100 protein-coding genes are annotated in these 115,343 nt (G+C 57.0%); 36 read left to right on the top strand and 64 right to left on the bottom strand.

Annotated elements, in window-relative coordinates; translation table 11 throughout:
* Positions 1 to 187: 187 nt before the first annotated feature.
* From GS636_RS13330 to GS636_RS13300, 7 genes are all read right to left on the bottom strand, one after another.
* The gene (locus GS636_RS13330; protein ID WP_171669818.1) at positions 188 to 1,003 is read right to left on the bottom strand and encodes a PaaX family transcriptional regulator C-terminal domain-containing protein; all 816 of its coding nucleotides are present in this window, start codon (positions 1,001 to 1,003) and stop codon (positions 188 to 190) included.
* 61 nt (positions 1,004 to 1,064) lie between these two features.
* Complete coding sequence (gene paaZ / locus GS636_RS13325; protein WP_171669817.1) at positions 1,065 to 3,095, bottom strand: phenylacetic acid degradation bifunctional protein PaaZ; 2,031 nt, start codon at positions 3,093 to 3,095, stop codon at positions 1,065 to 1,067.
* A gap of 117 nt (positions 3,096 to 3,212) precedes the next feature.
* Positions 3,213 to 4,400 (bottom strand): cytochrome P450, encoded by a 1,188-nt coding sequence (locus GS636_RS13320; RefSeq protein WP_171669816.1) that lies wholly within the window; start codon positions 4,398 to 4,400, stop codon positions 3,213 to 3,215.
* On the bottom strand, positions 4,400 to 5,752 hold the full coding sequence (locus tag GS636_RS13315) for a TRAP transporter large permease (protein ID WP_171095159.1): 1,353 nt from the start codon (positions 5,750 to 5,752) through the stop codon (positions 4,400 to 4,402). Before GS636_RS13315 ends, GS636_RS13320 begins: the two co-directional genes overlap by 1 nt.
* Positions 5,752 to 6,255, bottom strand: a complete 504-nt coding sequence (locus tag GS636_RS13310) for a TRAP transporter small permease (protein ID WP_171669815.1) — start codon at positions 6,253 to 6,255, stop codon at positions 5,752 to 5,754. The genes GS636_RS13315 and GS636_RS13310 overlap by 1 nt, the downstream gene beginning before the upstream one ends.
* Positions 6,256 to 6,312: 57 nt before the next feature.
* Positions 6,313 to 7,332 (bottom strand): TRAP transporter substrate-binding protein, encoded by a 1,020-nt coding sequence (locus GS636_RS13305; protein WP_171669814.1) that lies wholly within the window; start codon positions 7,330 to 7,332, stop codon positions 6,313 to 6,315.
* Between the two features lie 70 nt (positions 7,333 to 7,402).
* Positions 7,403 to 9,436, bottom strand: coding sequence for an FAD-dependent oxidoreductase (locus GS636_RS13300; protein ID WP_171669813.1), 2,034 nt, complete (start codon positions 9,434 to 9,436; stop codon positions 7,403 to 7,405).
* 104 nt (positions 9,437 to 9,540) lie between these two features.
* On the opposite strand from GS636_RS13300, the gene paaG reads away from it, so the two are divergent.
* The 4 genes from paaG to GS636_RS13280 are packed head-to-tail and all read left to right on the top strand — an operon-like array spanning position 9,541 to position 12,689.
* The gene (gene paaG / locus GS636_RS13295; protein ID WP_171669812.1) at positions 9,541 to 10,326 is read left to right on the top strand and encodes a 2-(1,2-epoxy-1,2-dihydrophenyl)acetyl-CoA isomerase PaaG; all 786 of its coding nucleotides are present in this window, start codon (positions 9,541 to 9,543) and stop codon (positions 10,324 to 10,326) included.
* A gap of 2 nt (positions 10,327 to 10,328) precedes the next feature.
* The gene (gene paaI / locus GS636_RS13290) at positions 10,329 to 10,754 is read left to right on the top strand and encodes a hydroxyphenylacetyl-CoA thioesterase PaaI (protein ID WP_171095168.1); all 426 of its coding nucleotides are present in this window, start codon (positions 10,329 to 10,331) and stop codon (positions 10,752 to 10,754) included.
* Positions 10,755 to 10,778: 24 nt separating this feature from the next.
* The gene (gene paaK / locus GS636_RS13285; protein ID WP_171095170.1) at positions 10,779 to 12,089 is read left to right on the top strand and encodes a phenylacetate--CoA ligase PaaK; all 1,311 of its coding nucleotides are present in this window, start codon (positions 10,779 to 10,781) and stop codon (positions 12,087 to 12,089) included.
* A 3-nt stretch (positions 12,090 to 12,092) separates the two neighbouring features.
* A complete protein-coding gene (locus GS636_RS13280) occupies positions 12,093 to 12,689 on the top strand; it encodes a TetR family transcriptional regulator (RefSeq protein WP_171669811.1) in 597 nt (198 codons plus the stop codon).
* Between the two features lie 24 nt (positions 12,690 to 12,713).
* Here the strand turns inward: GS636_RS13280 and GS636_RS13275 are convergent, their stop codons facing one another.
* From GS636_RS13275 to GS636_RS13240, 8 genes are all read right to left on the bottom strand, one after another.
* Positions 12,714 to 13,304, bottom strand: a complete 591-nt coding sequence (locus GS636_RS13275) for a hypothetical protein (RefSeq protein WP_171669810.1) — start codon at positions 13,302 to 13,304, stop codon at positions 12,714 to 12,716.
* Between the two features lie 252 nt (positions 13,305 to 13,556).
* Entirely contained in the window at positions 13,557 to 14,612 is a 1,056-nt protein-coding gene (locus GS636_RS13270) for an aldolase/citrate lyase family protein (RefSeq protein ID WP_171669809.1), read from the bottom strand.
* Positions 14,613 to 14,623: 11 nt separating this feature from the next.
* Positions 14,624 to 15,424 carry a 2-oxo-hept-4-ene-1,7-dioate hydratase gene (hpaH, locus tag GS636_RS13265; protein WP_171669808.1) on the bottom strand — a complete coding sequence of 267 codons (801 nt, stop codon included), beginning with the start codon at positions 15,422 to 15,424 and terminating at the stop codon, positions 14,624 to 14,626.
* Entirely contained in the window at positions 15,421 to 16,275 is an 855-nt protein-coding gene (locus GS636_RS13260; RefSeq protein WP_171095180.1) for a fumarylacetoacetate hydrolase family protein, read from the bottom strand. Before GS636_RS13260 ends, hpaH begins: the two co-directional genes overlap by 4 nt.
* Positions 16,272 to 17,669: a pyridoxal-dependent decarboxylase gene (locus tag GS636_RS13255; RefSeq protein ID WP_171669807.1), complete on the bottom strand. Its 1,398-nt coding sequence runs from the start codon at positions 17,667 to 17,669 to the stop codon at positions 16,272 to 16,274. Before GS636_RS13255 ends, GS636_RS13260 begins: the two co-directional genes overlap by 4 nt.
* Positions 17,670 to 17,787: 118 nt before the next feature.
* The gene (hpaD, locus tag GS636_RS13250) at positions 17,788 to 18,630 is read right to left on the bottom strand and encodes a 3,4-dihydroxyphenylacetate 2,3-dioxygenase (RefSeq protein ID WP_171648061.1); all 843 of its coding nucleotides are present in this window, start codon (positions 18,628 to 18,630) and stop codon (positions 17,788 to 17,790) included.
* A 54-nt stretch (positions 18,631 to 18,684) separates the two neighbouring features.
* Complete coding sequence (gene hpaE / locus GS636_RS13245) at positions 18,685 to 20,193, bottom strand: 5-carboxymethyl-2-hydroxymuconate semialdehyde dehydrogenase (RefSeq protein WP_171669806.1); 1,509 nt, start codon at positions 20,191 to 20,193, stop codon at positions 18,685 to 18,687.
* A gap of 3 nt (positions 20,194 to 20,196) precedes the next feature.
* Positions 20,197 to 20,595: a 5-carboxymethyl-2-hydroxymuconate Delta-isomerase gene (locus GS636_RS13240; protein ID WP_171669805.1), complete on the bottom strand. Its 399-nt coding sequence runs from the start codon at positions 20,593 to 20,595 to the stop codon at positions 20,197 to 20,199.
* A gap of 105 nt (positions 20,596 to 20,700) precedes the next feature.
* Here GS636_RS13240 and hpaR point away from each other — a divergent pair, with 105 nt between their 5' ends.
* Positions 20,701 to 21,141, top strand: a complete 441-nt coding sequence (hpaR, locus tag GS636_RS13235; protein ID WP_171669804.1) for a homoprotocatechuate degradation operon regulator HpaR — start codon at positions 20,701 to 20,703, stop codon at positions 21,139 to 21,141.
* A gap of 33 nt (positions 21,142 to 21,174) precedes the next feature.
* On the opposite strand, the gene GS636_RS13230 is transcribed toward hpaR, so the two are convergent.
* Entirely contained in the window at positions 21,175 to 22,527 is a 1,353-nt protein-coding gene (locus tag GS636_RS13230; RefSeq protein WP_171669803.1) for an aminotransferase class III-fold pyridoxal phosphate-dependent enzyme, read from the bottom strand.
* 34 nt (positions 22,528 to 22,561) lie between these two features.
* Positions 22,562 to 23,341: an IclR family transcriptional regulator gene (locus tag GS636_RS13225; RefSeq protein WP_171669802.1), complete on the bottom strand. Its 780-nt coding sequence runs from the start codon at positions 23,339 to 23,341 to the stop codon at positions 22,562 to 22,564.
* A 108-nt stretch (positions 23,342 to 23,449) separates the two neighbouring features.
* Between GS636_RS13225 and GS636_RS13220 the strand changes: the two genes are divergently transcribed.
* From GS636_RS13220 to GS636_RS13185, 8 genes are all read left to right on the top strand, one after another.
* Positions 23,450 to 24,379: a tripartite tricarboxylate transporter substrate binding protein gene (locus GS636_RS13220; protein ID WP_171176605.1), complete on the top strand. Its 930-nt coding sequence runs from the start codon at positions 23,450 to 23,452 to the stop codon at positions 24,377 to 24,379.
* Positions 24,380 to 24,441: 62 nt separating this feature from the next.
* Positions 24,442 to 24,978 (top strand): tripartite tricarboxylate transporter TctB family protein, encoded by a 537-nt coding sequence (locus GS636_RS13215; protein WP_171669801.1) that lies wholly within the window; start codon positions 24,442 to 24,444, stop codon positions 24,976 to 24,978.
* Positions 24,979 to 24,985: 7 nt separating this feature from the next.
* Positions 24,986 to 26,506, top strand: a complete 1,521-nt coding sequence (locus GS636_RS13210) for a tripartite tricarboxylate transporter permease (protein WP_171669800.1) — start codon at positions 24,986 to 24,988, stop codon at positions 26,504 to 26,506.
* 6 nt (positions 26,507 to 26,512) lie between these two features.
* A complete protein-coding gene (locus GS636_RS13205) occupies positions 26,513 to 27,997 on the top strand; it encodes an aldehyde dehydrogenase family protein (protein ID WP_171669799.1) in 1,485 nt (494 codons plus the stop codon).
* A 25-nt stretch (positions 27,998 to 28,022) separates the two neighbouring features.
* Positions 28,023 to 29,267 carry a Tm-1-like ATP-binding domain-containing protein gene (locus tag GS636_RS13200; protein ID WP_171669798.1) on the top strand — a complete coding sequence of 415 codons (1,245 nt, stop codon included), beginning with the start codon at positions 28,023 to 28,025 and terminating at the stop codon, positions 29,265 to 29,267.
* A gap of 176 nt (positions 29,268 to 29,443) precedes the next feature.
* Entirely contained in the window at positions 29,444 to 30,940 is a 1,497-nt protein-coding gene (locus tag GS636_RS13195) for a trimethylamine methyltransferase family protein (protein WP_256369068.1), read from the top strand.
* A 4-nt stretch (positions 30,941 to 30,944) separates the two neighbouring features.
* Positions 30,945 to 33,362 carry an FAD-dependent oxidoreductase gene (locus tag GS636_RS13190; RefSeq protein ID WP_171669796.1) on the top strand — a complete coding sequence of 806 codons (2,418 nt, stop codon included), beginning with the start codon at positions 30,945 to 30,947 and terminating at the stop codon, positions 33,360 to 33,362.
* Between the two features lie 5 nt (positions 33,363 to 33,367).
* Positions 33,368 to 35,782 (top strand): FAD-dependent oxidoreductase, encoded by a 2,415-nt coding sequence (locus GS636_RS13185; RefSeq protein WP_216602899.1) that lies wholly within the window; start codon positions 33,368 to 33,370, stop codon positions 35,780 to 35,782.
* A 68-nt stretch (positions 35,783 to 35,850) separates the two neighbouring features.
* On the opposite strand, the gene GS636_RS13180 is transcribed toward GS636_RS13185, so the two are convergent.
* The 6 genes from GS636_RS13180 to GS636_RS13155 form a co-directional block, all read right to left on the bottom strand.
* A complete protein-coding gene (locus GS636_RS13180) occupies positions 35,851 to 36,843 on the bottom strand; it encodes a GlxA family transcriptional regulator (RefSeq protein ID WP_171669795.1) in 993 nt (330 codons plus the stop codon).
* A 53-nt stretch (positions 36,844 to 36,896) separates the two neighbouring features.
* Entirely contained in the window at positions 36,897 to 38,153 is a 1,257-nt protein-coding gene (locus tag GS636_RS13175) for an aminotransferase class V-fold PLP-dependent enzyme (RefSeq protein ID WP_171669794.1), read from the bottom strand.
* Positions 38,154 to 38,172: 19 nt separating this feature from the next.
* A complete protein-coding gene (locus GS636_RS13170; protein WP_171669793.1) occupies positions 38,173 to 39,186 on the bottom strand; it encodes a glutamate cyclase domain-containing protein in 1,014 nt (337 codons plus the stop codon).
* Positions 39,187 to 40,449, bottom strand: a complete 1,263-nt coding sequence (locus GS636_RS13165; RefSeq protein WP_216602898.1) for a hypothetical protein — start codon at positions 40,447 to 40,449, stop codon at positions 39,187 to 39,189.
* Entirely contained in the window at positions 40,446 to 41,930 is a 1,485-nt protein-coding gene (locus GS636_RS13160) for an aldehyde dehydrogenase family protein (protein ID WP_171669791.1), read from the bottom strand. The genes GS636_RS13165 and GS636_RS13160 overlap by 4 nt, the downstream gene beginning before the upstream one ends.
* Positions 41,931 to 42,044: 114 nt before the next feature.
* Positions 42,045 to 43,421, bottom strand: coding sequence for an aminotransferase (locus GS636_RS13155; protein WP_171669790.1), 1,377 nt, complete (start codon positions 43,419 to 43,421; stop codon positions 42,045 to 42,047).
* A 106-nt stretch (positions 43,422 to 43,527) separates the two neighbouring features.
* On the opposite strand from GS636_RS13155, the gene GS636_RS13150 reads away from it, so the two are divergent.
* Complete coding sequence (locus GS636_RS13150) at positions 43,528 to 44,454, top strand: LysR family transcriptional regulator (RefSeq protein ID WP_171187624.1); 927 nt, start codon at positions 43,528 to 43,530, stop codon at positions 44,452 to 44,454.
* Positions 44,455 to 44,485: 31 nt separating this feature from the next.
* Here GS636_RS13150 and GS636_RS13145 read toward each other — a convergent pair whose 3' ends face one another.
* The 4 genes from GS636_RS13145 to GS636_RS13130 all read right to left on the bottom strand — a co-directional run bounded on the left by GS636_RS13145 (position 44,486) and on the right by GS636_RS13130 (position 49,660).
* Positions 44,486 to 45,592 carry a Hint domain-containing protein gene (locus GS636_RS13145; RefSeq protein WP_171669789.1) on the bottom strand — a complete coding sequence of 369 codons (1,107 nt, stop codon included), beginning with the start codon at positions 45,590 to 45,592 and terminating at the stop codon, positions 44,486 to 44,488.
* Between the two features lie 140 nt (positions 45,593 to 45,732).
* Positions 45,733 to 47,526, bottom strand: a complete 1,794-nt coding sequence (locus GS636_RS13140; protein WP_171669788.1) for a B12-binding domain-containing protein — start codon at positions 47,524 to 47,526, stop codon at positions 45,733 to 45,735.
* A gap of 86 nt (positions 47,527 to 47,612) precedes the next feature.
* Entirely contained in the window at positions 47,613 to 48,872 is a 1,260-nt protein-coding gene (locus tag GS636_RS13135) for a Xaa-Pro peptidase family protein (protein ID WP_171669787.1), read from the bottom strand.
* Positions 48,869 to 49,660, bottom strand: a complete 792-nt coding sequence (locus GS636_RS13130; RefSeq protein WP_171648043.1) for a 2OG-Fe(II) oxygenase — start codon at positions 49,658 to 49,660, stop codon at positions 48,869 to 48,871. Before GS636_RS13130 ends, GS636_RS13135 begins: the two co-directional genes overlap by 4 nt.
* A 79-nt stretch (positions 49,661 to 49,739) precedes the next feature.
* On the opposite strand from GS636_RS13130, the gene GS636_RS13125 reads away from it, so the two are divergent.
* Both GS636_RS13125 and GS636_RS13120 read left to right on the top strand, forming a co-directional pair.
* Positions 49,740 to 50,642: a LysR family transcriptional regulator gene (locus tag GS636_RS13125; RefSeq protein ID WP_171187615.1), complete on the top strand. Its 903-nt coding sequence runs from the start codon at positions 49,740 to 49,742 to the stop codon at positions 50,640 to 50,642.
* 448 nt (positions 50,643 to 51,090) lie between these two features.
* Positions 51,091 to 52,044, top strand: a complete 954-nt coding sequence (locus GS636_RS13120; protein ID WP_171669786.1) for a hypothetical protein — start codon at positions 51,091 to 51,093, stop codon at positions 52,042 to 52,044.
* Between the two features lie 187 nt (positions 52,045 to 52,231).
* Here GS636_RS13120 and GS636_RS13115 read toward each other — a convergent pair whose 3' ends face one another.
* Positions 52,232 to 53,473: a Xaa-Pro peptidase family protein gene (locus tag GS636_RS13115; RefSeq protein WP_171669785.1), complete on the bottom strand. Its 1,242-nt coding sequence runs from the start codon at positions 53,471 to 53,473 to the stop codon at positions 52,232 to 52,234.
* A gap of 627 nt (positions 53,474 to 54,100) precedes the next feature.
* On the opposite strand from GS636_RS13115, the gene GS636_RS13110 reads away from it, so the two are divergent.
* Positions 54,101 to 55,429 carry an MATE family efflux transporter gene (locus GS636_RS13110; protein WP_171669784.1) on the top strand — a complete coding sequence of 443 codons (1,329 nt, stop codon included), beginning with the start codon at positions 54,101 to 54,103 and terminating at the stop codon, positions 55,427 to 55,429.
* A 27-nt stretch (positions 55,430 to 55,456) separates the two neighbouring features.
* Here GS636_RS13110 and GS636_RS13105 read toward each other — a convergent pair whose 3' ends face one another.
* Positions 55,457 to 56,272 (bottom strand): IclR family transcriptional regulator C-terminal domain-containing protein, encoded by an 816-nt coding sequence (locus GS636_RS13105; RefSeq protein ID WP_171669783.1) that lies wholly within the window; start codon positions 56,270 to 56,272, stop codon positions 55,457 to 55,459.
* Positions 56,273 to 56,481: 209 nt separating this feature from the next.
* Here GS636_RS13105 and bhcA point away from each other — a divergent pair, with 209 nt between their 5' ends.
* The 4 genes from bhcA (at position 56,482) to bhcD (ending at position 60,901) form a co-directional block, all read left to right on the top strand.
* A complete protein-coding gene (bhcA, locus tag GS636_RS13100; protein ID WP_171095245.1) occupies positions 56,482 to 57,672 on the top strand; it encodes an L-aspartate--glyoxylate aminotransferase BhcA in 1,191 nt (396 codons plus the stop codon).
* A 10-nt stretch (positions 57,673 to 57,682) separates the two neighbouring features.
* On the top strand, positions 57,683 to 58,657 hold the full coding sequence (bhcB, locus tag GS636_RS13095) for a beta-hydroxyaspartate dehydratase BhcB (protein ID WP_171669782.1): 975 nt from the start codon (positions 57,683 to 57,685) through the stop codon (positions 58,655 to 58,657).
* 10 nt (positions 58,658 to 58,667) lie between these two features.
* Positions 58,668 to 59,831, top strand: coding sequence for a 3-hydroxy-D-aspartate aldolase BhcC (gene bhcC / locus GS636_RS13090; protein ID WP_171669781.1), 1,164 nt, complete (start codon positions 58,668 to 58,670; stop codon positions 59,829 to 59,831).
* Between the two features lie 89 nt (positions 59,832 to 59,920).
* A complete protein-coding gene (gene bhcD / locus GS636_RS13085; protein WP_216602903.1) occupies positions 59,921 to 60,901 on the top strand; it encodes an iminosuccinate reductase BhcD in 981 nt (326 codons plus the stop codon).
* A gap of 112 nt (positions 60,902 to 61,013) precedes the next feature.
* Here the strand turns inward: bhcD and GS636_RS13080 are convergent, their stop codons facing one another.
* The 8 genes from GS636_RS13080 to GS636_RS13045 form a co-directional block, all read right to left on the bottom strand.
* Positions 61,014 to 62,126, bottom strand: coding sequence for a mandelate racemase/muconate lactonizing enzyme family protein (locus GS636_RS13080; RefSeq protein ID WP_171669779.1), 1,113 nt, complete (start codon positions 62,124 to 62,126; stop codon positions 61,014 to 61,016).
* 327 nt (positions 62,127 to 62,453) lie between these two features.
* Entirely contained in the window at positions 62,454 to 63,134 is a 681-nt protein-coding gene (locus tag GS636_RS13075) for a GntR family transcriptional regulator (RefSeq protein ID WP_171669778.1), read from the bottom strand.
* Between the two features lie 128 nt (positions 63,135 to 63,262).
* Complete coding sequence (locus tag GS636_RS13070; protein WP_171669777.1) at positions 63,263 to 64,288, bottom strand: proline racemase family protein; 1,026 nt, start codon at positions 64,286 to 64,288, stop codon at positions 63,263 to 63,265.
* Positions 64,289 to 64,366: 78 nt separating this feature from the next.
* Complete coding sequence (locus tag GS636_RS13065) at positions 64,367 to 65,617, bottom strand: FAD-binding oxidoreductase (RefSeq protein WP_171669776.1); 1,251 nt, start codon at positions 65,615 to 65,617, stop codon at positions 64,367 to 64,369.
* A 65-nt stretch (positions 65,618 to 65,682) separates the two neighbouring features.
* Positions 65,683 to 66,615: a proline racemase family protein gene (locus tag GS636_RS13060; protein ID WP_171669775.1), complete on the bottom strand. Its 933-nt coding sequence runs from the start codon at positions 66,613 to 66,615 to the stop codon at positions 65,683 to 65,685.
* Positions 66,606 to 67,565: a dihydrodipicolinate synthase family protein gene (locus GS636_RS13055; RefSeq protein ID WP_171669774.1), complete on the bottom strand. Its 960-nt coding sequence runs from the start codon at positions 67,563 to 67,565 to the stop codon at positions 66,606 to 66,608. The genes GS636_RS13060 and GS636_RS13055 overlap by 10 nt, the downstream gene beginning before the upstream one ends.
* A 360-nt stretch (positions 67,566 to 67,925) precedes the next feature.
* A complete protein-coding gene (locus tag GS636_RS13050; protein WP_171669773.1) occupies positions 67,926 to 68,459 on the bottom strand; it encodes a 2'-5' RNA ligase family protein in 534 nt (177 codons plus the stop codon).
* Between the two features lie 2 nt (positions 68,460 to 68,461).
* Entirely contained in the window at positions 68,462 to 69,475 is a 1,014-nt protein-coding gene (locus tag GS636_RS13045; RefSeq protein ID WP_171669772.1) for a LacI family DNA-binding transcriptional regulator, read from the bottom strand.
* A 143-nt stretch (positions 69,476 to 69,618) separates the two neighbouring features.
* On the opposite strand from GS636_RS13045, the gene GS636_RS13040 reads away from it, so the two are divergent.
* The 6 genes from GS636_RS13040 (at position 69,619) to GS636_RS13015 (ending at position 75,781) form a co-directional block, all read left to right on the top strand.
* The gene (locus GS636_RS13040; RefSeq protein WP_171669771.1) at positions 69,619 to 70,791 is read left to right on the top strand and encodes an ABC transporter ATP-binding protein; all 1,173 of its coding nucleotides are present in this window, start codon (positions 69,619 to 69,621) and stop codon (positions 70,789 to 70,791) included.
* A gap of 17 nt (positions 70,792 to 70,808) precedes the next feature.
* Positions 70,809 to 71,951 carry an extracellular solute-binding protein gene (locus GS636_RS13035; RefSeq protein ID WP_171669770.1) on the top strand — a complete coding sequence of 381 codons (1,143 nt, stop codon included), beginning with the start codon at positions 70,809 to 70,811 and terminating at the stop codon, positions 71,949 to 71,951.
* Between the two features lie 74 nt (positions 71,952 to 72,025).
* A complete protein-coding gene (locus GS636_RS13030; RefSeq protein WP_171669769.1) occupies positions 72,026 to 72,862 on the top strand; it encodes an ABC transporter permease in 837 nt (278 codons plus the stop codon).
* A complete protein-coding gene (locus GS636_RS13025) occupies positions 72,859 to 73,662 on the top strand; it encodes an ABC transporter permease (RefSeq protein ID WP_171187581.1) in 804 nt (267 codons plus the stop codon). Before GS636_RS13030 ends, GS636_RS13025 begins: the two co-directional genes overlap by 4 nt.
* Before the next feature lies 1 nt (position 73,663).
* Positions 73,664 to 74,452 (top strand): inositol monophosphatase family protein, encoded by a 789-nt coding sequence (locus GS636_RS13020; RefSeq protein ID WP_171095274.1) that lies wholly within the window; start codon positions 73,664 to 73,666, stop codon positions 74,450 to 74,452.
* A 201-nt stretch (positions 74,453 to 74,653) separates the two neighbouring features.
* On the top strand, positions 74,654 to 75,781 hold the full coding sequence (locus GS636_RS13015) for an aminotransferase (RefSeq protein ID WP_171669768.1): 1,128 nt from the start codon (positions 74,654 to 74,656) through the stop codon (positions 75,779 to 75,781).
* Positions 75,782 to 75,975: 194 nt separating this feature from the next.
* Here the strand turns inward: GS636_RS13015 and GS636_RS13010 are convergent, their stop codons facing one another.
* The 14 genes from GS636_RS13010 to GS636_RS12945 form a co-directional block, all read right to left on the bottom strand.
* Entirely contained in the window at positions 75,976 to 76,671 is a 696-nt protein-coding gene (locus tag GS636_RS13010; protein WP_171669767.1) for an RraA family protein, read from the bottom strand.
* Complete coding sequence (locus GS636_RS13005) at positions 76,668 to 77,363, bottom strand: alpha/beta fold hydrolase (protein WP_171669766.1); 696 nt, start codon at positions 77,361 to 77,363, stop codon at positions 76,668 to 76,670. The genes GS636_RS13010 and GS636_RS13005 overlap by 4 nt, the downstream gene beginning before the upstream one ends.
* On the bottom strand, positions 77,360 to 78,487 hold the full coding sequence (locus tag GS636_RS13000; RefSeq protein ID WP_171669765.1) for a cobalamin-independent methionine synthase II family protein: 1,128 nt from the start codon (positions 78,485 to 78,487) through the stop codon (positions 77,360 to 77,362). The genes GS636_RS13005 and GS636_RS13000 overlap by 4 nt, the downstream gene beginning before the upstream one ends.
* Before the next feature lie 18 nt (positions 78,488 to 78,505).
* Positions 78,506 to 79,468, bottom strand: a complete 963-nt coding sequence (locus tag GS636_RS12995; RefSeq protein WP_171669764.1) for a cupin — start codon at positions 79,466 to 79,468, stop codon at positions 78,506 to 78,508.
* 155 nt (positions 79,469 to 79,623) lie between these two features.
* On the bottom strand, positions 79,624 to 80,613 hold the full coding sequence (locus tag GS636_RS12990; RefSeq protein WP_171669763.1) for an ester cyclase: 990 nt from the start codon (positions 80,611 to 80,613) through the stop codon (positions 79,624 to 79,626).
* Positions 80,610 to 81,629: a LacI family DNA-binding transcriptional regulator gene (locus tag GS636_RS12985; protein WP_171669762.1), complete on the bottom strand. Its 1,020-nt coding sequence runs from the start codon at positions 81,627 to 81,629 to the stop codon at positions 80,610 to 80,612. Before GS636_RS12985 ends, GS636_RS12990 begins: the two co-directional genes overlap by 4 nt.
* Positions 81,629 to 82,396 carry an SDR family NAD(P)-dependent oxidoreductase gene (locus GS636_RS12980; RefSeq protein ID WP_171187567.1) on the bottom strand — a complete coding sequence of 256 codons (768 nt, stop codon included), beginning with the start codon at positions 82,394 to 82,396 and terminating at the stop codon, positions 81,629 to 81,631. Before GS636_RS12980 ends, GS636_RS12985 begins: the two co-directional genes overlap by 1 nt.
* A 1-nt stretch (position 82,397) precedes the next feature.
* Positions 82,398 to 83,450, bottom strand: a complete 1,053-nt coding sequence (locus GS636_RS12975) for an ester cyclase (RefSeq protein ID WP_171669761.1) — start codon at positions 83,448 to 83,450, stop codon at positions 82,398 to 82,400.
* Positions 83,447 to 84,778 carry a histidinol dehydrogenase gene (hisD, locus tag GS636_RS12970; RefSeq protein WP_171669760.1) on the bottom strand — a complete coding sequence of 444 codons (1,332 nt, stop codon included), beginning with the start codon at positions 84,776 to 84,778 and terminating at the stop codon, positions 83,447 to 83,449. Before hisD ends, GS636_RS12975 begins: the two co-directional genes overlap by 4 nt.
* An 11-nt stretch (positions 84,779 to 84,789) precedes the next feature.
* The gene (locus GS636_RS12965) at positions 84,790 to 85,320 is read right to left on the bottom strand and encodes an ester cyclase (protein WP_171187562.1); all 531 of its coding nucleotides are present in this window, start codon (positions 85,318 to 85,320) and stop codon (positions 84,790 to 84,792) included.
* A 137-nt stretch (positions 85,321 to 85,457) separates the two neighbouring features.
* Positions 85,458 to 86,339: a carbohydrate ABC transporter permease gene (locus GS636_RS12960; RefSeq protein WP_171187560.1), complete on the bottom strand. Its 882-nt coding sequence runs from the start codon at positions 86,337 to 86,339 to the stop codon at positions 85,458 to 85,460.
* A gap of 10 nt (positions 86,340 to 86,349) precedes the next feature.
* Positions 86,350 to 87,381 (bottom strand): carbohydrate ABC transporter permease, encoded by a 1,032-nt coding sequence (locus GS636_RS12955; protein ID WP_171187558.1) that lies wholly within the window; start codon positions 87,379 to 87,381, stop codon positions 86,350 to 86,352.
* Between the two features lie 69 nt (positions 87,382 to 87,450).
* A complete protein-coding gene (locus tag GS636_RS12950; RefSeq protein WP_171669759.1) occupies positions 87,451 to 88,695 on the bottom strand; it encodes an ABC transporter substrate-binding protein in 1,245 nt (414 codons plus the stop codon).
* 94 nt (positions 88,696 to 88,789) lie between these two features.
* Positions 88,790 to 89,836, bottom strand: a complete 1,047-nt coding sequence (locus GS636_RS12945; protein ID WP_171095304.1) for an ABC transporter ATP-binding protein — start codon at positions 89,834 to 89,836, stop codon at positions 88,790 to 88,792.
* Between the two features lie 113 nt (positions 89,837 to 89,949).
* Between GS636_RS12945 and GS636_RS12940 the strand changes: the two genes are divergently transcribed.
* Together GS636_RS12940 and GS636_RS12935 are read left to right on the top strand one after the other, a co-directional pair.
* Positions 89,950 to 90,954 (top strand): ester cyclase, encoded by a 1,005-nt coding sequence (locus GS636_RS12940; protein WP_171669758.1) that lies wholly within the window; start codon positions 89,950 to 89,952, stop codon positions 90,952 to 90,954.
* The gene (locus tag GS636_RS12935; protein WP_171669757.1) at positions 90,951 to 91,826 is read left to right on the top strand and encodes an amidohydrolase; all 876 of its coding nucleotides are present in this window, start codon (positions 90,951 to 90,953) and stop codon (positions 91,824 to 91,826) included. The genes GS636_RS12940 and GS636_RS12935 overlap by 4 nt, the downstream gene beginning before the upstream one ends.
* Before the next feature lie 20 nt (positions 91,827 to 91,846).
* On the opposite strand, the gene GS636_RS12930 is transcribed toward GS636_RS12935, so the two are convergent.
* Genes GS636_RS12930 through GS636_RS12915 form a run of 4 tightly spaced genes read right to left on the bottom strand, consistent with a single transcriptional unit; the run spans position 91,847 to position 96,120 of the window.
* Positions 91,847 to 92,710, bottom strand: a complete 864-nt coding sequence (locus GS636_RS12930; RefSeq protein WP_171669756.1) for a CoA ester lyase — start codon at positions 92,708 to 92,710, stop codon at positions 91,847 to 91,849.
* Positions 92,707 to 94,095, bottom strand: coding sequence for an MmgE/PrpD family protein (locus GS636_RS12925; RefSeq protein ID WP_171669755.1), 1,389 nt, complete (start codon positions 94,093 to 94,095; stop codon positions 92,707 to 92,709). Before GS636_RS12925 ends, GS636_RS12930 begins: the two co-directional genes overlap by 4 nt.
* Positions 94,096 to 94,136: 41 nt before the next feature.
* Positions 94,137 to 94,973: a MaoC family dehydratase N-terminal domain-containing protein gene (locus tag GS636_RS12920; RefSeq protein ID WP_216602896.1), complete on the bottom strand. Its 837-nt coding sequence runs from the start codon at positions 94,971 to 94,973 to the stop codon at positions 94,137 to 94,139.
* Positions 94,974 to 94,992: 19 nt separating this feature from the next.
* Positions 94,993 to 96,120, bottom strand: a complete 1,128-nt coding sequence (locus GS636_RS12915; protein ID WP_171669754.1) for a CaiB/BaiF CoA-transferase family protein — start codon at positions 96,118 to 96,120, stop codon at positions 94,993 to 94,995.
* Between the two features lie 101 nt (positions 96,121 to 96,221).
* Between GS636_RS12915 and GS636_RS12910 the strand changes: the two genes are divergently transcribed.
* Positions 96,222 to 97,109: a LysR substrate-binding domain-containing protein gene (locus GS636_RS12910; protein WP_253762777.1), complete on the top strand. Its 888-nt coding sequence runs from the start codon at positions 96,222 to 96,224 to the stop codon at positions 97,107 to 97,109.
* Between the two features lie 48 nt (positions 97,110 to 97,157).
* Here the strand turns inward: GS636_RS12910 and GS636_RS12905 are convergent, their stop codons facing one another.
* The 6 genes from GS636_RS12905 to GS636_RS12880 all read right to left on the bottom strand — a co-directional run bounded on the left by GS636_RS12905 (position 97,158) and on the right by GS636_RS12880 (position 105,655).
* Positions 97,158 to 98,180, bottom strand: a complete 1,023-nt coding sequence (locus GS636_RS12905; RefSeq protein WP_171669752.1) for a GlxA family transcriptional regulator — start codon at positions 98,178 to 98,180, stop codon at positions 97,158 to 97,160.
* Between the two features lie 18 nt (positions 98,181 to 98,198).
* Positions 98,199 to 99,413 (bottom strand): NAD(P)/FAD-dependent oxidoreductase, encoded by a 1,215-nt coding sequence (locus tag GS636_RS12900; protein WP_171669751.1) that lies wholly within the window; start codon positions 99,411 to 99,413, stop codon positions 98,199 to 98,201.
* 24 nt (positions 99,414 to 99,437) lie between these two features.
* A complete protein-coding gene (locus GS636_RS12895; protein ID WP_171669750.1) occupies positions 99,438 to 100,799 on the bottom strand; it encodes an aminotransferase class III-fold pyridoxal phosphate-dependent enzyme in 1,362 nt (453 codons plus the stop codon).
* 30 nt (positions 100,800 to 100,829) lie between these two features.
* The gene (locus GS636_RS12890) at positions 100,830 to 101,933 is read right to left on the bottom strand and encodes an enolase C-terminal domain-like protein (protein WP_171669749.1); all 1,104 of its coding nucleotides are present in this window, start codon (positions 101,931 to 101,933) and stop codon (positions 100,830 to 100,832) included.
* 76 nt (positions 101,934 to 102,009) lie between these two features.
* Positions 102,010 to 103,104 (bottom strand): alcohol dehydrogenase family protein, encoded by a 1,095-nt coding sequence (locus GS636_RS12885; RefSeq protein WP_171187868.1) that lies wholly within the window; start codon positions 103,102 to 103,104, stop codon positions 102,010 to 102,012.
* A 73-nt stretch (positions 103,105 to 103,177) separates the two neighbouring features.
* A complete protein-coding gene (locus GS636_RS12880; RefSeq protein WP_171669748.1) occupies positions 103,178 to 105,655 on the bottom strand; it encodes an FAD-dependent oxidoreductase in 2,478 nt (825 codons plus the stop codon).
* A gap of 106 nt (positions 105,656 to 105,761) precedes the next feature.
* Between GS636_RS12880 and GS636_RS12875 the strand changes: the two genes are divergently transcribed.
* From GS636_RS12875 to GS636_RS12855, 5 genes are all read left to right on the top strand, one after another.
* A complete protein-coding gene (locus GS636_RS12875; protein ID WP_171095332.1) occupies positions 105,762 to 106,649 on the top strand; it encodes a MurR/RpiR family transcriptional regulator in 888 nt (295 codons plus the stop codon).
* Complete coding sequence (locus GS636_RS12870) at positions 106,646 to 107,734, top strand: SRPBCC family protein (protein ID WP_171095334.1); 1,089 nt, start codon at positions 106,646 to 106,648, stop codon at positions 107,732 to 107,734. The genes GS636_RS12875 and GS636_RS12870 overlap by 4 nt, the downstream gene beginning before the upstream one ends.
* Before the next feature lie 74 nt (positions 107,735 to 107,808).
* On the top strand, positions 107,809 to 109,263 hold the full coding sequence (locus GS636_RS12865) for an aldehyde dehydrogenase family protein (protein WP_171669747.1): 1,455 nt from the start codon (positions 107,809 to 107,811) through the stop codon (positions 109,261 to 109,263).
* A gap of 34 nt (positions 109,264 to 109,297) precedes the next feature.
* Positions 109,298 to 110,971 carry a BCCT family transporter gene (locus GS636_RS12860; RefSeq protein ID WP_171669746.1) on the top strand — a complete coding sequence of 558 codons (1,674 nt, stop codon included), beginning with the start codon at positions 109,298 to 109,300 and terminating at the stop codon, positions 110,969 to 110,971.
* 58 nt (positions 110,972 to 111,029) lie between these two features.
* On the top strand, positions 111,030 to 111,413 hold the full coding sequence (locus GS636_RS12855) for a carboxymuconolactone decarboxylase family protein (RefSeq protein ID WP_171095340.1): 384 nt from the start codon (positions 111,030 to 111,032) through the stop codon (positions 111,411 to 111,413).
* A 103-nt stretch (positions 111,414 to 111,516) separates the two neighbouring features.
* Here GS636_RS12855 and GS636_RS12850 read toward each other — a convergent pair whose 3' ends face one another.
* The gene (locus GS636_RS12850) at positions 111,517 to 112,641 is read right to left on the bottom strand and encodes an amidohydrolase (RefSeq protein WP_171669745.1); all 1,125 of its coding nucleotides are present in this window, start codon (positions 112,639 to 112,641) and stop codon (positions 111,517 to 111,519) included.
* Entirely contained in the window at positions 112,634 to 113,644 is a 1,011-nt protein-coding gene (locus GS636_RS12845; RefSeq protein WP_171669744.1) for a pyridoxal-phosphate dependent enzyme, read from the bottom strand. The genes GS636_RS12850 and GS636_RS12845 overlap by 8 nt, the downstream gene beginning before the upstream one ends.
* An 86-nt stretch (positions 113,645 to 113,730) precedes the next feature.
* On the opposite strand from GS636_RS12845, the gene GS636_RS12840 reads away from it, so the two are divergent.
* Positions 113,731 to 114,207: an Lrp/AsnC family transcriptional regulator gene (locus tag GS636_RS12840; RefSeq protein WP_371808727.1), complete on the top strand. Its 477-nt coding sequence runs from the start codon at positions 113,731 to 113,733 to the stop codon at positions 114,205 to 114,207.
* A gap of 86 nt (positions 114,208 to 114,293) precedes the next feature.
* Here the strand turns inward: GS636_RS12840 and GS636_RS12835 are convergent, their stop codons facing one another.
* Positions 114,294 to 115,271: a CoA ester lyase gene (locus GS636_RS12835; protein ID WP_171669743.1), complete on the bottom strand. Its 978-nt coding sequence runs from the start codon at positions 115,269 to 115,271 to the stop codon at positions 114,294 to 114,296.
* Positions 115,272 to 115,343 lie beyond the last annotated feature (72 nt).

Genomic DNA, 115,343 nt, shown 5'->3' with positions numbered 1-115,343 from the left:
ACCGTCTGGTCGGTTTTTATAAAAGCAACCGATTCGAGGCAAGCTTTATGTTACCTTTATTTGATCTCTTTCACCATTTTTGTAACATATAAGATCAGAACTTTATCGTTGCGATATTTGGGGCCGATTAGGGCGGTGATCCAAAAAACATTAAGCTGACCGGGCGACACTCACGTCCCGCTCGGAATCAATCCCCCAATACGGCTTCCAGTGACGCAAGGCTCGGGCGAGGCAACCTGTCTAACAGCTGCGCCACGGACTGTCGGCACTCTGCACCTTTCCAGTCTTCTGGCAGAAAGGCAGGTGGCAAAGGGGGATGGCGCAGGATAAGCCGCCGCCACCCATGAACGATCAGAACACGCAAAACGGCAGTTTGCAGGAGGTCGTCCATCCCCTTGGCGGGCAAATGCTGTTCGACGAACTGAAGTGTGGTCCAGAACTGACTGTAAGCATCTTTCAGAGGTTCAGGTCCACATAGATCCCGCATCCAATCGGGCACTGATATGGCACTGCTTTCAATCCCCAAAAGGTCTTCCAGCCCATCAGGGACCGGGCCCGGCGCCATGGCCATAGAGGCATTGACAGAGATATAATCCCCAATGAGCATCAGATCTGACAGTTCTTTGCGGGAACTTTCAGAACTGCTGGCGATCAGCACATGCCAGATGTCGGGCTTTTCGGTCTCACGGGAATAAATACGCGGCGCGGCGGCGGCACTTTGGCTGCGACCAAAATCCGTCAAGCGGTGCACGCTGGTGCGCCCCACCCGCGTACTTTCGATCCAACCTTCTTTCCGCAGCCGATGTAGTGCAACACGCGTCGCCTCAGACTTGATTCCGGCCAGACTGGTGAGCGCCGTGATCAAGCTGCCGCTGACCTGGTCCGATCCGCTGGGCGCCAAATCTCCAAATATCGTAACCAGCACTGACCACACCCGCTGTGTGCCGGTGTTGGTCAGTTGACTGACACAGGTTTCGAACCAATCAGGGCTGATGTCTTTCATACACGAAGTATAATCGGGCCGAAGGGAATTACCATCCGGCCCATCGCACGCATGCAAGTAGCTAGTAAGCAACCATCGTCAACAGCTCATATTCTGCGACCTGTTCGTCATCTTGCTGGGTTAGCGTGACGTGCCAACGAACTTCGCCATATTCATCATTGCGTTTGGTTTTGGCCTTGACCGTCAGGCGAACTTTGATGCTGTCACCGGCTTCAACCGGCTTCATAAAGCGTAACCCATCAAGACCCGTGTTGGCCAGCACCGGCCCTTCATTTGGTTCGACGAACAATCCAGCGGCAAATGACAGCAACAAGTAGCCATGGGCGACGCGCCCCGGAAAGAATGGGTTCCGTTCCGCCGCGGCCTGATCCATGTGGGCGTAGAAGGTATCTCCTGTGAAAGTGGCGAAGTGTTCAATGTCTTCCATGGTGATGGTGCGGGGTTCCGTGTGAATCGTCTCGCCAATCGCAAGGTCATGAAAGCGCCGCGTGAACGGGTGGGCTGGGCCTTTGACCTCGGTCGCGCCGGGCACCCATCTTTTTCCAATCGCGGTCAACAGATCAGGTGAACCCTGAATGGCTGTCCTTTGCATATAGTGTTTAACACCACGCACGCCGCCCATCTCTTCGCCGCCGCCGGCGCGCCCGGGGCCACCATGCACCATATGAGGCAAAGGTGAACCGTGACCGGTGGATTCTTTCATCGAGTCACGGTTGTTGAAGTACAAACGCCCATGATAGGCCCCTGCCCCAATGGCGACCTGACGCGCCACGTCAGGGTCATGCGTAATGACCGATGCCACCAAAGATCCTTGCCCCCGGTTTGCCAGTTCAATCGCATGGTCGAGATCGCGATAGCCCATGACCGTGCTGACCGGCCCAAAAGCTTCGGTATCGTGCACACGCTGCGCCGCGTCAGGGTTGGCACAATGGTAAAGCATAGGCGGCAGAAACGCCCCTTTTTCGGGATCTGCTCCATCGACCGCAAAATCATCCGGGTTGCCAAAGACACGCTCGGCCTCTTGGCCAATGATCGTCGCCTTTTCCAGAACGTCACGTTTCTGACCATTCGAGACCAATGCGCCCATGCGGGTGGTTTCCAGCCTTGGGTCGCCGATAACGGTTTTGGCCAGCCGCGCGGACAACGCCTCGATCACGGCTTGCACCTGCACCTCCGGCGCGATGATCCGACGGATTGCGGTACATTTCTGACCAGCCTTCGCCGTCATCTCGCGCTGGACCTCTTTGACGAAAAGGTCAAACTCAGGCGTACCCGGCTTGGCATCTGGACCAAGTATCGAGCAATTAAGGCTGTCCTGTTCCGCCACAAACCGCACAGAGTTTTCCAGGATCACGGGGTTGGATCGCAGTTTCAGCGCCGTATCCGCCGAGCCGGTAAAGCTGACCACATCCTGCAGGGTCAAACGGTCCAGCATGTCGCCCAAACCGCCCGACACCAACTGAAGCGCCCCGGCGGGCAAAATACCGGAGTCCAACATCAACCGCACGCACAGCTCGGTCACGTAGCAAGAATTCGTCGCCGGTTTAACGATGGCCGGAACACCGGCCAACAGAGTTGGCGCCAGTTTCTCCAACATACCCCAGACCGGAAAGTTAAACGCGTTTATGTGAACCGCCACGCCGTGTAACGGGGTGCAGATGTGCTGGCCCAAAAACGTCCCGTTGCGCGATAGTTGCTCAACATCACCGTCCAGATAGACATGCCCGTCCGGCATTTCCCGGCGTCCTTTCGAGGCAAAGACAAACATTGTGCCAATGCCGCCGTCGATGTCGATCATGTGGTCCGACTGCGTCGCGCCTGTGTTGAAAGACAGATCATAGAGCGCCTGCTTGTGCTGACCCAGATGCAGCGACACCGCCTTGAGCATTTTGGCCCGCTCATGAAAGGTCATCTTGCGCAGGGCCGGCCCGCCGACGTCGCGCGCATAGTCCAGCATTCCTTGCACATCCAGTTCCGCGTTGCCCGCAGTTGCAATCACCTCGCCCGTTACGGCACTGGAAATAGTGCGCGCCCCGGCACCAGGCGGCACCCATGCACCGGCGGCAAAGCTGGATATCTGTTGGATGGTCATGAGTGTCTCCTCATCAGTGTCTGGATCCTCACATCACCTAGTCGAACGTGTGAGGTCATATCTTTAACCGTACGGTCGGTCGTTATTTTTGCGCAGCAACACCACAAACCGTAGCCTTCAAACCTGCGCGGGCAATCGCGCGAAACCCCGAAACCGGATACGGCCACCGCGTTCAGCACCATCGGTGATGCAAAAATTCGGGAAGCGGGCCAGAAACCGCCCGACCGCGACGCGCCCCTCCATTCGGGCCAAAGTCAGGCCAACGCAGGTGTGTGGCCCACCCGCAAAGGCGTGGTGTTTGTTGGGGCGCCGGTCCAACTTCACTTCATCGGGCTGCTCAAACTGTCGCGGGTCGCGGTTGGCGGCTCCGATGCAAAGATGGATATCTGTTCCGGCGGGAATGGTTTGGCCGTGGAAGACGATATCCTCGGTGGTCAAACGGTTGCCGAATTGGTTGGGGCTTTCCATTCTCAGAAACTCGTCCACGGCTGTGTTTATAAGCTCTGGGTCGGCCAGCAACTCGGCACGCTTGTCACGGTGCCGGTCCAGCAGCTCCAGCGCGTTGCCGATCAGATTGGTCGTGGTCTCATGCCCAGCATTCAGGATGAAAATGCAGTTCTGGTACAGCTCGACCTCGGTCAACCCGCCATCGGTGTCATCCTGCATCAATCGTGTCAGCACGTCCGTTGATGGGTCACCTGGATTGGCGCGACGATCATCTATGATGTGGCGCAGGAATGCCTTGAAGTCAGACACCGCGCGATTGCCCCAGTCTTCTTGTTCCTGAGTCAGCTGAGGCTCCAAAGCGCCCAAAATGGCCAGAGACCAATCCCGCAGGGGTCCTCGCTCGGATCGGGGAATGCCCAGTAAGTTGCCGATGATCTCAATCGGGATGGCCCCGGCAAAATCCTCGATCAACTCAACAGAGCCCTTGGTCTGCATCTGGTCCAGCAAGCCGTCGACCAGCTGCACCAGGCCCGGCTCCATCTGCGCCAGCGCGCGCGGGTTCATCGCACCGACCATCACCTTGCGCACACGGGTGTGCAAGGGCGGATCATTGAACACCAAACTGGTCGTGTGATGTTCGAATAAAGGGCTGTCGACCCCGTATTTCGGCCCGAAGACCGCCTTCTTGTCCGAAATGAACCGTTTTGTGTCCCGATACACCAGATCCAGATCGTCATAGCGCGACAGGATGACAGACCCATCGGCTTGAAAGCAGACAGGCGTGTCTTCGCGCAGCGCGGTATAGGCCGGATAAGGGTCTGCGTGAAAACCGGTTGGAAGTGCGGTCAACGAGAACATCAGTGACCCATCGCCCCCATATGTTCAGGCAGAACCAGAACCAGCCATGGCACCAGAACAATCAGCGCCAGGCGGAAGATATCGGCCACCCAAAACGGTGTGACGCCCTTAAAGATAGTCCCGGTTGAAACGTCCCCAACCACACCTTTCAGAATGAACACGTTCAAACCGACTGGGGGAGTGATCAGGCTGATCTCAGTCACGACAACGACGACGATGCCAAACCAGATCGGATCATATCCCAGCGATGTCACCAGCGGGAAGAAGATCGGCACTGTCAGCAGCAGCATCGACAGTGATTCAAAGACACAGCCCAGAATGATGTAGATCCCGAGTATCATCAGGATCACCACAAACGGCTCCACCTCATAGGCCGTGACCAATGCGATCAAAGCTTCGGGCAGACCGGCCAAGTTGATGAAGTTCGAAAAGATCTGCGCCCCGATCAGAACTGAAAACAGTGCTGCGGCGGTGAAACTGGTCTCTTTCAACACTTCAAAGGTGGAACCAAGGGTTAGCCCACCCCGAGACAACGCAATCAGGAAGGCACCCATTGCGCCCATGCCAGCTGCCTCGGTCGGGCTGAAGGTCAGGTTCAGCGGATAGAAGTCAAACACCCCGTACAACCCGCCGATCACAAGGAAGAACAGCAGCAGCACGGCCCAGACCGAGCGCAGCGCCGAAAGGCGTTCACCCCAGCCGTGCCGCTCTCCTGCTGGTCCGGCGTCGGGTCTGCGCCAAACAGTCCAACGCACCGCCAGCAGATAGAACAGGATGCCCAACACACCGGGGATGATGCCCGCAACGAACAGCTTGCCAATCGAGGTTTCGGTCAAAAGGCCATAGATCACCAGAATGACCGATGGCGGGATCAGAATGCCCAGTGTTCCACCCGCCGCAATCGACGCCGTCGACAGCTCATCCGAATAACCATAGCGACGCATTTCCGGCATTGCGACTTTCGACATCGTTGCCGCCGTGGCCAGCGACGAGCCACAAATGGCAGAAAACCCACCACAGGCTGCAACCGTGGCCATGGCTATGCCGCCGCGGAAATGGCCCAGAAAGGCATTCGATACCGCATAAAGTTCACGCGCAAGGCCGCCCTTGTTGACGAACAGGCCCATCAGGATGAACAGTGGCACAACAGACAGCCCATAATCCTGCGCCGTGTCAGTGATCTGGCGGCCCACCATGGACATCGCAGCCTTCAACCCACGCTCGGACAGGATGCTGCCACCGCGTTCGTATGCAAAGCCAAGCGTCCCGACGAGGCCCATCGCAAAGACTATGGGCAGGCGCAGCAGCACCAGAACAAGGACAAGGGCAAAACCGATCAAAGCGGCAGTCATCAGGAGTGCTCCGACAAGGCTTGGGGGGCAAAAATGTGCAAAATCCCGGTGATGATCATCGCGACAGCAGCGATCGCGGTGAAGGCGGCGATGAACCAGCCCACATAGAAGACAGGGATCGACAAGTATTCGGTGACATCGCCGTAATCCCGCGCCCGCTCTGCCAGCACCCACACGCGCTGAATTGGCCAGATCAGCATGATACCGGATACCAGATAAACAATCGCGTCACGCGCTCGGCTTAGCCGCAAACGTGCGAAAATTCCATCTGTCAGGTCCACAGCGATCTGTCCGCGTCCGGCCGAGATTATCGGTAGGACCGAAAAGACAAGGATCGCCATCAGAATCCGCGTCAGCTCGGTTGCAGCCTCGATTGGCGCGTTGAAGACAGAGCGCAGGATGACGTCAAAAAAGGTCATCACCATCAGGATGAATAGCGCCACGCAGGCCAGCATCGTCGGAACGACACTGATGCGTCGCGCAAGGGTCACGAGTGAGTGCATGATTGGTCCCCGGCGGGTGAAAAGGGCTGGCGGGTCACGCCCGCCAGCCGGGCTGCGTTACTGCGAAGCCATTTCATTTACGATCATGTCATAAGCGGCCTGAGCGTCGATACCCGCGCCGTTGACTTCGTCAATGACCTTGGCGCGCACATCGACGGCAATGGTGTTGAATTTCTCAAGATCTTCAACAGAGGCCGCGTTGATCGCGTTGCCGTCAGTGGTTTCGGTTGCTTCGCGACCTATAGCGTCGATCTCGTCCCAGATCTTGCCAATCTCACGGCTCAGCGGTTCACCAAAGACGTTCTCTTCCAGCGCGGCCTGCAGATCGGCGGGCAGATCGGCAAAAGTGTCTTCGTTCATGATGAAGGCAAACGATCCGCGATATAGACCACCCGGAACTTCGTAAACATTTTGCGCCACTTCGGTCAGCTTGAACCCTTTGCGGGATTCAAAGGGCATCACAACCCCATCCGCAGCTTTCGAGGCCAGGGTTTCATAGACTTTCGGCGCAGGCACCTGAATGCCGGTCGCACCCAAAGCCGTGCCGACGTCCCCGCCAACGCCACCCGGGATACGCACTTTGAGACCCGAGACCTCATCCAGCGAGGTCACAGGGCTGCTGGAATGCAACTGGGCAGGGCCATGTGTGTGCAGCGCAATTACCTTCACGCCGCGATGTTCGTCTGCCTCTTTGAGGAACTTGTCATAGGTGCGCCAGTAAGCGACCGAAGCGTCCTCGGCCGAACCCTCATATCCGGGCAGTTCGATCATCTTGGTGGTGACAAAGCGACCGGGCTGGTAACCATGGAAGATGATCGACGCATCTGCCGCGCCATCCATAATCAGGTCCATCTGTGCCGGTGGCGGCGCAATGCCCAACTTGAGTTCGGCCGTGACCTGACCGTCTGTCGCCTCTTCAACCATCTCCACGAATTTCGGCCACATCTTGGCATTGATGCCATGGGTCGGCGGCGCCCAGCTGGAAATGGTCAGCGTGTAATCTGCCGCCAGTGCCACTGTGCCCGTAACGGCCAGCGCAGCCGATGCCAGTAAGGTGCTTAGCTTGGTGAATTTCATGGTTCTGTCTCCTCCCAGTGAAACATGAGTCAAGAATGCGTTAATGGTCGCTTTTGTAACCATCAACATGTTAATGGTTCCCTCCACGGTCCGCGATGCGCCACGACCCAGGGTTTTCGTTTGCAACTGTCAGCATCATTGCGTGAGACACGTCGATACCGATCTCTTTGCTGTAGTGCATTGGCCCTCCACGCCAACGCGGGAAACCGTATCCATGGATTTGTACCATATCGACAGCATCCGCGTTCTCTGCGATACCCTCTTGGATGATCAAAGCCCCCTCGTTGGCCAGAACCGCCAGAATACGCGAGGAAATATCCTGCTCGGTAAAGTTTCGGCGGGTGATGCCCTGTTCAGCCGAGTAGTCTTCGATCAACGCCTCAACCTCAGGGTCGCGGATCGGTGTGCGGTCGCCATCCGAGTAACGATACCAACCCTTGCTCGCACGCTGACCAAAACGCTCCATCTCACACAGTTGATCCGGGATGGGCACATAGCGTTCGTTTGGCTCCCGAATTGCGGCATTGCGCTTGCGGTTGGCCCAGGCGATTTGAAGACCGGTCAGATCCTGCAGCTCATAAGGTCCCATGGGCATCCCAAACGCCCGCATCGCCGCATCCACCTGATAAGGCAGCGCCCCATCAGCCAGCAAATAGTCAGCCTCGCGCCGATACGCCGCCAGCATGCGGTTGCCTATGAACCCATCGCAGACACCCGAAAGAACCGACACTTTCCGCAGCTTTCTGCCCAAGGTGAAACCTGTGGCCAAAACTTCGGGCGACGTATCAGGCGTATGTACGATCTCAAGCAACTTCATGACATGAGCCGGGCTGAAGAAATGCAGACCAATGCAGCGTGTTTGGTTTTCAACACCTGCAAAAATATCCACCGGATTCAGGTAGGATGTATTCGTGGCCAGGATGGCATCGTGGTTCATGTATCTGGCCAGTTCCGCAAACACCGCCTGCTTGACGGGCAAGTTTTCGAACACGGCTTCGATAGCCAACTCGGCATCCGCAGCTGCGGCATAGCTATGGGCAGCCTTGAATTTGGACAGGTGGTCTCGCAGCTGCGCCTCGGACATCCTGCCCCGTTTAACAGCCCCTTGAAGCAGAGATTCAACCCGCCCCTTCGCCGCCAATGCTGCCTCGGCGTTTTGCTCGATCAAAGTGACCGACAATCCACCATTCAGGGCGGCCGTGGCAATGCCTGCGCCCATCAGCCCGCCGCCCACAACGGCAATTCGGGAAATGTCGCGCGCAGTAGCGCCCTTGATCAACGCAGGTCTGGATACGGTGCGTTCAGCAAAGAATGCGTGGCGCAACGCCCGGCTTTCAGCGCTTTGGCGCAGGGCCAGATGGCGGGCGCGTTCTTTCGGTTGCGCCTTAGCGAATGGCTCAACGGACCAGCCGAGTGCGGTCAGGTTTTCCAGTGGAGATTGTTGCCCTTTCGCGCGTTTCGTCAACGTTTGACGACTTGTCTCTAGCAGATCAGACGAGAAATCAGGGACAGAGCGTCGACTGACAGCCAATGGCCGCTCTGGCAGTTTGGCAACAAACTCTATTACAGCAGCTTTGGGGTTGTCGGCGACCAGATCAACGCCCCCGAGTGCCGCCAATGCTTCAGCTTTCTGAATCTTCCCGGAACACGCCATGTCGATTGCTGCCTGCATCCCCACAAGACGCGGCAAACGTTGAGTGCCCCCTGCCCCGGGGATCAACCCCACATTGACCTCGGGCAAACCAAAACCGGTGTCCGGTGCTGCGATCCGCCACGCGCAGGCCATGGCAATTTCGAACCCGCCGCCCAGCACATTGCCGTGCATACAGGCGACAAACGGCACTTTGCTGTCTTCGATCTTCTGAACAACATCCGGTAAATGCGGCTCAATCGGCGGCACATCAAACTCGGACATGTCACCACCAGCGATGAAGGTCCTGCCAGCGCAACACAACACCGCCACGCGCGCACCTTGAACCGCATCAACTGCGTCGGACAGCCCCCGCCGCACTGCGGTAGAGGTCGCGTTCACTGGCGGGTTGTTGACCGTGACCCAAGCCACGTCACCCTTGAATTCAACGCTCACCAGCGACGACTGCAACATCGACAACCCTTTTTGATCGGCCCAGATTCGGTACTGGTTTATATATTGACCAACCGTTCGGTTAATGCAATGATTAAGTTGAAATGAGGCCAGAAGAGACAGTCATGAGCGATACGATACTTGCACAAGACCACGGGAACTGGGTTGAAATTACCCTGAACCGCCCAGACAAGTTGAACGCGTTCAATGAAGACATGCACGTCGCCCTGCAAGACGCGTTGAAGACCGCGCGCGACAACGGGGCCCGCGCGATATTGCTGACCGGTGCCGGGCGCGGGTTCTGCGCAGGTCAAGACCTGGGCGATCGCGATCCATCCAAAATGGATGGCCCTCCGGATCTGAGCAAAACGGTACGAACGTTTTACGCTCCTCTGGTCCGGTTGATCCGGTCCCTGGAGTTCCCGGTCATCTGCGCCGTAAACGGGGTCGCCGCAGGTGCAGGTGCGAATCTGGCGTTAGCCTGTGACATGGTTCTGGCCGGGGAAAATGCCAAATTCATTCAGAGCTTTTCCAAGGTCGGCCTGATACCGGATACGGGTGGCAGTTGGCACTTGCCGCGCCTGTTGGGTGAGGCACGCGCTAAGGGGTTGGCGCTAACCGCTCAACCTCTTTCAGCCAAACAGGCAGAGGATTGGGGACTGATCTGGAAAGCACTGCCCGACGATCAACTGATGAGCGAGGCGCGCACGCTTGCCGCGCAATTGGCCAACGGCCCCACGCTCGGGCTGGGCTTGACTAAACAATGCATTCAAGCCGCGGCCACCACATCCCTATCAGATCAGCTTGAAATTGAAGCTGACGCAATGAAAACTTGCGGGGAAAGCGCGGACTACGCAGAAGGCGTATCCAGCTTCCTCGAAAAACGCGCACCGCATTTTCAGGGACGTTGAGGATGACCCCAAAAGAACGCGCCGAAAAATCCGCTGCTGCAATGTGGGCAAATGACGAGGCAAGCAAATGGTTCGGCATGGAACTTGTCGAGATTGACGAAGGCCACGCAGTTCTGACACTGACCGTCGCCAACCATCACTGCAATGGTCATGGCACATGCCATGGGGGCGTCACCCACGCTCTGGCCGACAGCGCCTTCGCCTTTGCCTGCAATAGCCGAAACAAGGCAACCGTCGCGCAACACACAATGATCAGCTTCCTCGCCCCCGGAAGCAAAGGCGACCGTCTGACAGCCACCGCGAAAGAGGTCACTGTGTCCGGACGCAGCGGTATCTATGACGTTCGCGTCACCAACCAAAACAACACTCTGATCGCCGAGTTTCGCGGCATGTCCCGCGCAGTGGGCGGTCAGAATTTTCAAGAATAGCTTCGCGACTGGAGGAGTGACGCGATGGAAGACCTATCCCCGAACAAAGCGGATCTTGACCCGATCGAGATCGCCTCGATCGATGAAATTCGCGCCACACAGCTTGAACGGCTCAAGTGGTCCGTACGCCACGCATACAACAACGTTGCGATGTACAAACAGCGGTTTGACGAGGCCGGAGTGCATCCCGACGATCTACAGCAACTGTCCGACCTTTCGAAGTTTCCGTTCACATACAAAAACGATCTGCGTGACAATTACCCGTTTGGTTTGTTCGCAGTTCCGCGCAGCGAGATCATTCGTCTTCACGCGTCCTCGGGCACGACTGGTAAACCGACCGTGGTGGGTTACACCAAGAATGACATCGACAACTGGGCGGATTTGGGCGCGCGTTCCTTACGTGCTTCGGGACTGCGCAAAGGCGACATGGTCCACAATGCTTATGGTTATGGGCTGTTCACCGGCGGGCTGGGTGCACATTATGGAATTGAACGCCTTGGCGCGACCGTTGTTCCCATGTCCGGGGGGCAAACCGAAAAGCAGGTTAACCTGATCAACGACTTCCGGCCCGACGGGATCATGGTGACGCCGTCCTATATGCTCAATATCCTTGAGCAGTTCCACAAGGCCGGTCTCGACCCCCGCGAAAGCTCATTGAAGGTTGGAGTGTTTGGTGCTGAACCCTGGACAGACGCCATGCGAGCCGAAGTCGAAGCCGCGTTTGATATGCATGCGGTCGATATCTATGGCCTGTCCGAGATCATGGGTCCCGGGGTGGCCAATGAATGCGTTGAAACCAAAGACGGCCCGGTGATCTGGGAGGATCATTTCCTGCCGGAAATCATCGACCCCGTGTCTGGTGAGGTTTTGCCCGACGGCGAAACCGGCGAATTGGTGTTCACAACCCTGACCAAGGAAGGGTTGCCGATGATCCGTTATCGCACGCGCGACCTGACGTGCCTGCTGCCGGGAACAGCACGTTCCATGCGCCGGATGGCAAAGATCACAGGTCGCAGCGACGACATGATGATCCTGCGCGGCGTCAACGTCTTCCCCAGCCAGATCGAAGAACAGGTCATGGCGACGGGGGGTCTTGCCCCGTATTATCAGATCGAATTGTATAAGTCGGGCCGCATGGACGCGATGCGGGTCTTTGTTGAATCCTCAACCGATTCCACCGACGAACTCTCCAAAACTGCGGCGGCCCGCATGCTGACCAAGCGGATCAAGGACGTCGTTGGCGTTTCAACGGAAATTGTTGTAGGTGACCCCGGCGACGTCGAACGCTCTCAGGGCAAGGCGAAGCGTGTCGTCGACAATCGCGATAAGGAATAAACTGTGGCCCGAACAATCGCTAAAGACCACGACCAAAAGCGGGAACAGATCCTGAAAATGGCGGCCAAAGTGTTTGCCGATCAGGGGTTTGATCGCGCGTCGATGACACTGCTCGCCAAAGAGTGCGGGATCTCGAAGGCCAACATCTACCACTACTACGACAGCAAGGATGCCATCCTGTATGACATCCTTGAAACCTATCTGCGCGAGCTAAGGGATCGGATTTGCAACGTGGATCTGAGCGGTTTGAACCCCGAGCAGAAGCTGCGCACAGCGGTGCGCGAAATCCTGTTTGCCTATCAGGGCGCGGATGACGAACACCGTGTACAAATCAGCGGCATGAGCGCGCTGACGGACGAGCAGCAGAAACTCCTCCGGGGCTATCAGCTTGATTTAGTGAATTTTGTGCGCGACATCCTCAAAGAGTTGTCTCCCGATGCTTTCGACGATGCCAAAGATAAATTGCGCGGTGCCACGATGTCGGTCTTTGGGATGCTGAACTGGTATTACATGTGGAACACCGGCGCGGGCCCCAAAGCCCGCGAAGACTATGCCGATCTGGTCAGCACGCTGACAGTGCATGGCGTGCAAAAGCTGTAGGCGCGTGGCGCGGCCCACAATACGCTATGTCGACGCTTTGAACCTCTTCAGGTAGGCTTGTTTTGCGACCATAACATCCTCGTCCGACATATTTGATCGGTTCAGGTCAAGAAAGTGTTCTGCTGCCCCAACTGGCTGAACATTCAGGTTGTTGACGGGCTTCAGATCGTCCGACCGTACATTCAAAATCGAAAGCACCTTGGTGACAGGAAACAAACGATCGCTTAAACCCGAGGTGTTCAAAGAGATAACGTCCGCGCGTGAAGACATCTGATCTGCGACCCGAGCCACAACGCCATCGAGGTCCGCGCCCGGGTTCAGCAGTTCAGTGTATTCGCACAGGTCTTCTTGAATTCTGTTTCCGCGAATGTTCTGCCAATACACGCTTTTGATCCAATCCGCGGTATCTCTGGTCGTGTAAAAGAATGTGATCCGCGCCTTGTTGTCTGTGAGTCTGTTGATTTCCTCCCAGATAACTTCGGCAAGGATGTGCGCTTGGCCATAGGACCACACACCCTTGCGCCCCGGGATCATGCCTGCAAACTCTTCGCTGCTGATCAGCAACGGCAATTCAGAGTGGCCATCCAACGACAGCAGAACCTGACGGAATTTCATACGAAATTTTTCAAGCGTTCTTTCTTCCGGTACCACTGAAAAACGGCGCGAGGCAACACCAGCGTCTTTCAAATTCCGTGGCACCAAAACATTGACTCGGGTCTTTAACCGGAAACGGTTCCTGTACAGCATCGTTTGCAGGGTTCTGGTTCCGGTTTTGTGAAACCCTTGATGGACGACAACCTTCAGCATCGACCCTTTTGAACTAACCCACGCCTCACATCAGCATTTAGGGTTACCGCATCAAAAACATCAAGCTGTCCAGTCGATGCTCAGGTCTTCTCGAAACGCAAAGCGGATCAAATGCGTCTCGATAACCTGTTTCCAACGACGCAGATCGCCACGCGGACCGGTTGTGGCGGTCACCGTCAAAGTGGTTGCATCTGCTGTCAATGTCACCCGATCGCCGTCAGGGAAAGATACGCTGCCCTGCGTTCCATCAAAGGAGATCTCGGCCTTGTGCGACCAGTGTTTGCAGAGCTGCTGCAGGTATTTTGAGGCCGCGCTCGTTTGCGCAATGCCTGTCGCGGTCTGATCAGGCAGCAGGCTCAGACCCGCGACAGCGGCAGACCGGATTGCTTTGGCAAACAAGGTCACGTCGATACTGGTGGCCACGAAAGTTGCGCCAAGATCCAGGCACTTGCGTTGAAGACGTGGGTCCAGTGTCAAAATCCCGGCGGCCTTGCCTGCCATCACGATCCGATGGATTGCATCCAACACTGCGGCAACCACCTCAGGGTGGTTCGCATCCCCCAGATGACCCATATCGGCGGCCAGGTCGGCGGGTCCGATGAACACCCCGTCCACATCAGTCGCCAGAATATCATCAAGCGCGTCCATGCCCTTGTTGTTCTCGACCTGCACAAGCAGGCAAATCTGTTCACCGGCGGTTTTCAAATAGTCCGGGATCGCAGCAAAGCGTGACGCCCGCGCCAACGATGATCCAACCCCACGAAAGCCATGCGGCGGATACTGAACGGCCCGAACCAGTTCGCGCGCCTGATCGCCGCTTTCGACCATCGGCACCAGGATATTCTGAACACCGGCGTCCAGATATTGCTTGATCATCCAGGTTTCGCCGATCGGCAAGCGTGCAACCGGCACACTGCCGGACCCCTCAATCACGCGCACCTGTTCGAGGATCGATTGCAGATCGTTAGGCGCGTGTTCACCATCAACCAGCAACCAATCGAACTGCGCTGTGGCAGCGATCTCGGCCGCATAGGCATTGGCCAAACCAACCCAGCATCCGATCTGCGGAGAGCCGGCCTGTAACGCAGCCTTGAATGCATTTTGTGGCGCAGGCATTGGTATTCCTTTCAGGCGAAATTGATATCGACCGAGCCAAACGGCCCGAAATCCGCGTGAATTTTGGTGCCCGAGGGGCATTCGACGGGGCGGATGAAACTACCGGACAGAATGATCTGCCCCGGTTCGATGCTCTGACCATATTGCGCCATGCGACGCGCCAACCAGACCACGCTTTCAACAGGGTCGTTCAACACACCAGCACCCAGACCGGTTTCTTCGATCTCACCATTACGGAAGGTAAGTGCCCCAACCCAACGCAGATCAAAGGCATCAACTGCGTGGCGTTCGGCACCCAAAACGATGCCTGCATTGGCGGCGTTGTCGCTGATCGTGTCAAAGACAGTGCGCGCCTTGCCGGTCTCGGAATCCACTCTTTGTATGCGAGTGTCCAGAATTTCCAGTGCAGGGGCGACGTAATCCGTGGCCGCGATGATGTCGTCGCGTGATACGTTTTCGCCACCGACGGCGGACTTCATAACAAAGGCGATCTCGGCCTCAATCCGGGGCTGAATGAAACGGCCTGCCGGAACGGTCGCGCCATTGTGAAACGCCATGTCGTCAAACAAAATTCCACTGTCGGGAATGTCGATGTTCAAGGCGTATTGCATCGCCTTCGAAGTCAACCCAATCTTCCACCCGATCACTTTGCGCCCTTCGGCCAGTTTCTGGCGATAGATGGCGTTCTGAATCTCATAAGCGTCATCCATACCCATCTCAGGGTGGCGCAGACTAAGCAGGCCGATCTGTTCGCGCCTGCGTTCGGCCTGCAGCAGTTCGGCGGCGACTCGGGCGTGGTCTTCGGGCGTCATACCTGTTCGTCCTCCACCGTGTTGCGCAGGGTTCCGATACCTTCGACGGACACCTCGACCACATCTCCCGGCACCAGGTATTTCGGCGGGTCGAACCGTGCCCCTGCCCCGGTTGGTGTACCAGTGACAACAATGTCGCCCGGCTGAAGCGTCATGAAGGTCGAGATGTATTCAATCTCGCGCCGGATCGGGAACATCATGCGGTTCAGAGTATCGTCCTGTCGAAGCTCACCGTTCACGCGGGTCTGGATGCGGGCATCATCCAGTTGGGCCGCGTCAGTGAACGGCACCAGCCATGGACCAATGGCCCCCGAATTGTCCCAGTTCTTACCTTGCGTGACATTGAACTTTGCGTGCCGCACCCAGTCGCGAATGGTGCCTTCATTGCACAAGGTCAGCGCGGCAATGTGATTGTATGCATCGTCCTTTGAAATGCGCCGACCAGCCTTGCCAATCACGATGGCCACTTCGCCTTCATAGTCCAGAGTGTGGTTTTCCGGTGGGCGGACCAGAGGGCGGTCATGACCGGTGAACCCGCTGGCAAAGCGCGGGAACAGCGACATGTACTTGGGCTGTTCGCTGCCATCTTTGTATTCGGCATTCCGGTCAGGGAAGTTTACGCCGACACACAGGATGCGGCGCGCATCTGGCATGACCATGTCATAGGTGAATTCGGTATGCGTGACGGCTTTGCCCTCAGCGGCCTCTGCAAGTTGCTCGAACGCCCCCGCGACAATCACCTCGTAAAGGCTGTCGTGATCGGGGAACGCTTGGTTCAATGCGATCGCACCGTCGTCAGTGATTGCTCCGAAAAACCGTTCCTCACCCGCTAAGAAAGTTGCAAACTTCATTCAAGTGTCTCCCACACGTCCCGGATCACGTCGGCCGCCATCAGCACGTCATCTCGGGTTGTATCGAATTGCCCGACCTGAAAGCGGATGATCTTGCGGCCGTCGAACATGCCTTGGGTGAGATAAATCCGGCCATCATCGTTCAACGCGTCGACCAACCGCTGCTGCATTGCATCGTCTCCCGGACCCCGGAACGAAAACAGGCTTAGAATCGGGCCGGTCGTGATTTCAAACCCCTCCATCGCGCCGATCCGATCAGCGAGTTCCTGCGCCCACGTCACGTGATTGCGGATGCGTTCGCGCAGTCCTTCCAATCCGTATGAGCGCAATAGAAACCAGATCTTCAATGCCCGGAACCTGCGCCCCAGTGGGATCGTCCACTCCGAGTAATTCGTCACCTCTGCTCCGGTTGTCTTGAGGTATTCCGGCTCGATCTTTAGCGTGTTGAGCTGCGGCGCGGCGTCCCGCAAGAACTGGATGGCGCAATCAAATTGCGCGCCCATCCATTTATGCGGGTTGAAAACAATGCTGTCATAGCGGTCGGCACCCTGCCACAGGGCTTCGTGAAATTCAGGGCAGATCATGGCCGATCCGGCCCAGGCTGCGTCCAGGTGGGTGTAAAGGTCGTGTTTCTGTGCGATGTCTGCAACCGCCGCCAAGTCATCACAGGCCCCAACACCGGTTCCCCCCGTGATGGCAATGATACCAGCAGGGACATGCCCGGCGGCTAGATCGCGTTGAATGGCAGCTTCAAGCTCGGAGGCGTCAATTGAAAAGCTGGTCCCCTGCGTGGGCAGCTTGACCAGATTGTCCTGTCCAATCCCCGCGACCCAGCAAGCCCTGTCGATGGACGAATGCACTTGATCGGAACAATAAATTCGCAGCGCGCCCTTGGTGTTCAATCCTTCGCGGTTGCCGGTAAAGCCCGTGGCCCGTTCCCGCATCGTCAGAACCGCCGACAAAGTGGCGGATGAGGCGCTGTCCTGAATAACTCCGGTCATACCTTCGGGCAGTCCAAGTGCCTGCCGCAACCAGTCGACCATGACGCCCTCGACCTCAGTCGCGGCTGGTGAGGTTTGCCACAACATGCATTGCGCCGCGATTGTCGTGACCAGCATCTCGGCCAGCATCGACGGGGGCGCGGCATTGGCTGGAAAATAGGCAAAGAAGCGTGGGTGTTGCCAATGGGTGATGCCTGGCATCACGATCCGTTCAAAATCAGCCATGATGGCATCCATCGGTTCACCCGCATCGGGTGGGGTTGCCACAAGCTGGGCTGCGATTTCCCCCGGTGCGGTCTGCGCGCGCACGGGGCGTTCCGCATGTGTCTTATGGTAATCGGCCGCCCATTTTGAAATGTGCTGGCCCCAATGCGAAAACGTGTCCCAATCCATGCGTTAGCCTTTTGTTGTCGCAGAAAACTCATCCCGAGCGACCCTGCGAGATAAGCGGTCTTAACAAACCGATACGTTTTGATCTAATGAAGCAATCCCTGATGCCTGATGCCTGATGTCAGACCGAAAAGCTGACATTTGCCTGACCCGTGCCAGAGCTGCCAAAGTATGGGGTATAGATGTCAATCTTACCCTTGTAGCTGCCCCAGCCCAGCGCTCCGAATAGCAGGGCGGTGTCGTTCATTGCACACTCTCCGGTGCATTTTTTGGCATAGTCGGGCAGCATTTCAAGGAACTCTTCAAAACGGCCCTGCTCCCACAATTCCAACACCCGCATATCCATCTGGCGATTGAACTCACCATTCACCGCGTTCAACCCTTCGACCGATCGTTCATTCGGGGTGAAATCATGGCTGAGAGACCCTGATGCCAGAACAGACACATTGCGGTCAGAACGCCGGATGCCTTCGGCAATGGCCTCACCCCAAACCCGGTTTTCCGCAATTGAAGAGAATTGATTAACAGCCACGGGCAAGACCCGCGCATTCACCCCTTCGTTGATGAAATGCATGGGCAACAGGGTCCCGTATTCCATACCCATATCTGGGTGCGAATGGCCGAGCGCGCGCTCTCCACGCTCGCGCAGAACATCAAGGATCGTTTTCCCCAACTCATGATCGCCGCGATAGTCAAACTCCATATCCGCTAACATATGCGGAAGTTCGTGACTGATGAATCGACCCTTATGGTGCTCTTTCGTGTTCAGGTGAAAGCCCTGATTGGTGATCCAATGGGTATCGAACACAATGAACGTCTCGACTTCGCGGTCTATCGCGTCCTGACGCAGGCGGGCATACCCATCAATGGCAGATTGCCGGATACCTTTGTATTTCGGCATCGTGTGGGACATCCAGATGCTGGGCACATGCGTTATTTTCGCGGCCTGTACGATCTTTCCCATGACGGTTCCTCCTGATGCGTGCCGGTGGCCCCGTTTTGGGATCACCTGAAGGGCTTACTTCCCCAATTGCATGATCTTGTGCTGACCGGTGGCAAAACCGATGTGCTTTTGTTCCATATAGAACTCAAAGCTCCAATCCCCGCCGTCTCGCCCGATTCCAGACGCTTTGACCCCGCCAAAGGGCGTAGGCAGGTGACGCACGTTTTCTGAATTCACCCAAATCATCCCAGCCTCCAGCTTGTCTGTAAAGCGTAAGGCACGGGTCAGGTCGTTGGTCCAGACATAGCCCGTCAAACCATAGGGCGTGTCGTTGGCAATCTGAAGCGCCTCGCCCTCGGTTGCAAAGGGGATCGAAGTCAGAACAGGGCCAAAGATCTCCTCGCGTGCGATGCGCATCTGGTTGGTGGCATCGGTGAACAAGGTCGGACGGATAAAGTAGCCTTCATCGCCCACCTTGACCCCACCGGCAGCAACGGTTGCACCGTCCTGTTTGGCGATGTCGAAGTAGCTGGTGACTTTGTTGTAATGCTCCTCGGTCACCAGTGGCCCAATTTCGGTCGCCGGGTCCAGCGGGTGGCCAACCTTGATGTTGTTCACACGCTCGACCAGCTTCGCCTCGAACTCATCCTTGATCGTGTCCTGCACCAGCAACCGCGAAGATGAGGTGCAGCGCTCGCCGTTGATCGAATAGATCATGAAAATCACCGCATCCAGCGCACGATCCAGATCGGCGTCATCAAACACGATTACAGGGTTTTTTCCACCCAGTTCCAGATGGTTGCGCTTATGCGTGTCCGCGCCTTGCTTGACAATAAGGCTGCCGGTGCGGCTTTCGCCGACAAAAGCAATCGCTTTGATCAGCTTATGTTCGCACAGGGCTTTGCCTGCATCGGGGCCAAACCCATTGACCGTGTTCAGCACGCCTTTGGGCAGCCCGGCCTGTTCGGCGATTTCCACCAGCAGGCGGGCCGTCAGTGGAGAGTCTTCAGCAGGCTTATGAACCACCGTGCAGCCCGCAGCCAGTGCAGGGGCGATTTTCCAGGTCGACAGCATGAACGGTGTGTTCCATGGGGTAATCACGCCAACTGGTCCAATTGGAACGCGCGTGGTCACGTTCATCAGCGTCGGGGATTTCAAATGTTGCCCGTCGCGCGCCTGAACCACTTGATCTGCAAAATACCTGAAGTTCTCAGCACCCCGCAACGCAGCCTTGGACATGAAGCGCAGCGTCTGGCCCGTATCCCAGCATTCACACAGCGCGATTTCCTCGGCCCGGGCTTCGATAGCATCTGCAACGCGCAACAAGATGCGGCGGCGTTCGGTGGCAGACATGTCGCGCCATTCAGCAAAGGCGGCATGGGCGGCCTCGGCGGCGACGTCGATGTCTGCTGCGGTGCCATGAGCAACATCGCAGATCACAGATTTGTCGACAGGCGAAGTGGATTGGAACACTCCCGCAGACCCGTCCCGATCCTCACCGGCAATACGATTGCGGATGCCGGTTTCTCTGAATCGAGCCAGAAAGCCTGTCAGTTTTTCAATATTCGTCTCCAGCGCACTCATGTTTCAGGTCTCCTGCGTGGTCGCGGCCAGATGATCGCGGATCGTGCCGGTCTTGGGCGAAAGCTTTGGGTCGATGTCGCGCATCTCAAGCGACAGAGCGATGGAATTTTGCGAAAGAGCCGACGCCAGATAGGCTTTCACCGCGTCAAATACACGCCGCGTCGCGTCCTGCTTGACGTCTTCCGACCGCCCTGCACGCAGACGGATCGAGATATCAACAAATCCATGCGCCGGATTTCCATCCGCAATGGCATAGTGGTCCACACGCGTTGCGCGCACGCGAATGCCCGGCATCGGAAAGGTGTCGATCTCGGCAGCTGTTGCCCTTATGCATTCGCACAGGCCACCCATGTCGATCTTGTCTTCCAGGTTTCCGGAATATTCGACGTGGAAATGCGGCATGATTCCTCCTTTTTTACTTAACATGTTTAGTATTTAATGTGTCCCATGTCAAGAGATTGCTTTGTTAATCTTTGCAATTTCCGAACTACCGCTCTAGAAGGCCGCATGACCACCCAAAGCCACACCAAAAGCACCGCCCGGTCCCTTCCTATCGCGCTGTTGCGTGCCCGTGAAACCGTCATGGCCCCGATCCGGGACATGTTGCAAGGAATCCAGATAACCGAGCAGAAGTGGCGGATCCTGCGTGTGCTGGATGAGCTTGGCGAAGTGGAGCAAAGCACCATTGCCAACGAAGCTTGCCTGCTGCTTCCAAGTGTGACCCGCATCCTGCGCACTATGGAGGCTGATGGCCAGATCACTCGCCGCCGGGACAGTAACGACAAACGCCGCACCATGGTCACGATCACGGATGCAGGCCGGTCCATTCTTAAGGAAAACCTGGCCACGTCACTTGCTATCTCCAGCAATATCGAGGCTCAGATGGGTCGTGAAAAGCTGGACCAATTGCTGGATCTTCTTGAAGAACTACAGGCCGTTAAAGTTTGACCTCGCCTTGGGTAGACGAGGCCGATTGAACGCTCAAAGAGTCGATAGACCCGTATCCAACGCTGACAGGATCTTGGTCACATCATCTGACGTGATAATCAGCGGGGGCGACAGAATGATGTTGTTGCCGGAAACGCGCACCATTACGCCATCTTCGTAAGCCGCTTTCTGAACCTGCAACGGCAGGTGTTTGGCAATTGGGGCTTTGGTCGCCCGATCAGAAACCAGTTCGAGCGCACACATCAAACCCTCGCCACCGCGCACGTCGCCGATCACGTCATGCTTTTCGGCCAGCTTCTGCAACCCGGCAAATAATTCATCCCCGCGCGCCGCTGCATTTTCCCAAACCCGCAGCCTGTTGATCTCGGACAAAGCAGCCAGCGCCGCCGCTGCCCCAACCGGATGGCCGGAATAGGTGTACCCCTGATCGACCGATGCAAGACCCGTGGTGTCCTTTTCAAAGACTTCAGCGACAGCGCCCGAAATCATTGCCGCGCCAAACGGAAAGTACCCGTTGGTGATCGCTTTTGCTGTTGTCATGATGTCGGGCTGAACACCCCAATGCCGTGCGCCACTTTCGCTGCCGGTGCGGCCAAATGCGGTAATGATCTCGTCAGAGATCAAAAGAATACCGTGTTTGGAACACACCTCGCGCACCATGGGCATAAAGCTTTTGTGCGGAGGGATCACTCCCCCTGCCCCCAGAACCGGCTCCATGATAAATGCCGCAACCGTTTTTGCCCCTTGAAACGCGATCTCAGCCTCCAACGCGTTGACGCAAAGTTGCGCCAGACGCTCGGGGTCCGTCTCGTCAAACGGGTTGCGATAGGTCCAGGGTGCGGGCACGTGGAAACAACCCGGCATCATCGGCTCATAGACCGCGCGAAACTTTTGATTGCCGTTGACGGATGCCGCCGCGAAATGGGTGCCGTGATAGCCCTGCTTGAGGCTGATGAACTTGGTGCGACCGACATCGCCCCTCACCTTGTGATATTGCCGTGCCAGCTTCAGCGCAATTTCGACAGAGTCCGATCCGCCCGACGTAAAGAACGCGCGGGTCAAACCGTCAGGTGCGAAAAACTGCGCCAGCTCATAAGACAGTTCAATGGCTTTGTCATTGCTGGTTCCGCGAAAGGTCGAGTAATAAGGCAACGCGTTCAGCTGATCGGCAATGGCCTGTTTCACCGGTTCGCAGGAATAGCCCAGATTGACGTTCCACAGCCCCCCCACGGCATCCAGCGCTTTGTGACCATCAACATCGATAATGCTGACACCTTCACCGCCGTTCAAAATGGTCGGCGGGTTCTTTTGACTGTCGGCAGGATGCGCCATCGGGTGCCAGAAATAACGGGCGTTGTTTTCCTTCAGAAAGTTCGAGTCTTTCATGGTGCGGGCCTCCGGAAGTATCGTTCACCCTCGGTCAAGGGTGGAATTCAGTGGGAAAAGTGTCGGGTAACTGACCGCCAAAATCGGCGGTCAGGTCCGTCGAAAGAGTGTGCAATGCAGACAGAATGGATGGCAGGCGGTCGTCGGTGGCGCGGCCTTCTGGCAAAGCAATTGCAATGGTCCCCAGAGCGACTTGATCAATACCAAAAATCGGCGCGGCGTACCCAAAGACGCCCTCTTCATAGCTGCCGTTGCTGTTGGCCCAGCCTGAGGCGCTGATCCGCGCAACCCGTTCTTTGATGATTTCAGGATCAATGAGCGTGGCGTCCGTGAAGCGCGCCTGCTCTTTGTGATCCAAATCTTCCATCAGACTGGGTGGGCCAAAACTGAGCATACAAAGACCCGAGGCCGTTGCATTGATCGGCAGGATCTCACTGGGGTCAAGGCTGACGCGCACGCTGTGCCGCGTTGTTTCAACCACCAATGCGGTTTGCAGCCCAGTCTTTTCCAATAGCGACAAATGCAGGCTTTCGCCAACGCGTTGCATCGCCATTTGCATTTTCTGGCGCGCACTTTCGATGCCTGGTCGCGCGATTTCACGCAGCGCTGCCAGGCGCAAGGCCGCCGGTCCGATAGCATAAGACTTGGTCATAGGATTCTGTTCGATCAGACCGTATTCCTCAAGCGCACGCAGGTGGCGCAGCGCGGTTGCCTTGTTCAATCCGGACAGTCGCGCAAAGTGACTCAGCCCGATTTCCGGTCGCGCGCTTGAAAAGTAATCCAGCATTTTTAAGGCATTAAGGGCTGTGCCCATGTGTTTCACTTCCTCTTGCTCAGGGAATACTTGACAGAACTAACTTAACAAAGCAACATTATTATTGTTAACGCGGATCAAATAATGAACCACGTATGGGAGGAGTCAATGAAGAAATTTCTTACAGCTGCGGCTTTAGTGGCATCAGCTACCGCTGCACTGGCCGAGTACCCCGAAAAGCCGGTCAGCTTTGTGGTGCCGTGGCCTCCGGGCGATCTGGAAGATGTTCTGACGCGGATGATCGCCGATGAATTTCAAGCCATGTACGGCGTTCCAGCCGCTGTCGTGAACAAACCCGGCGGTGGCGGTGGTCCGTTCCCCGGTGCCGTCGAGGTGGCAACCGCCCCTGCGGACGGCTACACCATCGGGTCTTTTGTCATCGGCGTGCCAGTCATTGGTCCCGAAATCGGCATCCCCGAGCTCAACCCCAACCCGTTTGATCCCATCGGGATCTTCTTGACCTATCCCTTCGTGATCGCAGCCAGCAAGGATGCGCCTTTCTCAAGCTGGGAAGAGCTGGCGGAACACGGCAAGGAAAACGACGTCGCACTTGGCCATTTCGGTTCCGTTTTACCACCGACCCAGGTGACCTTTGCCGCAGCCGTCAGCAGCGGGTTCGACTTTGCCAGCGAAGCGGCGTTTGACGCGCTGGACTGCAACACTTTGGCATCGGGCGACGTCGACGTGATCAACACCACCCTTCAGCTTATCCTGCCCTGTCTGGATCAGGTGAACGTCCTTGCCAGCATCGGCGGCGAGCGGATTTCGCTGGTGCCCGATACACCAACAGTCGTTGAACTAAACCCGGATCTGCCTTTGGCCCTGTGGAACGGATTGTTTGTCCACAAGGACACCCCAGCGGACGCCCGCGAAAAGATTTCGGCGGCGGCTCAAAAGGCGCTGAGCTCTGACAAGGCCAAACAATTGGCCGAGGAAACCGGCGCTCTGATTTATTGGCAGGATCCGGATGCCTCCAACGCTCAGATCGAGCAGGACAAAGCCTCGTTCGCCAAGATCGAAGAGATCCTGGGCGAATAAACCGGAACGGGCCCGGCACGTTTTACACTGCCGGGCCTCTTTCCATCCAACAGGAGGCCACGATGATTGCAAAGACCTTGCAAGACATGTTCCGGCGCTATCGACGCCCCGGTGACATCGTGTTTGCCACGATGTTCTTCGTGTTCTCGCTGTTCCTTCTCAGCCAGCTTGGAAGCGAAACTCAGGTCGTCAAACGGACAAAGTGGTTTGCGCAGCCTGCTTTGTGGCCAACTGTCGCGATCTGGGGCATGGTTGTGTTCAGCGGTCTGCATTTGCTGAGCTCATTCCTGTCACCACGTATTCCAGGCCGTTTGCGAGAGATCACGTTTTGGCTGAAATCGCTCGAATACGTTGTCTATTTTCTGATTTACGTTGTTGCTGTTCCATGGCTTGGATACTTGCCCTCGACCATGCTGTTTGCAGCCCTTTTAACTGTCCGTCTGGGGTTTCGCTTGCCCGGGGCCTTTTGCATCGCCCTTGTCTTTGGCGCGGTAGTCGCAATCGTCTTTCGGGCGCTACTGCAGGTGAACATCCCCGCTGGTCGCGTTTATGAATACCTGCCCGACGGGCTGCGCGCCTTTGCGCTGACCTATCTATGAGGCCGCAATGGACAATCTGATTTCTGGATTTGCAATTCTGGCCCAGTGGCAAGTCATGGTGGCGCTGATCATCGGCTCTGTCGGGGGTGTTATCATTGGCGCCTTGCCCGGCGTGGGCGCCGCCGTGGCCATCGCGATCCTGCTGCCTGCTACATTTGCTTTCGAACCTATCGTTGGGCTGACCCTTCTGCTGGGCATCTACGGGTCATCCATGTATGGCGGCGCAATCCCGGCCATTCTGATCAACACCCCAGGCACGGCCGTGAACGCCCTGACCACCTATGACGGCTATCCCATGACCAAACGCGGCGAAGGCCATCGGGCTTTGTCGCTGGCCTATTCAGCCTCGTTCTTTGGTGGTATATTTTCGATCCTTTGCCTAATTGTCCTTTCGCCCGTTCTGGCCTGGGTCGCCCCGCATTTCGGCAGTCGCGAGATTTTTCTGGCCGCTTTCATGGGTATTTTACTCGTGATCCTGGCCCATCGTGGACAGACCTTTTCCGCCGCGATGCTGGCGTTTTTTGGCATCTTCCTGAACACGGTGGGGCTTGAGCCTGTCAAATACACGCGGCGTTTCACCTTCGAGCAAACCTGGCTGTCATCGGGCGTCGATCTGATCGTTGTTGTGTTGGGCTTGTTTGCCATCAGCCAAGCGCTGCTTTTGCTGGTCGATAAGGAACACGCCCCCGGCGAAGCACATGTTCGCGGCAATATTTTCACCGGCCTGAAAGAGCTTCTGGGCCTGAAGCGCATCGCCACCGTGTCGTCTTCACTGGGCGTTCTCATGGGCATGGTGCCGGGCACCGGCGAATTCACCTCCCAGTTCCTGTCTTACACCTATGCTCAGAAGAGCTCGAAAGATCCCGACGCTTTTGGCAAAGGATCGCCCGAAGGTCTGGTGGCGTCTGAGGCCGCCAACAACGCTGTTCCGGGGGCTGCAATGATCCCGCTTTTGGCGCTGGGCATTCCGGGTGAGGCTCTGACCGCGATGATGCTGTCGGTTTTCTACGTCCACAACGTGATCCCCGGCCCGCAACTGTTTGCGGAACAGATGGATTTTGTCATGGCCCTCTATATGGCGTTGATCCTTCTGAACGTGGTTGTTCTGATCTTTTTGCTGTTTTCGACCAATCTGCTGCTGAAACTCATTCAGATTCCAACCCGCTTTCTGGGCATCATGATCCTGACCCTTTCTTTTGTGGGCGTATACAGCCTGCGAAATTCGATCACCGACTGCGCGATTGCGGCCGGGTTCGGCGTTTTTGGCCTGATCCTGAAACGCCTGAACCTGCCGATCGTGCCCATCATTTTAGGTATGGTTCTGGGTGGGATCATGGAGGTCAAACTGCGCAGCGCCATGGCCCGGGTGAAATCACCGCTTGATTTCATCGACCGGCCCATCGCGGCAATCCTGTTTGTGATGATCCTGGGGATCATCCTGTTGCACATTCGATCTCTGATCCAGGAACACAAGGACCGCGTCAAACCGCAACCGGTTCTCGACGAAGACACGACACAGCAAGGATAAAGCCTCATGGATCAGTCCTCGATTGACGCGCTGCGCACTCAGGAAATCACTCCGCGCGGACATTTCATAAACGGCCGCTTTCAGGATGGTGAAACCGGTGCTCAGCATCAGGTTCATTCCCCGATCAACGGTCAGCCGCTGGCGCTGATCGCCGAAGGCAGTGCCGCAGATGTCGACGCCGCCGTACGTGCGGCGCGGGTATCGTTTGAAGATGGGCGATGGTCACGACTGGCCCCTGCGGGCCGTAAGAAAGTGCTGCTGAAGCTTGCTGATCTAATCGAATCCCAAACGCTGGAGATTGCTGTTCTGGGCGTTCGCGACAACGGGACCGAGATCAATATGGCCTATAAGGCCGAGGCGCTCTCGGCTGCGGCAACGTTCCGGTATTATGCCGAAGCCATCGACAAGCTGTACGGCCAGATCGCCCCCACGGGTGACGACGTTCTGGGTCTGATACATCACGCACCCGTTGGCGTTGTCGGCGCGGTTGTGCCATGGAACTTTCCGCTGATGATCGGCAGTTGGAAAATCGCCCCGGCGTTGGCGGCAGGCAACTCCGTGGTCTTGAAACCAGCAGAAAGCGCTTCGCTCAGCCTGTTGAAAATCGCCGAACTGGCAGCTGAGGCCGGGGTGCCAGACGGCGTGTTCAACGTGGTGACAGGGCGCGGCCCAGTCGTCGGCGAAGCGTTGGCGCTGTCTATGGATGTCGACATCCTTGTCTTCACCGGGTCCGGCGCGACAGGGCGGCGGCTTTTGGAATATTCCGCGCGGTCCAACCTAAAGCGCTGTTATCTGGAACTGGGGGGCAAATCGCCGAACATCGTCTTTGCCGATGCCCCGGACCTTACCGAAGCGGCCAAGGTTTCAGCCGCTGGTATTTTCCGCAATTCGGGCCAGGTCTGCGTCGCCGGATCGCGCCTGTTGATCCAACAGGAGATTTACGAGGACTTCGTCTCCGAAATCACCCGCCACGCCTCAGCCTTTCGCGTTGGCGATCCGTTGGACCTGAACAGCCAGATCGGCGCGGTTCACAGCCTGCCCGAACTGGAGGCCAATCTGGATTTCGTGAGCACAGCCGAAGCGGAAGGCGCTGAGCGCCGCACAGGTGGCGCCCGTATTCTGACCGAGACTGGTGGTTATTACATGGCACCGACCGTCATGGCCGGGGTGAAAGAAACTGACACGCTTTTCCAAAACGAAGTTTTTGGCCCTGTTCTGGCCGTCACGCCCTTCACGGACGAAGAAGACGCGATCCGTTTGGCCAATGCGACCGTTTACGGGTTGGCGGGCGGGGTCTGGACTTCGAACCTAGGCCGCGCGCATCGCATGGTCGCAAGCATTCGTGCCGGGGTTGTCCACGTGAACACCTATGGAGGCGCAGACCTGACCGTTCCCCTTGGTGGTGTTCGTCAGTCGGGCAACGGACATGACAAGTCGCTGCATGCAATGGAAAAGTACTTCGATCTGAAAACCGCTTGGATCAAACTCTGACCGCCGAAAAACAAGTGAGGCACAAATGACCAAAAAAACAATCCTGTTGATCGGCACCTACGACACCAAAGAACCCGAAATGCGGTTTATCGAAGAAACAATTCAAGCGCAGGGTGCCAATGTATTGACGATGGATGTGTCTGTTTTGGGCGATCCCTCTGCACCAACTGACATCTCAAAGCATGACGTGGCCGCGGCTGGTGGCATGACAATTGATGAGGTCATCGCCCAAGGAGACGAAAATAAAGCCTTCCGCATCATGTCTGCCGGGGCCGCCAAAGTGGTTGCACGGGCCTATGCCGACGGACGGTTTGACGGGATGCTGGCCACCGGCGGCACAATGGGCACCGACCTTGCACTGGATTGTGCGCAGGCGCTGCCGATGGGCGTGCCTAAATACATTGTCTCAACCGTCAGCTTTTCACCGCTTATCCCGCCACACCGGCTGGCCCCCGATATTCAGATGATCCTTTGGGCCGGCGGGCTCTATGGCATGAATTCGATCTGCCAATCATCGCTCAGTCAGGCGGCTGGGGCCGTGGTCGGCGCGACAAAGGCCGCCATTGCACCGGACCGCGGCAAGCCGCTGGTTGGCATGACCAGCCTGGGATCATCCTGTCTGCGGTACATGAAGACCCTGAAACCAGCACTGGAAGAGCGCGGGTTTGAAGTGGCCGTGTTTCATTCCACAGGGATGGGTGGCATGGCCTACGAAAAACTGGCCAGCGAAGGCGCGTTCGCCTGCGTGATGGATTTCTGTATGCAGGAATTCGGAAACCTCATGGCGGGCTCGGTCGTTTCAAGCGGCGAGGACCGGGTTACAAATGCCGGGCGCATGGGTATCCCGCAGATGGTAGCCCCCGGCGCGCTGGATTTGCTGGATTTTGCAGGCTGGCAGGACATCCCCGAACACTATGCCGACCGGCCTTTCCACGAACACAACCGGCTGATCAAAAGTTCGGTCTTCAACGGGGCCGAACGGCGCGCCTGGATTCGGGAACTTGCCAATCGATTGGGTGCAGCAAAAGGACCAACGCATTTCTTTCTGCCACTGCAAGGCATCGAAGCCTGGGACAAGGAAGGTGAAGAGGCGTATGACCCACAAGCACTAGCCGAAATGATCGACGAAGCCCGCCGGGTGATGCCTGATCAGGTGCCAATGACCGAACTGGACGCCCATATCAACGATACCGCGTTCTGCGACGCCGTTTTAACGCTTTTTGACGATTGGGTCGAACGTGGTGTGATTACGTCAACGCCACATAGTTGACTTTTCACGGGGCGGTATCGTCCTCATTGAAACATGAAGACTTCGGTGCGTAAGTTTACAGGTTACGCCGTGTATTTGAATGAATTGCATTCACAAAAATCAGCTAATAATGGAATTGAGCTAAAACTACACCCTTCCTAAGATGCGCGGGAAAACACCTCATCAAGGACGCGCTCATGCGGCGAACACGATCAAGACGGGCTTCTGGTTCCGCGACGCCACAGATGACTTTACCGCCCCTTGGCGGTCGATTTATGCCGCTGGATAACAGCAAACTGGCGCATATCACCGATACCGCCATCGACATTTTGGAAAAAATTGGTGTCTCAGAGGCACCTGAAGATATTCGCACACTGGCGTTAGAGAATGGGGCGACGGAACGGACTGATGGCCGCATCACCTTTTCACGCACCTTGGTCGAGGACATAATCGCAGGCGCGTGTAAACGCGTAGAACTGCCCGGTTTCAATCGGGATCGCGGGATCGAGGTTGGCGGCGGTCGTGTCCATATCGGTACCGGTGGCGCAGCGGTGCAAGTGCTTGACGCCGCCACAAATACGTTCCGCGACAGCACGTTACAAGACTTGTACAGCCTGATGCGCATCGTGGATGCCTGCGACAGCATTCACTATTCCCTGCGTCCCGTTGTGGCCCGGGATCTGGAAGACCCGCTGACGCTGGATATCAACACGGCATTTGCCGCGATGAAGGCGACCTCGAAACCCATTGGCACAAGCTTTTTCGAGCCCGCCAATGTAACCCCCGTGGTTGAAATGTTCGACGCGGCTTTAGGCGGCGACGGCGCGTTCAAGGCGCAGCCCTTCTGTTTCGCATCCGTTTGTCACGTGGTGCCACCGCTGACGCTGGCCGAAGAGGCCTGCGGGGTGATGCGCGAATGCGTCCGATTGGGGATGCCGTTGCAGATCTGCTCAGCGGCGCAGGCGGGTGCAACAAGTCCGGCCGCGCTGGCTGGCGCATTGGCACAGGGTTTGGCTGAGTCTCTGGCCGGTCTGGTTCTGGTCAACATGATGCAGCCTGGCTTTCCATGTATTCTGGCGTTCCTGCCGTTCATTTCCGACCTGCGGACTGGCGCTATGACCGGCGGTTCGGGCGAGGCTGCTGTGGCCAATGCTGCCGCTGCGCAACTGCTTTTGAACCTCGGCCTGCCCTCGACCGTTTCAGCGGGCATGACCGATGCCAAGACGGCGGACGCGCAGTCGGGCTATGAAAAGGGTTATACAATTGCGCTGGCCGCACAGGGCGGCGCTGACATGATAAACTTGTCCGTGGGTATGCTGGGCTCGATCATGGCAGCCAGCAAAGAGGCTCTGGTGATCGACAACGACATGTGCGGTGCCATCCTGCGTTCAGTGCGCGGCGTTGAAATGTTCGAAGGCTCGATTGATCTGGACATGATCGAACAGGTCGTGACCGGCGAAGGGCACTTCCTCGGCACCGCTCAGACCTTGGATCTGATGACCAAGGAATACGTCTATCCGTCTCTGGGCGATCGCCAGAGCGTCAATGACTGGCTTGAAAGCGGTGCGCAAACCGTCTGGGACAAAGCCATAGCCCGCGTTGCCGAGATCGAAGCGCAGCCTGCGCCTTCCCACCTGCCGGCCGATATCGAGGCCGCCCTGCGCGCTCGCCTGCCCATCCATCTGAAAGATTAAACACATGAAAAGCCAAACCAAAGTTGTGATCATCGGGGGCGGCGCGGTTGGTGTCTCGACCCTTTATCATCTTGCCAAAGCCGGGGTGACCGACACACTGCTGATCGAAAAGAACGAATTGACCAGCGGATCGACCTGGCACGCAGCAGGTAACATCCCCACCTATGCCAACAGCTGGGGCGGCATGCGCGCGGGCAACTACGCCTGGCAACTGTATAAGGAACTGGCGGAAGAGGTCGATTATCCGATCACCTACCGCCACACCGGTGCGTTCTGGCCCGCCCACACGCCCGAACGCATGGACCTGTTCCGCCATCTTGTCGGCATCTCGAAAGGCTTGGGCTATGACATGGCGATGCTCACCCCGTCCGAAATGGACGACATGCATCCCTATTTCAGCTCGGGTGACAGCATCATCGGCGGCATCCTTGACCCCTATGAGGGCGACGTGGACCCTTCGCAACTGACCCAGGCCCTGGCCAAAGGCGCGCGGGATCAGGGCGCGGCGATCGCGCGGTTTACTACGGTCACCGGCATCTCACGCCGCGCTTCGGGCGAGTGGGAGGTTCAGACAGACAAGGGCAATGTTGTCTGTGACATCGTGATCAACGCCGGGGGCTATTACGGTCGTCAGGTGGGTGAGATGGTCGGCCAGAAACTGCCCGTCGTCACGCTGGAACATCAGTATCTGGTCACCGAAAGCCTGCCGGAACTTGAAGCCAATCCGGAAAACTTCCCGCTCGTCCGCGACCCGGACATCATGTATTACCTGCGGCGCGAGCGGAACGCGCTGCTGCTGGGCTCATACGGTCACGAAGGCCGGCCCGCATGGCTGGACGGGATGCCCGATTGCTTTGCCAATCAGCTTTATCCCGACAGCGTCGACGACATCGCCGAAATCCTCGAAGCCGCATTGGAACATGTTCCGCTGCTGGGTGAGGCCGGGGTCAGCCGCTTCGTGAATGGTCCGATCCCCTACAGCCCCGATGGCGCGCCGCTTTGCGGTCCGGCGTTTGGTCTGCCGAACTTCTACCATGCCTGCTGTTTCCCGGTGGGTATCACCCACTCAGCAGCAGCAGCGAAAACCCTGACCGAGTGGATCACCGAAGGCGAAACCGAATGGGACATGTCCTTCTGGGACCCGCGCCGCTTTGGCGAGGAGTGGGCGACGTTCGACTATACTGTCAAACGATCAAGTGAGTTGTATGAGCACCAATACGCGATCCCCTACCCGCATCGCTTGTGGAAATCGGGCCGACCAGTTCAGACAACGCCGCTTTACGAGACGCTCAAAGACAAAGGCGCAGTGTTTGGGCAGGTTGCAGGATGGGAACGCGCCTTCTGGTTTGAAACGGACCAAATCAAGGATGATAGCCAGCTGAGCTTCCATCACGAGGTCTGGCACGATGCGGTCAAAGCTGAATGCGAAGGCGTACGCGACCGGGTTGGCGTGATGGATCACGGCGGCTTCACACGTTACGAGGTCGAAGGACCAAAGGCCACCGAGTTCCTCAATCGTGTCTTCTGCGGCGCAATGCCCGCCGTGGGCCGGGTCAAGCTGTCCTATATGCTGACCACCAAGGGGAAGATTTGGTCCGAGGCCACGATTGCGCGGCTGGATGAGGACAAATACCTGCTCTGCGGCCCCACTCTGGCCGATCAGCGCGATCACGACTGGATGTCGAAATTCCTACCGGACGAGGGCGTGACCCTGACCCGAGGCTCTGATTTTGACGCTGCTCTGATGGTCATGGGACCAAAATCGCGCGAAGTGCTGCAACCGTTGACCGAGGATGATCTGTCCAAAGAAAACGCCCCTTGGATGTCGGTGCGCGAGATCACCATTGCAGGTGCACCGGTCATCGCGCTGCGGGTGTCTTATGTCGGTGAATTGGGCTGGGAACTGCACATGCGCAGCGCGGATCTGGTCCGCGTCTACACCGCTATCATGGAACAAGGTGCTGATCACGGCATTGTCGAGTTCGGCTCTTACGGGCTGAACGCCATGCGGCTTGAGAAAGGCTATCACGGCTGGGGCGCTGATTTCGGCATCGAATACACTGCTTTTGACGCCGGTCTGGATCGCTTTGTCAGCAAGAAGAAAAGCAGCTTTGTCGGGCGCGACGCGTTTCTGGCGCAGGCTGAGCAGCCGAAGGACTATCACTTCACCGCCTTCGTACTCGACGGCCACGGCGCCGACGCGCTGTCTTCCGACCCCATCTGCCGGGATGGAAAGCCGGTGGGCTATGTCAGCTCGGGCGGCACCGGCTTCCGCATCGGCCAGCGGATCGCTCTGGGCTATCTGACAGAGGCCGCGAAGCCCGGTGATGTGTACCAGATCGAAGTGCTGGGTGTTCCGGTCAACGCAACCGTGTCGAGCGTGCCCTTCTACGATCCCGAAAACGACCGGTTGCGGGGATAAGACCCATGGCGAAATCTCTTCCGACGGACGTTCAGGTCGCTATCATCGGCGGCGGCATTGTCGGCTGCGCGACCGCTTATCACCTCGCCAAGGCAGGCTGGTCGGTCGCCCTGTTCGAGCGCAAGAAACTGACCAGCGGAACGACATGGCATGCCGCTGGCTTGGTCAGCGAAACACAAGGCGTGCCGGTCATGTCTGCGCTTGCGAAATACGGCCTCGACCTGATGGAAAACCTCGAGGACGAGACAGGGCAGAATACCGGGTTCAAGCGCAACGGCTCGATGACTGTGGCTCTGACCGAGGCGCGCATGGAGGAGCTGCGGCGCAAGGTCGACTATGCCCATGGATGCGGGTTGCGCGCAGAAGAGATCAGCCTGAGAGAGGCACAGGATCGCTGGCCTCTGCTGTCCGTCGACGGTGCAAAGGGCGCGTTCTGGTTTCCCGGCGATGGCTATACCAATCCCATCGACACGACGATGGCTCTGGCCAAGGGCGCGCGGATGAGCGGCGCGCAGGTTTTTGAAGATACCAAGGTCACCCGCGTTGTGATCGAAGGCGGGCGCGCTGTCGGCGTTGAAACCGCCGAAGGTCTGGTCCGCGCCGAGCATGTGGTCAACGCCACCGGCATGTGGGCGCGCGAGTTTGGCCTGACTCATGGGGTGCAGATCCCGCTGCATTACACCAACCACTATTACGTGGTCACCGACCCGATTGAGGGCGTGACCGGAGACCTGCCTGTCCTGCGGGTGATGGATGAATACGCCTATTACAAAGAGGATGCGGGCAAACTTCTGATCGGCTGTTCCGAACCTAACGCGACCCCTTGGCTGCCCAAGTATGGCCTGCCCGAGGCCTTCGAATTCGACGAACTGCCCTGCGACGAAGAACACCTCTACCCCATCCTCGAAGCGGCTATGGTGCGTGTTCCCACGCTGGCGGAGTCGGGTATTCGCAAGTTCTTCAACGGTCCGGAGTGCTTTACCCCAGACGCCAAGCATTATCTGGGACCAGTCCCGGATGTGACGGGATATTGGGTCGCAGCAGGTTTCAACTCAACCGGGATCCAAAATGGCCCCGGCGCGGGCAAGGCGCTGGCTGAATGGATCATGGCGGGTCACATGACCATGGACCTCACCGATGTGGACAGCCGCCGCATCGTGCCTGGCTTGAACGCGCACAGCTACACCGCGACCAAGGCCGCCGAAACGCTTGGACACGCCTATGCGATGCACTGGCCTTATCTTCGCAAGACTGAGGCACGTGGTTTGCGGCGTACGCCTTACTACATGCATCTACGCGACGCGGGCGCACAGTTCGGCAGCGCCAATGGCTGGGAACGTCCGCTATACTATGGGCGCGAGATGACGGATGGGTTCGGACGCGAGCCGTGGTTCGACGACTGGCAAGCAGAACATCAGTCGCTGCGCACCGATCTGGGCTGCATCGACCTGACCTTTGGCCGGTTTATCGTGGATGGGCAGGACGCAGAAGCGCAGATGCAGCGGCTTTGCGGGGCCAATATGGCAGTTGCGCCGGGTGCTTTGATCTATACCCACATGTTCAACCCACAAGGCGGGATCGAAGCGGATGTAACCGTCGCTCGGCTTAGCACATCCCGCTATTTGGTCATGGCGTCTGCCGGGGCTGAACCGCAAACGGAATATTGGCTGAAAACGCAACTGGCAGGCACCTCGGTTTCAGTTGTCAACGTCACCTCATCCGAGGCGACGCTGGCCCTGATGGGCCCGCGAGCGCGGGACTTCCTGGCCGGGCTGACGGACGCGGATCTGTCGAATGACGCCTTCCCCTTTGGATCTTGGCAATCCCTGCATGTTGGTCACGCGCCAGTTCGCGCCCAGCGGATCACCTATGTCGGCGAGTTAGGTTGGGAATTGCACATCCCGGCCGAATTCGCGCAGCAAGTGTTCGAGACCATCATTGCCGCCCCTGACGCGCCGCGCCTTTGCGGTGGCATGTCAGTAGACAGCTGCCGGATCGAAAAAGGCTTCTGCCACTGGGGTCACGACATCGGCCCACATGACAGCCCGGTAGACAGCGGCCTGACTTTTGCATGTGACTTCACAACTGACTTTACGGGTAAAGAGGCCATTGTTGCCCGCAAATCGGCAGGTCCCGAAAACCGTTTGCTGTCACTGCGGCTCGACGATCCAGACGCCCTGATCTTTGGAAAAGAACCCATACTGTGCGATGGGGAAATCGTTGGGCGTTTGACCTCGGCCAGCTATGGCTGGAGCGTCGGTGGGGCCATTGGCATGGGCTATGTTTCGCGGCCCGAAGGCATGACGATGAAAGCTCTTGCGGCACGCAGCTATCAGGTGAAGGTGGCGGGACGGTCTGTGACGGCACAAGCCAGCCTGCGCCCGCTCTACGATCCAGACAATGCCCGGATGCGCGGTTAAGCAAATAGGGAGAGGTGTTCGGATCAGACCTTGGTCCGAATGCTTCTGCCAGCCACTAGATGCTGGCCCTAAGGCGCGCTCTGCTCGATATGAGGTGAGATTCCGAATTGCCTGCGATACAGTTTTGAAAAATGACTGGCAGAGGAAAAGCCGCATGCGACGGCGACGTCGATCACGCTCATTTGGGTCTGTTGCAACAGCACGCGTGCCCTGTCCAACCGCAGGTTCGTCATATAGGTTTTAGGCGTACACCCCAGATAACGCCCAAACAGACGCTCCAGTTGGCGCGTAGATATTCCGACTTTCTGTGCAAGCATGGATGTAGGGAGAGGATCTTCCAGACTGTCTTGGATCACCGCGACCGCCCTTGAGAGTTTTTCGTTCCTATGCTGCAATCTGCAACGGTCAGTCATAGTTTGACGGCTGTCGCCCGGTCGCACCGACGCGCATAGCAGGTCGTCCGCAACACGGTTCGAAATCGCCGTACCCGCTGTTTGCCGAATTAAAGCCAGGAACAGGTCAAGCGTCGCAGCCCCGCCGGCGCTGGACAGGAAATTGGCTTCCTCTTCATAGATTGTGCAGACAGGGTCCAGTTTCAGGAAGGTTTCCTCAAAAACCGGCTGCAAGCGCCAATGCGCGCAGATCTTGCCTTTTTGCGCCAATCCTATGAGGGCCAGGTAAAGCGCACCCCCACCCAAGCCGCAAAGCCGAGCCCCCTGCCGTGTGGCCTTGCGAAGCCAAGCATTGATCCTTTCCGATGTTGGCGTTTTCTGGGTATCGATGGAGGCGCATACGACAATGCAATCGCCGTTCTGGACCGCTGGCAATGCGCCCTCAACCGCGATGTTCATACCCGCTGATGACACCACTGGGGCGCCGTCTTCGCTGACAATCTGCCAACGGAACAAAATTTGCTCTGCCGCTTTGTTGGCGGCGGCCAATGCGTCAACGCCAGAGCCCAGATCAAGTGCCGAAAACCCCGGCATTGCAAGGAAGATGAAGCGCTTCAGTTCAACCGGGCAACCCCGGCTTACTTTGAACTCTGAATCGAAGTGCCCCATCCTGATCATCCTGCCTTGCGGAAACGTTTCAGTTCCGTTGATGTGCGGGACCGTCAGTCGCCACCCAGCTCATTTACCGCAGCGAGAAGACGAGCGATTTCCTGTTCTGTGTTGTAGTGGCAAAACGAAATGCGGATACAGTCCGGCAGACCCAGCGGTGTCAGAACATTACCCGAATAGTGGTCCGCCTTGCGCGTATGGGTGCGGATGCCTTGCTGGTTCAGCACTTCAACCACGTCTTCCGAAGCTTTGTCTTTCACCACGATAGAAACCAACCCCTCGCGCGCCGGGTTTTCTGCCCCCGCCAAAATGGTCACGTGATCCATGTCGCGTAGTCCCGGCAGGTTGCCTGTGCCGTTGATCGCGGTGTTGGTCAGATGCGTTTCATAGGCGTGAATAGCGTGACCTGCGGCCTCGATCCGCTTGCGAGGGTCGCTTTCATCCGAAACTTCGCCACCCAGCCAATCGAAATACGAAACCACGTCCGATACTGTCGCGTAAGACCCGGTGTCGCGGGTACCGAACTCCCACCCTGTGGCGGGTGCGTCGATCAGCATATCATGCGGCAGGGCGCTTAGCTTGTCAGAGATCCAGGCAATGCCATAGCCATGGCGCGAGAAAACTTTGTAGGGCGAGATCGCGTAGCCATCGACATTATATGCGTCCAGGTCCAATTGACCGTGTGCCGCGTGCTGAATGCCATCAACAACGATCAGACAGTCTGGCGCAACCGCCCGAATGGCCGCAGAAATTGCAGCGACATCCATACCCATGCCCGTAACGGGTGACGCATGCAGGATAGTCGCCACGGCCACATCCGGGGTCATAAGTGCGGCATAGTCCTGAGGTGTTACCAGACCTGTTTCATTGTCATGAGGCACATTCACATAGTCCAGACCTGCGATCTCAGCCCAACGTCGCGCGGCACTGCGGGTGGCGGGGTGTTCGATGGACGACCCGATTACCTTGGACCCTTTTGGCGCGGCCAGGCAGGCCGTGCGGATCATGCGGAACAACAGTTCCGTCCCGCTTTCCCCGGCAAAGAACTGACCAGACGAGGCGTTCATGAACACGGCCAGATCTTGCTTGACCTTGTTGATGACGCCCTGGGTGCCCTGCCCCGCTGGGTTGATACGGCCCGGATTGTCAGGGATCGCTGCATAAAAGGCTGAGGTTTCGGCGACCGATTTCAGCGTCAACGCACCACCTGCGTTCTCGAAAAAGATCCGTTCACCTTGAAACGGGCAGGAATCGACATGCGCGAACCGGTTACGGATTGCTTCGATGAGGGCGGGATTGTCTTGGATCATTGTTCAGTCCTGTAAGTTTTCAGAGCGCGCGGCTCACGATCGTGCGGCAAAGCTCGGCCACCGCTATATGGCTTTGGCGTGGGAAACCGTCGACACTGTCATCGACGATACCGTGAGTTGAGTTGATCAGGCCGCTTGCGACCATCGTATCTAGCAATAGGGCCTCTCGGTCTGGTGTATGCATCAATTTCGCGTCACCCGCACGAGCGGCCATTGCTGCGGCAATTGCAGTGCAGCCCCAGTTGGAACAAGCGGCTGTCACCAGCACATCACAGCTGGTCACTGCCCCAATGCCACCGCCGCAACCGCATTGGCACTTATCTCCGTACGGTACGTGTGCCTTTACGTGGTCGGCGACTTTGCCCATGCCAATCTCGTTGCCGCCATCTCCGACTGCGACAACAGGGATACCGCGCTCCAAAGCCAGATCGAACAGGAAATCAACACGCGCACGACCCATTCCATAGTCGATACCGCGCATGGAATGATAAACACCGAATTCATTGCGCCCCACCCGTTCTGTTGAGAACAGAAGATCGGGTTTCAGGTCTGCCAGCAACATTTCCGCCTGCGCCTGCCCGCCCGCGTCATCGGTCGCGTATGGCAACATGACAATCGTGGCAAGGCTTTTGTCGGCCTTGGCAATTGCCGCCTGTTCCAGCGTCACAGGAAACAACCCCGCTGCCTGACAGGTTTTGCGAATTGCGGGCAGCAGAGTTTCTTCGCACAACATCACGCAGGTCACGCTCCGCGCCAGCACCAATGCCCTTGCAATCGCCGCCGCACCTGAGGGGCCATCGTTTTCGCCCAAATCCGGCGTGATCCAAGCGCGCGAGACCGAACCGGTGGTCAACACAACCGTCCCGCCTTCAGGCACCGCCATCAGTGCATCCGCTGCCGCACCGATCAGCGAGCGACCTTCCAGCGCACGTGCGGCCTCGAACAGATGCTCGACGCCACGCTCACCCATGTCGATGTTCACCAACTGGTCCAGCCGGGTGTCCAGTCGGGTGATCAGAGTTGTATCGGCCATTCACGTGTCTCCAAACAGTGTTGCCGCGAACCATGTCTTGTCGTGCAAATGCTGCGCCGTCTGGCGCATTGCCGACATCAAACAGTCAGCCACCGCCACTGCGCCTCCGGCGCGGGCCACAGCACCAGATGTTGGTTTCAACCGGATCGAAACACGCCCGCCGGGTTGACCATGTGTATTGACCGTCACAATGCCTTTGTCCCGCAACATCAACATACCAATCGCGGCCGTAACCTCGGCAGGGACGATATCGCCCTTTTCGAGTCCAGCCATTCCAAGAACGATTTCCATCGCGTCTTGTTCGTCAATTTTCGGGCCCAGCGCTGATCGCGTTACCTGACCTTTCCCCAATGCGGCTTCCAACGCATCGGCCAGGTCTTGCCCATCCTGTGCCTCTTGCAGCAACAGGTCCGGAGTGAACCCCTGTAAACTGCGCATTGCACCAACAGCAACGGGCGCGCGGGCTTCCATGCCCAATTCGCTGGCTTTGGCCTGCACGGGGACCAACACAACCGGGTCGCCACAAAGAACTCCGGCACGCGGGCCGGACAAACCTGCCTTGTCCGCATTGGTGATGACCAGATCGGCCCCAAAGGAAAGCGACGCCCCACCGCCATGCAGAACAGGGCGGAACCGCGCCCCGTAAGCGTCGTCAAGGAACGTGACGCAGCCCGCATTTTTGCCTGCCGCCACCGCGTCGCGGATCAGGTCATCGCTCAGCATGGACAGCTCTGAAGTGACAGGCGTGATCACAAACAACGCAGGGCTGTCCTCGGCTAACGCCTGTTGGACAGACTCCAGATCGTGAACTTCACGGACCTGCACATTGGCCAGCCGCGCTCCGCGCAGAACCGAGGCATGGCTCCGGTCACCTTTTGCAACCAACGACAACACCGGCTTGCCTGCGGAATGGGCCAATACAGTAGCAACGATCCCGGCGCTTGTACGGTTCACCACCGCTGCAACTTCGTGCCCCTGCCCACCCATATGCGCGATTGCGGCTTGGCGCAGTTCTTCGCCAAAAAGGCCGGGACCAATCCATTCTTCGCACAGCAGGCTCAGATCGTCCGGCGTCGCTGGGTAGAACCGCAGGTTCCCGGTACAAATGGCGATCTTGTCGATACCTTCGCGAACCACGAAATCTGCAGCAACGCGACCCGCCTGCGTCAGCCTGCGCACCTCATCCGCTGAACCTTGCAAAAGCGACCCTCGGGCATATCCCACACCCGGATCAATGGCATTGCCGAAGCGATCCGTGCTCACGCGCCACCCTCGATATTGATGGTGACGCATTTGCGGTAAGTATAGGCCTCAAGCGCGCCTTCGATCGAGTATTCGCTGCCCATGCCCGATTGCTTGGTGCCGCCATAAGACATACCGGGAATTTGCCCGCCGCCCTGATTGACCTGTATCCAACCCGCATCGATGGCACGCGTCAGGCGCGTGATGCGGCTGACATCATGAGTGAATAGAAACGCGGCCAGCCCGTAATGGGTGTCATTGGCCATGGCGATGACTTCTTCTTCCGTCTCGAAGGGGATGGCGACCATAACCGGGCCGAACACCTCTTCCCGCGCGATGCGCCAATTGTTGTCGACGCCGGTGATGATGGTCGGGTTGGGACAGAAGCCGGCCGGATCCTCAGCCGGAGTTTCCCCGATCAGGAAAGTGGCCCCTTCGGCTTCGGCTTCGGCCACATAGGCGCGGATCTCGCCATAGCGTTCAGCGTTCACGACCGCGCCCATATCTACATCCGGATCCAGCGCGTCGCCCACATTCAGTGCGGCGGATTTCTCGGCAACCTTGGGCATCAGCTCGTCCCAGATATCCTTGTGCACAAACAGCCGTGAACCCGCGGTGCAGCTTTGACCCTGACGGGCAAAGCGCATGGCATTCGCCACCTGCTGCGCTGTGCTGTCCAGACGACCATCGGCAATGGCGTCTGGGAAGACGATTGTGGGGGATTTACCGCCCAGTTCCAGAGTCAGCTTGGCGATGCGATCAGCCGTGGCCTTGCCAATCAGTTTGCCGACCTCGCTTGAACCGGTAAAGGACACCTTGTCGATACCCGGGTGCGAAGCAAGCGCTGCACCTGCTTCTTCACCCAGCCCCGTCACAACATTGAAGACCCCCGGCGGAAACAGACCATCCGCAAGTTCAGCCAGCTTCAGGATCGCCAGCGGTGCGTCTTCGGCCGGTTTCAGCACCAGACAATTCCCGGTTGCCAATGCCATCGAAATCTTCACCGCCCCCAACTGCAAAGGAGAGTTCCAGGGGATGATCGACCCGACAACCCCATGCGGTTCGCGTGTCGAATAACTCAGTAATCCAGGCCCAAGCGGCAGAGTCTCGCCTTTTTGTTCAACCGCCACGCCGCCGTAATATTTAAGAACACCAGCAGCCCCCATCGCCTCGCCGCGCGATTGCGTCTTGATGGCGTTACCGGACTCTGCCGCCAAGACACGGGCCACCTCTTCAGCGTTTTCTTCCAGGCGACGTCCGAGTTCGGTGAGCAGTTTTCCACGCTCACTCGCAGCCAAAGCGCGCCACGCTGGCAACGCAGCACGGGCGGCTTCGACTGCCAAGTCGACCTCGGCCGACGTGCCGCGACCGACTTCGCAAATCGGCGCACGGCGCGAGGGGTTTTCGATCTCGAGCCGCCCTTCAGGCCAATGCCAAGCCCCGTTGATATAGTTTCCAGCCAAACCCGCATCGGGCAGTTTCGGTTCCAGCGGTGTTGTCATCCCTGTTCTCCTTGGCAGGCTGGGGCAATTCAAAATAAGGCGCGCCGCCGAAAGTTGGGAGAGCCGGCGGCGCAGAGATCAGGCGAGAGCAAATGCCCAACCTCAATAACGTAATCAGATTTTGGCGCGCACCACAGCCCAGGCATCGTCCAATGCGCCTTTGAACCGCTCTGTTGCGATGTCGATCTCGTCTTCATTGATGACCAGCGGCGGCATAAAGCTCATCCGGTCACCGATCGCACGCAGGTACAAGCCCCGATCATGCGCAAAGTTCTGCACAAGCTCGCCAACTTTCCAAGAGGGATCAAACGGCTCGCGGGTTTTTGCGTCCTTCATCAGCTCAAAGCCGCAGAACAGACCAACACCGCGCACTTCGGCCACCAAAGGGTGGTCGGCCATGGCGTGGCACTTTTCAAGGAACCGAGTCGAGACCTTGCGAACGTGGCCCACCAGATCAATCTCATCATAGATGACCAGTGCCTCAAGCCCAACAGCCGCCCCAACAGGGTGGCCTGCGTAGGTGTAGCCATGCCCGAAGGTGCCGACCTCATCCGAGTTTTTCATCATGTCGGCATACATCTCGTCCTTGAACATCAGGGCAGAGATTGGGAAAAACGCTGCCGAAAGCGCTTTGGCGCAAGAGATCATGTCAGGCTCCAGCCCCCAGGTCTGAGAACCCCACATATTGCCGGTTCGACCAAAGCCGCAGACCACCTCGTCAGCCAAGAACTTGATGTCATACTTGCGCAGAACTGCCTGCATTTCCTTCCAATAGCCTTCAGGTGGCATCAGCGCGCCGCCACCGGAAATGGCGGGCTCGGCGAAGAAAGCTGCAACAGTTTCAGGACCTTCCGCCAATAAAAGCTCCTCGAATTTTGCAGCCATCCGGGCCGAGAACTCCTCTTCGCTCTCACCGTCTATGTGGAAGCGGTAATAGTTCGGCAGCTCGGTATGTTTGAATTCGGGCAGCGGCAGACCGAACTTGGCGTGCATATGTGGCTGACCCGACAGCGAAACCGTGGCGATTGTATTGCCGTGGTAACCCCGCACCCGCCCTATGATCTTGCGGCGGTTCGGCTCGCCTTTGGCGGTGTTGGTGTACCACAACAGTTTGATTGCGGTGTCATTCGCCTCGGACCCCGAACACTGGAACATCACCCGGTCCATATCAACCGGCGCCATTCCAATCAGACGCTCACCCAACTCCGCAACCCGTGGATGTGAACGATTGTAGAATGTGGGCGCAAAAGGCAGCACATCCATTTGCCGCTTTGCCGCGTTTGACAGACGTTCGTTGTGGTAACCCAGCGACACGCACCCCAGCCCGGAAAAACCATCGATGATCTCGCGCCCTTCGCTGTCATAGATGAAAACCCCCTTACCATGAGTGATCATCGTCGGGCCGTTCTCGGCATGTTGGCGCAGATTCGACTGAGGATGGACGTGATGGGCCTTGTCCTGTTCGATCGCGCGTCGGGCGTCAACGTTCATGGGGGATGCTCCAAAAGAAAACCTGGCGGGACTTCACCTTGTTATTGACTGAATTTCAATTTCGAAGTTTTTTGGTTTTTGTGAATTTTTTTCAGGCTAGAAACACATGAAACCGCTGCTTGACCTGCGCCACCTGCAACTGATCCAAGCCATCAACGAAACGGGTCGGATCACCGATGCCGCCAAGAAACTGGGGGTGACGCCATCGGCCCTTTCGCACCGTCTGCGCGAGGCCGAGCGCCGCCTTGACGTGCCCCTTTTCACCCGAATGCACAAGAAACTGCGTCGCACACCGGCGGCGGACTATATGGCAATCGTGGCCGAACGCATCCTGACCGACCTTAGCCGTGCAGAAGAAGACGTGCGGCGCATGAACGCCAACGTCCAGCATGTGGTGCGTCTGTCGGTCGAAGCTTACAGCAACTATCGCTGGTTGCCTTCTTTCATCAAATATATGAAATCGCGCACCGACGGGATCGATATCCAGATCATGGCGGGCGCACGTAGCGATCCGCTGACCGGTCTTTTGAACCGGCATCTGGACATTGCGATTACTTCGGGCACGGTTTCGCAAGCAGGACTCAGCAGCATCAAACTGTTCGATGACCCCCTGCTTTACATCATGCCACCGTCGCACCGACTGGCCGAGCGTGCATATGTCGAAGGCTCAGATATCGTAGGAGAGCCCTTTATCACATATACAAAGATCCCAGAACCCGACCGGGAATTTGCATTGCTGTTCCGCCCGACGGACAGTTACCCGAAATGGGCTGCAACCGTTGAACTGCCCGAGGCAATTGTCGAGTTGGTCGCATCGGATCTGGGCACAAGCGTGCTGTCCAACTGGGCGCTGCAATCCGCGCTGAAAGAAGGTCGCATCGTTGGCGCGCAGGTCACTCAAGATGGCATCACTGTTCCCTGGCATGCGGTTTTGCGCTCGGAGGATTTGGAGGAAGGTGATCCGATTCATCAGATCGCAGAATTATTGTCTGAATGGTGTGGCTTACCGGGCTGTGGGTTTCACATAACCTGAACCCTAAGGTCAAAGTCTGGCTAAACCGCAGCTACAGGATTGTTCCAGGCGCAGACATGAGAGGTTTTTCGTTTTTCAGGTGGCGGTCTATCAGTTTCCGCTGTTGCTTGCCCGTAGGTATGAACCCGGCAGGCTCTGGCAACACGTCTGTCTGCGTCAGTTCCGGGAAAAGCGCGGTGATCTCTTCCCGTGCCGCGTCGCTGATCGCTTTCAGCGCTTCGGGTCCGGTAAACAAACTCTCGGACGGCGTGCCTTCCGCGAAGACAATCTCGTGTCGATCAAACAGTAAATGGAAATACTCGACCTCCCGAACCGACGTGTCCACGTAAATCCCCGGAAGGCTTGTCAACTTGATTGCCGGAACAAGAACCTCTGAGACACCAAACATGCGGCTGGCAATGGTCGAGCAAACCAGCATTCGGTGTTGCCGGGACACCAACAAATCCCGCTGCGGAAAGCCATTTCCAAGCGAACCGGCCAGAATTCGAACCGGGTAAAGTTTGGAATTGGTCCGAAGCTCTGCCTCTTCAACACGCCGCCTGCCGATCCACCGTAACGGCTGTGGGCCATTGTCCCGCGTTAGAACAAGGTCCGACAATGTGATCTGTTCAATTTGCTTTGGTCCGGTTGTCGTTGCGATCCACGTGGACCGGGTAAAGCACGGCACAAGTGTGTTTTCGTTGATCGGCGGGCGGCCCCCAGATCCCGGGCCTTCTGCTGCCGAAATAACCTCAAGCGGTACCCCGCGCGGTGGGAAAGAGCCGACAAAAGCCACGCCTTCGGTGGTTCCGAACGAAGGAGACGAGCTAACAATGTTGACACCAAGTACCTGATAGGTTTGACCGGTGCTGTTGTCGCGCAGCGTAATGACGTATTCGGCCTCAATACGCGTTCCATCGGAATAGGTGGTGCCATCAAATACCTGATCGCCGTTTAAACGCTGGTTCCCGTCGTTGTCGTCAAAATTGACGTCTGAACCACCGTCTGACACGTTCAGATCGGTCAATGGGCCAGTGCCGATCGTAATAAACTCGCCGACAAGGTTGGACCCATCACCCTGGCTGAAGCCACTCAGGCTTTCACCCCCGGTGATCGAAACCTGGCTGGCACCCAATGCATGTACGATATAATCGGCCATGTGCCTGCTATTCCTGTTCAGCCCTCGTACACAGGCTAATGGATATGCGGACCCTTGCAAACATATCCACAGGGCAATCCTTAACGAGTGTTACCTATTGGTCGTTGTTGCGCCTGACGCCGAGAGGAACGCGGTGATCATTACGCCTGATCTGACCTGCTGCTGGCCAGCACAGAGCGCAGCGCTTCGGCGGCGGCCTCCAGATCAGCGCAGACTATGACACCGATTTTGGTCAATCGGTCAGAGACATCCACTGGCAGGCTTGTATTGCTGCCTTCCGGTATCTCATTCAGCCGGCCACCAATTAAAACCGGCACATCAAGCCCGGCTTCTTTCAGCTTGTGCAGCAGGGATTTGGAATAGCGCAGCGCCACGCCATTATAGGTACTTAGTGCGATGGCGTCGGCAGAGCTTTGCCTGACCAATGCCACTACATCATCCGGGTCGGTGGAGACGCCGCCATCTTCAACATCAAAACCTGCTTTGGTGAACACCAGATCCAGAAGCATTTTTCCATGTTCGTGCACATCGGTGGTAGCCGTCAGAATGCGGGCGGGAGATTCAGCCAGACGGGTCATTGCCTGACCCGCGTCAGATGCCAGAAAGCGCGCGGCTTCTTCCTCTAGTTCGCGATATGTTGTGGCACTTACGATGGGAATTCTGCGCCGCGGTGCATCAGGCCTTTGCGCGCCTCCGCCAAAGGTCCGTTCCAAGGCACGCCCACCGATACGGCGCAGAGCCAACAGCATCTGGAACGGATCGTTAGTGTCGATGCCACCTTGCGACAATCCCGCAAGAACCCGATCTGCAAAACGATGACCTTCTCGCAAGAGCGTGTCGCTGATCCGGTCAATCTCGGCCGTGTCAAACAGCGGCAGATACCCCTCTGCCAACTCGGTCAATCTGCGCAGATGACATTGCGCGTCACAGATCTCGGTCACGTCGGGGATGCGTTCATTCTCACTCACCGGAACCGGATTCAAAGCGTGCCCGCTTGGGCTCAGCCGCTGGGCCACAATGTCGGGCAAAAGATATGAGGACAGCCCCGCATAGTTTTCTGCATGTGTGCCTTTGTACAGCACCGTTGCACCGTAAATCTGCGATCCCGGCACTCCATCACTGATCTGTGCCAAAGCGCGTTGAAAGGCCATCCGCGTCAAAGGTTCAGTGAAATGGTGGCCGTAACACACTGCATAAGGCGCACCGATCAGCCCCGTCACAATGTGTTTTTCAAGCAACGCCTGACCCAGAACCGACGTCAGATCCTCGAAAACCGCAGCATACCCGTCGTCCAGATTGGAGTGCACCAATACCGGCACCGGCTGAGCGGCAATCAGACCAAGCGCCTGAACCGTCGCTTGTGTGGTTTCTACGTCATTATCGTATTCCGGCAAACGAAACGTGAAATATTGCCCCAGATTGCCGATCGTCGTGGCCCCGGCCGCCAGCGCCGCGCACGTGTTTTCAAGGGCTGCCGGAAAACCTAGCATGAAGTCACCAAAGTGCATTGCCGCTGGGCTGGCCTGTGTCAGACGTGCAAAGGCCTCTGCGTCATTCAAAATAACCCCGGTCCCGCGCGTGTTTTCCGTTCGTTGATGTCTTGGAAATCCCATCGACCAATCCAGGCACATGCCGAACCGATCAACCCGCGCACCGCGTCTGAGGCAACTGTCGTAAACCCTTTGGGTGGCATCGACGCTATGTGACAAATCGCGAAACCCCAGATGTGCGTGCTGCATCACCTGCCCGGATTGGATCATCGCCTTTTTATAGTCAATTTCGTTCCTATAGCCGGTCGACGCCTGAAACGCGCTTGTACCGACTTTCCAGTCCGACACCATTTTTTTGCCAGCGTTCAACAGATCTGCGCCACTGATCAAACCCTGCTCTGGAAGCAGCGTCGCTCCGTCGATTCTCAGGTTTGGTTCGCTCATTTCGCCACAATGGCCAATCCAAGGCTGCAGGCAAGGCCATTTCAAACGTTAATCCAAGCCCGTCCTGGTTTGGATTGGGAACGCGCCTAGACACTTTCCCAAGGGAAACTGTCGAGCCGCTCAATCCCTGTTTCGGTCACCAGAACTTGCGTTTCCAGTTTCACGCTTTCCGACCCGTTTTCGCCCACAAGGCTTTCGACACAAACGACCATCCCCGGTTCAATAAATCCAGACATGGCCGTCTCATCGAAATCTATGTGCAAAGGGATGACGGGCCATTCATCCGCCATGCCCACGCCATGCACAGCAAGCGAATACCGATAATCGACATGCCGATCCGGGATACGCCAGCTTTTTTCGTTAAACTCAGCATAGCTCACACCCGGCTTCAGCACGTCAAGGTTATGGTTGATCTGCTCTAAAGCCGTCGCATAGATCCGCCGCTGCGTATCCGTCATGGGCGTGTACCCGCAAGTCCAGCTGCGGCTGAGGTCCGCGCAATAGCCATAAGGACCGACCATATCCGTATCGAACGAGATCATTTCCCCCGGTTGGCAAACCCTATCCGAACACTCCTTGTACCAAGGGTTGGTATTCGGGCCACAGGTCAAAAGCTTGGTTTCGAGCCAATCACCGCCCGAACGCGCGTTTTCAAAATGCAGATGACCCCAAAGCTCGCGCTCGGTCACGCCCGGCACTGAATGATCATATATGCGCGCCATTCCGGCTTCGCAGACCCGAATGGTCCAGCGCATCAACTCGATTTCCTCTGGGGATTTGATCGACCGGGCGCGTTCCGTCAATTCGGCCCCTTCGACATAGGTTAACCCTCGCTCCTGCAGCGCGTGCAATCCTGGGCCGTCCAGCTTATCTGCCGCAAAGCGCTTGTTGCCACCCCCATGCTGACCGAGCACATCGGCTATTTCATCGGCCCAGGTTTCGACCCCGGCGGAGGCTTTGTCGCCCTTGGTCATAAACATCCACGACACAGCAGTTCGGATTTCGTCTATCCCCGGCAGGCCTTCGTTCAAATGTTCGCAGCCTTTGAACTCCCACAGGATCGCAGGACCACCTGCCAGGATCATCGCATACCGGACCGGATTGTGGCTGGTCCATACCTGCATATTCGAGCTGTCGAACGCATACCGAATGTTGATCGGGTCATAAAGCAACAAGCCTGCCACATCATGCTCTGCCATTTGTTCGCGCAACCGTGTCAACCGATAGGCGCGGGCCTTGTCCAACGTGGTTTGTGATACCGGGCTGATCAGCGGCTTGTCCGCCCCGTCGCTGTTCAAATGTGTCAGCTTGCGGTCATCTTTGAAGGCGTTGCGCGCCCGCGTCATGACACGGATCGACCATAAAAACCGATTTGTTCCTCAGCCGAGAAAGCGACGCCTGGTGTCTCGTAGAAGGAAAAAATCGCGATCACGCGTTCCGTGTCGCCTTTTACCGGCACCACGCGGTGCGGTGTGTTCACCCCGCGAAAAACGTTCAGCGCACCCGGCGCAGGCATGATCCGTTTGATTTCCGGATCCTTGCCAGCCAGAACAGCGGCCACGCCTTCATAGTTCTGGTCATCCGGTGTGCGCAGATCCTTGCGATACTCAAGCTCACCACCCACCTCCGGCGCCTGCAGCAGGATCGTGGTGGTAAATTCTGAGCGGTCGAAATGCCAGTTCAACCCTTCGCCATCCCGCGTCGCCTGCACGTTTACTCGGGCCATCGGGTCGTCCATTTGATAAAGCCGTTCCTTGCCCATAGTTTCGGCCAGAAAGTCCGCGAAGGGCTGCCATTCATACACTTCGATCACGGGGTTACCCTCTAGCTGATCGGCACAGAGCGTGTGATTGACCGTCTGCGATTTGATCATCGCGGGGTGATTGTCATCGATACCGGGCATTTCGTCCTTGAAGTAGACGTTGTGTTTGCGCGCATGCCGGAATGAGGCCGTTTCCATAGCGGGTTTCGCCTTGTCTGCCGCCTGCTGCGCAACCCCGGCTCTGAAAAACCCCGGCAGATTAAACATGCCATCAGAAGCCAGATCTGCCCGGCACTTTTCTACCAACTTCGCGTATTCTGGACTGTCAGGCCGATCCAACGGGTAAGTTTCAAGATCAAGCAGATGATTCATGGCGTCCTCCTTTACAGCATTGAAATTCAATCTATGACTAAGACAACCAGAAAAATTATTGGGTATCATAAGATTTACTATGGGCTATAGTGACTCCCTTCCGCCTCTGACAGCGTTACGGGCCTTCGAAGCCGCCGCACGATGCGGCAGCTTCGTGTTGGCCGGGAAAGAACTGGGCGTCAGTTCGGCCGCCGTCAGCCTGCAGATCAAAACGCTCGAGGATCACCTGGGCAAAAGACTGTTTGTCAGAAAGGGCAATCGGATTTCACTGACGGATGCAGGCGAAATGATGTACCCCAAACTTGCCCGCGCTTTTGAGGAAATGTCTGACGCGGCCCGAATTGTGCAAAACGCGACACGTCCCCGACAACTGGTGATCAGCGTGCTACCGGCATTGGCAGAGCTTTGGTTTCTACCCAAGGCAGTCACATTTTCCGAAGAAACCGGAATACCGCTGGATATCCGCGTGCAGGAAGACCCAATCGATTTTGAACGTGAAGCCATCGACGTTCGCCTGACCTATGGCTCGACACTCTATCCAGGATACCGGGAAGCAAGCCTGTTTTGGGATGTTGCGATACCGGTCTGCGCCCCTTCGTTCCAAGAGGCATATCCGAACATGGATGAATCCTTGTCACATATCCCCGACAGCAAGCTCATTCACAACAAATGGGGCCCCAGTTATGCCAGCGAACCACTCTGGTCGGATTGGAGACAGCAGGCCGGATCTGATGCGACGCAGTTTTCCCATGCAGGTTTAACGATCAACGATCTGACGCTTGCCATCTCTGCCGCAAAAAGAGGAGCTGGCATCGCCCTGGTTCCATCCGTTTTGGCAAAAACCGATCTCGCATCCGGATTGCTCGTGACGCCTTCGCAGCATGCCCTGAAAATGAAAAAGGACTACGTTTGCGTAATGCCGCACGCTCGATCCGAAACCTCTGCCATCCGCCAATTCAGTGCGCACCTCACACTTGAGTAGGATTGAGAAAACGACCGACCGCAACGAAACACCCGAAAACACAGCGCCGCAGCGTTTTTGCGATTGGATGGACGGCGAGGCGCTTTACAGGGTACCGCACTCGCAAATTCTTTAGATGCGAGACAACAGGACCCTGCTAATCTGTCCAAAATCGCCCTGTCGCAGATCTCTGTCTATTTTGGGGAAATGGCGAATGAAGTACTGACACTTTCAGATTAAAGGCGAACTTTATTGATTTATCTGGACGGTTTGCGGAAAGTGGTCGAGGAGTAAGTTGATGCGTGTAGGTCATCCCAATAGCCACAGTCAAACTTTGGGACGGAAACCCGCGCCCTTTTTGCGGGCCATCATCATTCTTTCACTCTTTTGTTTTGGTTTTTTCGGGTCTCGTTCAGCGTTGGCCTGCCAAGTTTGCGTCACCTTGCCTGAGGCTTCTCTGGCGGATCATTTGATTACCGCCGACGTCGTCGTTCTGGCCGCACCCGCGCCGGGTAATCCGTTCAAATTCGTGCCAAAGCGACAGATAAAAGGGGCACAGACCGACCTTGAAAGAACTCCTGACATCCCTTTCCTTGTAGATAGCAGGACACGCGCCGCCTTCCGCGCAAATCCCTCGATGACGGTCCTGATGACGTTCGGAACCGTTACCAAGGATGGCGCAGGGCGCGGCGTTTCACGCAAATGGACGCGGATTTTCAATCTGACCCCAGAGCGTGAAGAATTTTTGAATGCCCTTTGGGCGGAGAAAAATCTTTGGCCGGGTGGAAAGTCCGCATCCGGCGCGCGCGTTGCGTTTTTTGCACGATACCTTTCACACAAGGATCAGGTGTTAAGAGACACCGCCCTGATAGAAATCGACCGGGTGCCGTACAGCAGCATCCAGATATTGCGAAATACGGTCGCCGCAGACAATCTGTTGCGTGAGTTTGACAGCCTCGGTCGGTTGAGCTTCGTTCCGGTTGCGATCCGACTATTGGGTTTGCAGCCCAACGATGAAAAGGCCAAACGCATTGTTCGGTCTCGATACCCCGGGTCTATTCTTCGAAGCTCTGGCTATGCGTATGATTGGGCGCTGGCTGGCATAGCCATAGATGGGCCAACAGCAGTAGACGCCATTGGCTCGGCTTTGCAGGCCGCAAACGTCAAACAAGACCACAAAGAATCCCTCATTCGCGCTTTGACAGATTCTGGTACTGTGTCGCCTGGCCTAAGGGATCAGATCATTCCAATCTTCTCTCGCGAACTTGCCCGGGACAACCTAACGGCCATGGAGATTGCAATTGCCATGCGCAATTGGGATGAGACACGCTTGGACGCCCAGCTCGGCAAATTGCTTCACATGGAAGACATTGATCCGGTCACGCAGTTCGTCATCCAAACTAAACTTTCTTCAAAGGACTGAAGTTCATCACAGCTGACGGATTGGGTCCTCTGATCGGTTCTGCGTTTTGTGCTTACGCGGTGCACGCCGCTTGATTTTACCGGAAGCCAACACATCTACGCGCCAATTTCAATGCAGTTGGTCGAAGACGTTTTTCCACCTCTCACGTCTCCCTTCGCGACGCCTTCTACACCAATACAGATATGGTTTAATCGAGCAACTCTTCCTCGAAAGGATAACTGGAAAGCAGCTCAAAACCATTGTCGGTTATGAGTACCTGTTCTTCCAGCTTGACCCCATCACGCTCGCCCACGGCCCCTACGTAGCTTTCAACAGTCAGCACCATGCCAGCCTCGACCACGCCGTCATACGGGTTCAGTCCCGAGTGATAGGGAATGATCTTCGGGTATTCGTCACACATACCCACCCCGTGGTAGATGCAGGGGTAGGCTTGTTTCTGAAAGGGTTCCGGGATTTCAAACGACTGCTTTTGCAATTCGTGAAAGGTTATCCCGGGACGCAAGAGCGCCATATTGTGCTGAACCTCGTCATAGGCAATCTGATAGATTTCCTTCTGCCGGGCGGTGGGCTTGGCAGATCCGCAATGGAACGTGCGCGAGACGTCACAGAAGTAGCCCATCGGACCAACCATATCGGTGTCAAATCCAACCAGATCCCCGGATTCAATCACCCGCTGGGTCGCCTCTTGCAGCCAAGGGTTGGTGCGCGGGCCAGAACACAGCATCCGCCCGTCATGCCATCCGCCCTGGTTTGCCAGATTTGTGTAATTCAAAATGCCCCAAAGCTGGGTTTCGGTCACGCCAGGACGCAAAGCCTCCTTCATCTTCGCCATTCCCAGCTCTGCCACCGCCACTGACCACTTGATACATTCAATCTCGTCAGGAGATTTTATCAATCGGGCGCTTTCAGTCAGTGTCACGCCGTCAACCACCTCAAGACCGCGCTGCAAGCAAGCCTGGGTGACAGACGGGTTCACATATTCAATCGCAACGCGCCGACTGTCAGAGCCGGTTTCTTCGAGGTAACCGCGCAGACGATCAGCCAACCTGCGTGCATTGTCCGCCAGGTTAGGGCCCGCATCAAAAAACGCGATAAAGTCCGCCGGTTCTTCTCGGTCTATCAGTGGACTGTTACCATAACCTCCGAACACAATGGTCGGTCCGTCCTGCGCCATGAAAAGATAGGTTGTGGGTACTCGCGACTGATACAGCTGATAGGAATCGTAATTCGCGGCGTATTGCATACTAAGCGGGTTCACGATGACCAGCGCCGCCACGTCCTGCAGCTTCATCTGTTCCCGAATCCGACCTGTTCGGTACTCAAGAAGCCGCTCCAAATCGATGTCTGGCAGTTCGCGGAACTGACGTAGATCACTCCAGTTGTCATCCAAAACCATCGTGTCCGGGCGCTGTGGCACAGTATTTTGCATTGGTGAGGGTCTCATCACTAAAAAGCACGTCGCGCAGGCAGGATTGAGCAAAGTTTTTCGAAAAAACTATCAATTCTGCGCCAAGTTTTTGTCGCGTTCACTCTCAACCAGCATTCGAATTTCTAAACTGATTTGTCCTTTTCGATCATTCCAGACCAGGACCGAACCCGGCACGTTTAACCCTAGAAGACAGTTGTTCCGTTGATGCAGTTCAAAAATACCGCGCGCAGCAGACATTCCGCATTGACCAGAACGACCAAGGCGATGCTTTCACTGGTTTAAACCGCGTCAATGGCAGCATGCTCGGCTACGACATGTCCGCTCGACGCGTTGGATATCGACAACTCAAACAAAGATTGCCCCACTCCTCCCAGGAAAACTCTCTTGTGCGGGTGCCCTGCTCTTGGCCGATGTGAACGAGTGGAAATTCAGTCAACGCGTTAGGATACCAGACTTCAACCCTCTGGACGCGGTTCAGCTTATTCCATAGAACCAAGTGAAACACTCCGTCCAGAAAAGGACCAAATTCATGATTCATCCGTCGCTAGGCTGAACGCCCCAAATCATCCAGAGCAAAAACGCTCAATCTTGCGACTTTGAGGCCGGACCGAGTCCGGTGTTTGAATCATGACAGACCAAATCTTTGTTTCCCAGGCGCAAACGCGCGCCGAGTTGTTACCGCTGATCAAGCTTGCCGTCCCTTTGATGGTGGGACTTGCCGCAGCGCTTTTGATCGGTGTGGTCGATACCGCGATGATCTCACCCCTTGGAACTGTGCCTTTGGCGGCAGCTGGAGTGACTACTGCGGTTTTGATCATTCTGATCTCTGCCCTTTGGGGCGTTGTTACAGCGCTTTCAGTTCAGATCAGTCAGGCAGAGGGGGCTCGGGACCCTAAAAAGGTCGCCCTCGCTTTGCGTGGCGGGCTTTTGCTTTGCTTGCTGGGCGGCGGGCTTGCGGCCCTTCTCATGATGGCTCTTTACCCTCTTTTAGGTCTTTTGGGTCAACCAACGGAAGTTCTTGAGATCCTTTTGCCCTATTGGATGTCAATGGCGGTCTGGATCATCCCATTCACCTTGTTCTTTGGCCTCAAGGCACTTTTCGATGCGGTGGGACGGCCCTGGACGGCAGTGGGCCTGTCCTATCTCGGCGTGCTCATCAACGTGCCGGCCAACTACACCCTGATCCATATTCTGGACCTCGGAATTCTAGGCGCAGGTCTGGCCAGTATTCTTTCACAATGCGTGTCTCTGATTGCTGCTCTTGTTGTTCTTAAACGGGCCCCGGGATTGGCTGCGTCTCGTCAACGGGTTCAGGTTGTCTGGGCCGATGTTTGGGCGCAGGCCAAAGACGCCCTGCCGCTTTGTCTTGGTTATGCAGGCGAAGGCGGCGCATACGCCGTGGTTGGTCTGATGATGGGGTGGCTTGGTGCCGAAGCCCTTGCGGCACATCAGATTGTCAACGCGCTGGCAGGATTGGCTTACATGATCCCGCTTGGAATGGCTGGCGCGGCCTCCATCCGCGTGGGCCTTGCAGTGGGGGCTTGCGACACCTCACGGCTGCGACCAATCCTGAAAGCTTCGTTTGTCATGGTGACCCTCTGGCAGGCGATTGCAGCAATCGTGTTCATAACCGCTGGTCGAATGATGGCGGAATCCATGTCCGACGATCCTGCCGTCGTGGATCTTGCCGTCACTCTGTTCTTTATCGTCGCGCTATTGCAGGTCGCCGATGGTGTTCAGGGTACTGCGCTTGGTGCGTTAAGGGGCATGTCTGACATGAACTTGCCTACTGTCATCACACTGACCGCGTATTGGCCACTTGCCCTGCCAGCAAGCTATGCCCTCGGCTTCGTTTTTGATTATGGTGCCATGGGTGTTTGGATAGGGTATACGATCGGTTTGGTCGTCGCGGCGGTTGCGTTACCCATTCGATTTTGGTCGCTGACCAAACAATAACAGCCGTAAATCCAACTTGAGCAGCCTTCAGCGTGGCGACCCTCCGATTGCGATAGTTATTTCCCGTGCTGCATCCAGGACCATTTCGCCGAAATAGGCGACGTTGGCTTTGTTGATCCTTGCTGTTGGGCCCGAGACTGAAATACCAGCACAAGGAATGCCGAACTGGTTCAGGATAGCGGCACCTGTGCATGACATGCCTGCATAGCGCTCTTCATCATCAAAGGACCAGCCGCGTTGCCGGACCAGCGTCAGATCCTCTAACAACGATATGGTTGATCGATGAGTGCGGTCAGTAAAGGCTTCGTAAGCGACATCTGACAGCAGAGCTTGAACCGCATTCGTGCTCATTTCGGCCAGCAATGCCTTTCCGGTCCCGGACGCGTACATGGGCGTCCGCGCGCCCGGAGGAAAGAAAGCGCGAATTGGATTTCCGGTTTCGACCTGGCTGACGAACACGACGTGGCTTCCGTCAGGCATGGCCATGTTCGCGGTCTCACCGGTATCGCGCATGAGCCTGCGCAGGATGGGCCGGCCGATTTCAACCACACTGTTGCGATTGAGGTAGGAGGCGCCTGTTCGATAGGCCTCGATACCGACCATCCATTCCTGGCGTTGTTCGTCGAAGCTGACATAGCCACGGTTGGACAGCGTCGTCAGTATGCGATGCGTCGTCGCCGTTGGAACGCCGGTTTCCCGACTGAGGTCGCTGAGCGTAGAGCGTTCCAGGGCTGCGAGCGTTGTCAGTGTTTCCAACGCGCGGTCGAGGGATTGCAATGTCCCGGCCGAGCTTTCCTTGAAGATTGATTTGGGCCGTCCACGCGGTTTTTTGTGATTCTGCACCGGTTTTTCCTGTGTGGTTAGGACCTTGATTTTAGGCGTCGGAGCGTTTTTTTCAAAATCGGCATTTTCTTTCGCCAATATTGAAAAACTGTCTCTTTCATTTCTTTCAATACGTTATGGTATTTTTCCGTATAGTGAAAAACTTTTTCGAGAAAATTGCAAAGCGCGCGTCTTGGTAAGATAATTTTACCAAACCGGAGGATTTTCATATGTCCACACAGAACCCAGTTTTCATTCCCGGCCCGACCAACATCCCGGATCGCTTGCGTTTGGCGATGCAGGTTCAGACGCAGGACCACCGCGCGCCGGATTTTGTTGAGACATTTGCGCCCGTGCTTGAAGACACCAAGCGGGTGTTTGGCTCCAGCGCGGGTCAGATCATCACCTTCCCGGCCAGCGGGACGGGCGGATGGGAAGCGTCGATCACCAACACACTCAGCCCCGGTGATACGGTTCTGGTGGCGCGCTATGGCATGTTCAGCCATCGCTGGATCGACCTGTGTCAGCGTCACGGGCTGGATGTTCGGATCATCGAATGCGCGTGGGGCAGCGGTGCGCCGGCAGACAAGTTTGCCGAGGCTCTGGCAGCCGACAAGGCCCATGAGATCAAGGCGGTTCTGGTCACCCATAATGAGACGGCCACCGGCGTACGTTCGGATATTGCGGCGGTGCGCAAGGCGATGGATGCCAGTGCTCACCCGGCGATGCTGTTTGTGGATTGCGTCAGCTCGCTGGCCTCGATGCCGTTCGAGTTCGATGACTGGGGCGTTGATATCGCGGTCTCGGGCTCGCAGAAGGGCTTCATGCTGGCGACCGGCATGGCGATCCTGTGCGTCAGCCCCAAGGCGCTGGCGGCAATGGAGACGGCACAACTGCCGCGCACCTTCTTTGACTTCCGCGACATGATGAACGCCAACGCATCGGGCGGCTTTCCCTATACCCCGCCGCTGCAGCTGATCTATGGCATGGGTGAGAGCCTGAAGATGCTGTTCGAGGAAGGCTTGGACAATGTCTATGCCCGCCACTTCCGTCTCGCCGAAGGCGTGCGCAAGGCCACCTCGGCCTGGGGGTTGGAGCTGGTGGCGCAGTCGCCGGATCTCTACTCGGACACCGTCAGCGCGATCTATGTACCCGACGGGTTCGACAGCAATGCCCTGACGGATCACGCCTTCAACGCCTATGGCGTCAGCTTTGGCATTGGTCTGGGCGAGATGAACGGCAAGGCCTTCCGCATCGGCCATCTGGGCAGCCTGACGGACGTGATGGTTCTGTCCGGTCTGGCCACGATCGAAATGGCCATGGCCGATCTGGACTATCCGATCGAGTTGGGCAGCGGTGTGTCCGCAGCGCAGGAATACTTCCGCGCGGGCCGTGCCACACCCATGCAATCTGCAGCGTAAGGAGGCCCCGATGTTGGATGCAATGACCACAGCCGATTGCCTGACCATCGCCGATATGCGCGAGGCGCATGAGCGGATCAAACCCCATATCAACCGCACCCCCGTGTTGCGATCGGAGTATCTGGACGATCTGACCGGCGCGCAGCTGTTCTTCAAATGCGAGAACTTCCAGGAGGCGGGCGCTTTCAAAGTGCGCGGGGCCTGCAATGCGGTCTTTGGCCTGAATGACGAGGCCGCAGAGCGCGGCGTCTGCACGCATTCTTCCGGCAACCATGCGCTCAGCCTGTCTTATGCGGCGGGCCGCAGGGGCATTCCCTGCAACGTGGTGATGCCGCGCACGGCACCGCAGGCCAAGAAGGACGCGGTGCGCCGCTATGGCGGGATCATCACCGAATGCGAGCCCTCGACCACCTCGCGCGAGGCGGTATTTGCCAAGGTGCAGGCGCGCACCGGCGGTGAGTTCGTGCACCCCTATAACGACCCGCGCGTGATTGCGGGGCAGGCGACCTGTTCGGCGGAGCTGCTGGAACAGACCGACGGGCTGGACGCGGTGGTTGCGCCCATCGGCGGCGGCGGCATGATCTCGGGCACCTGCCTGACCCTGTCGAACCTGGCGCCTGAGGTGCAGATCTATGCCTCGGAACCGGAACAGGCCGACGATGCCTATCGCAGCTTCAAGGCCGGTCACATCATCGCTGATGACGCCCCGGTCACCATTGCCGACGGGCTGAAAGTGCCGCTGAAGGAAAACACCTGGCACTTTGTGTCGAACTTCGTGCGCGACATCCACACCGCCAGCGAAGACGAGATCATCGCGGCGATGAAGACCACCTGGAAATACCTGCGCATCGTGATGGAGCCCAGCTGCGCCGTGCCGCTGGCCACCATCCTGAAGCACCCCGAAGCCTTCAAAGGCAAACGCGTCGGCGTGATCATCACCGGCGGCAATGTGGATCTGGACAAACTGCCCTGGACCCGGGGCTGAGGAGGACATCATGAACAAGCCCGCAAACATCGAGCAACTCGAAGTCGGCTACGACATTCCCGCCGCCATCGGCATGGACGCATCCGAGATTCAGACCCCGGCGCTGGTGCTGGATCTGGACGCGCTGGAACGCAACATCCAGAAGATGGGCGATTACGCCAAGGCCCACGGCATGCGCCACCGGGTGCATGGCAAGATGCATAAATCCGTCGACGTGGCGCAGCTGCAGGTCGAGCTGGGCGGCGCCTGTGGCATCTGCTGCCAAAAGGTCTCGGAGGCCGAGGTGTTTGCCCGTGGCGGTATCAAGGATGTTCTGGTCTCCAACCAGGTGCGTGACCCGGCCAAGATTGATCGGCTGGCGCGGATGCCCAAGCTGGGTGCGCGCACGATCTGCTGTGTGGATGACATCGACAATGTCAGCGATCTGTCCGAAGCGGCTGAACGCCACGGCACCCAGATCGAATGTCTGGTCGAGATCGACTGCGGCGCGGGTCGCTGCGGCGTGACCACCACGCCCGAGGTCATCGCCATCGCCAAGGCCATCGACGCGGCCCCGGGGCTGAAGTTTGCCGGTATCCAGGCTTATCAGGGCGCGATGCAGCACATGGATCTGTATGAGGACCGCAAAGCCAAGATCGACATCGCCGTGGCGCAGGTCAAAGACGCCGTGGACGGGCTGGCCGCCGAAGGGCTGGACTGTGACATCGTCGGCGGTGGCGGCACCGGGTCGTATTACTTCGAGAGCACCTCGGGCGTGTACAATGAACTGCAATGCGGCTCTTACGCCTTCATGGACGCCGATTATGGCCGCATCCTTGATGAAAACGGCAACCGCATCGACCGGGGACAGTGGGAGAACGCCTTCTTCATCCTCACCAGCGTCATGAGCCATGCCAAGGCCGACAAGGCCATTGTGGATGCCGGTCTCAAGGCCCAATCCGTGGACAGCGGCCTGCCGGTGATCTTCGGGCGCACGGATGTGGAATATGTCAAATGCTCGGACGAGCACGGCGTGGTCGCCGACCCCGACGGTGTTCTCAAGGTCAATGACAAGCTGCATCTGGTGCCCGGTCACTGTGACCCGACCGCCAATGTGCATGATTGGTATGTGGGTGTTCGGAACGGCAAAGTTGAAGCGCTTTGGCCGGTCTCCGCGCGCGGCAAGGCTTACTAGCCGCCGCACATGCGTCCCGGGCGGCAGTTATCCCTTCCCCTGCCGCCCGGACCTGCACCCCAAAGCTCAAGGAAAAGGTCATGAAAGATATGACAGACAAACCCCTGCTGATCGTTGGAGAAGACCTCTGCCAGCAACTGGTCGGACGCCGCGAGGCCTTCGATGCGGTTCAGGACGTCTTCGCTGCCATGGCGCGTGGCGACGCCTATAACTTCCCGGTCATTCGTGAGGCCATCGGCTATGCCGATGCGCTTTATGGCTTCAAATCCGGCTTTGACCGCGCCGGTCAGGTGCTGGGTGTGAAATCCGGCGGCTACTGGCCTGGCAACATCGATAAGGGCCTGACCAATCACCAGTCCACCGTCTTCCTGTTCGACCCCGATACCGGGCGGCTCTCGGCACTGGTCGGCGGCAACTACCTGACCGCCGTGCGCACAGCGGCATCCTCAGCTGTGTCGATTGCACATCTGGCCCGAAAGGATGCCAAGGTGCTGGGCATGGTCGGCGCAGGCCACCAATCCGCCTTCCAGCTGCGCGCCGCTGCCGAGCAGCGCGACTTTGAGAAAGTCGTCGCCTGGAACCCGCACCCCGAGATGCTGCCTCGCCTGGGCGCGGTCGTAACCGAGCTGGGTCTGGAGTTCGAGGCCGTCAGCCAAGAAGATCTGGGTGCACAGGCGGATGTCATCATCACCATCACCTCGGCCTTTGAACCACTGTTGATGAAAGACTGGATCAAACCCGGCACCCACCTGGCCTGCATGGGCACCGACACCAAAGGCAAGCAAGAGGTCGACGCCGCGCTGGTCGCAGCCGCCACCGTCTTCACCGACGAGGTCGCACAATCCACCACCATTGGCGAGGCCCAACACGCCATCGCGGGCGGCACCCTGACCGAGGGCCAGATCACCCCCATCGGCGCCGTCATCAACAGCGACCACAAGGGCCGCACCAGCGCCGAAGAAATCACCCTCTTCGACGGAACAGGCGTCGGATTACAAGACCTCGCCGTCGCATCAGTCGCCGCAAAACTCGCAGATCAAGCAGGGCTGGCCGAACACGTCACGCTGTGATCATCTACGCGAAAGAGTGAACGGATGCTCGCCCAGAGCGGTTCGTTCCGGGCCGTTCCAAGACTAAGACGGCAGCGTCCAACCCGGGCGCTTTCGCACACACAAATCAACGTTAGGCACTGAAAGAAAACGGCTCGCCCAAGGTATCAGGGTCGACCTTAACCCCCAGACCTGCTCCTTTCGGCACGTGCAGCAATCCGTCAGTGCAGGGCGGCATGCCGGTCGCATTCTGCACCGTCACCCAATTCATGAAGTCCACCGAGTGAGCTGCAAGCCGCACCGGGAGTCTTGCCATCATCTGAGCTGTGGCGGCCGTGTTGATGGTGCTTCCGCCAGTATCTTCAATGGTCACCTTCAACCCCAGCTGCACGGCCACATCACTGAGCAGCCGGGTTGGGCCAACCCCACCGATCCGGGCCATTTTAAGCGTTACCCCCGAAACCATCCCATCGGCATGAGCGACTAGCATAGGTTCGAGACCCGTAATGCTTTCATCCAAAATGAACGGATGAGGACAAGATTGCGCAACACGCCGGTTTTCGGCCATCGACATACAAGGCTGTTCAAGCCAAAAATCCAGATCGCCCACCCCCCGCAAAAAGCGAAGCGCATCTTCAACCAGCCATCCGCCATTGGCATCCGCATAGAGCGCAACATCAGAAGGAACAGCGCTTCGGACTGCGCGCAAACGCTCAATATCTTCCAACGGGTCCTGTCCAACTTTGACCTGTAGACGCCGGTAGCCTTGCTTTAGATAGGACTGCGCGCTCTGCGCCATCTCATCTGGGGCAGCCTGACTGATCGAGCGATAGAGCGTAACGGATCGAGTGGCGCCCCCGCCTAGAAAGGAACAAAGCGGCATCCCTGCCCGGCGCGCCGCCAAATCCCACGCGGCCATGTCAATTGCGGATTTCACCGCGGGCTGGCCCAGCATGGCCGCGTTCAACGCCTCGGCCAATTGAGCTGGTGCGTCAGACGGTCGACCAATCACCTCTGGTAGTAACCGCGCTGTGCCTTCCGCCATCTCTTCGGGAAAAGCCTCGGCATAAAACGCCCCAAGGGGCGCCGCCTCTCCCCAGCCGATGGTGCCGTCAGCCGCTTCAAGCGCTACGATCACAGCGTGAAAGCCATGTTCGGTCTGCCCGCGGCACACATACTTTCCTGCGGCAAAGGGTTGGTATTGCTGCCAGGCTCGGGCCGAAACGATGGGAACAGGTTGGATCATGTGACCGCCTTCGACCGCGGAAGCACATCAATCGCGACATCATGCAGGTTTAGCGCTGCGTTCTCGTTTGCCTCTGTCAAAACCTGCAACTTTCTTATTCAATTCTTCGGACGGTAAGTGCCTCGTCAAACGGTTTTAACGCCAAACTGAGGCGTCCCGAACATTTGCCACCACCCTAATATGAAAAGAAGGCACCCTGTCCCGACAACTTGTCAAGTCGCGTCCCACCGCGACACGGTCAGCAATCATAGATTCACCATACGCGGTAAAGGTCACGCAGCCTCATTCGTCAGCTGATTGAAAAGGGGAACATAACCGCGAAAAACGTCACACCTCTTCAGCCGCGCGTTTCGCGGCGATCATGCCCAGAAGCTGCTCTTTGGTGCGCCGGATATGGTTGGCCAAGACGTCGCAAGCCTCTTCAACTTTACGCTCTTGCGCCAGCCGCAACAGGTCGCGATGGTCTTTCTTTGCCGGTTCACGCTGCTTCATCACACTCAGATGCATACGCACATACCGATCCGATTGCAGACTGATGCGATCCAGCAATTCGTTGGTCAGTTTCCGCTGCGAGGCAGCGTAAAGAGCTGAATGATATTCGTAGTTCAGGACACCCCACTTCCCCACATCGTTTTCGTCATAGGATCTCTCCATCTCGGTCAGAATCTCTTCGCACCGTGCAAAGTCAGCGGCTGTCATATTTGGGATAGAGTGGTGGAACAGATCCACTTCGATCAGGATGCGCAGATCGAAAATTTCGCCAATTTCTCTGAGGGAATGTTTGGTGACAGAGCCGCCTCGATTGTTGGCCCATTGCACAAGACCCTCGGCGTTCAAGCGTTTGAGCGCTTCACGGACCGGCATTCGAGAAACATCGTATTCTTCAGCCAGTGCCTCTTGCCGAATGGTTTCACCCTCGGCCAGTTCACCGCTCAGAATACGTTCCCGCAGATCATTTGCGATGGCCTCCGGCAAGCTCTGCTTGGTGATTGCTCGTTTTCCTGCCATTTCAAGTCTAGCCCTGCAGCATTTTAGTTAGGGGTACCGAGTTTTCGCAATTTCTCAATGCCGAACCAATGATTTCGCACCGGCAGAATGCTTCCACCAGCCCGTGCGCGGGGTATGGATACACGCGGTCAAACACCCCAGGTATCTGACAGACGATAGCCGCCGGGCCAAGGATCGTCAGGGTCAAGCATATGCTGGTGAATACCAGTGATCCATCCTCGGCCACTGATCTCGGGTATGATCGCCGCGCGACCGCCCACGTGCGTAACGTTGACGATCCGGCCCGTAAAGCTCGACCCGATGATTGATGTGGCCTCAAACGTCTGACCAGTCGTCATCAATCCTTTTGCGACCATCAACGCCATGCGTGCGGATACTGCTGTTCCGGTGGGCGAGCGGTCGACCTTACCCGGTTGTATTGCGACAGCGGACTTACCGGTCAGCCCTGTTTCGGTCTCAGTCAACGGACCACAGAAGGCACAGAACGAGATATGATCCCACTCGGGGTTTTCAGGATGCGAGAACCCAAGCTGCTCATTGGCTGCGTTTGTGATCTTGACGCCCAAACCGGCGATGCCGCGGGCTTCATGTTCGGCAATTTCGAAGCCCAGCGCCTTGGCATCAACCACCACAAAACTGTCGCCGCCATAGGCCGTATCCACAGTGATCGTGCCCAACCCCGGCACCTCAAGCGGGACCGACAGCTTATCGGCGAAACTGGGCAGGTTCTGTACAAAAATACGCCGCGCCTTGCCATTGCTGCACTCAGCCCTGACCCGAACCAGCCCGCCCGGGGCCTCTAGCACCATGTGGGTTTCGGGTTCCTGCATCGGAATGATCCCGCCATCCAACAGCGCGGTCGAGACACAGATCGAATTTGACCCTGACATTGGTGGTGTGTCTTCCGGCTCCATTATGATCCAGGCTGCGTCGGCCTCGGGGTGTTTCGGTGGCACCAGCAGATTGACATGGCGGAACACACCGCCGCGTGGTTCGTTCAGGACAAAGTTTCGCAAGGTCTGGTCTTGCGCGATGAAATTGCGCTGCGCCCAAACCGTTTCGCCGGGTGGTGGGGCAACACCTCCAACTATGACATCGCCCACCTCGCCTTCAGCATGCGCCGAAATCACGTGTATCGTCTTGCTGCTACGCATTTGGCTCCTCAATCATGTTGCGCGACAGGCGCTGGTTACCGCGAATGCCGTAGTGATTTTCATCGCGCATCCTCGGGCTCAAAACCGTGTGGATGCGTAAGGTGTCAAGTCAAGCACGGGTTTGGCGCCCGTGGCCAGATCAGCGATAAGCTCAGCGGTGCCTGCGGATTGGGTAAGGCCCAGATGGCCGTGGCCAAGGGCATATAGAACCTGAGGCGCTCGGGCAGAGCGGTCAATGACCGGCAGGCTGTCTGGCAGCGATGGGCGGAAACCCATCCATTGCGTTCCACCTTCAAGGTTCAAGGCAGGCAGGAACCGCCCAGCCTTGGCCAACAGTGTATCGGCACGCTTGTAATTTGGGGCCAGCTTCAACCCACCCAGTTCAACCGCGCCTCCAACGCGGACACCATCGTTGATCCGCGTCACCACGAACCCGTGCCCGCCAAAGGTCAGGTGAGTGCGCAGATCAAAAGCGCCTGCTGGCAGGGTGGTGTTGTACCCGCGCTCGGTCTCGAGCGGAATGTGATCATCCAAGGTTGCAGCCAATTGGTGCGACCATGCCCCGGCAGCCACAATCACCTGACCGGCCGGAACGTCACCATCTGTCGTTGAAAGAGTCACGCCCGAATCGGACCGGGTCAACGCCACAACACCCGCGCGTTCAACACGACCTCCGCGCGCGGTGAATTGCGCGGCCAGATGGCTGGTCCAGCGGGCCGGGTCAACCGTGTTCATCCAAGTTGGTGTAAAGCCTGCATGGGTAAATCGGCGGTTCAGACCGGGCTGAACCTCGGCAATCTGTTCTGGGCTATCCAACAGATCAAACGGAATGCCATGGTCCCTGCGCAAGTCCCAAGTGGGCAGGCTGGCACGAAACTCAGCTTCGCTTTCGAACAGCTGTAACTGGCCTTCGCGCCGTATCAGCGCCTCGCCATCCACCTCTTTGATTTGACGTTCCAGCGCCGCGCGGCAGTGGTTCATCAAAACGGCCTGCGCTGACAGTGATGCCGCATAGCGATCACGCCAACTGGCCCGCCAGAACCGCAGCATCCAAGGCGCGATGTTCAAAGCATATGCGGGAGGAATCGATAACGGACCCAACGGATCAAGCAGCCAACCCGGCGCTTTGCGCATGATCCCGGGCGTGGCAAGCGGCACAATGTCGGTAAAGGCAAACGCACCGGCATTGCCTTTCGAAGCCCCTGACCCGATACCTTCACGGTCTAGAACAAGAACCTGCTTGCCGCGCTTTTGCAACTCTATCGCCGCGCTGATACCAACGACACCAGCGCCGATCACAACGATTTCTGTAGGGTTGCTTTGCTGCATCGCTCGAAAATCTCAATCTGTAGTTCAAATTCAGAGGCCGAGTACGCCGCCCCCTGACATCTACGTCAAAGGAAGATCCCTTCGCGAAAAGGATCGTTCTGTGCAAAAATCAATTTGCCTTCCCCCATGATATACGCCCGGCCGGTCAGCGTTGGGATCACGCCCCCGTTTGGCCCGGGTTGAAAGCTCAGGCGATACGAGCTGCCGATCACACTTTCCTGAGTGATTTCTTCACCGGGGACCAGCACTCCATCCGCAGCCAAACACGCCAGTCGCGCCGAACTGCCCGTGCCACAGGGGGACCTGTCATATTGATCATCTGGGCACAGCACGAAATTGCGGCTGTGAATGCCCTTTGTGGGCGACGGGCCCTGCAGGATCACATGGTCCACCGGTTGTCCGTTTTCACCACATACCTTCTGAGAGATACAAGCTTCGCGGATGGCAATGGATAAGTCAGTCAAAGCGCGAATGTTCCCTGGTTCCACAGCAATTGGACTGGGATCGACAATAAAAAACCAGTTTCCACCATACGCCAAGTCACCTGTCACCTGACCATAGCCTGCGACCTCAATCGCAACCGACGTCTTTACCCGGCGGCTTTCGATATTGGTGACACGTACGGTAATCGCGTCCAGCAGATCGACCGTGATCTGACCGGCTGGCGTTTCAATCTTATGCGTGCCCGGCGCGATCCGGCCCAGATGCGCCAACGTCACCGCCAGACCAATCGTGCCATGCCCGCACATTCCCAGAACCGCATCGGCATCGAAATAGATCACGCCAGTTTCGCAATTCGGGTCTTCTGGCGGTACAAGTAGCGCGGCCACCATGCCGGGCTGCCCGCGTGGTTCCAGCAAAACAGACTTGTAAAATGCCTCATGCTCTGTGGCCAGACGACGGGCCCTTTCGGCCAATGAGCCAGATCCCAGATCGGGTGCCCCATCCAGGATCACCCGCGTGGGCATCCCGCCCGTATGGCTGTCGATCACATGCATTCAGCTATCACTCCGCCCTGCTTTGACCAGTCGGCAAACCACACGCGGAACAGGGCATATTGCTGTTCGCAATACTTGCGTTGCGCATCCGTCAATTCGTCGGTCTCAACAAAATGCAGTCGGTATTCCGTTTCACCGTTCAGAACCAACAGATGCTTGTAATACAGCACCAGATCGGTGCCTTCGTCAAAGCTTGCCAACACACCAAAGGCTTCCTCCAGTTCACGCGCGCGCAAGCGCGCTTCGGCATGACCAGCCGCCGCCTTTTGGCACAAGGCCGCAAGCAGCAACGCCTCTTTCGGCAGCGCCGTTCCAATCCCGGTGATCGCGCCAGTTGCTCCGCAATTGACAAAACCATGATAAACTTCGGTGTCTACGCCCACCATCAGCGTAACCTGATCGTCTTGTGAGGTGATATGCTCTGCCGCGTAGCGCAGATCGTCCTTGCCGCCGAATTCCTTGAACCCCACCAGATTTGGGTGCTCGGCCCGCAGGGCAAAGAACAACTCGGCCCGGGTCGCAAAGCCATAGACAGGACTGTTGTAAATGATGGCCGGAACGTCGGGTGCTGCGGACAGGATTGCTTTGAAATGGTTGCGCTGTGCCGCGACCGAGGACCCGCGAGACAAAACGCGCGGGATGACCATAAGCCCTGCTGCGCCCACTTTTTGCGCATGCGCCGCCAGCGCGACCGCTGATTTCGAGTTGATTGCACCTGTACCGACGACAACAGGCAAACCTGCTGAAACCAAACGCTCGACACCCTCCATCCGCTCAGTATCCGACAGCAGCGGCCAGTCACCCATCGAACCACAATACACAACGGCAGACATACCGGCCGCGATCATTTCCTTGCCCTTTTTGACCAGGGCATCGAAATCGGGTGTCCGATCGTCTTTGCAGGGGGTCATTAGGGCGGGCATGATGCCGGTAAAGACATTCTTGGACATGAAGCTATCCTTCCTCAATGCGTCAGCGGCCAAAGTGCTTTGGGCACGTTGGCCGAAACTTTACAGGTCGCCCAGTCGTTCTCCGGACGTCTCAGTGGCTCAAACGAACCGCGATGCGTGACACTTGCGAACCTGACCGCCAGTAGCGAAACAGGTGGTCAAAGCCGCCATATTCACAATTTCTCACGAACGTTGGCTTCTATGAATCACCTACTATCGCTTCAATATGGGATTTTGGATCCAAAATCCATAATTGATTGATACGTCCTCATAGACCTAGTTGGCAATGACCAGTGCACCATATGCAGCAAGGTGTTTTCTCGGTAACGGTTGAGTCCCAAGAGACCGGATCTGAGAGCCCTAAATGGATGCAAGATCAAAAGACAGGAGAATGTTCCAGTCTTCGACAGGCACGTTTTGACTCGACCTTACCAAATGTAAGCGCCGGAAACTGATCTGCGTTCCAATCATGTCTTCATAAACATGGGCTTCTGCGGATTTGATTTCCGGGGCAATCGGACCGTAAGCCACACTAACATGAGGCAGAAAGTCCCTTGGGCGCTGGGATGCCGGCAAGGCACTGGCCAACTTTTCCTGCTCGCGCACTAAATCCGGCGTAGGTGCAAGATCAAGATAAAGCGATTTATAAAACACGTTTTCAGCACCAATCCTGGTCACGGTCAGGTTGCAACTGGAAAGACCCGCTGAGAATTTGCCCAGAGTCGCCTTCAGTTCTGCCTCTTCCCCCTTGATGTCACCCACCAGAGTTACATGTGGGATAAACGATGGTGTGCCGTTTGCATCAGCAAATTGCTTGATCCTTTTACTCAAGTCAGTCAGCAAAGGCTCTTCTGGCAGCATCCAGATTGAAAAACTTGCAACATTAGCCTTCATAATCAATGCGTTCCTCGAGAAATAAACTCCGGTTCGATGAGAATGGTTTCGCTGGGCTTTTCAGGTTGATCCAAACGTTCGGTGAGCAGCCGCAATATCTGCGAAACAGTCTGATCCATATCGTTTCTGATGGTCGACAACTGAAAACTGGGCCATTGGGCAATCGCGATATCATCAAATCCGACAACGGACAGGTCAGAAGGGATAGACATGCCAAACTGTTGCCGGGCCGCAGCAATCGCACCCAACGCCATAGCGTCATTCGCACAGAACAGCCCGTCCAGTTCGACCTCACTGCTTAAGATTTCAATGAGTGACGCGTATCCGCCCTCGTAGCTGAAGTCAGAGTGTTTTACGGCCGCTGGTTTCAGACCTGCCTTGGCAAGAGCATTCTCAAAGCCTGCCTTCCGTTCCTGATCGGACGACAAATGCGCCAAGCCGCCTAGATAGCCCAACCGGGTTTTACCCTGGGCGATCAGCCGCGCCACCGCCAGTTCCGCCCCGCGCGCGTTGTCGCAACAGACACAATCCACTCTGTCGGCGTCCATCACACGACCAGACACGATCAGGGGAATGTTCAACTTGGCGCAATGGATCGCTACTGATTCGTCCACACTGCCCCCTCGCAGAATCAGGGCATCCAGCGGATACGCCAGCACTTCGAGAACTTCGGCTTCGGATGTTTCGGCAGAGCCTCCCAGTACAACGGGCCACTTGCCCATTGCATGTAATCCCCGCATCAGCTTTGCCAGAATTTCGCTGTCGTAGTGATTGACAAGATCACCTGTAACAATGGCGACAAGGTTAGATCGACCCCTGCTTTGCAACCCCGCCGCAAGCGCATTGGGACGGTAGCCAAGCTGTTCAGAAACCTGAAGAATTTTCTTCTTCTTGTCCTCATCCAAAGGCGATCCCGGCGTGAATGCACGCGATACTGCTGACCGCGAAACGCCTGCGGCCTCGGCGACCTGTTTTGCCGTTACACGGCGAGGCTTGATTTCTTTACCAGTATTCATGTGTCAGTCGGGGCTCATCTCGAAGGACCGGAACTTCTTTTCCGAATATCTGAAATTTAGGGTTGCGTCATAAAGATGTCATTTCTTACCGTTACATGAACACGTGTTCACTACGTTTGTAGCAGAATTATGAAAGATGCAAAATGAACCTTGCTCCGGTCGACTACGAATCTTCTTCTTCCACGCTTGGGGCCGAGATCAAGCTGCGCAACCTTCGGGTGGGGTACGCCGAGCAGGATGTGCTTTCCAATATCGACCTTGACGTAAAGGCCGGTGAGTTCATTGCCCTGCTCGGGGCGTCGGGTTGTGGCAAGACAACTTTGCTGCGGGCCCTCGCTGGTTTTGTTCCAGTGCGCGGCGGGTCGATTTCTGTCGATGGGCAGGATATGAGCCACACCACCCCCGAGAACCGCGGCATGGCGATGATGTTCCAATCCTATGCGCTGTGGCCGCACATGAATGTGGCGCAAAACATCGGATACGGGCTGAGGCTTCGCAAGAAAAGCAAAGCTCAGGTTGCATCGCGCGTACAGGAAATGGCCGCGCTTGTCGGGTTGGGTGATCTGATCCATCGCAAGATCGGCGCTTTGTCGGGTGGTCAGCGGCAACGTGTGGCGCTTGCCCGTGCTTTGGCCATAGACCCACCGGTTTTGCTGCTGGATGAACCGTTGTCCAACCTTGATGCAGGCATCCGCGCGAATATGCGGCACGAAATCCGGAGCCTGCAACAGCGACTTGGCCTGACAACAGTCCTGGTCACCCACGACCGCGAAGAAGCCATGTCGATGGCAGACCGCGTTGTGATCCTGAACCAAGGTCGCATCGCGCAGGTCGGAACTCCGGAAGATGTCTTTCACACACCCGCCAATCCATATGTCGCCCGGTTCATGGGTGCGGGAAATACACTGCATGGTGTCGCCGAGATTGGCCCTTCATCCATTGATCTGACATTGGATGGCGAAACCCATCGCCTTCCGGTGCCCGGTCAGGATCGTTCTGGCGTCCATTTCCCCGAAAGCCAAAGCGGACCGGTTGAAATTTTGTTTCACAGCGATGCTGCCCGATTGGGTGGCGCGTCTGATGATTGTTTGTCATTGCCCGGAACGGTCCTTCAGCATTCCTATCTGGGATCGGTCTATCGCCATGAAATACAGGTCGGCGAAGCCCGGATCATGGTGGACAATCCCCACAAAATGCCCATCGGCGTGGTTGTCGATGTAAGCGTACCGGCCACGGCCTTAAGTCTGTTTCCTGCAAAGTCCCAGACAGCCGTGACCGGACATGAGGCGGCGACCCCGGCCGCACAACACCTCTGAGACCCTGGAGAAACACCATGACTTCCAAAATTGCAAACCTTTTTGCCTCAGCGGCCATAGTCGTCGCTGTCACAGGCACGGCGCAGGCCGAAAACGTGCTCAACGTGGCCTCTGGCGGCAGTCAGAACATGGTTGATTACGTAACCGATTATCTCGGCCCGCTGTTCGAGGAACAGAACCCGGGCTGGGAAGTGAACGTTGTCGGCACAGGCCCAGGCAACGCAGGCAGCCAGGCAATTCTTGAAAAAATCAAGGCACAGGCCGGAAACGAAGCTTGGGATACAGATGTCGTTGTCATGACCCAGCTGAAATCTGGTGAGATGGTGACAGAAGGTCTCTTGCAGAAATACGTAGGTGACATCGATACCGGTCAGCTTGCCACGCGCGACACGTCCAAGACTGCTCTGGGCACAGATGTCGAGGGCTATGTCATGCCCATGTTCCACAGCCAGACCGCGATTGCCTACAACCCCGATCTGGTCCAAAATCCACCTGCAAGCTTTGACGAGCTGAAAACCTGGACAGCAGAAAACAAAGGCGCGTTCGGCTATAACGGCATCAAGAACGGAATGTCGGGCGTCGCATTCACCGCAGCGTGGATGTATGCTTATGCTGGCAACACCGATCAGTTGATGAACGGCCCCTACGATCCGGAGTTGAAAAACAGCTGGGACCAGGCCCTGAAAGACCTGAAAGCTTTCAACGAAAACGTCACCTTTACCCCCGGCAACGCGGGCACTCTGGATATGATGAACCGGGGTGAGATCGTGATAGGACCGGTTTGGGTTGACATGTTCTACACATGGCAAGCCGACGGCCGCCTGAATCCGAACCTCAAACTGTTGCTGCCCGAGCCCGGCATGCCGGGTCAGCCCTATTACTACGCGATCCCGGCCAAGGCAGAGAACGCTGAAGCGGCGCGCAAGTTCATCGCCCTGGCCACCAGCCCCGAAGTTCAGGCCGAAGGCATCGTCAAGCGCTTCAACTGGTATCCTGGCATCGACGCTCAGCATGTCGAAAGCGCGTTGGATCAGGAAACCTGGAACAAGCTGTTCACCGATGTCACGCCGGAAGATCTGGCTGCCAAAGGCAAACCCTTCCCGCTGGGTCCGTTCTTTGACGATATCCGCGAAGCCTACGAGCAAAAGGTTTCCAACTAAATCCCCCTCATGGAAACCAATGTGCGGGCCCTCCCCCATGGGGCCCGCACTCAAAATTCTTGGACTGACCCCCGATGATCACCCGAAAAGCCTCATTAATCCTGATTGCTCCGGCAATCGTATTGCTTGCCTGCCTGTTTCTATACCCTCTGGGCTACTCCCTGTTGTGGGCGTTCCGTGATGAGGAGCTTGGCGGTTGGGGTCTGCAGAACTTCACAAAGGCCTTTGCTTTGTATTCCAACGATGTCCTGTTCACCCTGATCATCGTCAGTATCTCAACCGTAATTATCGGCCTGCTTTCTGTTGCCATCGGTGGCTATCTGACCTTAGGCGAAAACCGCGTGGCCCTTGCCGTGCTGCGCTGGCTCTATCGCTGGCCTTTGTTCATTCCGTTTGTTGTTGCCGCAAAGCTGATGCGAACCTTCCTCGCCAAGAACGGCATGATGAATAATATCATTGTCTCAACCGGTTTGATGGAACCTTTGCAAGCCGCCAGCTATCTGGACTGGCGTGGCATCGTGATTACCTTTGTGTGGAAACAAACACCCTTCGTGGCCTTGCTGGTTGCAGGCGCGATGGCGTCATTGGATCGTTCGACGATCGAAGCCGCTCGCAATCTGGGCGCGTCCAGACTTAGAATTCTGTTTGAAATTGTGGTGCCGCAAGTGGGCACAACACTCATGGTCGGGCTGATCCTGTCGTACGTCGTGATGATGTCCGTTTTGTCCGTGCCGCTTATGATCAACGCACAGACGCCCACGATGATCACGGTGGACATGGCATGGCGCATCAACGCCTATTCCGACTATGGCGTGGCAAACGCGCTGGGCTTTATTTCATATGCAATGACGGCCGTGATCGCCTGGGTCTACCTGCGTCAAGGCGTCCGTGAAGGAGGGAAGCCCGCATGACCATTCTTCGCACAACCCTCACGGCAGTGCTGTTGGCCCTGCTGGCCTTTGCTATCTTTGGACCGATCACCAACATGCTGATCTGGTCCGTCGCCGAGACGTGGTATTTTCCGGCGAAACTCCCGCAAAGTTATGGCTTTTCCTTCTGGGAGCGTGTGTTCCGTCCTCAGGGCAACGCAATGGAATCGCTCTATAGCTCGGTTCTGATCGCTCTGTTTACTGTGCTGGCGTCTCTGGTGGTTGCTATCCCGGCGGGGCTGGCGTTGGGGCGCGGCAGCCTGCCATGGCGGACATTCTTCCTGCTGTTGTTCCTGTTGCCACAAGCCTTTCCATCCATCGCCGTACACATGAACATCGCGCGCATATTCTATGGGCTGGGCCTGAATGGCACTTATGTCGGCGTGGTTCTGGTACATACGATCCAAGGGCTGGTGTTTTCAGTTTGGATCGCCACCGCCGCGTTTGCCGCCGTGGATCGAGAGCTTGAGGAAGCCGCCGCAAATATGGGGGCGTCACCCTTCACGGTGTTCCGCACTGTCACCTTACCGCTTGCCCTTCCCGGACTGATGGCCAGTGCAATCTTCGTATTCCTGATCTCGCTGGACGAGTTCACCGGAACGTACTTTGTTGGCGTGCCGGACATTACGACGATGCCCTTGCTGTTGTTCACCGCATCAATGGAGGGGAACTATCAAATCGCCTCAATCACTGCGCTCATTCTGTTGGTCCCATCGGTTGGATTCATGTTGTTCATCGAACGGTTTCTGAAATCGGAAGTTTTGGCCAAGGTGGGAAGCTGACATGACCGATGTCGAGAACCGGCTGGCCTTCGCCAAGTCTTTGGCCCAAGACGCCGCTGCGCTGGCTGTGCGTCTTCGCGACGAGCGCGGTGCTGAATTCATCGCCGAGAAAGGCCCACAGGATTTTGTCACCTTCGCGGATCGCGCGGTCGAAGACCTGATACGTCAACGCATCGCGGAAAGCTGGCCAGACGACGCCATGTTGGGTGAAGAGGACGGCGTATCCGGGTCGGGCAATGCGTTTTGGGTTGTGGACCCGATTGACGGGACAGCCAACTTCATGCGCGGGCATCGCGACTGGGGCGTTTGCATAGCGTTTTATGACGGCCAAAACATACCGCTTGGTGTCATCTGCGCGCCAGACCTGAACATGTTGGCCTGGGCGTCTGTCGGGGGTGGTGCTTGGCTGAACGAAAAACGCCTGAGTGTTTCCACTTGCGCTGAACCAACCCGTTCTCAATTGATGTTGGGCTGGTCGACCCGCCGACCATTTACAGAACATACTCAGTTGATCGAGGCTTTGCTGGGTGCAGGTATAGAATACCGCCGCAACGGCTCTGCTGCGATCAGCTTGCTGGCCGTGGCCACCGGTCAGGCTGAAGGTTACTATGAGGCCCATTTGAACCCCTGGGATGCTTTTGCCGCCATTCCGATGATCCAGGAGGCCGGAGGGCAGATCGACTGCGAACCCCTGGACGAGTTTTTAACGCAAGGCAGCCAAATTTTGGCGAGCGGTAAGGGCATGCACCTTTTGTTTCGCGAAAAAGTCAGCGGGCATTGTCAAACTTAATCCCGACAGCTCTGTTTTGAATTCTTGAGCCGACGGCTTGTTCATCTGAAAGGTCAATTCTGTCGGCTTGGTGTCTCAGAGACGAAGCCGAGCAAAAATCTTGTGTTCCTACTTTCCATTGACCCGAGTCTGGAAGATACCATGGTGGCACGCGCCATCAATGTCGCGGCTTCGGCTTTACTGAGACGATAGGAGAGACCCATGGATATCAGGCCTTTCGGTGTCGAAATGTGGATGAACGAGTTCGAAACCAAGTGCGAACTCAATCTGGCTGAAACCTGCGTCGAGTCTATTACACTGGGTGAGCTCTTTGAGATGGCGGGCCAACACAACAGCATTCTGAACGATCTGTCCGCCATGAAGATGACCTATGGCGCAATCGAAGGTTCGGACCGTTTGCGCGATGCCATCAGTGGGCTGTACGAAAACCAGACTCGTGAAAATATCCTGACGACCCATGGAACCATCGGTGCCAACTCTTTGGTGCATCAAACGCTGGTTGCGGGCGGGGATCACGTGATTTCGGTGATCCCGACCTATCAGCAGCATTACTCGATCCCCGAAAGCATCGGAGCGGAAGTAGAGCTGTTGCATCTGAACCCAGAAAACGCGTTTCTGCCCGATCTCGACAAGTTGCGCGCGATGGTTCGACCCAACACGCGGTTGATTGCGATCAACAATCCGAACAACCCGACCGGCGCTTTGATGGACCGTGCCTTGCTGGAACAAATCGTCGAAATCGCGCGCAGCGTTGATGCATGGCTTTTGTGCGATGAAGTCTATCGCGGCACCGACCAGACCGGTGATGGCTTTACGGCGGCCGTGGCCGATCTTTACGAAAAAGGGATCAGCACGGCGGGTATGTCCAAAGCATATTCGTTGGCCGGGTTGCGAGTCGGCTGGATCGCGGGGCCCAACGACATGCTTCATGATGTGATGATCCACCGTGACTACAACACCATTTCGGTCGGTCAGGTTGACGAAATGCTCGCGGCCATTGCGCTTGAAAACCGCGATAAAATTTTGGCGCGCGCACAACGGATCACGCGAGAGAACCTGAAGATCGTCGAAGATTGGATCGCTAATGAACCACTCCTAAGCTGGGTGCCGCCAAAATCAGGCACCACGGCATTGCTAAAGTATGATTTGCCTATGTCGTCACGTGATCTTTGCGTGATGCTTTTGAAAGAAGAAGGCGTGATGCTGACACCAGGCAGCGCGATGGACATGGAGGGCTGGCTGCGCCTTGGCTATACCAATCCGACAGCGGATCTTAAGGCCGGGCTGAAAAAGCTGTCGGGCTTTTTGGCGCGCCACAGTGTAGCGTAAAATACGGCTTAGAGATCGCTCGATACCCTGCGCACTCAGACATGTTGTCCCTCTGGCGATAAGAGACGAACCGCATTGCGGTTTTGGACTGTTCAACGAAGTTGTGACAGCCGGATTGTAATCTATCGACCGGCAACCACAATTTTATGCTGGAACCAGAATCCGCAGGCTCGATCCAGTTGAGTCACACGTCTTCAGGTGCGAGCTTTCTCGAACTCAGACCAAGCGACCGAGAAGGCATCAAAATCAAATCCCGGCTGCGCGGCAGCGTCCAGGACGATACGTTCCGTGGTCAGCAGTTTCTGGATTGCGACCTCAAGTTGGTCAACGACGTCTTCGGGAACCACCAACGCACCGTGCCGATCCGCATGGATCAAGTCACCGGGATTGACCGTTAGGCTAAAAATCGTGACAGGCGTGTCAATCTCGCGGACATGGACAAAGCCGTGGCTTGGGCCAACAGACCCAGCAACAACGGGGAATCCTTCGGGCACGTCCCCCAGATCCCGCATCACGCCGTTGGTCAATGCCCCCGACATGCCAAATCCCTTGTGGACCGTAGTGTTGATCTCTCCCCAATAGGCACCGATGCAGTCGGGGAAATCCAAATCCTCAACCACTGCGACCGAAGGCGCGGGCCCTTCGGCCATGTACTTGTAATAGGCCATTCGGCGCGCCTTGATGACATCGGCGGGTTCGGTTGGCGGATCGACCGCTGCAATCTTGGCTGTGCGGGCATAGCCGACAATGGCTGGTTCGTCCGGAGCCGAGCACAGCATGGTGCCGCGGGTAAAGCCGTTGAACCCGCGCTTGCCTTGCGCCACCTCAATGGCGTTGCAGACAGTGGGCGTATCCACTTTGCGGAGCAGTGACAAAAGTGACGGTGTCATGTGTCCTCCAACCAGCGGATCAACGCCGCCGTGGTTTTGTTTGGTTGTTCCAATGTGGGCAAATGCCCGGCTTCTTCGATGATCTCAAACACGCTGTTTGGCAGCAGATCATGCATCAACTGATGCCTCTCGACCGGGCAAAGACCATCTTCCCTGCCGCAGAGAACCAGGGTATTTCCGGAATAGGCAGATAGGGTCTGGCGCTGGTCCGGGCGGTTCATCAAAGCGTGGGACTGGCGCAGAAATGCCTCGGGCCCCAGATCAGTGGCCATTGCCATGCACAGGTCAAGTATCGCACCCTGATGAGGGCCATCTGCCAAATAATTCGGCTTCATCTCGTCCCGCATCACGTTTCGCAGCTTACCATTCTTTACGGCCTCGATCTGAGGGGCACGGCGGGCTTTGACCTCGGACGTTTCCGCCAAGGGGTTGGTGTCCAAAAGCGCCAGCTTTTGGGTGCGCGCGGGCGCTTGTCGCAACACTTCCATCGCCACGATCCCGCCCATCGACAGCCCGGCAAGCGCAAAGGCGGGCGGTGCGTGGGCCAGAATTTCAGCAGCCAGGGCCTCGACGCTGTCATGCTGATGCAGCGGAAAGGACATGACCGGCATCTTACCCGACAACGCCTCGATCTGGGGACCAAAGAGCCGGGCATCGCACATCATGCCCGGTAAAAGGATCAATGGTGTCATGCCGAAGCCAGCTTAGCCCCTTCGGACAGCGAAGCCAGTTTGGCGTAGGCGATCTGAGGGTCCACGGCCCCAAAACCGGCAAAGGTGCCAAAGCCGCAGTCACTGCCGGCAATCACACGATCTGCCCCCACGATGTCCGTGAAACGCTCAATCCGCTGGGCCACCAATTCGGGATGCTCGACGAAATTGGTGGTGGTGTCGACGACACCGGGCACCAGAACCTTGTCGTCCGGGATCTCGGCCTTGCGGTCGCGGAACACGGCCCATTCGTGGGCGTGACGCGGGTTTGAGGTCTCGAACAAGATATAGCGGGCTTTGGTTGCCATCAGCGTGGTGAACACCTTGTCCATTCCGATATCGCAACAATGCGGCCCTTCGTAGTTGCCCCAGCAAATATGCACGCGCACGCGATCCTGCGGTACGTTTTGCAAGGCATGGTTCAGTGCCTCGACATGCATATCGGCGATCTTGAGGAACTCGTCATCGGACAGATCGGTGAACAGCATGTGGCGCGACAAGGCCAGATCGGGGCAGTCCAATTGCAGGTCCAGACCAGAGGCCACGATGGTTTCGTATTCTTCTTTCATCGCATCCGCCAGCGCCGCAAGATAAGCTTCACGCTTGGGATAGAAGTCGTTTTGAAGGAACAGGGAAATCACACCGGGTGAGGCTGCGTTCATAAACCCGCGCTCAGCACCGTATTGAGCCATGGCGGCTTTGAGGTTGGCAATATCCTTCTCAAGCTCGCCTTGACCTTTCGAGCGGACTTCACCTGTACACATGGGCCTCGCATATTGCGGAGTACCGCCGTCATTGGCGAGGCGTTCCAAAAAACTGGGAAACATTTTCAGATCAGCGGGCGCATTGCGCGGGCTGTCACCGGAAAACCCCGCGTAGCGGTCCTTGACGTAGGTGGCATAGGAAATCTTTGAGGTTTCGCCATCACTGACAATATCGACGCCAGCCTCAACCTGCTTGCGCACGGTTTTGGAAACCGCTTCTGTCATGCAAACATCAAAAGCAGCGGCGTCGTAAGCCTCGTTGTTCTCGCGCGCGAAGATAAAGTCCACAACGTCCTGAGTTCGGGGCAGAGACCCCACATGTGAAGTAAGAATTTTGGTCATGCAGGGTCTCCGTCTGTGTTAGTTACCAGTCCAGGTTGCACCCGCCGGATCATCCGTTGCGGTGATACGATAAAGCCCGGCCTGACCGGTCATCGAAGGTTGAGCGCTGTAGCTTTCGCCCGGCATTACCACTGCGGTATCGCCGTTGGACAATGTGGTCACAACATCGTTGATCTCGATCCGCCAATGGCCACTTGCGGGCATCAGGACCACCGGTTTTTCTGCTTTGACACGATCGTTCACAGCTGAGCCACGGGTTAGGAAATCAACCTCGAAGCCCGGTTTGTCCTTGATCAGGCCGTTTTCACCGATCACGACAGCAGGCTTGTTTGCCGACAGCGCCATCAGGTCCCAATAACGGGCAACATATTTACCGACCACATCCTCGACCGGAACTTCGGGATAGGCTTTCAGTTCCTCTTCGGTCAGCAAGGGCATGGGCTGCACATTGTGCGGAAGCTCTTCACCCTTCTTGCTGTCATAAAGCACGCCATTGTTGCCCAGCATCAGGCCATGGGCTTGAGCGTCTTCAATAACCTGAGGTGCCCATGTCACGCCACCACCCGCGTCGTCACCACCAAGGATCGACATGATCATGCCGTAGTCCTGACCAACGTTTTCGAAGCCGCGGAAGATGCCGGTGGGGATGTTGAAGATGTCACCCTCTTCAGCGATGAACTCACCTGCTGTGCCATACCGGCCCCAGAAGAAACGCCAGCGGCCTTTGGCAACAAAGAACACCTCGGCCGTGGTGTGGCTGTGCAAAGAGTTGCGGCATTTCGGCGGCTGCCCCGCCGCGCCAATGTTGAACCCGATCTTGTCGGTGATGTGAACGTGCTGGTCCGGGCTTTCCGAGACGCCACCGCCGACGATGGTAAAGTTCTCTTTCTGGTCCGATCCCGGTGTGTGGGCATCGATGAAAGCGGTTTTGCAGGGTTGCAGCTCTCCGTAACGGACGATGCGGCTTTGAATGGTACTCATATCTGTATTCCTTTGCTTGGTTTGAGGTTTGAACGGATCAAACCCCAAACCCCGGCGGGCGATTATTTAGCCGCCGGGCGCGCAGGCTGGCACGATGGGCGTGGTACCGCCGCATCGCCTGCCCTGCATCCAGATTTGAGATACGGCGGGACATGTTACTTGCCGCCGGTCTGCAACAGGATCTGTTTCCAGACCGATGTTTCGTCAAACAGGGTGTATTCACGGCGCAACTGCGGATGGCCGCTGATCAACTCGCCAAACTCACCGTGGCTGATGCCCAGCACATACACCTCAGCCCCGGTCGGAACGCCGAACACGCCCCAGCCGTCATGCTTGCCATGCAGGCTCCACCGCACAGCCGCGCGCGGGGCCATGTTGGGATCGTCTCGCCCGATCTGGTGTTCGATCTTGAACTCGGCATTGGGGAAGCTGGCGCGCAGGCCCATCCAGAACCGATCCACCGAGTCCCAGCCGTGGCCGGTGACGCCGCCCACATATTCGGATTGTACAGCGCGGTCATATTCGGCCTCGATCACGCCCATATCGGCGCTCATGATCCGGGTCAGGATGTCAGCATAGCGCTGACCCCATTCATTGTCGTTGCCGTTGCCCTTGTAGGGGCCGGGCTGGTCCGTCGCAGGCGTAAGCGGTTTAACGCAATTTTCCGGCCCGCCCTCACGCGCTATCAGATCAGCAGCATATTCCTTGGGATCCCAGCCCATTTGGCGAACGATGGCACCCTGGTCGCGGATCAGCCATTCATCGTTGATCTGATTGTCGATGGCATGGCAGTCGGCCAGAATCCGATAGCGCAGTTGCTTGCCTGTCGCCTTGCCATAGACACCATCGGCCAGATGCGTCGCGGTCGAGATGATGCGGTGCGAGCTCAGCATCCCTTCTTCCGGAGTACCGGACCAAATCACATCCTCGCCCAGCAACTGCCGGTCGGGGAATTCGGCCAGCGTTGCCATCGTTGCCCCAATGACATTCTGATTGCCCAGCACCACCGAGGCGGGCGAGCGTACAACGATGTCTGGTGAGTAGTAATGATGCAGCGTTGCAATGCCGCGATCTTCCCAGATTTCCTTGGTGATCCCGATGATATAGTCGGGGAAATCTTTGAATTTGGGATCAAATCCCTTCATGTCTTCCATCCTTCAGGTATGCGGGCCGAGCCGCGAACAATCAAAGGCCCATCAATCTCTAACCGGCGCGGACCAACATCCGGGTCATCGATTTTGCTGAGCAGAATTTCCACCGTTTCGCTCACCATACGATTGGCTGGCTGGCGTACGGTTGTCAGGTCGTAAGTTGGCCAAGCGGCCACCGAGACATCGTCATATCCAACGACAGATACGTCGTCTGGCACCTTGACGCCCAATTCAAAGCGCAGCGTATCCATCACCGCAATCGCCATATGATCATTGGCCACAAACAGCGCATCGGGCGGATCCGAGGCGAACATGCGCCGCGTCGCTTCCTGCGCCTGTTCGGTTACAAAGTTACCAATCTCGCGCGCATGCAGTTCGACACCTGCGTCACGCAACGCCCGGACAAAACCTGCCTCGCGGTCACGTTGGGTCGAAGTACCTTCCCAACCTGCGATGTAGCCGATTTTGTTATGGCCCGCAGCAAGCAGGAACTCAGCCACCTTGCGCCCGCCTGCAATGTTATCTGACGTGACTGCAGACATGGCCGGGTCGTCCTGCGCCCGGTTGAACAGCACCATTGGCACCCCCGCCGCGCGGCACCGATCTGATAATTCAGAGGACAGAGTGACCGAGGCCGCAATGATACCATCAACCTGAAAGTCCAGTATTTCAGACACCACCTTGTCGACGTTGACTGTCGCTTGCGGTGCCATGAAGATCATCACGTGATAGCCACGTTCCTGCAGTAGATTGGTCAGCTTTTCCAAAGCTTCGGGATAAAACTGGTTGTCCAGATACGAGACCACAAGGCCGATGATCCGGCTTTTGCCAGAGACCACCGCACGCGCCAGAACATTGGGGCGGTACCCAAGCTCATCCGCAGCCTTGCGCACCTTGGCGATGGTCTTTTCCGAGGCCGACGCACCGGGCGTAAACACACGGCTGACAGCGGATTGGCTTACCCCTGCCCGCCGTGCCACGTCCAATGATGTGACCTTCTGAGTTCCCATCAGTCCGCTGTCCAGCCTCCATCCACCAACATCGAAGTGCCTGTTACCAGTGCTGAAGCATCCGAGGCCAGATAGACCACCGCGCCCATGATATCTTCAATCTCACCAGGGCGGCCTAACTTGATCTTGTCTAGAATCCAAGCGCGCTTATCCGGGTCGTCGAAGGTCGAACGTGTCAGATCGGTCAGAATAAATGTCGGGCATATAGTGTTGACCCGGATTTTTGCAGAACCGAATTCAAGCGCCATGGCTTTGGTGAAGCCTTCAACTGCAAATTTTGAGGCACAATAGACAGCACGCTCGCGCCCGCCCACATGCCCCATCTGACTTGAGATATTGATCAACGAGCCAGGGTGCCCTGCGTCGAGCAACCCCTTTGCCACGGCCTGAGTCAGGAAATAGGCACCGCGTACATTGACATTCATCACCGCATCGAAATCCGGCGCTGACGTGTCAATCGCCTTGCCATGACGGGCCAGCCCGGCCGAGTTTAAAAGGATCTCGAACGGACCGTTTTCCGCCACGGCCGCAGCGGTGGCATCAACATCGGATACATCCAGTTCCAGCACCTTGGCCGACCAGCCGCGCGCAGACATCTCGGACGCGATCTCTTGCAGCGCGCCCGTCCGACGCGCTGCAAGAGTAACCTCAGCCCCATGTTCCGCCAGCGCCACGGCACAGGCCATGCCGATACCGGACGATGCCCCCGCAACCAAAGCGCGCTTGCCGCCAAGGTTGAAGCTGGGCGTACTGGGGAGTTGCGCCATATTAGACATCCCCGACCGGGAACGAGATCGACCCAGGGACCCGCGCTTTGTTGAACTCACGCAGACGGGCAAACACGTCGACACCCAGTTGCCTGTAGGCATCCAGAATATCGACGGTGACCCAGTTTTCGCGGATCTTGCCGTTCTCAAGACGCCAGAAGTCCAAGCTGCGCATGGAGATCCGTTTGCCTGACGGCGCAATGCCCATCCAACCATCGTGAGTCACAGTTTGGATCATATCGGGCCAACCGGTCACAGCTGCATATTCACCGTCACCGAAGAAGTGATACTGAATCTCGTCGAGATACTGACCACGATCCGGCATTCCGTTCAGAAACGGAATTTGGTGCCAGTTGCGGAACCCGGAAATTCCCCGCCCCGTACCGATTGCGGCTGGCCCGTACCAATTCATGCGCTCGTGCCAGAACTTTGGCATCTCCATCACTTCCGGACCACCCTGAGTGGGGTGCTTCTTGAGATGTGCCAGCATTGTCACGATGTGCTCACAGGACGCCTGCGACTTCGCCTCATCCCAGGGCCCCGGCACAAGACCGTCATGTGTTGCAGGGCCCGGAATGCAGAATTCAAGCCCAAGCGACGGTGCCATCGGCCAGGCTTTGGCCTGAATCATGACTTCTGGAATATCCCAGATCGTCTGGATCTCGACCACCTTGCCATCTTCAAATCGGTAGAATTCGTGGTACCGCATATGAGTCAGATGGCCTGTTGGCGGAATATCCAGCCAAGGTGCTACGAAGGTACCATAGTAATGGCCGCCGCAACCGATCCAGTCACCGCCATGCTCGGTACGCCCTCCCATGACGATCCAGTCACGCCGCTCCAAATCCGGCATCGAGGCTAGCAACGGTGCGTAGCATTGATCATACAACTCGACCGGGCCGGTCAGGTCACCAAAGGGGTGGCACATATGCACCACCGCATCCGGGGCAATCAACGCTTCCAGCACTGCGCGTACCCCGGTTTCTTCAAAGTCATACATCGCCGCCCGAAGCGGCGCGATCAGCGCTTTGTTAGCTGAGTGTACGTCGCTCATTCCGCAGCCTCCCGGTACGGCGCACCCTCACCGTAAGGAACATTGATGCCGCCATAGCGACGCACACGGATATTGCATTGCTCGGCATGGCCGACAAAGCCTTCAAGCATGCACAGGCGCGAGCCATATTCACCGATCATCGTTGCGGCCTCATCCGTCAGAACTTTCTGATAGCTGTGTGTTTTCAGGAACTTGCCAACCCACAGACCGCCGGTGTAGCGACCGGCCTTTTTGGTGGGCAACGTGTGGTTGGTCCCGATCACCTTGTCGCCATTGGCCACATTTGTACGCGGACCCAGGAACAGCGCGCCATAACAAGTCATATTCTCAAGGAACCAGTCGTCGCGGTCGGTCATGACCTGAACGTGTTCCGAGGCGATATTGTCAGCAACCTGCAGCATCTCGTCATAGGTGTCGCAGACAATCACTTCGCCGTATTCATCCCAGCTGACCCGCGCGGTGCCCGAAGTCGGCAGAATGCCCAGAATGCGCTCGATCTCGGCCAGAGTATCCTCGGCCAGTTTGCGCGAGTTTGTCAGCAAAACGCAGGGGCTGTTATAACCGTGCTCGGCCTGACCCAGCAGGTCAGTGGCGCACAGTTCGGCGTCAGCCGCGGATTCATCTGCAATGACCATGGTCTCGGTCGGACCAGCGAACAGATCGATACCAACACGGCCAAACAACTGGCGTTTGGTTTCGGCGACAAAAGCATTGCCGGGACCGACAAGCATATGAACCGGGTCGATGGTTTCGGTGCCGATGGCCATAGCGCCCACAGCCTGAATACCGCCCATCACATAAATCTCATGCGCGCCACCCAGATGCATCGCCGCGATCACAGCAGCGTTGGGCGCGCCATTGAACGGAGGTGTGCAGGCGATGATGCGCGGAACACCCGCCACTTTCGCTGTTGCCACCGACATATGCGCCGAGGCCACCATCGGGAACTTGCCGCCGGGCACATAACAACCCACCGACTGAACCGGGATGTTCTTGTGGCCCAGGATCACGCCGGGCATCGTCTCGACCTCGATGTCTAGCATCGAGTCGCGCTGCGCTTGGGCGAAATTTGTCACTTGTTCCTGTGCGAACTTGATATCGGCCAGCTCGCGATCCGAAAGCGAAGCAATCAGATCATCGATCTGCTGCTGGCTCAGCCGATAGCTTTCGGGTGAGTAATTGTCGAACTTCTCAGAAAGTTCACGCACGGCCGCATCGCCGCGCGCTTCGATGTCCTTCAAGGTCGCCTCAACGACAGCGCGGGTCTTGGCGTCATCCTCGGCCCTGTCAGCCTCGGGCTTGCCACGTTTCAGGTATTCGATAGCCATTGTCCTAATCCTCAGTTTGCGGGCCGAGGCGGAGTTTTCTCGCCCCGGTCATATGCTTCCCATCCGTTCCCCTGGAACAGATCAACGCCCAATTGGGCTGCCACATGGGCAAAATCGACATTCACCCAGTTGTCGACAATCTTGCCGTCAACCACTTTCCAGAAATCCATGTACCGAATTTCGACACGCTTACCCGTGGCGGGAATGCCCAGAAACTCACCCGAATGGGTGGCTTCCTGACGACCAAAGGCCGCAGCCCATTCACCCATGTAAAGGCGCGCCTCATCAATGCAGGTCTTGTCGGAAAACGCCGCCTGAAACGGGCGTTGCCAATTGTCCTGGAATTCATTCAACCCGGTCTTGGTGCCGCAGCCCTGGTTGCCCATCCAGCGGAAACCCTGCGCGAAAAACTCACCGATGTCATCGATGCGGTGGTCATTCAGCCCGTCAACCATCCCTTCGATGACGGCGCGTGTTTCTTCGGTTTTGCTCATATCCGTGTCTTTGGTCAGCACGGCTTGTTCGGGGCGTGAACCCTTCATGTTTTCAGTCCTTTAATCGTATTCAAATGAGATGATCTGTTTGGCAGAGGGACGTCAGCCGCGTGTCAGAAAATCTCTTGGCATCCGGTTGAGCGCCGGGTGGCGCGCAACCGCGTTATGTCTTGCAGATGCACTCATCAGCCTTTGACCGCACCGGCTGTCAGACCACTGACAATCTGGCGCTGGAAGAACAAGATCAGGACAAACAGCGGGGCAGTGGTCGAGACCACGGCAGCAACCGCGTACATGATCTTGCCTTCAACTTGCGTGGTGCCCATGAAGCTGTTGATGGCAGGAATGATGGTCTCATTCTCTTCACTCAGCAGCATCGCCGTGACGGCAAAGTCGTTATAGGCCAGCAGGAAGCTGAACAGACCTGTAGTGATCACGCCGGGCCACATGACCGGTACAATCACATGCCAGAAAGCTTGGAACCGCGTACAGCCATCGACCATGGCGCTTTCGTCCATGTCCTTGGGGATGTTCTTGAAGAACGAATGCAGCATCCACAGCGTGAACGGCTGGTTGATCGCCACAAGCACGATGATCGTTGTGGGCAGAATACCCCAGACATTCCACTCGAAAAACGGCAACAGATAGCCCGAGACCAGCGTGATATGCGGCATGGCACGGAACACCAGCGCAGCCATCAGGATCCAGAAGGCATAGCGAAAACCGGACCGAGCCAGAGCATAGCCGCCCAACGTACCGAAGGTCAGCGAGATGACCACGGTAAAGAACACAACGATGCCGGTGTTCCTGAAATTGAACCAAAAGTCCTCAAGAACCCAAGCGCCGTAATATCCGGCCCCGGTAAAGGCGCTTCCGGTCTGTTCGATTGTGTTGGTACCTGTCAGGGCGTTCATCCAGTCGGCCTTTGACAAGAAGTCGGCCTGCACCTTGAAACTGCCCCAGAAGGTCCAGAAGAACGGGAACGCCGCAATGATCAGCCACACCGCCACAAAGGCGTATGAGAACAGCTTGAGCGGGGTCATGCGAGATTGTGCTTTGGTCGCCATGTCGTGTCCTCTAGTGAGATTTGCGGGTGAAGTCGCGCCAGGTGCGGATCAGCACAGGCGTCATCAGGATGACCACCAGAATAATGGTAATCAGCGAAGTCGCACCGGCCGAACCGTAAAGCGGATTGCCGCTTTCGCGCAGGTCATTGTAGATGATCCAGCTGAGCGACTGAGCGTGCGCTTCAGCCTTGAAGCTGACGATCGGTTCAAAGACGCGGAAGTTATCCATGATCATCATCAGCGTTACAAAGGACACCAGCGGGGCGAGGTGCGGCACGATCACATGGATCATACGCTGCCATTTGGTGGCGCCGTCGATCTGTGCGGCCTCCATCGTGTCCTCGGGGACTGTTTGCAAACCCGCGTAGAAGGTGATGAAGCTGAAGGGTAAGGTGTGCCACACCCCATAAAACATGAGCATGATCCATGTCAGCGCGGTCGACGCTTTCAAACTCAGCGTTGGATCGTTGAAGATGTTTTGAATCGTGGCCCCAATTACACCATCACTGTCGACCATCCAGAACAGGATCAAAGAACCCACAAGCGGAGTTACGAGGAAGGGCAACAGCGAGATGAAGATCGCCAACCCCTTGAGCATATTGGGCAAGTTGTTCACGCCAACTGCGATGGCCATACCAAGGACTAGCACCAGTGGGGTTACGATCGCCGTGTAGGCCAGTGTAAAGGTCAGCGCGCTATAGAACGGAAGGTTGTAGACCTTCGAAAAGAACTCACCCATCGAAGCCGAGCTTGCCCAAGCCTCGCCTACTTCTGCAAAAGCCAGATGCGAGCGGTTGGTGTAAGTTCCTAAACCATTGAACTGACCCAGCGGCCGTTCCTCTTGCAGCTTGGCCGTTGCTTCAAGGTCTACCGACGTTGTCGGCGTACAACCGAACGGGCCGCAGCTTTCAGACACGACCAGAACTTGTTCGTGCGCAACAAACAGCGACTGAATAAAGACCGAGACGATAGGCAGGGCGATGAACAAAATCATCGCGGAAAGCGTCGGCAGAATGAACCAGAAAAAGGTGCGGTGCTTCATGGCGTTCGTCCCGATCTGAAGTCCGAGTTGTGTGAGGGGGCCTGAACAGCCCCCTCGGTTCCGGCAGAATTACTGGAGGAAACCAGCTTCTTTTGCGGATGTTCTGTAGGCGGCCTCAACATCGGCCAGCGCTTGTTCAGCGCTTTCGTCACCCTTCAGGAAGTCCGCCAGTTCCGCGCCCAGCGCTGCGTGCAGCAGGCCCATCTGCGGGATCATCGGATAGGGCTTGGCACCACCCTGAGCGGTTTGCGCTACACCTGCCGCAGCCGGCCCGGGCTGGAAGCCATCCAGCAGCCAAACGGCGTCGTCATTGTTGGCTGCAACCATGTCCGGTGTCAGGGCACTGACCAGAGCCGCAAAGGTGGCTTCGGCCTCTTCATCCGATACGTTGGACGAGATCGCGATGCCATCCCACCACAGCGTGGCCGAAGGGATCGAGCCACCTCCAACGGTCGGAGCCGCAGACAGAACGGTGTTCGATGTCACTTCTTCGGTCGAACCTTCATCGTCCAGGATTGGCGAACCGCGCGAACCCCACATGACACCCAGTGCCGCCTGACCGGATTCCCACAGGCCCTGCGTCTCGTTCGAGGCGTGGGTCAGGTGGTCAGGATGGGCATACTCGGCCAGCGATTTCATGACTTCCAGAGCAGCAAGGCCCTTTTCGTTGTTGACCGCCGGTTCCGCCGAACCGGGCTCGAAGAACTCACCGCCATGACCCAGATAGATCATGTTGAACACCTCACCGACGTTCCAGCCGGTTTGCAGGTTCATCACAATCGGGTGCTCCATGATACCCGCTTCGCGGATCATGGCTGCGGCTTCCAGAACCTCTTCGTACGTGGCAGGGATGCCTTCGAAACCTGCCTGCTCAAGAATGTCCTTGCGCGAGAACAGGTGCTGCGAGTTCGCCATGAACGCTACGGCCATGACGTTGCCGTCGATGGTGATCAGCAGGTTGGGCGAGATGTTTTCGCCGTACTTATCAACCAGATCGTTCAGCGGGCGGACCAGACCGTCATTCATCAGCTGAGTCAGCGTCGCGTTTGCCAAAATCACCGAGGAATACTCAGCCGGATTCGGCGTCAGGGCCGCGTTCATGATCTGACGGGCTTCGGTCGTGTGGTTGGTGGAAAACTCAGACGCACCGGCGGCACAGTTGCTCTCGGCAGTACCTGCGACAGCGTGGATGGCCGGGAAGTCACTGGCCAGAATGCGAATGGATTGACCTTCGGGACCACAGTTGGCCGCATAGGCAGCCGTACCCATCAGACCCACAAAGGCGGTTGCGGTAGCTAGATTTTTCAGAAACATCTCATCTCCCTGTTTCTTTGAAAAGTGATGCGCGCCCCTTACGCGCATGGGTTAGATTCCCGGGGTTGCTCCCGGTGGTTTGGCGGGGCTTTCTTCAGATCCGTTGTCCAGACGTGCCATCAAACAGGTGGCAAATTTCGGTGGGAACCGAAATGGAAACCATATCGTCGATCTCTGCCCGGAAGTTCTTGTCTGCCTTCACGGATACCAATGCGCCTCCGACACGAACCGAAATCATCGTCGCATCGCCCAGCAGTTCCTGCGTGTAGATCGGAGCGTTGATCTGCCCCTGCCCTTCCGCCGCCAGCGTCGCATCTTCAGCGCGGAACCCAAGTGTCAGGGGACCATCAGGCGCAGTGATATTCGGAATCTCCACGTGGTCGGCGACAAACGTGCCGTTGCGGACTTGGCCTTCCATCAGGTTCATGGCCGGGTTGCCGATAAAGCTGGCCACAAATGTATTGGCCGGGGTGTCGTAGATTTCGGTCGGGCTGCCGACCTGCTGAACGACACCGCTTTTCATCACCACAACGCGATCTGCCAGCGTCATTGCCTCGATCTGGTCGTGTGTCACGTAGATGGTTGTCACTGCCAGTTCATGGCTGAGGTTCTTGATCTGCGCCCGAGTTGAAACCCGCAGTTTCGCGTCCAGGTTGGACAGTGGTTCGTCCATCAAAAAGACGTTCGGTTCACGCACAATGGCGCGTGCCAAAGCAACACGCTGGCGCTGCCCGCCCGACAGTTCCGCCGGTTTGCGATGCAGGAAGTCGTCCAGTTCAACCATGGCCGAGGCACGGCGCACCTTATCATCATGCGTTGCAGGATCGATACCGCGTACCCGTAGCGGGAAGCGGATGTTCTCGTACACATTCATGTTCGGATAGAGCGCGTAAGACTGGAACACCATCGCCACATCGCGGTCTTTCGGCTCCATTTCGTTGACGCGCACGCCGTCGATCATGATGTCGCCTTCACTGGCATCTTCCAAGCCCGCGATCATCCGCATCGTTGTGGTTTTGCCGCAGCCTGAGGGACCCAGCAGAACCAGGAACTCCTTGTCAGCTATGGTCAGATCGAAATTGTCGACGCCGACAAACGAACCCCATCGCTTGCCAACATTGCGCAATTGAATCTCGGCCATCCGCTTCTCCCGTTGGATTGGAAATTTTTTGCATACGCTTGCAAATACGGTAGACTTAACTGCGTCATTTTGGCAAGGTTTTTTTGCAATCGTATGCAGAAAGGCGTTACTCGATGTCCGGGTTCTCGGCAGAAAAGCAAGTAATCAAAGAGTTTTATGAGCAACTGGACTGCTCCGAAACAGGAGCGGAACACAAGGTTCTGTCAGAGTACTATAGCTCGAATCACATCTGGCGCGGGTTTCATCCGTTTGACGAGATACGCGGACCTCAGGCCGTTGCAGATACCTTCTGGACGCCCCTGCGCGCATCGCTGACGCAATTACAAAGGCGGCAGGATGTCTTCATGGCAGGCGCCAACGAAATGGACGATTTCTCGTCTGTCTGGGTGGTGTCGATGGGACATCTGATGGGCTTGTTCGATACACCCTGGTTGGGTATCGCGCCAACCGGCAAGTTGGCTTTTTTACGCTATTGCGAATTCAACCGTGTGGAAGACGGCAAGATCACCGAAACAGCGATGTATTTCGATGTTCCACATCTGATGCTGCAAGCAGGGCTGCAGCCGTTTCCGCCGCAAACCGCTGCCCAACTGGTACAGCCCGGACCGATGACTCATGAGGGGCTGATGCTTGATCCCCAACCCCCAGAGGAAGGCGAACAGACTCTGGCGGCGATCAACGCGATGATCTCGGATCTGGGTCAATGGAATAGCGGCCTGAGCCTAGAGGATGAACTGCGCCGCACATGGTGCGAAGATATGTTGTGGTGGGGACCCACAGGGATCGGCGCGACCTACACGATTGAGCGCTACGCCAAGCAACATGCAGGGCCGTTCCGCGCCAGTTTCACCGACCGGTCAAAAACCAAACATCTCTGCCGCATGGCAGAGGGGCATTTTGGAGGCTTCTTCGGCTGGCCCAACTTCACCGCCCGCCCTACCGGAGGCTTCATGGGCATGCCCGCCACAGACAAACCCGGAGAATTCCGCGTAATCGACATTTACCGTCGCGCGGGTGACAAGCTGGCGGAAAACTGGATTTTCATTGACTTGCTGCATTTCTGGAAACAGCAAGGCGTAGACATTCTGGGACGTATGCAACAGGTGCCGCGCACATGACTGGCTGGATAGACGCGCATCATCACCTATGGGATCTAAACGCCGTTCACTACCCGTGGCTGATGGCCAAAGGCGTTGAGCGGTTTTTTGGTGATCCGTCTCCCATTCAGCGGAACTACCTTTTGAGCGAGTTCAGCGCAGACGCCCAAGCTCAGGGCATCCGCGCCTCGGTCCATATTCAGGTGGGGGCCGAAGATGGGATGGTCGAAGCCCAGTGGGTTCAATCGGTGGCGGATGCCAACCCCCACTGGCCCATGGCACAAGTGGTCTTTTGCGACCTGACCGCGCCGGATCTGATGGACCAATTGGATGCGTTCCAGCACCTCAGCACCGTACGTGGCGTGCGCCAGATCGTTGGCCGCGCGCCTGGGGAGGATGCGCAAACCGGCACCAACGCCCTGTTGGACGACCCCCGCTTTCTGACCGGTTTGCAAGAGGCCGGGCGACAAGGGTTAAGCTTTGATTTGCAACTGATCCCCGAACTCTACGAGAAAACCGCTCGTGTGTTGGCCAAAGCGCCAGACACGCACGTTGCGCTTTGCCACGCTGGATCACCCCATGACCGCAGCTCTGAGGGGTTGAGTGAGTGGGCCAAAAATCTGCGAACACTGTCAGATTTGCCGCACGTGACCTGTAAACTCTCGGGTTTGGGCATGTTTGACCATCACTGGTCAACCCAAAGCATCCGCCCGATTGTCGAGACATGCCTTGACCAATTCGGCGCGCACCGAACCATGTATGGTTCGAATTTTCCGGTCGACAGTCTGTACAGCGACTACGCAACCCTCATGAAAGCATATGCAGAATTAATCCCGGAAGAGGCCAAGTCGGCAGTGTTTCGTGAAACAGCAAAGCGGTTTTATCAGCTCTGACACCGAAGAACTGCATAAGCTCATGCGAAACGGTCAGAAAACCGAGATCCCGCCTCAAGGACGCGCCACGCTTTTTCAACAATCGGCAGGTCGATCATCTTGTTGTCGAGCGAAACGGCACCACGACCTTCAGCCAGGGATTTTTCGTATGCAGCGACAATCCTCTGCGCCTGAGCGACTGCGTTTTCAGACGGGGTAAACGCAACATTCAACGGTGACACTTGTGAAGGGTGGATTGCAAAACCGCCCTCAAACCCCAATTTGGCAGATCTTTCCACTGTCGTGCTGAAGGCGGGAATGTCGTGATACTGCGCGATGCTGCCAGCATAGCCCAAAGGGATTTTGCCGGCCGCCCGTGCTGCTGTCACGATCTGTTGGCTCGGATAAAGCAGACCGTCCCATTCGGGCTCCATGCCCATCTCCAGGCAAAAGTCTTCCGTGCCGAGATTCAACGCGATCAATCGCTCATGTGCTGCAGCAATCATCGGCGCATTAAGCAACCCCACCGGACTTTCGATCAAACCAATCAGGGACACGTCATCGCATCCCTCGGCATGAACGAAATCGGCAACTTTCTGAATAAATTCACGGTTTTCGACTTTTGGCAGGATCAAGTAATCGATCCCTGCCGCAGTCGCTGCAGACAGGTCATCCTCTAGAAGAGCGTCGTCGTTGTTTATCCTGACCGCTACCGATTTGCCTTTATTCCGCAATACGGTCGTCGCACCGCGAAGCCTTTGCCGCCCATTCTCCTTTTCGGACTGCGGCACTGCATCTTCCAGATCAAGGATTATAACATCAGCTTCCGTCCTTGCAGCTTTGGGGACGAGGGCTTCAACGTGCCCGGGGATATAGAGAAGCGACCTGAAAGAGCTGTTTTTCATCCCGCGCGCGCCATCATTGGGGGCGACACCTGACCAAGCAATCCGGTGTCCAACAAAGGCGTATCGCCATGTGCCGCCAGATATGCCTGTGCCAATTCGACCGAGCAGCCGCAGGCGCGCACCTTCTGCATTAAGTCGGCTTTGGTCATGGGCATGGACGCACCGCCAGGAACAAAAGTCATTTCATGGCTGACCACTTGACCGTCTTTAAGTTCGACTGTGATCGTTTCCGGGGTTGTCGGACCGATGTCACCAGTGTCGCCTTTCGGCAGATCGTACAGATCCAGCTTGATCGAAGCTGTCAGTTCCCGGCGCTGAGGATCGTTGAATCCGTCTGGCTCAAAGTCGCCGGGGACAACACGGCCTTCCAGCAAACCAACGGCGATGCAGTACCGCACCGAAAAGCGGGCCTCGGCGTCGTTGTCCGGCACACCAAAGCCTGCAACGCGATGGAACGGCGCGGGCATGCGGATTTTGACAGAAGCGATATCGCTTGGGTGTTTGATCTGCCGGCTCAGCTCAATCGCACCGTAAATTGGGCGTTGTGTGTAGGCGCAGCTCGGCCATAGCTTTCGGATAACCGGGTACTGTTGAACCGCCTGGCCCAGTTCCATCGTCTTCATCATTTCACGAAAACCAATGGATTCCGGCGTGCCGTAAACCTTTGTAAACCCAAACTCGGAATCCCACAGATTACAGTTTCCAGTTGCGTCCGCGCGACCCAAAAGCGCCGCCCTCAGTCCAGCTTCCGCCGCCAATCCGGTATGAAGCGCTTTGGCGTCATAGCCGATCTGTGTCAGCAACCCGGAAGAAGACGACACCGCAAGCGCCATTGCATTAGACATTTGCCGCGCCGACAGCCCAAGTGCCTTGGACACTGCGGCAGCTGTTCCGATCGGGCCCAATGTGGATGTCGAGTGCCACCCGATGTCGTAGTGACCATATCCCAGCGCTTTGCCCATCCAGATGATGGTCTCATACCCCACGATCCAGGCGTCATTCATTTCGTCAATTGTCATCGGCACCTTGTGCGCAAGGCTCAGCAAAGCACTCAGAACCGGCGCGCTTGCGTGACTGGACCCGGATAGTTCGTAGTCATCGAAGTCCAGCGCCGCTGCACGTGCGCCATTGGCCAGCGCCGCACCGTTTATCGACAGCATCTCACCGCCACCAACCGGCGGAACTGACCCCTGTCTCAGGCCAAAAAGCATTGCATCCGATGCCGCAATGGCCTGACGCTCTGTCGCGCCCAAAACCATACAGGACAATGTGTCGATCAGCGTGAAACGCGCCTGTTCTCTCACCTCGGCGTCAACGCCAAGGTCCGACTGCGTTGCCCAGTCCGCAAGGCGCTCCGAGAAGTTCAGCACATTTGGTTTTGCCATGGATTGATCCGCGTCGAGTTTCGATTGCATTGGCCTGAACCTTAGAAAGTGGCTGTTGCTTGCATGGCTTTGGCCCCGTCATGGCGGCGCGCCCACAGCTGCATCATGTTGTTTTCGCGAACACCTTCGATATCGAAGGGATTCATCCCTGCCAGAGGTGCAGTCCCGCGAAACTCAAAGGTCTTCGGGGCTTTTCCCATGGTGCGCTGGGCAAGGTCGACCAACAAGGTTGCCGTGAGCGGCCCATGAAAGACCAGACCGTCATACCCTTCAACCGAACGGGCATAATCCACGTCATAGTGAACCCGGTGCCCGTTAAAGGTCAGCGCCGAATAGCGGAACAGCATAACCTGTGTGGGCGAGATCACCTCGGACACTTCGGCGTTGTCAGGCGCTTGTGCTGGCTCAGGTTTTGGGGCGTCAGGGTGGGGATCTTCGCGGTACACTATGTCATGCTCTTCAGTCAGTGCAAGCGTACCGTCGCCCAGGAAAACCTCATGCAGAACGGTCACGAAACATAATGAGCCGCTGCGCCCGTTCTTTTCCGCAATATGCTTGATCGTAGACCGCTTTTTGACCTGATCGCCAATCGGAATGGGTGCCAGAAATTCAAACCTGCCACCGGCCCACATCCGACGGGGCAGCGCGACGGGAGGAAGAAATCCCCCCTTTTTCGGATGGCCGTCCCTGCCCAACTCATAAGCTGGTTTCGCTTCAAGAAAGTACAGCCAATGCCAAAGAGGCGGCAAAACATCGCCGTTTTGCAATGTTGATTCGCGACCAATCGTGGCCTGCATGAAACGGGCGGGCTCGGCGCGCAAACTGTCCTCGTGCGTCTGCGAACGTCCGATCCAGGAGTCTACGGCTTGCGACATCATGTTGACCTTTCTGCTTTGGTCAGGCGAATTCAGCGCGCAGCGCCGGGCCATGCTGATTGATTGCAGGAGAAGACGACAACGGGCTGACCTCTTCAACATCCACCCAACGAATGGGCGCTGCGGGTATCGCGATCGTTTTATTTCCTTCAGTTGTCACTTCGCGACGGCGCAGGGCTGGGTGGTTGCCCAGCGCTTCAACACTGTTGACCGCGCCGTACGCGATGTTCGCTGCAGCCAACCGAGCCCGGAACTCTTGCAAGGTCAGCTCTCGCGACACCTTGGAAATCAGGTCCTCAAGCGCGTCACGGTTGGCGACCCGGTCATTGTTGGACGCAAATCTAGAGTCTGAGCCTGCGGTGTTCGAGCGCAAAACCTCTTGGCAAAACCGCTGCCACTCACGTTCATTTTGAATGGCGATTAACGTCAATGCGCCTTCGCTCGTTTCGAAAGCACCATAGGGGGCCATACTTGGATGGCGCAAACCCACGCGTTGCGGTGCACCTTTCCCGTATTCGCTGTGCATTAGCGGGACACTCATCCAGTCTGCTGCAACGTCGAACAACGAAACGGCCAAAGCTGCGCCTTCGCCCGTCATTTCACGGCGCATCAGGGCTTCTAAAACGGCCGCGTGGCAGGTCATGCCTGCACCAATATCACATATCGATACGCCGATGCGTCCCATTTCGTTAACACCACCGCTGATTCCAGTGAGACCAGATTCAGCCTGAATCAGAAAGTCATAGGCCTTCAGATGCTTGACCGCGTCGCTTTCTCCATAGCCGGTAATGTTAACGGTAATGAGATGCGGGTGCATTTCGCGCAACTCTGCCGAACCAAACCCGGCGCGTGCCATGGCACCCGGAGCAAGATTTTGAACAAAAACATCAGCCTGAGCGATAATCCGATGCAGCAAGGCCGCGTCTTCTTCAGTGCGGAAGTCAAGCGCCAGCGACTCCTTGCCTTGGTTGGTCCAGGCAAAATACGAACTTGTGCCTTTAGCCGCACGATCATAGCCACGCGCAAAATCCCCTTCCGCGCGTTCGACCTTGATGACACGTGCCCCGGCTTCGGCCAGTCGCGCAGTGCACAGCGGTGCCGCCAGTGCCTGTTCGACCGAGACCACGAGAATGTCTTTCAACGGCTTCATTTCGGGATCCTTGCTGCGATCAATTTTAAGCAGGATAAATGCGGCTCACTTGAAATAAAATTCATTGCTTTTGCATTTTCTGTTTAGTTATTTTTAACAAAATGACGACTCACAGACTCCCTCCCCTTCACGCGTTGCATGTGTTTGAAACCGTCGCCCGTCTGGGCGGTGTCCGGGCAGCCGCAGCCGAGTTGAACGTAACCCCCCCAGCCGTCAGCCATCAGCTGGACAAATTGGAAGGGTTTCTTGGCGCGCCCTTGTTCATTCGCCGAGGGCGCAATCTGGTTCTCACCGAAGGCGCACATGATTATCTGACAGAAGTCCGCCCTGGCATAGAAGCAATAGGGCGTGCGACATCGGTTGCAACCCGGCAGTCTCAACGTGAAGTTCTGACAATTGCAGCCCCGCCTACGCTGACAGCAATGTGGCTGATGCCCAAGCTGCACGGGTTCTCGGAACTGTATCCCGATTATGACATTCGTCTTCTCGACCGGATGACATTCAACCCCGAAGAACGAGGCATTGATGTCGCCATTGAATACCGGTTCGAGGCCGACCCGGATTTGGTTTCACTGCAGTTTTTACCGGACGAACTCGTTGCGTTGACCAGTACAGATTATGCTGAGGCGAACGCCTTACACAGTTTGGATGACCTGAAAGGCGCGACACTGATAGAAACTGAAAGGCGACTGACATCGTGGAAAAAAGTACTGGCAGGGCGATCCTGGCTGCGTCGTCAGCATTTCTTTTCGGTCAGCTACTCTTTGCACGCATTCGAAGCAGCTGCCCGAGGGATCGGCGTGGCTTTGGGCAATCGGGCCAATGCCGAAAGGATGCTGGCCGAAGGGCGACTGTGCATTCCCTTTGAACTGCCTTCCGAAACCTTACCCCCTGCCCCGCGCTATTTCCTGAGCGCGGTTTCCCATCGCCAGCGCCAGCCAAGGGTTCGCGCCTTCTGGGACTGGCTGGTCGCAGAGGCCGCGATGTAGTCTGCCTGTACAATTGACGCGTGCGACCGCCTTCAGATAGCCGCGTGATTACGCGGCTGATCGGTCGGCTGTTGGACGCTCACCAAATCTCGTTTTGTAGGCTTTCGAGAAATTAACGATACTGGCGAACCCTGTTGCGACGGCAACATCAATGATGGACAGGTCGGTACCGCGCAGCAACACCCGCGCCCGATCAAGACGCAAATTGCGATAGTAACGGGACGGGCTTGTCTTGAGGTGTTTATTGAACAAACGTTCGATCTGCCGCCTCGAGATTTTTTCGTCTTCGATAAGTTCATCAACCGGAATTGGGTCCTGCAGCGAGTCCTCCATTTTCTTGAGGATACTCAGAAACGCGGGGTTCCGGGATCCGGCCATTTTCGACATGGCCTGGCGTTGCGACCGGTTGCTGTGGCAGTCAAAGTCGTGGACACAATAATCCGCCACTTTCTGAGCAGTGCCGTTGTCGAAATCCGACTCGATGATGGACAGAGTCAAATCCAGGCCTGCAGTGCCCCCAGCGCTTGAGGCCACACCGTCATCCGCCACAACCCGCGACGGCAAACAGTCCAGTTTCGGGAACATTTCTTCAAAGACCGGGGCCAGTGACCAGTGCAACGTCAATTGCGCTTCGTTTGCCAGCCCGGCCCGCGCCAATGTAAACGCGCCGGTTCCAATCGCGGCAACCCGACCGCCGAACCTGGCATGTCTACGCAACCATTGCAGGGTTTCGGGACGGGCTTCCAAGTACCCGGCATTCCCAGAGCATACAATCACGTAATCCGAATGCCGCGTTGTACACAGGCCTGTCTGCGCAGGGATTTCGATTCCGTTCGAACACGTTACATGCGCGCCGGTCTCGGTCATGATCGACCAGGTGTAGTCTGTTTCCCCCGTAACGGAATTGGCGGCCCGCAGCGGTTCGATCCCAGCCGCAAAATCCAGCATGTTGGAACCGGGAAGCAGCAGAAAATAAAAATGGCGCTTCTGCGCAACGCCCGCAGAATGTCCGGCAGCGCTTGGGTGCTCGCCCTCCCGGCACCGGGTGATGGGTTTTGACTCAAGATACATGCGCTGCCGTGCCTTTCCTCAGACTTTAAGAAGTGATTTGAGATCGGTAGCTGTATCCGCAACCATCTGGGGATGCGGGGATTTTCCGGATTCGATCAGCCGTTTCGCAACCATGTAGGCGCGCGGGTCGTTCATCGCGTCCGCGGCTATAAGCTGGGCATCGCGGTAGTACCAGACTGAAGTCGACCCATCCTCACCTTCACGAGAAACGACCTGATCGTAGCCGGCATTCAGACCAGCAATCTGAAGCTTGACATGGTACTGATCAGACCAAAACCAGGGTTTTGCTTCGTAAGGCTTGGTTGCACCCATGATGTTCTCAGCAACCGCTTCGGCCTGATCAATGGCGTTGCCGACGCTTTCCAGGCGGATCTGTGCGTCACCTTGCGGAAACGTCGCACAGTCTCCTGCCGCCCAGATACAAGGATGCGAGGTGCGGCCCCATGTGTCTGTCTTGATGCCGTTTTCAACGTCTACACCGGCGGCTTCGGCAAGGGCCGTGTTTGGCGTGATGCCGATCCCGAAAACAACAAAATCGGCCGGGATCACCTCACCATTGGCAAGTTCCACCCCGTCTGCGCGCTCTACTCCGGTAACGCGTGCAATCTTGGTATCTTCAAGAATGCATACGTTGTTGGCATCGTGCAGTTCGCGGAAGTACTGAGCGGTTTCAGGGGCCGCAACCCGCTGCAAAATGCGCGGAGCAGCTTCGATCAGTGTAACCTCAAGATCAAGCTTTGCGGCAACAGCAGCAACTTCCAGGCCAATATAGCCCCCGCCAATGATGACGATCTTTCGCCCTTGCTTGAACTCGGGCGCAATTGCATCGATGTCGGCGATGCCACGGATTGTATAGGTCCCGGGCAGAGTACCACCGATGCTCTCGGGCAGGCGGTTGGGGGTCGAGCCGGTTGCCAGGACCAGATGCTCAAACGCCAGCGTTTGGTCACCACAAACAAGTGTCTGGTTGTCTGCCGATATCTCGGTGACTTGCTGGTTCAGGTGCAGGTCGATCTGATGCTCGTCAAAGAAGCTTTCGGGCCTCAGGAAAAGACGGTCACGCGGCAGCGCGCCCAGAAGATAAGCTTTGGAAAGAGGCGGCCGCTGATAGGGCGGGTGCGCCTCTTCACCGATCAGGGCAATTGGCTTGTCATAACCAAGATTGCGCAGTTTGACGGCGGCGGAGCAACCAGCTTGCCCCGCCCCCACAATGATGACACCGTAATTGGTCATTTCATCGGCCTCTCAAAGTCACGCTCAAACACACTCGCGGTCAGCGATGTCGAGGGTACGATCCAGTATCTCCAGACCGGTCATCAGATCCTCTTCGCTGATGTTCAGCGGCGGGGTCAGACGAACGACGTTCGAGTAGAACGACAGGTACAGACCCTCGTTCATCGCAAAGCTCATCATGTCCGACATCGGTTTGGCGTCCGGGCCTTTCGCGGCAAACGGAACCAGTGGCTCACGCGTTTCACGGTTCTTGACCAGCTCGATACCGTTGAACATGCCCTTTCCGCGAATGTCGCCGATGCTGGGATGCTTTTCGGCCATCTTGGCCAGTTCGGCGCGCATCTTCTCGCCCATCGCTGTGGCGTTTTCCAGCGCACCTTCGTCCTGCATGGCGCGAATTGCGGCAATGCCCGACGCACAGGCCAGCGGGTGACCGGCATAGGTCAGACCGCCGGGCATCGGAGTGTCGCGCAGCCAGTTGTGCAGCTCGGTCGAGACCGACATGGTGCCCAGCGGCACATAGCCCGAGTTGATGCCCTTGGCGCTGGTGATGATGTCGGGCTGCACGCCCCAGTGATCGACGGCGAACCATTTACCGGTACGACCAAACCCAGCCATGACCTCATCCGCGATCAGCAGGATGCCGTATTTCTCGCAGGTCTGCTTGATCGATTGCAGATAGCCATCGGGGGGCACGATGATGCCGTTGGTGCCCACGATAGGCTCCAGAATGACGGCAGCCACCGTGTTGGGGTTTTCGTACATCAAAAGCTCTTCCAGATGCGGACCACCCTGCGCCACCGGGCATTTCGCCGGGTCGGTGTGACCAGTCGGCAGGCGATAGACATAGGGGTCCAGCATGCGCACCACGCCCGGCATATCGGCCCGGGTCAGGTGATGGCGCGGGTCGCCTGTCAGGGACAGCGTGCCACCGGTCGCCCCGTGATACGAGCGATAGCGCGCAATGATCTTGGTGCGTCCGGTATAGTGCCGCGCCAGACGGATCGCGGTTTCGTTCGCTGCCGAGCCGCCGGTTGTGAAGAAGGTCGAAGTGATGTTCGCGGGCGTGATCTCATTCATGATCGCCGCCATTTCCGAACGTACATCCGAACCCATGGCGGGGCCGATATAGCACAACTTATCGGCCTGATCCTTGATCGCCTGTACGATCTTGGGGTGCTGGTGGCCCATATTGGCGTTCACCAACTGGCTTTGGAAATCGAGATAGCGTTTGCCATCGCTGTCCCAGAACCAGCTGCCCTGCGCGCCGGTGATGACGCGCGGGCGGCTGCCCTGTTTCGACCAGCTTTGCAGATAGTGATCTGCGTGGATGTCTTTGACCCATTCAGGATCATGTGAGGGGTAGGCGTTGCTGAAATCTTCCATAACAGGTCTCTCGGCAGGCTGGGATTGGGATCAATCGATAATGGTGACAGGCTGGCCCAAAGCGTCGGCGTCGGGCGTGACGCCCAGACCGGGCCCTTCGGGCGGGGTAATTCGGCCGTTTTCACGCACCGGACCATCGGGGGCCAGACGTGGGCCGACATAGTGGCTCAGGTCGCAGGTGTTCATGATTCCGCGCGCAGGGGTCGAAGCGGCCAGATGCAGAAGCGCGGCGGTGGTGATGTCGCTGCCCCAGGTATCCTCGATACACATCTGAGTACCCAGCGTCAGACAGACATCGCGGATTTGCCGCATGGCGGACAAGCCGCTCATCTTGGACAGCTTCAATGCAACAGCCTGCATACAACCGGCCTGATGCGCTGCGATGACCGAGGCGACGTCATAAGCGTTTTCGTCGATTTTCATCGGCAGGCCAGTGACCCGCTGCACATGGGCGCATTCCTCGAGCGTCGCGCAAGGTTGCTCGAGCATGACATCCAGATGAGCGACGGCGCGACCGACACGGATCGCGTTCAGCGCATCGCTGCCACAGTTCCAGTCGCCATAGACCAATGGGCCCGGACCAACGGTCTCGCGCACTTTGGCCAACCGCTCAACATCCGTCTGCCAGTCGCCATCAGCCCCCAGCTTGACCTGAAACTGGCGCATGCCCTTGTCATACGCATCTTGTGCCATGCGGGCCATTTCGTCCGGGGCCACGCAGGTGATTGAGTGATAGAGCGCCATGTCCTTGACCTGCCGACCCCCCAAAAGGCGGTGAACAGGTAGACCCGCGGCTTGCCCCGTCAGATCCCAGAGCGCAGTATCCAGCGCGGACTTCGCGTATGCATGACCCTGCAGAAATCGGTTCACCTGCTCCATTACGGTTTCCGGCCCCACCGGGTCGGCGCCGATCAGAACCGGGGCCAGTTCGGTGATGGCCGGGATCACGCCCTTGGCATAGGCAGGCAGGTAATGCGGGATCGGGCAGACCTCACCCCAGCCAGACAGGCCCGTATCGGTGTCGAGGCGCAGCACAACCGAGGTTGTGGTGTCGCAGGTTTTCCCATCTGCCATGTAGTAGGTGTCATGGCTGGTCAGCGGAACTTCCCAAGCTGCAATGCGGATGATCTTCACGTCAGTTTTCCTTAGATTGGCCCGCCAAACCAAAGACTGGTTTTGCCGTTTTTCTTAAAAAGGGGCGTGGCGCGCGTTAGGGTGTCACCACGATATTTCCAACATGCGTTTTCTGAACGAACGCCTCTTGCGCCTTCGCGAGATCTTCCAGCGGATAGATCGCCGCCAACAGAGGCTTCAAAGCGCCGGTTTCGATCATGCCCACCACGCGCTGCATTGTGCCTGCCGGGCAGATGGTTGCGCCGGTCAGCTGCAGGTCCTTGTAGACCAGCTGACGCAGGTCGAATTCGGCCATTTGACCAGCGATGCACCCTGATGTGGAGTAACGCCCACCCTGACGCAAAGCGTTGATCAGCGCCATGAACATCGGTGATCCGACCACATCCAGCGCGATGTCCACCGGCCCGCCTGCGGCGTCGCGAATAGCGGCTTCCAGATCAACGGTGTTGCGGTCGATGACATGGGCTGCGCCCAGTTCATGCAGCATTTCGGCCTTCGAGGGGCTGGCAATCGCGATCACCTTGCAACCGCGCAGGCGGCATAGCTGAATAGCGGCCGAGCCCACGCCACCGGACGCGCCTGTGATCACCACGACCTCACCCGGACGCGGAGCGGTGCGCTGAACCAGATTTTCCGCGGTCGTATAGGCGCAAGGGAAAGTGGCCAGTTCCGCATCGCTCAGGCTGCTGTTAACGGGCACCGCATTGGCCGCGCGCACCTTGGTGTATTCGGCATAGCCCCCATCCGCCTCGGACCCGAAATAGCCCGAGTTTTCAGGGTTCAGCCAATCCCCATGGCTCAGCAACCAGGGGTCGATCATCACTCGTTCGCCGACGCGTGCGGGATCAACGCCTTCGCCAACGGCAACGATTTCACCAGCCACGTCGGCGCCCTGAATGACGGGGAAGTTCAACGACCCGCTGCCCCAGGTGCCGTCATCGCCGCTGGCTTCGTCAAAACCATCCGCCGCGCCGCTGCCCAGAACGGCATCCACTTTCTTGGAATACCAGGCTGTGCGCGTGTTGATATCAGTATTGTTCAGACCACAGGCCCCGACCTTGATCAGCACCTCACCCTTTTCGGGCGTCGGCGTGGGCATGTCGCGGTATTCCAGCATGTCCAATCCGCCGTGACCATTCAGCACAACGGCTTTCATCGTTTCCGGGATCATCTGGTCCATGTCCTGAATTGAGTTTTTTGGCCTAACGTGGCGGGCACCTGTGACGGTGCCCGCTGGTCTTGTCTTATGCGGGAACCGCAGCCGGTGCGTCGGTACGCGGCAGCTTGCTTTGCGGATCATAAGCAGCTTCGCCCAGAATGCGGCCCTTGCGCGGCTCACCTGCAACGATCACCTCGATCTCTTGACCCGGTACGTTGGCGTGCGGCTTGATATAGGCAAAGGCCAGGATCTTGCCGACCGTGTGGCCGTAAGCAACAGATGCTGTCGCACCAACAATCTCGCCGTTTACCTTGATCGCCTCGCCACCGTGTCCGTCCTCGATCCCGTCGGGCTCGATTTCCAGATAGGCGCAGACCCAGGGCATTTCGCCTTTCTCGGACTGCTCGGCGCTGACGCGTGTGGCTTCGACACCCAGATACTCTTTGTCCAGCTTGAAGAAGCGACTCACATTGGCCTCGGGTAGCGTGACTTCGTTGGTCAACTCGCCTGCACCTGGGAAGGCTTTCTCCATCCGCATCGCGTTCATAGCGAAGGAACCGTAGTTGACGATGCCATGCGGCTCGCCTGCAGCCCACATGGCCGTGTAGACATCCACACAGGCTTCATCCGGCATGTGGAATTCCCAGCCCAGCTCACCGGCATAGGACATGCGGAACGCCCAGACCTTGTGACCGGCTACGGTGATTTCCTGAGCCGACAGCCAGCGGAAACCGGCGTTGGACAAGTCCGCATCGGTGCACTGCGCCAGAACTTCGCGCGATTTCGGACCGTTCAGCGACAGCGCCGACCAGCCAGCGGACAGAGGCGTGATGGTCACGTTCTCATCCGCGCGGTTGTGGTTCAGGTGGTCCAGCAGCCGCTGTTCGAAGAAGGCCGCGCAGACCAGATAGAAGCGGTCATCCGCCATCCGCACCAGTGTGGTCTCCAACTCGATCCGACCGCGGCGGTTCAGCATATGGGTTAGTGTGATCGAGCCGGTCTTCTGCGGCATCTTGTTTGCGGTCAGACGGTCCAGCAGCGCATAGGCGTCCGGGCCCGAAACTTCGACCTTGGTAAAGGCGGTCACATCCATGATGCCGACGCTTTCGCGGACGGCTTTGACCTCGGCCCCGACCACATCATGCACCACGTTGCGGCGGAAGCTGTAGTGATCGCGCTGCTCGACACCTTCGGTTGCAAACCAACGGGGACGTTCGAAACCATAGACTTCTTCGTAAACCGCGCCCTTGTCCTTGAGGATTTCATACAGCGGCGACGGCTTGATCGGGCGGCCTTCCAGACGGTTGAAGTGCGGGAAGGGGATCTCATGGCGTAGTTTGTAGTCTTCGTGCGCTTTAATGACCTGCCAGTCTTTCTTGGCATAGGCGCCAAAGCGGCGCGGGTCGTAGTCGCGCATCGAGATGTCAGCGGCCCCATGAACCATCCACTTGGCCAGTTCGCGGGTCAGGCCAGGGCCCCAACCGATACCGATCTGGGTACCGCAGCAGCACCAGTAGTTTTTGACGCCCGGAGCGGGGCCAACCATCGGGTTGCCATCCGGCGGATGGCTGATCGCGCCATGCACTTCGCGGGTGATGCCCAATTCGGCGAATATCGGCATCCGCTCCAGCGAGTTTTCCAGCCAGGGCATCACGCGGTCATAATCGGCCTCGAACAGCCAGTTCTCGTATTCCCATGGGCATTCGTCATGCCAGACCGAGTTCGAGTTTTCTTTTTCGTAAATCCCGATCAGGCCCTTTTTCTGCTCCATCCGGATGTAGCCCGAGACCATTTTGTCGTCGCGGATCACAGGCAGCTCAACGTCCAGATCCTGAAACTCAGGTACGTTCTCGGTCACGAAATAGTGGTGCGTCATCGAGGTCATAGGCAATTGCAGACCCGACCATTCACCCATCTGGCGGGCATAAGTGCCGCCCGCGTTGACTACGTGTTCGCAGACAATCGTGCCTTTTTCGGTCTCGACCACCCATTCGCCCGCATCGTTCTGCGTGATGTTGGTGGCTCGGCAGTGGCGGAAGATTTTCACGCCTTTTTGGCGGGCACCAGTGGCCATCGCCATAGTCACGTTCGACGGATCCACGTGGCCGTCATCCGGGGTGTAAAGCGCGCCCAGAACGCCATCCAGATTGTAGAACGGGTGCTTCTCGGCAATGAAATCAGGGCCCACCAATTCGATGTTGAAGCCCAGCGAACGACCCACAGACAGGGTGTGGCGCAGCCAGTCCATTTCGTCTTCGGTATACGCCAGACGGAACGAGCCACAACCATGCCAGGTGACGGCCTGCCCGGTCTCTTCTTCCAGAGTCTTCGAATACAGGCCAATGTTGTAGTCCACCATGCGACCCAACCCGTATGAGCTGGTTGAATGGGTGATCTGACCCGCCGCGTGCCAGGTCGATCCGCTGGTCAATTCGGCCTTTTCTAGCAAGACGGTTTCTTCGCCCCAGCCTTCATGGCCAAGGTGGTAAGCAAGGCCGCACCCCATGACACCGCCACCGACGATGACAACCTTGGCGCGTTCGGGCAGTTCTTTTTTGGACATCGCAAAAATTCCTGTTCGAGAGTCGCATATTTCTGTGGACTTCCTATTGCCACATATGTACCAGTGTCAACGCAAAACGGCACAAATGTACATACCGAGATACGCAATGAATGGTACAGATGTTTCAAGCGAGGTTCTGGGACGCCTGTCACAAGAATTGTCGCTCTTGACCCCCGAAGCACAGAAGGCCGCGCGGTATGTTCTGGAAAACCCCAGAGAAGTTGGCGTCTCCACCGTCCGTGAGATTGCCGAAGCCGCCAGCGTCAAACCAAACACTGTTGTACGAATGGCCAGACAAATCGGCTTTGAGGGCTATGGAGATTTTCGGGAACCATTTCGTGATGAGATTCGCCGAAGCGACGTCTCATTCCCCGACCGCGCACGTTGGTTGCAGGGAATCAGCCGTTCTGGCGACCTGGGTGAGCTTTATGCAGACTTGCTGGGCTCAGCCATTCGAAACATCGAAGAAACTTTCGCCGAGATTGATGCCCGTCGCCTTCAGTCAGCTGCAGAGGCTATTTGGTCGGCTCGATCCATCTACACTCTCGGTGTTGGAATAAACAATTCGAACGCGTCCAACTTCACGTATCTCGCCCGCACCGGTATGACAGATTTCCATGCGATCCCCCGGCCCGGATCAACAGCGATTGATGATCTGGCATGGGCGGACGAGCAGGATGTCCTGATCGCCATCACGTGCCACCCATATCGCACAGAAGTCGTCGAGGCGGTACAGACCGCGCGAAAGCAAGGTGTAACCGTAATCGGAATATCCGACTCGCCAGCCAGCCCCGTAATCTTGTCTGCTGAACACGGTTTTGTTGTGTCAGTAGATACCCCTCAATTCTTCCCTTCCTCCGTGTCTACAATTGCTCTGTTAGAAACACTGCTCAGTTTTGTGATAGCAGTGTCCAGCGATGAGATCGTCGAGCGGGTCGAAAAGTTTCATATACGCCGTCATCAGCTTGGCCTTTACCAGGAGGAACACACATGAATGCCCCGCTGACCCATTCGCTGGACGCCAGCTATTACACCGACCCGGCAGTCTTTGAAAAAGAGATGAATGGTCTTCTGATGCGCACCTGGCAGTATGCTGGCCACGCCAACGACATCCCTAATGTCGGCGACTATTTCGCGTTTGAAATTGCCGGTCAGAACCTGTTTGCCATCCGCGGGCGCGACAACGTCATCCGCACATTCTATAACGTGTGCCAGCACCGTGCGCATGAGATGGTCACTGGAACCGGCAACACGCGGGTTGTGGTTTGCCCCTACCATCAGTGGTCCTACGAGCTGACCGGCGGATTGCGCGCGGGGCCCAACGTCAAGAACGTTCCCGGATTCCAGCGCGAAAAGATTTGCCTGACAGAGGTTCGGACCGAGGACTTCCTGGGCTTCATCTTCGTCAACCTCGACAAAGATGCCGCGCCTATGGACGAATGGTATCCGGGTGTGCGCGAAGAGATTGCGGAATACGTGCCTGGCATAAACGACCTGGCACCGCTGGAATGGGTCGAGATCCCGGAAAACTGCAACTGGAAAGTTTCGATCGAAAACTACTCCGAATGCTATCACTGCCCCTCGAACCACCCCACTTTTGCGGAAGGTGTTGTAAAGCCTGAAACTTACGACATTCAACCCGATGCGGGCGGCGGTTACGTGTTGCGTCACACCACGGAATGTCAGGCGTTGGATAAGATGACCTATCCAATCGACATGTCAGTTCCGCATGCAGGCGACTATCAGTCGTGGTTCCTGTGGCCCATGTTCTCGTTCCAGTGCTATCCGGGCAACGTGCTGAACACCTATCACTGGCGTGCCAACACTGTGGACACCTGCACTGTATGGCGCGGCTGGTATACCGAAGGCGGTCATGAAAGCGACGTGATCCGGGGGCTTGCCGTACAAGACCGCCAGACCACAGTCGAAGAAGACATCCGCCTTGTTGAATCCGTTCACCGCGGGCTGAAATCCAAAGGGTACGTTCCCGGCCCGCTGGTTCTGGACCCCGCCTGCGGTGTCATGAGTGAACATTCCATCGCCAAGCTCCAGCAATGGATGCGTGAGGCGGTGGAATAAAACCAAACAAAGTCAAAGAAACTTGCGCTTCGGAGGGTAATTCATTGCCCTCCGAAGTTTTGGAGATGCGCGACATGCAAGATGTTAAGCCGTATTGGCAGAATTATGTGGACGGCACCTGGGTCGATGGTGGTGCAGGTCGGATCGATGTTTTTAACCCGGGAACCGGCGAAAAACTAACTGAACAGGCGCTGGCCGATGCCGCTGACGTGGATCGTGCGGTCATGGCGGCCCGCCGCGTGCATCTTTCAGGTGCGCTCAGCGATCTGCGCCCTGTGGAACGTGGCCGCATGGTACAGGCTATGGGCTGCTACCTGCTGGACAACATTGACGAGATTGCTCGGGTACTGACCCTTGAGCAGGGCAAACCGCTTTGGGAAGCACGCGTCGAAATCGAAGGAGCGGCACGCTATTTCGAATACTATGGCAATCAGGCTGAAACCGTCGAAGGCCGGTCCATTCCACTTGGAGCGAACTACTTCGATTTCACCACGTACGAGCCGTTTGGTGTTTCCGCACAAATCATCCCATGGAACTATCCTGTCGAGATGACCGCGCGGTCGCTGTCGGCGGCTTTGGCCACAGGCAATACTGTTGTCATCAAAACCCCGGAATTGACACCTTTGACCAATGCCTGGTTTGCGCATGCTGCCGAGGCGGTTGGCCTACCGAAAGGCGCTGTAAACATCCTTTGCGGTTTGGGTCACGAGGCAGGAGCCGCGCTTTCGGCGCATCCACATGTCAATCAGATCGTCTTTACCGGCTCGGTGCCAACCGGCATCGCAATTGCCAGCGCAGCCGCACGCAACGTTGTGCCCTGCGTCCTGGAGCTTGGCGGGAAATCTGCAGCCATCGTGCATGATGACGCGGATCTGGAAGCCTTCGAAAACGACGTACGCTGGGGGATCTTTTTCAACGCCGGTCAGGTGTGTTCAGCGATGAGCCGCGTGATCGTGCATGAAAGCCGCCACGACGAACTGATCGAACGCATCTCGAACGTGGCAAGCAACCTGTCCGTCGGTCCGGGTATCGAACGGGGAGAGTTTGGCCCGAATATGGGGCCGATGGTCAGTGAAGCGCAGCGTGACCGCGCGGCTGGCATGGTGTCTGGCGCAATCGCAGCTGGCGCGACTGCAGCCACCGGCGGACGTAAGATGAACATTCCCGGTGCATTTCTGGAACCAACCATTCTGACCAACGTCACCCCTGACATGAACATCGCGAATGAAGAAGCTTTTGCACCGGTTCTTTCGGTTCTGAAGTTCCGTGACGACGCTCAAGCAATCAAGATTGCAAACGGAACACCCTACGGGCTGGTCGGCGGAGTCTTCACGCGCGACATCGATCGCGCGACACAGGCGGCCCGGCAGATCCGCGCCGGTCAGGTCTTTGTCAACGAATGGTACGCCGGCGGCGTAGAGACGCCATTCGGTGGATATGGGAAATCCGGTTACGGGCGGGAAAAGGGACGCGAAGCACTGTGGAATTACGTCCAGACCAAGAACGTGGCTATTCGGCTGCGCAGCTAATCCACCAACTCAAGAACAATAGGGAGGACACCCAATGCCAATAAAACCACCCGTCACCGACCTACCCATCAAAACCGCCGACAGCGGGTTCTACCGTGGTTTCACAAAAGACGTGACCATCACTGCCAAGCTGCTGATTGGTGCCCTCGTCATTTGGGCCGTGGCCTTTCCTGACAATGCCGCTTCGGTTCTGTCCGGATTGAATTCGTTGATCCTGGCGTCGTTCAACTTCTGGTACGTCTATGTGATGGCCTTCTTCTTCCTGACCTGCATCGTTCTTGCGATCCTGCCGGTGTCGGGGCGCATGAAACTTGGCCGCCCGGAAGACCAACCTGAATTCTCGCGCTTTTCATGGTTTTCGATGATGTTCGGGGCGGGCATCGGTATCGGGATGCTGACCTATGCAACCGGTGAGCCGATCTATCACTTCCAAACCAATCCAGACATCATCCAAGGCCTTGCAGAAGGATCCACGCAAGAGGCCGTGCGTTCGGCCTATAAATGGTCGTTCTCACATTGGGGCCTGCACGCGTGGGCCAGCTATGCCATCGTTGGCCTTGCGCTGGCCTATTTTTCGTTCCGGCGCGGCCTGCCGCTGACCATCCGGTCGGCGCTGACACCGATCTTCGGAAAATCGCTGTCCGGCCCGTTGGGTCACGTCATCGACGTAGTTGCCGTTGTCGCCACCGTTCTGGGTGTTGCGCAGACGCTTGGCTTTGGCGTCAACCAGTTCATTGCGGGGCTGCATCGGATCGGTTTCGGGGACTGGCTTCTGACCGACGCGGGTGATCCGACCAAAGTGGCGATCGCCGTCGCGCTGTTGATCATTGTCGGTGCGTCCACACTGTCGGCACTTTCCGGAGTAGGAAAAGGCATCAAATGGCTCTCTAACATCAATATGGCGCTCAGCTTTGCATTGCTTGCGTTCTTCTTGTTCTTCGGCTCGACCTTCTTTGGCTTGCAGGCTCTGTTTGTCGGCATCTACGACTACCTGATCGCAACACCAGCCCTCTTGTTTACCGTCTGGAACAGCGACGGGGTGGATGGATCGGTCGCAAGTCAACTGGCCGGATGGCAGGGCGGCTGGACCGTGTTCTATTGGGCTTGGTGGATTGCATTTGCACCCTTTGTCGGCGTCTTCCTGGCGCGCATTTCCAAGGGCCGAACCATTCGCGAATATGTGCTTGGCGCGGCAATCGTACCGTCCGTCATGTGCTTTGTCTGGTTCGCCCTGGTTGGCGGTACAGCGATCGAGCTTGAGCTTTCGGGCGTCGCGGACAATGCAATCATTGGCACCGGGCTTTCGGATCAGCTTTTCGCGACCCTTTCGGTCATGCTGAGCGAAACCATGGCCTGGGTGTTTGCGATCATGGTCGTCGTGCTGTTGCTCACTTACCTGGTGACCTCGGCAGACTCGGCGGTGCTGATCATCAACACCATCAATGCCGCTGGCGACGAAGGCCCCAAGGCGCGGCCGCACATTCTGTTCTGGGGTGCTGCCCTGGCGCTGGTCGTGGGCGCATTGCTGATGATTGGTGGCCTCGGTGCGATCCAGACAGCCATGATCATCGGCGCATTGCCATTCAGCGTGGTCATGGTTCTGATGGGAATTTCGGTCCTCAAAGCAATCTGGCGGGACAGCCAGCGCGAAAAGCTTGGCCTGTCGGTCTTTGACGAAGAAGAGGTCGAAGCGACCCCGGCAGAATAATCAAACCCATCCGGGCCGGTCATAGTACAGGCCGGCCCGTTCACCAAAGGAGAATGAAATGGACGACAACCTGTTCGAACACGGCCTGAAACAACGCAAATCCACGCTGGGCGCCGAATATGTCGAAAAGAACCTTGCAGCCGCGGATGACTTCACCCGCCCCTTCCAAGAGGCCATGACAGCATGGTGCTGGGGTTTTGGCTGGGGCGACGACACGATTGACCACAAGACACGGTCCATGCTGAACCTCACCATGATCGGCGCGCTGGGCAAGATGCATGAATGGGAAATTCACTGCAACGGCGCTCTGAACAACGGCGTGACCAAAGAAGAAATCCGCTCGATCATTCACGTGATCGGCATCTATTGCGGTGTCCCGCAATCGCTGGAGTGTTTCCGTGTCGCTCGCAAGGTGCTGACCGAACGCGGGTTGCTGGACTAAGCTCGCGTCACAATTTCCTTCGCTTCAGTTAAGGGGTCCTCGCAATCAGTCGGGACCCTTTTCCTTTTTGAAAAGGATCACCAGAACGGCAACCGCGCCAGACTCAAAAACCGCGCTGCGCAAGGCTGGTCCAAAACGCAATTCCGTATCTGATCGCTTCATCGTTGAAATCATAGGACGGGTTGTGAAGCGGCATTGCATTGTTCCCTTCCAACCCGTTTCCCATGAGAATAAACGCGCCAGGGCGATGGATGAGAAACTCGGCGAAATCCTCCGAGAAGCCAACTCGGCCAAATTCAGCATCAAGCGTCCCAACTTTGCCAGCTGCGCCCGAAATCGCATCAGTGGCTTTGGCATCGTTTACTAAAGGACGAAACGATGTGGAGTAATCGACCTCTGACACCGCACCCTGTGCCGCACTAACCCCGTCGACAATGGCGCGCATTCTGCGCTCGATGCATTCCGACACATCTTTGGAAAACCCCCTGCAATCCCCGCGTATGGTGACATTGCTCGGAAGGATGTTGCGTGCACCGTCTGTCAGGAATTCTGTAATTGAAACCACGCCATGTTCCCGGGGCGGTAGGGAACGCGAAACGATAGATTGCAATTGCATGACAATCGCCGCCCCGGTCACGATCGGATCAATGCCCTTCTCTGGCATCGAAGCATGACCCCCCTGCCCCTGAATGCGGATTTCAAAATTGTCCTCGAACGCGCAGAAAGGCCCCGCCTGGGTCGCGAAATACCCAAGCTCCATTCCCGGCATGTTGTGAAGCCCATAAATGGCAGACATTGGAAATCGTTCGAACAGACCGTCAGCGATCATCGCGGCGGCCCCATTTCCGTTCTCTTCATCCGGTTGGAAAATGAAGTGAACGGTCCGGTTTAGCGAGGTGTCCGCCGCAAGCGCCAAGGCAGCACCAAGCAGCATTGTGCTATGCCCGTCATGACCGCAGCCGTGGAACTTGCCCTCTGTTTGCGACCGGTAGGGCAAATTGGTCATTTCGTGAATTGGCAGCGCGTCCATGTCGGCACGAAACCCGATCGCGGTCTCATCAGGACCACGGTGCAAGGTGGCAACAATTCCGGTTCGACCCACGCCTCGGGTTACTTCGAGCCCGGCGCGCTCCAACTCGGCCGCGATCAAATCGGGGGTTCGGTCAAGGTCGAACCCGGTTTCCGGATGGGCATGAAGATCACGACGAAACGCAACAAGATCAAGCATCAGAAACGCCCCCTTCGGACAAGATGACCAATGGCAAATCATCGTCTCCCTCAAGGCAGGCGGCAAGCCCGGCTGCTCCGGATGGCGTTGTCGAGAAACCCAAATCAAAGGCGCTGTTTACTGCGTCTTGCGCCTGTTGGTCACTGATTGTAACCCAGTCGTCTGCACAGCGTTTCAAGATATCCAAAGCCAGCATGGATGGCGTTTTGCAATCCAAACGCCCCATATTTGAAACGGGCCCTTCAACCGTAAGGATTTCTCCGGCTCGGGCGCTTTCCTTCAGACAGGGTGCAGCATCTGGTTCAACAACTGTGATCTTTGGCTGCACTGGCCAGTTCGACCGGATCATATAGGCAATGCCCGCGGCCAGCCCGCCAACACCCGCCTGCAGGTACACGTGGCTCGGCCAATTTGCGGACACTTCTAAATCGTTGCGCATTTCTTCGGCGATGACGGTATAACCCTCCATCACCAATCGCGGAGGCTCGGTATATCCCGGCCACGACCCATCGGCGAGGTGAATGGCACCGGTTGCTTCGGCGTCGGCGATGGCTGCGGCGACGCTTGCTTCATAGTCACTGCCGGATCGAACAACATCTGCGCCTTTCGCCCGAAGACGAACGGCAAACTCTTCAGGGACTGTTTCGGCAAGATGAATGCGCGCCGTTGCACCAAAGAGCTGCGCCCCAGCGGCCACGGCCATGCCGTGATTGCCTGCGCTGGCGCACACAAAAGTCATCGATCGCGCCGCGTCCTTTATGGGATCGCTCAGAAAGGCGCTGGGTGTCAACGAACGACCAATACGCGCTTCGATCAGCTTGGCAACAGCGTAAACACCGCCCAAAGCTTTGAACGCGCCCAGGCCCATCCTGTTGGTTTCATCCTTGATCAGGATTGTTCGCCCCTTGAAACTGCGGGTTTCCAATGGGCTCGGTTTATATGCAGGACATTCCGCCAGCAGCGCCAGCGGCTTTGCCACATCGAGTTTGTTACTGTTTTCCATGATCAGAGTTTTACGCACAAGCTGTGATCGATTATGGTCACATTTACCGATTTTTCGGGAAACTTTTTCACATCAAGGAAATCTTTGTGAAACTCGACCAATTTGACCGCAGCCTGCTGCACCTGATGCAACGTGATGCCAAAATGGGGCTGGAAGCGCTTGCATCCGAAACAGGCTTATCGGTCGCATCCGTTCAAAGGCGCCTGAAGGCGCTTAGAGCTTCTGGTGCCATTCACTCGGAAGTGGCAATCGTCGACCCGAAAAAGTTGGGCGTTGCAATGAGCTTCGTTGTCATGGTCGAGTTGGAACGCGAACGCCAGGATCAGATCGACGCTTTTTCGCGACAGGCACAGGCCGAGCCAAGGGTGCAGCAGTGCTATTACATCACAGGCGACGCGGACTTCTGCCTGATCTGTACGGCGCGTGACATGGATGATTTTGAAGAGCTGACCAAAAGGCTGTTCTTCAACAATTCAAACGTCCGCCGGTTTCGCACCTCTGTTGTGATGGGACGAAAGAAAGTCGGTTTGGGCATTCCCGTAAAAGATCAGGACACAGATTAGGTCCACATGCGTTTCCGGTATCGGTGGGAGGCAAAGACCAAGATCGCGCGTGCGCATTTGATTTGGCCTTTGCCCTGTCACTTCATTTACGCCGCCGCAATCTGGCTTGCTTTCTCAACCAGCACTTCCGCTTGGCGGATCGAGGCATAGTCGATCAACCGGCCGTCCAAAGATACGGCTCCTTTCCCATCCGCTTCGGCCTCGGCCATGGCGACAAGAATGCGCTGAGCCTTGGTCACTTCGGCGTCGGACGGCGACATAACTTCGTTTGCCAAGGCAATCTGGCTGGGGTGGATTGCCCATTTTCCTTCGCACCCCAAAACAGCGGCACGTTTGGCGGCAGCTTTATAGCCGTCAGGGTCCTGGAAATCTCCGAACGGCCCGTCGATTGGGCGCAGGCCGTTGGCGCGGGCAGCGACCACCATACGCGCCAGCGCATAGTGCCACATGTCGCCCCAATGTGTCAGGCGGCCCCCATCGGCATCCGCATCGGTCAGCACTGAATAATCGGGGTTCACACCGCCGATAATGGTCGTGCGTGCACGTGTCGAAGCCGCATAATCGGCAACACCAAAGTGAAGGCTTTCGTTGCGCTTCGAAGCGGCAGCAATCTCGCTGACATTCTGCATACCCAGCGCGGTTTCGATGATGTGTTCGAACCCGATCCGCTTGTTGTAACCTTTGGCATCCTCGATTTGCGTGACCAGCATATCAACAGCATAGACGTCAGCAGCGGTTCCAACCTTGGGGATCATGATCAGATCCAGCCGAGCGCCAGCCTGTTCAACAACATCCACCACGTCGCGGTACATGTAGTGGGTGTCCAGCCCGTTGATGCGCACCGACATGGTTTTGTTGCCCCAATCGATGTCGTTCAACGCCTGAATGATGTTCTTGCGGGCCTGTTCCTTTTCGTCCGGTGCGACGGCATCTTCCAGATCCAGGAAGATAACGTCCACATCCGATTTTGCCGCTTTTTCAAACATTCCGGGCTGGCTGCCGGGAACGGCAAGCTCGCTGCGGTTCAGACGGGCTGGGGCTTGTTCAATAGAATGAAAACTCATGTGTTGGGTCCTTGGCCTTACAAGTTCGGATAGATTGGGAAGCGGGCGCAGAGGTCTGCGACCTCGGCTTTG

This window comes from Ruegeria sp. HKCCD4884 (assembly GCF_013110855.1).
Classification (GTDB): domain Bacteria; phylum Pseudomonadota; class Alphaproteobacteria; order Rhodobacterales; family Rhodobacteraceae; genus Ruegeria.
Note: the sequence above shows the minus strand (reverse complement) of the source record. Positions and strands in the feature narration are given on the sequence as shown.

Coding starts and splice junctions, on each gene's coding strand:
- GS636_RS13260 (WP_171095180.1), bottom strand. CDS start 16,275: ATGAAGTTTGCAACTTTCTTAGCGGGTGAGGAACGGTTTTTCGGAGCA.
- GS636_RS12955 (WP_171187558.1), bottom strand. CDS start 87,381: ATGAAGCACCGCACCTTTTTCTGGTTCATTCTGCCGACGCTTTCCGCG.
- GS636_RS12940 (WP_171669758.1), top strand. CDS start 89,950: ATGTCCGGGTTCTCGGCAGAAAAGCAAGTAATCAAAGAGTTTTATGAG.
- GS636_RS13080 (WP_171669779.1), bottom strand. CDS start 62,126: ATGATCCAACCTGTTCCCATCGTTTCGGCCCGAGCCTGGCAGCAATAC.
- GS636_RS12980 (WP_171187567.1), bottom strand. CDS start 82,396: ATGGCGCAACTCCCCAGTACGCCCAGCTTCAACCTTGGCGGCAAGCGC.
- GS636_RS12865 (WP_171669747.1), top strand. CDS start 107,809: ATGCAAGATGTTAAGCCGTATTGGCAGAATTATGTGGACGGCACCTGG.
- GS636_RS13170 (WP_171669793.1), bottom strand. CDS start 39,186: ATGGCCGATACAACTCTGATCACCCGACTGGACACCCGGCTGGACCAG.
- GS636_RS12880 (WP_171669748.1), bottom strand. CDS start 105,655: ATGTCCAAAAAAGAACTGCCCGAACGCGCCAAGGTTGTCATCGTCGGT.
- GS636_RS12835 (WP_171669743.1), bottom strand. CDS start 115,271: ATGAGTTTTCATTCTATTGAACAAGCCCCAGCCCGTCTGAACCGCAGC.
- paaI (WP_171095168.1), top strand. CDS start 10,329: ATGACCCCAAAAGAACGCGCCGAAAAATCCGCTGCTGCAATGTGGGCA.
- GS636_RS12875 (WP_171095332.1), top strand. CDS start 105,762: ATGAATGGTACAGATGTTTCAAGCGAGGTTCTGGGACGCCTGTCACAA.
- GS636_RS13190 (WP_171669796.1), top strand. CDS start 30,945: ATGAAAAGCCAAACCAAAGTTGTGATCATCGGGGGCGGCGCGGTTGGT.
- GS636_RS12990 (WP_171669763.1), bottom strand. CDS start 80,613: ATGAAGGGATTTGATCCCAAATTCAAAGATTTCCCCGACTATATCATC.
- GS636_RS13315 (WP_171095159.1), bottom strand. CDS start 5,752: ATGACTGCCGCTTTGATCGGTTTTGCCCTTGTCCTTGTTCTGGTGCTG.
- bhcB (WP_171669782.1), top strand. CDS start 57,683: ATGTTGGATGCAATGACCACAGCCGATTGCCTGACCATCGCCGATATG.
- GS636_RS13275 (WP_171669810.1), bottom strand. CDS start 13,304: ATGAAATTCCGTCAGGTTCTGCTGTCGTTGGATGGCCACTCTGAATTG.
- GS636_RS13000 (WP_171669765.1), bottom strand. CDS start 78,487: ATGACCAAAATTCTTACTTCACATGTGGGGTCTCTGCCCCGAACTCAG.
- GS636_RS13310 (WP_171669815.1), bottom strand. CDS start 6,255: ATGCACTCACTCGTGACCCTTGCGCGACGCATCAGTGTCGTTCCGACG.
- GS636_RS13055 (WP_171669774.1), bottom strand. CDS start 67,565: ATGTCCAAGAATGTCTTTACCGGCATCATGCCCGCCCTAATGACCCCC.
- GS636_RS12910 (WP_253762777.1), top strand. CDS start 96,222: ATGACGACTCACAGACTCCCTCCCCTTCACGCGTTGCATGTGTTTGAA.
- GS636_RS13135 (WP_171669787.1), bottom strand. CDS start 48,872: ATGACGCGGGCGCGCAACGCCTTCAAAGATGACCGCAAGCTGACACAT.
- GS636_RS12995 (WP_171669764.1), bottom strand. CDS start 79,468: ATGAGTACCATTCAAAGCCGCATCGTCCGTTACGGAGAGCTGCAACCC.
- GS636_RS13180 (WP_171669795.1), bottom strand. CDS start 36,843: ATGGGGCACTTCGATTCAGAGTTCAAAGTAAGCCGGGGTTGCCCGGTT.
- GS636_RS12950 (WP_171669759.1), bottom strand. CDS start 88,695: ATGTTTCTGAAAAATCTAGCTACCGCAACCGCCTTTGTGGGTCTGATG.
- bhcD (WP_216602903.1), top strand. CDS start 59,921: ATGACAGACAAACCCCTGCTGATCGTTGGAGAAGACCTCTGCCAGCAA.
- GS636_RS12860 (WP_171669746.1), top strand. CDS start 109,298: ATGCCAATAAAACCACCCGTCACCGACCTACCCATCAAAACCGCCGAC.
- GS636_RS13005 (WP_171669766.1), bottom strand. CDS start 77,363: ATGACACCATTGATCCTTTTACCGGGCATGATGTGCGATGCCCGGCTC.
- GS636_RS12900 (WP_171669751.1), bottom strand. CDS start 99,413: ATGACCAATTACGGTGTCATCATTGTGGGGGCGGGGCAAGCTGGTTGC.
- GS636_RS12935 (WP_171669757.1), top strand. CDS start 90,951: ATGACTGGCTGGATAGACGCGCATCATCACCTATGGGATCTAAACGCC.
- paaK (WP_171095170.1), top strand. CDS start 10,779: ATGGAAGACCTATCCCCGAACAAAGCGGATCTTGACCCGATCGAGATC.
- GS636_RS12965 (WP_171187562.1), bottom strand. CDS start 85,320: ATGAAGGGTTCACGCCCCGAACAAGCCGTGCTGACCAAAGACACGGAT.
- GS636_RS12960 (WP_171187560.1), bottom strand. CDS start 86,339: ATGGCGACCAAAGCACAATCTCGCATGACCCCGCTCAAGCTGTTCTCA.
- GS636_RS12945 (WP_171095304.1), bottom strand. CDS start 89,836: ATGGCCGAGATTCAATTGCGCAATGTTGGCAAGCGATGGGGTTCGTTT.
- hisD (WP_171669760.1), bottom strand. CDS start 84,778: ATGGCTATCGAATACCTGAAACGTGGCAAGCCCGAGGCTGACAGGGCC.
- GS636_RS12905 (WP_171669752.1), bottom strand. CDS start 98,180: ATGTATCTTGAGTCAAAACCCATCACCCGGTGCCGGGAGGGCGAGCAC.
- GS636_RS13050 (WP_171669773.1), bottom strand. CDS start 68,459: ATGAAGGCTAATGTTGCAAGTTTTTCAATCTGGATGCTGCCAGAAGAG.
- GS636_RS13015 (WP_171669768.1), top strand. CDS start 74,654: ATGGATATCAGGCCTTTCGGTGTCGAAATGTGGATGAACGAGTTCGAA.
- GS636_RS13060 (WP_171669775.1), bottom strand. CDS start 66,615: ATGCATGTGATCGACAGCCATACGGGCGGGATGCCCACGCGGGTGATC.
- GS636_RS13110 (WP_171669784.1), top strand. CDS start 54,101: ATGACAGACCAAATCTTTGTTTCCCAGGCGCAAACGCGCGCCGAGTTG.
- GS636_RS12870 (WP_171095334.1), top strand. CDS start 106,646: ATGAATGCCCCGCTGACCCATTCGCTGGACGCCAGCTATTACACCGAC.
- GS636_RS13195 (WP_256369068.1), top strand. CDS start 29,444: ATGCGGCGAACACGATCAAGACGGGCTTCTGGTTCCGCGACGCCACAG.
- bhcC (WP_171669781.1), top strand. CDS start 58,668: ATGAACAAGCCCGCAAACATCGAGCAACTCGAAGTCGGCTACGACATT.
- hpaR (WP_171669804.1), top strand. CDS start 20,701: ATGACCACCCAAAGCCACACCAAAAGCACCGCCCGGTCCCTTCCTATC.
- GS636_RS12985 (WP_171669762.1), bottom strand. CDS start 81,629: ATGGGAACTCAGAAGGTCACATCATTGGACGTGGCACGGCGGGCAGGG.
- GS636_RS13215 (WP_171669801.1), top strand. CDS start 24,442: ATGATTGCAAAGACCTTGCAAGACATGTTCCGGCGCTATCGACGCCCC.
- GS636_RS13300 (WP_171669813.1), bottom strand. CDS start 9,436: ATGTTGCAGTCGTCGCTGGTGAGCGTTGAATTCAAGGGTGACGTGGCT.
- GS636_RS13025 (WP_171187581.1), top strand. CDS start 72,859: ATGACCATTCTTCGCACAACCCTCACGGCAGTGCTGTTGGCCCTGCTG.
- GS636_RS12850 (WP_171669745.1), bottom strand. CDS start 112,641: ATGCTTGATCTTGTTGCGTTTCGTCGTGATCTTCATGCCCATCCGGAA.
- GS636_RS13070 (WP_171669777.1), bottom strand. CDS start 64,288: ATGCGTAGCAGCAAGACGATACACGTGATTTCGGCGCATGCTGAAGGC.
- paaG (WP_171669812.1), top strand. CDS start 9,541: ATGAGCGATACGATACTTGCACAAGACCACGGGAACTGGGTTGAAATT.
- GS636_RS13160 (WP_171669791.1), bottom strand. CDS start 41,930: ATGACAACACCGCTGGAACCGAAACTGCCCGATGCGGGTTTGGCTGGA.
- GS636_RS13240 (WP_171669805.1), bottom strand. CDS start 20,595: ATGCCGCATTTCCACGTCGAATATTCCGGAAACCTGGAAGACAAGATC.
- GS636_RS13205 (WP_171669799.1), top strand. CDS start 26,513: ATGGATCAGTCCTCGATTGACGCGCTGCGCACTCAGGAAATCACTCCG.
- hpaE (WP_171669806.1), bottom strand. CDS start 20,193: ATGAGTGCGCTGGAGACGAATATTGAAAAACTGACAGGCTTTCTGGCT.
- hpaD (WP_171648061.1), bottom strand. CDS start 18,630: ATGGGAAAGATCGTACAGGCCGCGAAAATAACGCATGTGCCCAGCATC.
- GS636_RS13075 (WP_171669778.1), bottom strand. CDS start 63,134: ATGGCAGGAAAACGAGCAATCACCAAGCAGAGCTTGCCGGAGGCCATC.
- GS636_RS13020 (WP_171095274.1), top strand. CDS start 73,664: ATGACCGATGTCGAGAACCGGCTGGCCTTCGCCAAGTCTTTGGCCCAA.
- GS636_RS12885 (WP_171187868.1), bottom strand. CDS start 103,104: ATGATCCCGGAAACGATGAAAGCCGTTGTGCTGAATGGTCACGGCGGA.
- GS636_RS13320 (WP_171669816.1), bottom strand. CDS start 4,400: ATGTTCTCGTTGACCGCACTTCCAACCGGTTTTCACGCAGACCCTTAT.
- GS636_RS13140 (WP_171669788.1), bottom strand. CDS start 47,526: ATGAGCGAACCAAACCTGAGAATCGACGGAGCGACGCTGCTTCCAGAG.
- GS636_RS13150 (WP_171187624.1), top strand. CDS start 43,528: ATGAAACCGCTGCTTGACCTGCGCCACCTGCAACTGATCCAAGCCATC.
- GS636_RS13330 (WP_171669818.1), bottom strand. CDS start 1,003: ATGAAAGACATCAGCCCTGATTGGTTCGAAACCTGTGTCAGTCAACTG.
- GS636_RS12920 (WP_216602896.1), bottom strand. CDS start 94,973: ATGATGTCGCAAGCCGTAGACTCCTGGATCGGACGTTCGCAGACGCAC.
- GS636_RS13175 (WP_171669794.1), bottom strand. CDS start 38,153: ATGATCCAAGACAATCCCGCCCTCATCGAAGCAATCCGTAACCGGTTC.
- GS636_RS13155 (WP_171669790.1), bottom strand. CDS start 43,421: ATGAACGTTGACGCCCGACGCGCGATCGAACAGGACAAGGCCCATCAC.
- GS636_RS13200 (WP_171669798.1), top strand. CDS start 28,023: ATGACCAAAAAAACAATCCTGTTGATCGGCACCTACGACACCAAAGAA.
- GS636_RS13030 (WP_171669769.1), top strand. CDS start 72,026: ATGATCACCCGAAAAGCCTCATTAATCCTGATTGCTCCGGCAATCGTA.
- GS636_RS13125 (WP_171187615.1), top strand. CDS start 49,740: ATGGGCTATAGTGACTCCCTTCCGCCTCTGACAGCGTTACGGGCCTTC.
- GS636_RS13210 (WP_171669800.1), top strand. CDS start 24,986: ATGGACAATCTGATTTCTGGATTTGCAATTCTGGCCCAGTGGCAAGTC.
- GS636_RS12915 (WP_171669754.1), bottom strand. CDS start 96,120: ATGAAGCCGTTGAAAGACATTCTCGTGGTCTCGGTCGAACAGGCACTG.
- GS636_RS13225 (WP_171669802.1), bottom strand. CDS start 23,341: ATGGGCACAGCCCTTAATGCCTTAAAAATGCTGGATTACTTTTCAAGC.
- GS636_RS13220 (WP_171176605.1), top strand. CDS start 23,450: ATGAAGAAATTTCTTACAGCTGCGGCTTTAGTGGCATCAGCTACCGCT.
- GS636_RS13045 (WP_171669772.1), bottom strand. CDS start 69,475: ATGAATACTGGTAAAGAAATCAAGCCTCGCCGTGTAACGGCAAAACAG.
- bhcA (WP_171095245.1), top strand. CDS start 56,482: ATGTCCACACAGAACCCAGTTTTCATTCCCGGCCCGACCAACATCCCG.
- GS636_RS13010 (WP_171669767.1), bottom strand. CDS start 76,671: ATGACACCGTCACTTTTGTCACTGCTCCGCAAAGTGGATACGCCCACT.
- GS636_RS13115 (WP_171669785.1), bottom strand. CDS start 53,473: ATGCAAAATACTGTGCCACAGCGCCCGGACACGATGGTTTTGGATGAC.
- GS636_RS13230 (WP_171669803.1), bottom strand. CDS start 22,527: ATGAAAGACTCGAACTTTCTGAAGGAAAACAACGCCCGTTATTTCTGG.
- GS636_RS13040 (WP_171669771.1), top strand. CDS start 69,619: ATGAACCTTGCTCCGGTCGACTACGAATCTTCTTCTTCCACGCTTGGG.
- paaZ (WP_171669817.1), bottom strand. CDS start 3,095: ATGACCATCCAACAGATATCCAGCTTTGCCGCCGGTGCATGGGTGCCG.
- GS636_RS13185 (WP_216602899.1), top strand. CDS start 33,368: ATGGCGAAATCTCTTCCGACGGACGTTCAGGTCGCTATCATCGGCGGC.
- GS636_RS13035 (WP_171669770.1), top strand. CDS start 70,809: ATGACTTCCAAAATTGCAAACCTTTTTGCCTCAGCGGCCATAGTCGTC.
- GS636_RS13065 (WP_171669776.1), bottom strand. CDS start 65,617: ATGCAGCAAAGCAACCCTACAGAAATCGTTGTGATCGGCGCTGGTGTC.
- GS636_RS13130 (WP_171648043.1), bottom strand. CDS start 49,660: ATGAATCATCTGCTTGATCTTGAAACTTACCCGTTGGATCGGCCTGAC.
- GS636_RS12930 (WP_171669756.1), bottom strand. CDS start 92,710: ATGAAAAACAGCTCTTTCAGGTCGCTTCTCTATATCCCCGGGCACGTT.
- hpaH (WP_171669808.1), bottom strand. CDS start 15,424: ATGACGCCCGAAGACCACGCCCGAGTCGCCGCCGAACTGCTGCAGGCC.
- GS636_RS13255 (WP_171669807.1), bottom strand. CDS start 17,669: ATGGATTGGGACACGTTTTCGCATTGGGGCCAGCACATTTCAAAATGG.
- GS636_RS12845 (WP_171669744.1), bottom strand. CDS start 113,644: ATGGAAAACAGTAACAAACTCGATGTGGCAAAGCCGCTGGCGCTGCTG.
- GS636_RS12975 (WP_171669761.1), bottom strand. CDS start 83,450: ATGAGCGACGTACACTCAGCTAACAAAGCGCTGATCGCGCCGCTTCGG.
- GS636_RS13145 (WP_171669789.1), bottom strand. CDS start 45,592: ATGGCCGATTATATCGTACATGCATTGGGTGCCAGCCAGGTTTCGATC.
- GS636_RS12925 (WP_171669755.1), bottom strand. CDS start 94,095: ATGGCAAAACCAAATGTGCTGAACTTCTCGGAGCGCCTTGCGGACTGG.
- GS636_RS12855 (WP_171095340.1), top strand. CDS start 111,030: ATGGACGACAACCTGTTCGAACACGGCCTGAAACAACGCAAATCCACG.
- GS636_RS13305 (WP_171669814.1), bottom strand. CDS start 7,332: ATGAAATTCACCAAGCTAAGCACCTTACTGGCATCGGCTGCGCTGGCC.
- GS636_RS13270 (WP_171669809.1), bottom strand. CDS start 14,612: ATGCCTGCGCCACAAAATGCATTCAAGGCTGCGTTACAGGCCGGCTCT.
- GS636_RS12895 (WP_171669750.1), bottom strand. CDS start 100,799: ATGGAAGATTTCAGCAACGCCTACCCCTCACATGATCCTGAATGGGTC.